At 50.4% G+C, this 113,653-nt stretch carries 125 protein-coding genes, 2 tRNA genes and 1 pseudogene (1 of these 128 cut by a window edge); 63 read left to right on the plus strand and 65 right to left on the minus strand.

The features are described from left to right. Positions 1–136: 136 nt before the first annotated feature. The 8 genes from F7P81_RS00005 to F7P81_RS00040 form a co-directional block, all read right to left on the minus strand. On the minus strand, positions 137–400 hold the full coding sequence (locus F7P81_RS00005; RefSeq protein WP_151157879.1) for a DUF2312 domain-containing protein: 264 nt from the start codon (positions 398–400) through the stop codon (positions 137–139). Positions 401–410: 10 nt separating this feature from the next. Then, a complete protein-coding gene (locus tag F7P81_RS00010; protein WP_151157882.1) occupies positions 411–863 on the minus strand; it encodes a helix-turn-helix domain-containing protein in 453 nt (150 codons plus the stop codon). Further along, positions 863–1,312 (minus strand): hypothetical protein, encoded by a 450-nt coding sequence (locus F7P81_RS00015; protein WP_170265191.1) that lies wholly within the window; start codon positions 1,310–1,312, stop codon positions 863–865. Before F7P81_RS00015 ends, F7P81_RS00010 begins: the two co-directional genes overlap by 1 nt. Then, positions 1,272–2,084 (minus strand): helix-turn-helix domain-containing protein, encoded by an 813-nt coding sequence (locus tag F7P81_RS00020; protein ID WP_151157886.1) that lies wholly within the window; start codon positions 2,082–2,084, stop codon positions 1,272–1,274. Before F7P81_RS00020 ends, F7P81_RS00015 begins: the two co-directional genes overlap by 41 nt. 195 nt (positions 2,085–2,279) lie before the next feature. Further along, a complete protein-coding gene (locus F7P81_RS00025) occupies positions 2,280–2,537 on the minus strand; it encodes a hypothetical protein (protein ID WP_151157888.1) in 258 nt (85 codons plus the stop codon). A gap of 33 nt (positions 2,538–2,570) precedes the next feature. Then, positions 2,571–2,990 (minus strand): hypothetical protein, encoded by a 420-nt coding sequence (locus F7P81_RS00030; RefSeq protein ID WP_151157890.1) that lies wholly within the window; start codon positions 2,988–2,990, stop codon positions 2,571–2,573. Then, complete coding sequence (locus F7P81_RS00035) at positions 2,954–3,235, minus strand: hypothetical protein (RefSeq protein WP_151157892.1); 282 nt, start codon at positions 3,233–3,235, stop codon at positions 2,954–2,956. Before F7P81_RS00035 ends, F7P81_RS00030 begins: the two co-directional genes overlap by 37 nt. After that, positions 3,232–3,438 carry a helix-turn-helix domain-containing protein gene (locus F7P81_RS00040; protein WP_122011540.1) on the minus strand — a complete coding sequence of 69 codons (207 nt, stop codon included), beginning with the start codon at positions 3,436–3,438 and terminating at the stop codon, positions 3,232–3,234. Before F7P81_RS00040 ends, F7P81_RS00035 begins: the two co-directional genes overlap by 4 nt. On the opposite strand from F7P81_RS00040, the gene F7P81_RS00045 reads away from it, so the two are divergent. Next, on the plus strand, positions 3,437–3,829 hold the full coding sequence (locus tag F7P81_RS00045) for a helix-turn-helix domain-containing protein (protein WP_246176001.1): 393 nt from the start codon (positions 3,437–3,439) through the stop codon (positions 3,827–3,829). The genes F7P81_RS00040 and F7P81_RS00045 overlap by 2 nt on opposite strands. Positions 3,830–4,202: 373 nt before the next feature. Beyond that, a complete protein-coding gene (locus tag F7P81_RS00050) occupies positions 4,203–4,451 on the plus strand; it encodes a hypothetical protein (protein WP_151157894.1) in 249 nt (82 codons plus the stop codon). Positions 4,452–4,724: 273 nt separating this feature from the next. Here F7P81_RS00050 and F7P81_RS00055 read toward each other — a convergent pair whose 3' ends face one another. The 3 genes from F7P81_RS00055 to F7P81_RS00065 form a co-directional block, all read right to left on the minus strand. After that, positions 4,725–5,018 (minus strand): hypothetical protein, encoded by a 294-nt coding sequence (locus tag F7P81_RS00055; RefSeq protein WP_151157896.1) that lies wholly within the window; start codon positions 5,016–5,018, stop codon positions 4,725–4,727. Between the two features lie 264 nt (positions 5,019–5,282). Beyond that, positions 5,283–5,729: a pyridoxamine 5'-phosphate oxidase family protein gene (locus F7P81_RS00060; protein WP_170265194.1), complete on the minus strand. Its 447-nt coding sequence runs from the start codon at positions 5,727–5,729 to the stop codon at positions 5,283–5,285. 106 nt (positions 5,730–5,835) lie between these two features. After that, on the minus strand, positions 5,836–6,075 hold the full coding sequence (locus F7P81_RS00065; protein ID WP_151157900.1) for a hypothetical protein: 240 nt from the start codon (positions 6,073–6,075) through the stop codon (positions 5,836–5,838). 286 nt (positions 6,076–6,361) lie between these two features. Here F7P81_RS00065 and F7P81_RS00070 point away from each other — a divergent pair, with 286 nt between their 5' ends. The 12 genes from F7P81_RS00070 (at position 6,362) to F7P81_RS00130 (ending at position 12,704) form a co-directional block, all read left to right on the plus strand. Continuing rightward, positions 6,362–6,637, plus strand: a complete 276-nt coding sequence (locus F7P81_RS00070; RefSeq protein ID WP_151157902.1) for a hypothetical protein — start codon at positions 6,362–6,364, stop codon at positions 6,635–6,637. Then, positions 6,634–6,840 carry a hypothetical protein gene (locus F7P81_RS00075; RefSeq protein WP_151157904.1) on the plus strand — a complete coding sequence of 69 codons (207 nt, stop codon included), beginning with the start codon at positions 6,634–6,636 and terminating at the stop codon, positions 6,838–6,840. Before F7P81_RS00070 ends, F7P81_RS00075 begins: the two co-directional genes overlap by 4 nt. An 82-nt stretch (positions 6,841–6,922) precedes the next feature. Then, complete coding sequence (locus tag F7P81_RS00080; protein WP_151157906.1) at positions 6,923–8,005, plus strand: hypothetical protein; 1,083 nt, start codon at positions 6,923–6,925, stop codon at positions 8,003–8,005. A gap of 20 nt (positions 8,006–8,025) precedes the next feature. Then, positions 8,026–8,802 carry an ERF family protein gene (locus F7P81_RS00085; protein WP_151157908.1) on the plus strand — a complete coding sequence of 259 codons (777 nt, stop codon included), beginning with the start codon at positions 8,026–8,028 and terminating at the stop codon, positions 8,800–8,802. Beyond that, positions 8,799–9,422, plus strand: coding sequence for a lambda exonuclease family protein (locus F7P81_RS00090; protein WP_151157910.1), 624 nt, complete (start codon positions 8,799–8,801; stop codon positions 9,420–9,422). The genes F7P81_RS00085 and F7P81_RS00090 overlap by 4 nt, the downstream gene beginning before the upstream one ends. Further along, the gene (gene ssb, locus F7P81_RS00095; RefSeq protein WP_151157911.1) at positions 9,422–9,886 is read left to right on the plus strand and encodes a single-stranded DNA-binding protein; all 465 of its coding nucleotides are present in this window, start codon (positions 9,422–9,424) and stop codon (positions 9,884–9,886) included. The genes F7P81_RS00090 and ssb overlap by 1 nt, the downstream gene beginning before the upstream one ends. 8 nt (positions 9,887–9,894) lie before the next feature. Then, positions 9,895–10,320, plus strand: a complete 426-nt coding sequence (locus F7P81_RS00100; RefSeq protein WP_151157913.1) for a recombination protein NinB — start codon at positions 9,895–9,897, stop codon at positions 10,318–10,320. After that, complete coding sequence (locus F7P81_RS00105; protein WP_151157915.1) at positions 10,317–10,550, plus strand: M3 family oligoendopeptidase; 234 nt, start codon at positions 10,317–10,319, stop codon at positions 10,548–10,550. The genes F7P81_RS00100 and F7P81_RS00105 overlap by 4 nt, the downstream gene beginning before the upstream one ends. Further along, positions 10,550–10,960: an HNH endonuclease gene (locus F7P81_RS00110; protein WP_151157917.1), complete on the plus strand. Its 411-nt coding sequence runs from the start codon at positions 10,550–10,552 to the stop codon at positions 10,958–10,960. Before F7P81_RS00105 ends, F7P81_RS00110 begins: the two co-directional genes overlap by 1 nt. Continuing rightward, entirely contained in the window at positions 10,957–11,232 is a 276-nt protein-coding gene (locus F7P81_RS16995) for a hypothetical protein (RefSeq protein WP_170265195.1), read from the plus strand. Before F7P81_RS00110 ends, F7P81_RS16995 begins: the two co-directional genes overlap by 4 nt. Then, a complete protein-coding gene (locus tag F7P81_RS00120) occupies positions 11,229–11,423 on the plus strand; it encodes a hypothetical protein (protein ID WP_151157921.1) in 195 nt (64 codons plus the stop codon). The genes F7P81_RS16995 and F7P81_RS00120 overlap by 4 nt, the downstream gene beginning before the upstream one ends. 159 nt (positions 11,424–11,582) lie before the next feature. After that, on the plus strand, positions 11,583–12,704 hold the full coding sequence (locus F7P81_RS00130; protein WP_151157923.1) for a tyrosine-type recombinase/integrase: 1,122 nt from the start codon (positions 11,583–11,585) through the stop codon (positions 12,702–12,704). Between the two features lie 78 nt (positions 12,705–12,782). Here the strand turns inward: F7P81_RS00130 and F7P81_RS00135 are convergent, their stop codons facing one another. Next, positions 12,783–13,187 carry an ASCH domain-containing protein gene (locus F7P81_RS00135; RefSeq protein WP_151157925.1) on the minus strand — a complete coding sequence of 135 codons (405 nt, stop codon included), beginning with the start codon at positions 13,185–13,187 and terminating at the stop codon, positions 12,783–12,785. A gap of 627 nt (positions 13,188–13,814) precedes the next feature. Here F7P81_RS00135 and F7P81_RS00140 point away from each other — a divergent pair. Continuing rightward, complete coding sequence (locus F7P81_RS00140) at positions 13,815–14,885, plus strand: glycosyltransferase family 8 protein (RefSeq protein WP_151157927.1); 1,071 nt, start codon at positions 13,815–13,817, stop codon at positions 14,883–14,885. Positions 14,886–14,887: 2 nt separating this feature from the next. On the opposite strand, the gene F7P81_RS00145 is transcribed toward F7P81_RS00140, so the two are convergent. Beyond that, a complete protein-coding gene (locus F7P81_RS00145; protein WP_151157929.1) occupies positions 14,888–15,673 on the minus strand; it encodes a glycosyltransferase family 25 protein in 786 nt (261 codons plus the stop codon). Between the two features lie 172 nt (positions 15,674–15,845). Between F7P81_RS00145 and F7P81_RS00150 the strand changes: the two genes are divergently transcribed. Beyond that, positions 15,846–16,097: a hypothetical protein gene (locus F7P81_RS00150; protein ID WP_151157931.1), complete on the plus strand. Its 252-nt coding sequence runs from the start codon at positions 15,846–15,848 to the stop codon at positions 16,095–16,097. 83 nt (positions 16,098–16,180) lie between these two features. Then, positions 16,181–16,492 carry a hypothetical protein gene (locus F7P81_RS00155; RefSeq protein ID WP_246176002.1) on the plus strand — a complete coding sequence of 104 codons (312 nt, stop codon included), beginning with the start codon at positions 16,181–16,183 and terminating at the stop codon, positions 16,490–16,492. A gap of 16 nt (positions 16,493–16,508) precedes the next feature. Here F7P81_RS00155 and F7P81_RS00160 read toward each other — a convergent pair whose 3' ends face one another. The 4 genes from F7P81_RS00160 to F7P81_RS00175 all read right to left on the minus strand — a co-directional run bounded on the left by F7P81_RS00160 (position 16,509) and on the right by F7P81_RS00175 (position 20,408). Beyond that, entirely contained in the window at positions 16,509–17,042 is a 534-nt protein-coding gene (locus F7P81_RS00160; protein ID WP_151157933.1) for a GNAT family N-acetyltransferase, read from the minus strand. 29 nt (positions 17,043–17,071) lie between these two features. Then, positions 17,072–18,118, minus strand: a complete 1,047-nt coding sequence (locus tag F7P81_RS00165; protein WP_151157935.1) for an HlyD family secretion protein — start codon at positions 18,116–18,118, stop codon at positions 17,072–17,074. 27 nt (positions 18,119–18,145) lie between these two features. Continuing rightward, positions 18,146–19,681, minus strand: coding sequence for an MFS transporter (locus tag F7P81_RS00170; RefSeq protein ID WP_151158917.1), 1,536 nt, complete (start codon positions 19,679–19,681; stop codon positions 18,146–18,148). Positions 19,682–19,964: 283 nt separating this feature from the next. Next, positions 19,965–20,408 carry a MarR family winged helix-turn-helix transcriptional regulator gene (locus tag F7P81_RS00175; RefSeq protein ID WP_246176004.1) on the minus strand — a complete coding sequence of 148 codons (444 nt, stop codon included), beginning with the start codon at positions 20,406–20,408 and terminating at the stop codon, positions 19,965–19,967. 181 nt (positions 20,409–20,589) lie between these two features. Between F7P81_RS00175 and F7P81_RS00180 the strand changes: the two genes are divergently transcribed. Next, positions 20,590–21,009, plus strand: coding sequence for an META domain-containing protein (locus F7P81_RS00180; RefSeq protein WP_170265196.1), 420 nt, complete (start codon positions 20,590–20,592; stop codon positions 21,007–21,009). 63 nt (positions 21,010–21,072) lie between these two features. Here the strand turns inward: F7P81_RS00180 and F7P81_RS00185 are convergent, their stop codons facing one another. The 6 genes from F7P81_RS00185 to F7P81_RS00210 form a co-directional block, all read right to left on the minus strand. Next, entirely contained in the window at positions 21,073–21,597 is a 525-nt protein-coding gene (locus F7P81_RS00185) for a MerR family transcriptional regulator (RefSeq protein ID WP_022710774.1), read from the minus strand. Between the two features lie 378 nt (positions 21,598–21,975). Then, positions 21,976–22,302 (minus strand): integration host factor subunit alpha, encoded by a 327-nt coding sequence (locus tag F7P81_RS00190; protein WP_022710773.1) that lies wholly within the window; start codon positions 22,300–22,302, stop codon positions 21,976–21,978. Between the two features lie 147 nt (positions 22,303–22,449). Next, a complete protein-coding gene (locus F7P81_RS00195; RefSeq protein WP_151157939.1) occupies positions 22,450–23,421 on the minus strand; it encodes a beta-ketoacyl-ACP synthase III in 972 nt (323 codons plus the stop codon). A 341-nt stretch (positions 23,422–23,762) separates the two neighbouring features. Then, positions 23,763–24,839 (minus strand): phosphate acyltransferase PlsX, encoded by a 1,077-nt coding sequence (plsX, locus tag F7P81_RS00200; protein WP_121992771.1) that lies wholly within the window; start codon positions 24,837–24,839, stop codon positions 23,763–23,765. Positions 24,840–25,174: 335 nt separating this feature from the next. After that, positions 25,175–25,750, minus strand: a complete 576-nt coding sequence (locus tag F7P81_RS00205) for a DUF177 domain-containing protein (protein ID WP_151157941.1) — start codon at positions 25,748–25,750, stop codon at positions 25,175–25,177. Positions 25,751–25,806: 56 nt separating this feature from the next. After that, positions 25,807–26,346, minus strand: coding sequence for a ubiquinol-cytochrome C chaperone family protein (locus F7P81_RS00210; protein WP_151158919.1), 540 nt, complete (start codon positions 26,344–26,346; stop codon positions 25,807–25,809). Between the two features lie 89 nt (positions 26,347–26,435). On the opposite strand from F7P81_RS00210, the gene F7P81_RS00215 reads away from it, so the two are divergent. Then, complete coding sequence (locus F7P81_RS00215; RefSeq protein ID WP_075655863.1) at positions 26,436–26,948, plus strand: outer membrane protein assembly factor BamE; 513 nt, start codon at positions 26,436–26,438, stop codon at positions 26,946–26,948. Positions 26,949–27,029: 81 nt separating this feature from the next. Here the strand turns inward: F7P81_RS00215 and F7P81_RS00220 are convergent, their stop codons facing one another. From F7P81_RS00220 to F7P81_RS00270, 11 genes are all read right to left on the minus strand, one after another. Continuing rightward, on the minus strand, positions 27,030–29,171 hold the full coding sequence (locus F7P81_RS00220) for a sodium-translocating pyrophosphatase (protein ID WP_151157943.1): 2,142 nt from the start codon (positions 29,169–29,171) through the stop codon (positions 27,030–27,032). 447 nt (positions 29,172–29,618) lie between these two features. Continuing rightward, on the minus strand, positions 29,619–30,125 hold the full coding sequence (gene nusB / locus F7P81_RS00225) for a transcription antitermination factor NusB (RefSeq protein WP_075655648.1): 507 nt from the start codon (positions 30,123–30,125) through the stop codon (positions 29,619–29,621). 1 nt (position 30,126) lies between these two features. Continuing rightward, complete coding sequence (locus tag F7P81_RS00230; RefSeq protein ID WP_028233523.1) at positions 30,127–30,588, minus strand: 6,7-dimethyl-8-ribityllumazine synthase; 462 nt, start codon at positions 30,586–30,588, stop codon at positions 30,127–30,129. A 413-nt stretch (positions 30,589–31,001) separates the two neighbouring features. Continuing rightward, entirely contained in the window at positions 31,002–31,610 is a 609-nt protein-coding gene (locus F7P81_RS00235) for a riboflavin synthase (protein ID WP_151157945.1), read from the minus strand. A gap of 26 nt (positions 31,611–31,636) precedes the next feature. Then, positions 31,637–32,809: a bifunctional diaminohydroxyphosphoribosylaminopyrimidine deaminase/5-amino-6-(5-phosphoribosylamino)uracil reductase RibD gene (gene ribD / locus F7P81_RS00240; RefSeq protein ID WP_022710483.1), complete on the minus strand. Its 1,173-nt coding sequence runs from the start codon at positions 32,807–32,809 to the stop codon at positions 31,637–31,639. Between the two features lie 220 nt (positions 32,810–33,029). Next, positions 33,030–33,512 (minus strand): transcriptional regulator NrdR, encoded by a 483-nt coding sequence (nrdR, locus tag F7P81_RS00245; protein ID WP_151157947.1) that lies wholly within the window; start codon positions 33,510–33,512, stop codon positions 33,030–33,032. Between the two features lie 213 nt (positions 33,513–33,725). Further along, a complete protein-coding gene (glyA, locus tag F7P81_RS00250; protein ID WP_022710481.1) occupies positions 33,726–35,033 on the minus strand; it encodes a serine hydroxymethyltransferase in 1,308 nt (435 codons plus the stop codon). A 556-nt stretch (positions 35,034–35,589) separates the two neighbouring features. Further along, positions 35,590–36,897, minus strand: a complete 1,308-nt coding sequence (locus F7P81_RS00255) for a L,D-transpeptidase family protein (protein WP_151157949.1) — start codon at positions 36,895–36,897, stop codon at positions 35,590–35,592. Positions 36,898–37,349: 452 nt separating this feature from the next. Continuing rightward, positions 37,350–37,895 (minus strand): hypothetical protein, encoded by a 546-nt coding sequence (locus F7P81_RS00260; RefSeq protein ID WP_151157951.1) that lies wholly within the window; start codon positions 37,893–37,895, stop codon positions 37,350–37,352. 179 nt (positions 37,896–38,074) lie between these two features. After that, positions 38,075–38,506 (minus strand): DUF6163 family protein, encoded by a 432-nt coding sequence (locus F7P81_RS00265; RefSeq protein ID WP_028233522.1) that lies wholly within the window; start codon positions 38,504–38,506, stop codon positions 38,075–38,077. A 27-nt stretch (positions 38,507–38,533) separates the two neighbouring features. Next, positions 38,534–39,601: an enoyl-CoA hydratase/isomerase family protein gene (locus F7P81_RS00270; RefSeq protein ID WP_151158921.1), complete on the minus strand. Its 1,068-nt coding sequence runs from the start codon at positions 39,599–39,601 to the stop codon at positions 38,534–38,536. Between the two features lie 214 nt (positions 39,602–39,815). On the opposite strand from F7P81_RS00270, the gene hemB reads away from it, so the two are divergent. The 3 genes from hemB to F7P81_RS00285 all read left to right on the plus strand — a co-directional run bounded on the left by hemB (position 39,816) and on the right by F7P81_RS00285 (position 42,537). Further along, positions 39,816–40,820 (plus strand): porphobilinogen synthase, encoded by a 1,005-nt coding sequence (hemB, locus tag F7P81_RS00275; RefSeq protein ID WP_151157953.1) that lies wholly within the window; start codon positions 39,816–39,818, stop codon positions 40,818–40,820. A gap of 174 nt (positions 40,821–40,994) precedes the next feature. Then, entirely contained in the window at positions 40,995–41,465 is a 471-nt protein-coding gene (locus F7P81_RS00280) for an RDD family protein (protein WP_022710475.1), read from the plus strand. Positions 41,466–41,781: 316 nt separating this feature from the next. Next, complete coding sequence (locus F7P81_RS00285; protein ID WP_151157955.1) at positions 41,782–42,537, plus strand: arginyltransferase; 756 nt, start codon at positions 41,782–41,784, stop codon at positions 42,535–42,537. Between the two features lie 111 nt (positions 42,538–42,648). Here F7P81_RS00285 and F7P81_RS00290 read toward each other — a convergent pair whose 3' ends face one another. Both F7P81_RS00290 and parC read right to left on the minus strand, forming a co-directional pair. Next, positions 42,649–43,077, minus strand: coding sequence for a GNAT family N-acetyltransferase (locus F7P81_RS00290; protein WP_116088174.1), 429 nt, complete (start codon positions 43,075–43,077; stop codon positions 42,649–42,651). Between the two features lie 77 nt (positions 43,078–43,154). Further along, complete coding sequence (gene parC / locus F7P81_RS00295; protein WP_022710472.1) at positions 43,155–45,407, minus strand: DNA topoisomerase IV subunit A; 2,253 nt, start codon at positions 45,405–45,407, stop codon at positions 43,155–43,157. A gap of 254 nt (positions 45,408–45,661) precedes the next feature. On the opposite strand from parC, the gene F7P81_RS00300 reads away from it, so the two are divergent. Further along, entirely contained in the window at positions 45,662–46,903 is a 1,242-nt protein-coding gene (locus F7P81_RS00300) for a hypothetical protein (RefSeq protein ID WP_116088176.1), read from the plus strand. 123 nt (positions 46,904–47,026) lie between these two features. Here F7P81_RS00300 and aspS read toward each other — a convergent pair whose 3' ends face one another. Further along, entirely contained in the window at positions 47,027–48,814 is a 1,788-nt protein-coding gene (gene aspS, locus F7P81_RS00305; RefSeq protein ID WP_151157956.1) for an aspartate--tRNA ligase, read from the minus strand. A gap of 268 nt (positions 48,815–49,082) precedes the next feature. Here aspS and rnd point away from each other — a divergent pair, with 268 nt between their 5' ends. Both rnd and F7P81_RS00315 read left to right on the plus strand, forming a co-directional pair. Next, positions 49,083–50,237: a ribonuclease D gene (gene rnd, locus F7P81_RS00310; RefSeq protein ID WP_022710468.1), complete on the plus strand. Its 1,155-nt coding sequence runs from the start codon at positions 49,083–49,085 to the stop codon at positions 50,235–50,237. 2 nt (positions 50,238–50,239) lie between these two features. After that, positions 50,240–50,770 carry a dihydrofolate reductase family protein gene (locus tag F7P81_RS00315; RefSeq protein ID WP_151157958.1) on the plus strand — a complete coding sequence of 177 codons (531 nt, stop codon included), beginning with the start codon at positions 50,240–50,242 and terminating at the stop codon, positions 50,768–50,770. Between the two features lie 92 nt (positions 50,771–50,862). On the opposite strand, the gene F7P81_RS00320 is transcribed toward F7P81_RS00315, so the two are convergent. The 3 genes from F7P81_RS00320 to F7P81_RS00330 are packed head-to-tail and all read right to left on the minus strand — an operon-like array spanning position 50,863 to position 54,902. Beyond that, on the minus strand, positions 50,863–51,156 hold the full coding sequence (locus tag F7P81_RS00320; RefSeq protein WP_075655672.1) for a YciI family protein: 294 nt from the start codon (positions 51,154–51,156) through the stop codon (positions 50,863–50,865). Between the two features lie 21 nt (positions 51,157–51,177). Then, the gene (gene ppx / locus F7P81_RS00325) at positions 51,178–52,701 is read right to left on the minus strand and encodes an exopolyphosphatase (protein ID WP_151157960.1); all 1,524 of its coding nucleotides are present in this window, start codon (positions 52,699–52,701) and stop codon (positions 51,178–51,180) included. After that, positions 52,698–54,902 carry an RNA degradosome polyphosphate kinase gene (locus F7P81_RS00330; RefSeq protein ID WP_170265212.1) on the minus strand — a complete coding sequence of 735 codons (2,205 nt, stop codon included), beginning with the start codon at positions 54,900–54,902 and terminating at the stop codon, positions 52,698–52,700. The genes ppx and F7P81_RS00330 overlap by 4 nt, the downstream gene beginning before the upstream one ends. Before the next feature lie 399 nt (positions 54,903–55,301). Here F7P81_RS00330 and F7P81_RS00335 point away from each other — a divergent pair, with 399 nt between their 5' ends. Further along, positions 55,302–55,559, plus strand: coding sequence for a zinc-finger domain-containing protein (locus F7P81_RS00335; RefSeq protein WP_022710464.1), 258 nt, complete (start codon positions 55,302–55,304; stop codon positions 55,557–55,559). Between the two features lie 181 nt (positions 55,560–55,740). Then, a complete protein-coding gene (locus F7P81_RS00340; RefSeq protein WP_151157962.1) occupies positions 55,741–56,982 on the plus strand; it encodes an FAD-dependent monooxygenase in 1,242 nt (413 codons plus the stop codon). 75 nt (positions 56,983–57,057) lie between these two features. Here the strand turns inward: F7P81_RS00340 and F7P81_RS00345 are convergent, their stop codons facing one another. Then, entirely contained in the window at positions 57,058–57,480 is a 423-nt protein-coding gene (locus tag F7P81_RS00345) for a VOC family protein (RefSeq protein ID WP_151157964.1), read from the minus strand. Positions 57,481–57,779: 299 nt separating this feature from the next. Here F7P81_RS00345 and F7P81_RS00350 point away from each other — a divergent pair, with 299 nt between their 5' ends. Both F7P81_RS00350 and F7P81_RS00355 read left to right on the plus strand, forming a co-directional pair. Continuing rightward, entirely contained in the window at positions 57,780–58,307 is a 528-nt protein-coding gene (locus F7P81_RS00350; RefSeq protein ID WP_170265197.1) for a GNAT family N-acetyltransferase, read from the plus strand. Between the two features lie 16 nt (positions 58,308–58,323). Further along, positions 58,324–58,686 carry a VOC family protein gene (locus F7P81_RS00355; protein WP_151157968.1) on the plus strand — a complete coding sequence of 121 codons (363 nt, stop codon included), beginning with the start codon at positions 58,324–58,326 and terminating at the stop codon, positions 58,684–58,686. A gap of 3 nt (positions 58,687–58,689) precedes the next feature. On the opposite strand, the gene F7P81_RS00360 is transcribed toward F7P81_RS00355, so the two are convergent. Beyond that, positions 58,690–59,094 carry a GNAT family N-acetyltransferase gene (locus F7P81_RS00360; RefSeq protein WP_151157970.1) on the minus strand — a complete coding sequence of 135 codons (405 nt, stop codon included), beginning with the start codon at positions 59,092–59,094 and terminating at the stop codon, positions 58,690–58,692. An 88-nt stretch (positions 59,095–59,182) separates the two neighbouring features. On the opposite strand from F7P81_RS00360, the gene F7P81_RS00365 reads away from it, so the two are divergent. Next, complete coding sequence (locus F7P81_RS00365; protein WP_151157972.1) at positions 59,183–59,560, plus strand: glyoxalase superfamily protein; 378 nt, start codon at positions 59,183–59,185, stop codon at positions 59,558–59,560. A 55-nt stretch (positions 59,561–59,615) separates the two neighbouring features. Here the strand turns inward: F7P81_RS00365 and F7P81_RS00370 are convergent, their stop codons facing one another. From F7P81_RS00370 to F7P81_RS00390, 5 genes are all read right to left on the minus strand, one after another. Then, positions 59,616–60,365: an amino acid ABC transporter ATP-binding protein gene (locus tag F7P81_RS00370; protein ID WP_033315959.1), complete on the minus strand. Its 750-nt coding sequence runs from the start codon at positions 60,363–60,365 to the stop codon at positions 59,616–59,618. Positions 60,366–60,561: 196 nt separating this feature from the next. After that, entirely contained in the window at positions 60,562–61,716 is a 1,155-nt protein-coding gene (locus F7P81_RS00375) for an amino acid ABC transporter permease (protein ID WP_116088186.1), read from the minus strand. 1 nt (position 61,717) lies between these two features. Further along, positions 61,718–62,911 (minus strand): amino acid ABC transporter permease, encoded by a 1,194-nt coding sequence (locus F7P81_RS00380; protein WP_151157974.1) that lies wholly within the window; start codon positions 62,909–62,911, stop codon positions 61,718–61,720. Between the two features lie 358 nt (positions 62,912–63,269). Then, on the minus strand, positions 63,270–64,301 hold the full coding sequence (locus tag F7P81_RS00385) for an amino acid ABC transporter substrate-binding protein (RefSeq protein ID WP_151157976.1): 1,032 nt from the start codon (positions 64,299–64,301) through the stop codon (positions 63,270–63,272). Between the two features lie 287 nt (positions 64,302–64,588). Then, positions 64,589–65,419, minus strand: coding sequence for a phosphatase PAP2 family protein (locus F7P81_RS00390; RefSeq protein ID WP_170265198.1), 831 nt, complete (start codon positions 65,417–65,419; stop codon positions 64,589–64,591). Positions 65,420–65,734: 315 nt separating this feature from the next. Between F7P81_RS00390 and F7P81_RS00395 the strand changes: the two genes are divergently transcribed. The 8 genes from F7P81_RS00395 to F7P81_RS00430 all read left to right on the plus strand — a co-directional run bounded on the left by F7P81_RS00395 (position 65,735) and on the right by F7P81_RS00430 (position 70,596). Next, a complete protein-coding gene (locus tag F7P81_RS00395) occupies positions 65,735–66,913 on the plus strand; it encodes a cystathionine beta-lyase (protein WP_151157979.1) in 1,179 nt (392 codons plus the stop codon). Positions 66,914–67,073: 160 nt separating this feature from the next. Then, a tRNA-Pro gene (locus F7P81_RS00400) sits at positions 67,074–67,150 on the plus strand. A gap of 92 nt (positions 67,151–67,242) precedes the next feature. Then, positions 67,243–67,554 carry an ETC complex I subunit gene (locus F7P81_RS00405; RefSeq protein ID WP_163026116.1) on the plus strand — a complete coding sequence of 104 codons (312 nt, stop codon included), beginning with the start codon at positions 67,243–67,245 and terminating at the stop codon, positions 67,552–67,554. Positions 67,555–67,578: 24 nt separating this feature from the next. After that, positions 67,579–67,655 (plus strand) — tRNA-Arg (locus tag F7P81_RS00410). Between the two features lie 337 nt (positions 67,656–67,992). After that, positions 67,993–68,739: a GGDEF domain-containing protein gene (locus F7P81_RS00415; protein WP_151157981.1), complete on the plus strand. Its 747-nt coding sequence runs from the start codon at positions 67,993–67,995 to the stop codon at positions 68,737–68,739. A gap of 105 nt (positions 68,740–68,844) precedes the next feature. Beyond that, the gene (locus F7P81_RS00420) at positions 68,845–69,231 is read left to right on the plus strand and encodes a hypothetical protein (RefSeq protein ID WP_022712129.1); all 387 of its coding nucleotides are present in this window, start codon (positions 68,845–68,847) and stop codon (positions 69,229–69,231) included. 88 nt (positions 69,232–69,319) lie between these two features. Continuing rightward, complete coding sequence (locus tag F7P81_RS00425; RefSeq protein WP_151157983.1) at positions 69,320–69,784, plus strand: hypothetical protein; 465 nt, start codon at positions 69,320–69,322, stop codon at positions 69,782–69,784. Positions 69,785–70,038: 254 nt separating this feature from the next. Beyond that, complete coding sequence (locus tag F7P81_RS00430) at positions 70,039–70,596, plus strand: cysteine hydrolase family protein (RefSeq protein ID WP_151157985.1); 558 nt, start codon at positions 70,039–70,041, stop codon at positions 70,594–70,596. A 54-nt stretch (positions 70,597–70,650) separates the two neighbouring features. On the opposite strand, the gene F7P81_RS00435 is transcribed toward F7P81_RS00430, so the two are convergent. Further along, positions 70,651–71,487, minus strand: coding sequence for a hypothetical protein (locus F7P81_RS00435; RefSeq protein WP_246176005.1), 837 nt, complete (start codon positions 71,485–71,487; stop codon positions 70,651–70,653). A gap of 184 nt (positions 71,488–71,671) precedes the next feature. On the opposite strand from F7P81_RS00435, the gene F7P81_RS00440 reads away from it, so the two are divergent. Continuing rightward, entirely contained in the window at positions 71,672–72,787 is a 1,116-nt protein-coding gene (locus F7P81_RS00440; protein WP_083646831.1) for a linear amide C-N hydrolase, read from the plus strand. Between the two features lie 60 nt (positions 72,788–72,847). On the opposite strand, the gene F7P81_RS00445 is transcribed toward F7P81_RS00440, so the two are convergent. Continuing rightward, positions 72,848–73,414: a hypothetical protein gene (locus F7P81_RS00445; RefSeq protein ID WP_246176006.1), complete on the minus strand. Its 567-nt coding sequence runs from the start codon at positions 73,412–73,414 to the stop codon at positions 72,848–72,850. A 254-nt stretch (positions 73,415–73,668) separates the two neighbouring features. Here F7P81_RS00445 and F7P81_RS00450 point away from each other — a divergent pair, with 254 nt between their 5' ends. Continuing rightward, entirely contained in the window at positions 73,669–74,001 is a 333-nt protein-coding gene (locus F7P81_RS00450) for a YnfA family protein (protein WP_022712137.1), read from the plus strand. Between the two features lie 148 nt (positions 74,002–74,149). Then, a complete protein-coding gene (locus tag F7P81_RS00455; protein WP_075654656.1) occupies positions 74,150–74,764 on the plus strand; it encodes a methyltransferase family protein in 615 nt (204 codons plus the stop codon). A 67-nt stretch (positions 74,765–74,831) separates the two neighbouring features. On the opposite strand, the gene F7P81_RS00460 is transcribed toward F7P81_RS00455, so the two are convergent. The 3 genes from F7P81_RS00460 to F7P81_RS00470 form a co-directional block, all read right to left on the minus strand. Next, positions 74,832–75,086, minus strand: a complete 255-nt coding sequence (locus F7P81_RS00460) for a DUF2171 domain-containing protein (RefSeq protein WP_022712139.1) — start codon at positions 75,084–75,086, stop codon at positions 74,832–74,834. 96 nt (positions 75,087–75,182) lie between these two features. Next, positions 75,183–75,638 carry a GNAT family N-acetyltransferase gene (locus F7P81_RS00465; RefSeq protein WP_151157987.1) on the minus strand — a complete coding sequence of 152 codons (456 nt, stop codon included), beginning with the start codon at positions 75,636–75,638 and terminating at the stop codon, positions 75,183–75,185. A gap of 224 nt (positions 75,639–75,862) precedes the next feature. Next, positions 75,863–76,315 carry a COG4315 family predicted lipoprotein gene (locus F7P81_RS00470; protein WP_225687525.1) on the minus strand — a complete coding sequence of 151 codons (453 nt, stop codon included), beginning with the start codon at positions 76,313–76,315 and terminating at the stop codon, positions 75,863–75,865. 299 nt (positions 76,316–76,614) lie between these two features. On the opposite strand from F7P81_RS00470, the gene F7P81_RS00475 reads away from it, so the two are divergent. Continuing rightward, entirely contained in the window at positions 76,615–77,517 is a 903-nt protein-coding gene (locus F7P81_RS00475) for a hypothetical protein (RefSeq protein ID WP_151157989.1), read from the plus strand. A 5-nt stretch (positions 77,518–77,522) separates the two neighbouring features. On the opposite strand, the gene hdaA is transcribed toward F7P81_RS00475, so the two are convergent. Beyond that, entirely contained in the window at positions 77,523–78,251 is a 729-nt protein-coding gene (gene hdaA, locus F7P81_RS00480) for a DnaA regulatory inactivator HdaA (RefSeq protein ID WP_116089182.1), read from the minus strand. A gap of 247 nt (positions 78,252–78,498) precedes the next feature. Next, positions 78,499–79,590: an AI-2E family transporter gene (locus F7P81_RS00485; protein WP_051139079.1), complete on the minus strand. Its 1,092-nt coding sequence runs from the start codon at positions 79,588–79,590 to the stop codon at positions 78,499–78,501. 547 nt (positions 79,591–80,137) lie between these two features. On the opposite strand from F7P81_RS00485, the gene purM reads away from it, so the two are divergent. The 3 genes from purM (at position 80,138) to F7P81_RS00500 (ending at position 82,622) form a co-directional block, all read left to right on the plus strand. Continuing rightward, entirely contained in the window at positions 80,138–81,238 is a 1,101-nt protein-coding gene (gene purM, locus F7P81_RS00490) for a phosphoribosylformylglycinamidine cyclo-ligase (protein ID WP_151157990.1), read from the plus strand. Further along, entirely contained in the window at positions 81,235–81,876 is a 642-nt protein-coding gene (purN, locus tag F7P81_RS00495; protein WP_151157992.1) for a phosphoribosylglycinamide formyltransferase, read from the plus strand. The genes purM and purN overlap by 4 nt, the downstream gene beginning before the upstream one ends. Before the next feature lie 233 nt (positions 81,877–82,109). After that, on the plus strand, positions 82,110–82,622 hold the full coding sequence (locus F7P81_RS00500) for a DUF992 domain-containing protein (protein ID WP_151157994.1): 513 nt from the start codon (positions 82,110–82,112) through the stop codon (positions 82,620–82,622). Between the two features lie 65 nt (positions 82,623–82,687). On the opposite strand, the gene F7P81_RS00505 is transcribed toward F7P81_RS00500, so the two are convergent. From F7P81_RS00505 to F7P81_RS00515, 3 genes are all read right to left on the minus strand, one after another. Then, complete coding sequence (locus F7P81_RS00505; protein ID WP_151157996.1) at positions 82,688–83,134, minus strand: GNAT family N-acetyltransferase; 447 nt, start codon at positions 83,132–83,134, stop codon at positions 82,688–82,690. A gap of 16 nt (positions 83,135–83,150) precedes the next feature. Continuing rightward, positions 83,151–85,307, minus strand: a complete 2,157-nt coding sequence (locus F7P81_RS00510) for a molybdopterin oxidoreductase family protein (protein ID WP_151157998.1) — start codon at positions 85,305–85,307, stop codon at positions 83,151–83,153. Positions 85,308–85,409: 102 nt separating this feature from the next. Beyond that, complete coding sequence (locus tag F7P81_RS00515; protein WP_151158000.1) at positions 85,410–86,327, minus strand: DMT family transporter; 918 nt, start codon at positions 86,325–86,327, stop codon at positions 85,410–85,412. A gap of 232 nt (positions 86,328–86,559) precedes the next feature. On the opposite strand from F7P81_RS00515, the gene F7P81_RS00520 reads away from it, so the two are divergent. From F7P81_RS00520 to F7P81_RS00535, 4 genes are all read left to right on the plus strand, one after another. Then, positions 86,560–87,444, plus strand: coding sequence for a 23S rRNA (adenine(2030)-N(6))-methyltransferase RlmJ (locus F7P81_RS00520; protein ID WP_151158002.1), 885 nt, complete (start codon positions 86,560–86,562; stop codon positions 87,442–87,444). A 104-nt stretch (positions 87,445–87,548) separates the two neighbouring features. Next, the gene (locus tag F7P81_RS00525) at positions 87,549–87,986 is read left to right on the plus strand and encodes a hypothetical protein (RefSeq protein ID WP_022712151.1); all 438 of its coding nucleotides are present in this window, start codon (positions 87,549–87,551) and stop codon (positions 87,984–87,986) included. Between the two features lie 226 nt (positions 87,987–88,212). Beyond that, complete coding sequence (locus tag F7P81_RS00530; RefSeq protein ID WP_374828108.1) at positions 88,213–88,842, plus strand: ribonuclease T2 family protein; 630 nt, start codon at positions 88,213–88,215, stop codon at positions 88,840–88,842. A gap of 21 nt (positions 88,843–88,863) precedes the next feature. Further along, positions 88,864–89,466: a glutathione S-transferase family protein gene (locus F7P81_RS00535; RefSeq protein WP_075654645.1), complete on the plus strand. Its 603-nt coding sequence runs from the start codon at positions 88,864–88,866 to the stop codon at positions 89,464–89,466. 71 nt (positions 89,467–89,537) lie between these two features. Here F7P81_RS00535 and F7P81_RS00540 read toward each other — a convergent pair whose 3' ends face one another. After that, a complete protein-coding gene (locus F7P81_RS00540) occupies positions 89,538–90,188 on the minus strand; it encodes an outer membrane protein (RefSeq protein ID WP_022712154.1) in 651 nt (216 codons plus the stop codon). Positions 90,189–90,633: 445 nt separating this feature from the next. Beyond that, the gene (locus F7P81_RS00550) at positions 90,634–91,284 is read right to left on the minus strand and encodes an outer membrane protein (protein ID WP_151158006.1); all 651 of its coding nucleotides are present in this window, start codon (positions 91,282–91,284) and stop codon (positions 90,634–90,636) included. Between the two features lie 424 nt (positions 91,285–91,708). Between F7P81_RS00550 and F7P81_RS00555 the strand changes: the two genes are divergently transcribed. The 6 genes from F7P81_RS00555 (at position 91,709) to F7P81_RS00580 (ending at position 97,523) form a co-directional block, all read left to right on the plus strand. Beyond that, positions 91,709–92,491 carry an SDR family oxidoreductase gene (locus tag F7P81_RS00555; RefSeq protein WP_246176008.1) on the plus strand — a complete coding sequence of 261 codons (783 nt, stop codon included), beginning with the start codon at positions 91,709–91,711 and terminating at the stop codon, positions 92,489–92,491. Beyond that, on the plus strand, positions 92,488–94,584 hold the full coding sequence (gene uvrC, locus F7P81_RS00560) for an excinuclease ABC subunit UvrC (protein WP_374828106.1): 2,097 nt from the start codon (positions 92,488–92,490) through the stop codon (positions 94,582–94,584). Before F7P81_RS00555 ends, uvrC begins: the two co-directional genes overlap by 4 nt. A 251-nt stretch (positions 94,585–94,835) precedes the next feature. After that, positions 94,836–95,414, plus strand: coding sequence for a CDP-diacylglycerol--glycerol-3-phosphate 3-phosphatidyltransferase (gene pgsA / locus F7P81_RS00565; RefSeq protein WP_022712159.1), 579 nt, complete (start codon positions 94,836–94,838; stop codon positions 95,412–95,414). 8 nt (positions 95,415–95,422) lie between these two features. Continuing rightward, positions 95,423–95,680 (plus strand): molybdopterin converting factor subunit 1, encoded by a 258-nt coding sequence (gene moaD, locus F7P81_RS00570; RefSeq protein ID WP_028233918.1) that lies wholly within the window; start codon positions 95,423–95,425, stop codon positions 95,678–95,680. Positions 95,681–95,684: 4 nt separating this feature from the next. Further along, positions 95,685–96,161 carry a molybdenum cofactor biosynthesis protein MoaE gene (locus tag F7P81_RS00575; RefSeq protein ID WP_151158012.1) on the plus strand — a complete coding sequence of 159 codons (477 nt, stop codon included), beginning with the start codon at positions 95,685–95,687 and terminating at the stop codon, positions 96,159–96,161. A gap of 567 nt (positions 96,162–96,728) precedes the next feature. Beyond that, positions 96,729–97,523 carry a YbaY family lipoprotein gene (locus F7P81_RS00580; protein WP_151158014.1) on the plus strand — a complete coding sequence of 265 codons (795 nt, stop codon included), beginning with the start codon at positions 96,729–96,731 and terminating at the stop codon, positions 97,521–97,523. A gap of 122 nt (positions 97,524–97,645) precedes the next feature. On the opposite strand, the gene ndk is transcribed toward F7P81_RS00580, so the two are convergent. Next, entirely contained in the window at positions 97,646–98,068 is a 423-nt protein-coding gene (gene ndk / locus F7P81_RS00585; RefSeq protein WP_075654638.1) for a nucleoside-diphosphate kinase, read from the minus strand. A gap of 355 nt (positions 98,069–98,423) precedes the next feature. On the opposite strand from ndk, the gene F7P81_RS00590 reads away from it, so the two are divergent. Both F7P81_RS00590 and F7P81_RS00595 read left to right on the plus strand, forming a co-directional pair. Beyond that, the gene (locus tag F7P81_RS00590) at positions 98,424–98,936 is read left to right on the plus strand and encodes a DinB family protein (RefSeq protein ID WP_151158925.1); all 513 of its coding nucleotides are present in this window, start codon (positions 98,424–98,426) and stop codon (positions 98,934–98,936) included. Between the two features lie 77 nt (positions 98,937–99,013). Beyond that, positions 99,014–100,921 (plus strand): ABC-F family ATP-binding cassette domain-containing protein, encoded by a 1,908-nt coding sequence (locus tag F7P81_RS00595; RefSeq protein WP_028233920.1) that lies wholly within the window; start codon positions 99,014–99,016, stop codon positions 100,919–100,921. A 69-nt stretch (positions 100,922–100,990) separates the two neighbouring features. Here F7P81_RS00595 and F7P81_RS00600 read toward each other — a convergent pair whose 3' ends face one another. The 4 genes from F7P81_RS00600 to F7P81_RS00615 all read right to left on the minus strand — a co-directional run bounded on the left by F7P81_RS00600 (position 100,991) and on the right by F7P81_RS00615 (position 104,543). Continuing rightward, positions 100,991–101,545 (minus strand): hypothetical protein, encoded by a 555-nt coding sequence (locus tag F7P81_RS00600; protein ID WP_151158016.1) that lies wholly within the window; start codon positions 101,543–101,545, stop codon positions 100,991–100,993. Beyond that, positions 101,545–101,994, minus strand: coding sequence for a DNA polymerase III subunit chi (locus tag F7P81_RS00605; RefSeq protein WP_151158018.1), 450 nt, complete (start codon positions 101,992–101,994; stop codon positions 101,545–101,547). Before F7P81_RS00605 ends, F7P81_RS00600 begins: the two co-directional genes overlap by 1 nt. Before the next feature lie 128 nt (positions 101,995–102,122). Continuing rightward, complete coding sequence (locus tag F7P81_RS00610) at positions 102,123–102,728, minus strand: hypothetical protein (RefSeq protein WP_075654635.1); 606 nt, start codon at positions 102,726–102,728, stop codon at positions 102,123–102,125. A gap of 327 nt (positions 102,729–103,055) precedes the next feature. Next, positions 103,056–104,543 (minus strand): leucyl aminopeptidase, encoded by a 1,488-nt coding sequence (locus tag F7P81_RS00615; protein ID WP_116089197.1) that lies wholly within the window; start codon positions 104,541–104,543, stop codon positions 103,056–103,058. A 280-nt stretch (positions 104,544–104,823) separates the two neighbouring features. On the opposite strand from F7P81_RS00615, the gene lptF reads away from it, so the two are divergent. The 6 genes and pseudogenes from lptF (at position 104,824) to rsmA (ending at position 113,153) form a co-directional block, all read left to right on the plus strand. Beyond that, entirely contained in the window at positions 104,824–106,029 is a 1,206-nt protein-coding gene (lptF, locus tag F7P81_RS00620) for an LPS export ABC transporter permease LptF (RefSeq protein ID WP_151158020.1), read from the plus strand. Continuing rightward, a complete protein-coding gene (lptG, locus tag F7P81_RS00625; protein ID WP_151158022.1) occupies positions 106,026–107,114 on the plus strand; it encodes an LPS export ABC transporter permease LptG in 1,089 nt (362 codons plus the stop codon). Before lptF ends, lptG begins: the two co-directional genes overlap by 4 nt. A 722-nt stretch (positions 107,115–107,836) precedes the next feature. Further along, positions 107,837–109,459: pseudogene (locus tag F7P81_RS00630) on the plus strand (LPS-assembly protein LptD); the annotation flags it as partial. A gap of 771 nt (positions 109,460–110,230) precedes the next feature. Next, entirely contained in the window at positions 110,231–111,184 is a 954-nt protein-coding gene (locus tag F7P81_RS00635; RefSeq protein WP_028233922.1) for a SurA N-terminal domain-containing protein, read from the plus strand. A gap of 97 nt (positions 111,185–111,281) precedes the next feature. Beyond that, complete coding sequence (gene pdxA / locus F7P81_RS00640; RefSeq protein WP_151158026.1) at positions 111,282–112,325, plus strand: 4-hydroxythreonine-4-phosphate dehydrogenase PdxA; 1,044 nt, start codon at positions 111,282–111,284, stop codon at positions 112,323–112,325. Further along, positions 112,326–113,153 carry a 16S rRNA (adenine(1518)-N(6)/adenine(1519)-N(6))-dimethyltransferase RsmA gene (gene rsmA, locus F7P81_RS00645; protein WP_151158028.1) on the plus strand — a complete coding sequence of 276 codons (828 nt, stop codon included), beginning with the start codon at positions 112,326–112,328 and terminating at the stop codon, positions 113,151–113,153. It abuts the gene before it with no gap. Between the two features lie 52 nt (positions 113,154–113,205). On the opposite strand, the gene gmk is transcribed toward rsmA, so the two are convergent. Then, a protein-coding gene (gene gmk, locus F7P81_RS00650; protein ID WP_075654629.1) for a guanylate kinase crosses the window boundary here: on the minus strand, positions 113,206–113,653 show its 3' portion. The gene runs 212 nt beyond the window's last position; the window shows 448 of its 660 coding nt (coding positions 213–660); the start codon falls outside the window, past its right edge; its stop codon occupies positions 113,206–113,208.

Consider the following 113,653-nt stretch of genomic DNA (forward strand, 5'->3'; position numbering starts at 1 on the left):
AGCTCTCACCTGAATGATCCGGTGAATAAAACGGGTTCGGAACACGATGCACCCGAATATCGGACTTGAGGGTTCCCACCTCGCCACGTGAGATTGCTTTGCGCTGTTCTTTAGATGGTGCCGCCATTCTGTTTCCTTATGCCATTCCCAACGCGTCCATATAAAGCTGGATCATCGCTTCTTCTTCCTGACGCTCATGCGCTTCTTTCTTACGAGCCCGGATGATTGCGCGAACAGCCTTGGTGTCAAAGCCTGAGCCTTTCAGCTCCGCGAACACTTCCTTGATGTCCTCACTGATCGTGCTCTTTTCTTCTTCAAGGCGTTCAATGCGCTCGATGAAGGCACGAAGCTGGCCGACTGCAATTGTCTGGGCGCTATCACCGGTAATATCGTCACTCATGGCTTAATCCTTATGCTGCTGATTTCGTTTGTGATTGGCTGGTATAAATTCCGTATTTCCGCAGCGCGTGGAGCGCACTTGTGTGATCCACGAAAAACTCTCGCCCAAGGGCAGATAGCGAAATGTCTGGCCAATGGAGCTTTGCTGCGCAAATGGCAGCATGTTTAGCTCGAACAACACGAACAGTTCTGTTTTTCTCATCCAAAGTTTCCTTTGGGACATTGAACAGATCAGCGGCCATCATCCGCAATTCCTCAAATGTCTCGAACTGCATGGAAACAAGCAACGCAGCTGATATTAAAACGTCAGGGATGGTGCTGTTATGCGTCTGCGTTTTATGTTCACGCTGTTTAGATCGACGCTTTTTCCATACCCGCTGAACAAATTTAGGATTCATCCCGCGATAGATACTCACGTCTTCAACACTGGAACCACGGCATCCAAAGTCCACTTCTGTTTTCATTATGCGGCTCCTGCCTGTTTGAATGCATGGTTGACCGGTCCATAAACCGTGCCTGTCTTAGCTTCCCAAAGTGAACCATCTGGGAATGTCCGCTTGCCAGTGGTTGTCCATGTGCCGTGATCAATATTCACCGCCAGAATGTCTCGGTTCTTGGTCGCATCGACGGGACTACTGTGCTTACGGCCTTTGGCCTCAACCCTTGCCTGATCGACTTCACGCACATATCGCGCACTGTCATTGATGGGCTTCATCACTCGTTCGCACTCGCGGCGAAGCTCTGGTGGTGACGGCATGAAACCATGCTCGAGATTGGAGTGGCCTTTGATGATGTTGTCAGTCGCAACTTCCAGACTGTGACGGGTCACACCCTCCAGCGCCTTAAGATAAACACCACGGGTCAGGTTCGGATCAGTAGCGCCCTGCGCTGGCAATACGGAGAGGATGTACATTGCTTTCTTGATGTCGGTTTCCGTAACCTGCATCGAGTAAGTCTGTGCCGTGGCTATCTGGTTCATTCGGGAGAATCCCTTCTTCGCGCAGGGCATCAGCCCAGATATCGGTGTGGGTTAATTTGCGGCTGGCCGGATTATCGCGGCGCTGCGCTTGCTGACGATTAATCAGCCACTCAGGCTTAAAGCCCTGCCAGCAGTTCTCAATCATCGCATCAGCTGCAGCGTTCGGGTCTGGGCATTTGGAAAATTGAGATGCCAAAAGTTTGGCGGCGTGCGGAGTGAGCGGCTTTTTGAGCGCCTTGCGGTGATCGATAACAGCCTTTGCGTGATCCTGATCTAAGACCTTCATCAATTCGCTTTGAGCAGATGCTTTTTCAGGCGCTCGCGCCTTAACTTCTGAACGTAGTGAAGAAGTAATAGGTTCTAATAATAGGTTAGTGTCGCTTTCAGCTACTACCCCTCCCTGCTGTGAGCGACTACCGTAGTCGCTATTAGCTACTACCCCCTGCATATTGAGAGTATAGGTATTAGGGAGGTTTACACCCTCTTGCTGCCGACGGTTGATGGTCAAATATCCACCCTCTTCGAGCGTCTTAATCGCCCGAATAATCGTGTCCTTCCCTGCTCCGCAATCCTTGGAAAGAGCATTGATAGATGGGTAGCAATCACCACGCTCGTTGCTTGCATAATTGGCGAGCATCACGAGAACCATCTTTTCACGCATTGGTAAATCTTGCTGGACAGCCCATGCCATTGCCTGAAAACTCATGCCACGCTCCTGTCTCTGGAAGCTGCAACAGAGTAATCGGACACAGCTTGCCGAAGAGCATCACAAAGGCTGCGCTGCTCCTCGACTTCATGTGAAGGACGCGGAGCTTTGCCTGCTCCATGCGTCTTAATCCATAGCTCCTTGCTGTACAGCATCTTCTGCATAGCAAAGACCATGTCTTGGTGGCTCAAACGATTAGACATGCGCCACCCGATACGTTTGCGAACCGCCGAATAGATCATCACCCGCAGGCTGAACTATTTCATTTGCGATAAGCCACAATGCAGATGCTGCCCCGACGGTCTTGCCGTCTGGGTGTGTGAAATAAATATACCCATTGCCTTTTGCAGTAGCTTCCTCTGATGTTGAGGACTGCCGGACAAGAGCCCCGCCCTGACGAAGGCGGGAAAGAACTGGTTTTGCGTAATGTGGGATTTTCAGTTCCTGTCTCATTCCTGCCGCCTCTTATTGATTTCAACTTGCCGGTTATTCTGGGGTCGTCGTCGCTTCATCATGCGTGACCAGAAGCGGAGGAACCGTTGTTTCAGCTCTTTGGCCATCCGCCCCGACCGCAAGATCAGCCAGCCCAATAAGTTTCGAATTACGGGCATGTGCTTGTTCCCTCTCGGCCTCGTATGCTTTTTGTGATGTTTCTTTTGCGAGCGTGTAGGCGCGCAGGATCGCTCCATACGCAGACACAGGCATATCCTTGATGTTTCGATATCTCAGCCGGTGCATCCAAGTTGCAGGAGCGCCAAAACTACGCTCTGCACGATGCATTGCCGCCTCAACAGTATCGCCGGGGCCGCGATAAGACCGGCTGAGTATGAACTCAGACATTCCTCTGGCGTTTCTGATGTAATCGACACTCATTTTGTCAGATCTTTCAAAACCTTTGTCAGACATTGCAAAGCCTCTCCGTTACGTTTGACCTTGCGAGGGACAAACGAAACAGGAGCAACCAGTGCATGGAGCCAGTGGGAAAGATTGCGCTGCGCATACTGAACAAAAACAGACATGCGCAGATACACCGCCAAAGGACGGGAATTGATGGCCGAGACGATCAAGCGGGGGCAAGAAACCGCCTCGGCCTCACCGGCGGGAGGAATAACCGGTGATATGAAACTGATGAATTGGGTCGCGCGGCTCATGCTGCGCGATCCATTTGAACGAACCAATCCCGCTCTTTTACGAAGCCTTTTGTTGCTTCCTTAATCCTAAGGATTGTTCTTTTTGACGGGGAGCGGTCACCGCTCACATAACGATTAACAGTCGCCTGTGAGACGCCTACCTTTTCGGCAAAGGCGGCATGGGTGATCTTATGTTTTTCAAGATACTGTTTGAGCTTCAACATGAAGGCAGAATACCAAATTGGTATCTATAATCAAGGGAAAAATACCAATATGGTTTTTGATGACCGTTTGTATTTCCCGTACAATGTCCGCATGTCACAATTGAAGCGCTTGCGCGAAAAAATAGGCCTTACTCAAAAAGAGTTAGGCGCCCTTGCTGGAACTTCACAACCGCAGATAAAGCGGCTAGAAGATGGCGATAGAACGCTGACCAAGCAATGGGCTGAGCGCCTTGCCCCGCATTTAAATACAACAGCGGAAGCTCTGTTGTTTCCAAAGGGTGACGATCTGGACTCTGACATTATGGCAATCGTATCTCGCCTCAATGAGCAGCAGAAAGCGCAGGCACTATCCTATCTCCGTTTTCTCACAACGCCAGCTGGCGAAAATTGAGTTACAAATACATTCTTCGCTATAGGGTCTATAAAATATCGCCAATCGCCGCCGTGCATTTTCTGCATTGCCCGTGCTAGTGATGCCGCTTGATCTTCGACCGATTGAATTTGCCGTTGAGCAATCTGCACATCGGCATCTGTTGGGTTTGCTGCAATTCCATCAGGTACGCTACACTGTGAAAGCATCAGAATCTCCGTTCCCACAAACCTCTATCATTCCAGAAAATTAGAACACATCAAGAACGAATTGGCGCAAGCGAACAGGTTTTTAACGGATGGTTAAGGATACACTATATGTGGTGCAACCCACTATCTACGCCCACAATTAAGCGTATGATGTCTGTGGAGAATATTTTAAGGAGTAGATAATTATGCAGCCAGACCTACGCATGGACGGGGTAACCGCCAGTCAACTTGTTTCCGGTGCTTTAATAAGCGCCTTAGTATCTGCCTTGCGGCGCAAAGGCATATTTTCCGATAACGAAATCACCGAGATTTACACAGAAGCACTAACACTGCTTGAAATAGACCAGAGCCCTCAGCTAGATTTTAAACGAGCATCAGACATGGCAATCGGGATGCTGAGAACTCAATTAAACGTGCCGGAGAATGAGAACTAAGCGTGCACTTCGTAGCCTGCTAAATGTAGGAGGAGGGGTTTGAGGCGCATAAATAGCGCCATGCAATTAATAATAGTAATCTTCTACACCAGATACCTATGCGAATTAAACCGCCGACAACCAAATACAGCGATTCAAATACCGATCAGCGCTATGACGGCGGCGATTATTGCAACGTATAGCTTTTTCGTAAATAACTCTGCGGGGCGTCAACACCTAGTATTCAGCCAAGGAGTATATTGCAATACAACAATGAGTTGTGGTGCATGCTGGTTACTCCGGCGTTTTTCTTTTTCCAAAACGTGACAAGATATGGGTTTTACGATTACGCTTTGCCACTTTCAAAGCATGTAACTGCTCTTTGAGCACGCACATAAACAGCGTATCGATCAGATCCTTCTGAGAATTGTGCCCTGCCAGATACTGTTGGAGGGCCTCCCTCTGAAGGGATTGACCTTTTTTGCTATCCTGCTTGATGTAAGTCATTGAACAAACATGTGAAGACGCAATACTAATTATATCCATGTCTTTCTTGACCAAGCCGTTCTTATTAACTGCGGCTGGCATATTCCCCTCCTATTTCATTAGGATTTTCTAACGAATTATAGAAAAGAACCCATTTTTCAAGGCGCAGGCGCATATATATGAGCGCTCGCCCTCCACCTCAGTTTGCGTCCATAAAGGACGAATGCTGGAGTTATTTATGAACCGAAAGGACGTGAGGCTGATTTGAATCGATATCAGAGAGCAAAAGACTGTGCGGCATCTAAAAATCATCGAGAGAATGCGAGGCAGTTATACCGATAAAAACAGTCAATTGGTGTCCAGACCTTAATCCAGCGTATGATGCCCAGTAGTCTCAAGAATTGAAACTCTGAAATAAACAGGTATAAGCGACCTTTCCTTACCTCGTAGTTCTGTACGAGTATAGGCAGGCTCCCACCACTCTGGAATCTTGGATAATAGCCTATGGGCAAGCTTCATCGAACTATTTTCATCGAATGATTGAGGAAGTTCTTCAAAAATTCCTGTTACTACCAAACTACGCCAGTCAACTCGACTATTAGTTTCTAAAAAATTAATGCAGACATTCCGATTAATACTCATCATTTCCAATTTTTTACCAGCAGAGGATAACGAGTAGAGGTAGCCATCATGATAAACGAAACGAACAGGAACAACGTACGGCATATTTTCAATTGAACAAGCTAGATGGCCTATACTCACTCTTTCAAGCATCAAAGCAATTTCACCACGGGACATCTCCTGGATATGCATTTTAAGCTCCATAGATATTGTGCATTCGATGAGGCTCACCTCCCCTGAGATTACAAAGGGGAGAATGTGCCATGCAAAAATATTATGTATTCCAGAGTTAAAGAACTTAACGTTGAGAATTCATCTTATAGCTACTATCAGTATTCATGCGAGTAAGGCTCCTGTCCAATAACCTCTTATGGTCAGTGATACCTCTCTTATATTGCTCATTGAGGAACTGCATCAACTCTTGAGCTTCAATGCTATCCACATCTGTCAAGGTTGCCTTGCAAACCTGTGAATGCACTTTACTTACTGTTGATGCCTCATGCTTCAACGCATCATTATTTCTTTTATAGACAATCATTAGAATTACCTCCGGCCTTCAAAGACTGCGGAGCAAGCCCATCTGAAGGCAGGAGGTTACAATAACACTAAATTGACATTAGCCCTAACACTAAACTTAGCACGCCTCGTGCGGGCTTTTTGCTGACCTGATTCTAGCATGGCTGGGGTGCGGGGGCAAATACGCATGGTATTTTATACCAAAATAAATACCAAAACGGTATTGACTAAATATACCAAGTTGGTATTTTACTCCCATCAACAGCGCGAAGAAGCACCCGCCGATCCGCTAAACGATGGAGAGAAACATGCGATACCCGTTTTGCACTGATCTGAGCGATAAAGCTCTCGGCATTACACTGTTTCAGGATTTTGAATGTGAAGTCGACGTGTCCCTGATCTGGGATAACGGCGAGCCGGTTCTTGAAGTAAACGCGGTCTATGTTGACGGTGCAAACCTGTCTCGTGGTGAAGGCGTATCCATGAATCTTGCGAGTAAGCTTGCAGGCCTAGCCGAAAGCAATGATGCACTCCTGACCCGCGTTATTGAGGATAGCGAAACGCCTCTGCGGAGGGCTGCGTGATGGTCAATTATTACCGTATCTCTCTACTGGCCGCCAATGTTGCTCAAGCCTCGGCTATGGCTCACGCATATGAACACTCAAGCAACACGGCCATGGCAAAAGTTTACAGTGACAACGCAGTCGATGACTTCGTGCGCATCGCTCATGAGCTTGGTTATCGCGTTGAAAAAATTGCAGAGCCTGCCCTGAGAGCAGTCGCATGACCGGCTTTATCCAAGACCTCTGCGCCCTCGCCTCAATGTCAATATTTGTGGCTGTTTTACTCACTTATGTCGGAGCATTTTCATGAGCGCGGTCTCTACATCAACAGACCTGATTATCAATCTGCCTGCTGTTATGACAGCGGAACTGTTCACCGATGATGCAGAATTTGAAAAGCTGTATTCACAGGTCAAAGAAGCGGTTGATCAGCACGAACCGAACCTGAAAACCAAGACTGGCCGCGATGCCATTGCTTCCCTCGCCTATAAGGTTTCACGGACAAAGACCGCTCTTATCGGCCAAGGCAAGAAACTAACCGAAGGCTGGCGCGACCAGACAAAAAAAGTAAACGCCGCCTGTAATATCATCGAAACCAAGCTCGATGCATTGCGCGATGAAGTTCGCAAACCTCTCACTGAGTGGGAAGCAGCGGAAACTGAGCGGGTTGAAGGCCATAAGGCGCGTCTGGAAGCCCTTGCTGGTTTGAGCAAGGTTGGATTTGGACGCTCATCTTCTGATCTGCGCGAACTTCTGAACGATGCTGAGAAAACACCAGTCGGTACCGAAGTCTGGCAAGAATTTGCTGATCAGGCAGCGAGCGCCCGCAACTCCGCTATTGAAACGCTCAAAAACTTACTGGCCACAGCCGAGAAGCAAGAAACAGATGCGGTTGAGTTAGAGCGCCTGAGAGCGGAGGCTGTTGAACGTGAACGCATCGAGGCTGAACGTCTGGCGGCTGAGGCTGCGGAACGTGAAAAGGCTGAGCAGATTGAGCGCGACCGTATTGCCGAAGAAAATCGCAAAGCGGAATTGGCTAAGGCGGCTGAATTAGCCCGTGAACAGGCCGACCGTGACGCTCAGGAGCGTATTGCAGCCGCAGAACGTGCCGCGAAAGAAGCCGAAGAACGCGCTGCTCAGGCCGTAATTCAAGAACGTGAAAAAGCAGAGCGTGAAGCTGCTGCCGAACGTCAACGCATAGCAGACGCTAAGGCTGCGGAAGAAGCTGAACAGCGCCGCCGTTATGCCGACAAAGAACACCGCAAGACGATCAATAACGCAATTGTCGCTGAGTTGATTGAGTGCTCCGGCATATCTGCGGAACAGGCTCAGAAGATCGTTGTCCACATGGTCAGCGGTTTAGTTCCTAACGTCACCCTCAAATATTGAATTCATTGAAAGGAACTCACATGAGCGCCGCACTTGAAATTCATACGCCTACAGAAACTCAATCTTATCGCGCCGATGCGCCGATGATCTCCATGATTGAGCGTATCGCAATGGATCCGAATATCCCGCTGGATCGCCTTGAGAAGATGCTCGACATGAAGGAGCGCATGGAAGACCGCGCCCGTGAAGATGAAGAGCGTCAGGCAAAGAAGGCATATTTTGCCGCTATGTCAAAATGCCAGTCCGAATTACCGGTCGTGATCAAGAACCGCGGCAACGACCATACTAAGTCGCGCTATGCTGATCTGGCGGCAATCGAAGAACAGGCAATGCCAACCATTCATAAGCATGGTTTTGCCGTTTCATTTCAGCCGGACGGTTACAATAATAAAGGCGAACTGCGTATTGTCTGGGAGATTTCCCACGCAGAAGGTCACTCACGCAATGGCGTGGGGGAAATCCCTGTTGATGGCGCAGGAGCACAAGGCAAGGTCAATAAAACCGGCACTCAGGCTTTCGGAAGTACAGCCACCTATGGTCGCCGGTACCTGCTTTGCATGCTGTTCAACATCAGTACTGGTGACGACACAGACGGCAATAACCAGTCTGCCAAACAATACAGCACTATCTCACTAGATCAGGTGAAAATCCTCCTGCAGCTCATCGAAGAAACAGGCTCTGACATTGAAGCGTTTTGCCGCCTCGGCAAAATCAACTCTCTGCCAGAAATGATTTCTGAAAACTACGACAGAGCAGTCAACCTTCTTGAAGAACGCAAGAAGAGGATGGCGCAATGATGCAGGTTTTCAAGGATATCGAACAAGGCTCACCAGAATGGTTTACCGCTCGCGCTGGCATCCCCACGGCATCGCGCTTCTCAACTGTCATGGCGAAAGGCGAAGGCAAAACCCGTGCGGAATACATGCGCAAGCTTGCTGGTGAGATTATCACCGGTGAACTCGCAGAAGGCTTCACAACCCCGCACATGGAGCGCGGCAAGCTGATGGAAGATGAAGCGCGTGAGACTTATGCCTTCATCAACAGTGTTGAGCCTTATCAAGTCGGCTTCATCCGTAGCGGCGATAAAGGCGCAAGCCCTGATAGTCTGATTGGAACCGATGGCGGTTTAGAAATTAAGACCGCCCTTCCTCACATCCAGATTGATCGGCTTGAGCGTGATCGTCTACCGCCTGAGCATAAAGCACAGGTACAGGGCAATCTCTGGATTTCAGAGCGTGAATGGTGGGATTTCGTATCTTACTGGCCTCGTCTGCCAATGCTGGTCACACGCGTTTACCGCGATGAGCCGTACATCAAAGCTATGTCCGATGAGATTGACCGCTTCAACGATGAAAAAGCGGCACTGGTAGAGCGTATTCGCGCTTACGGACAGGAACCTACAAAGGAAGCAGCATAATGGCCAGCTCAGTCAATAAAGTTATTCTGGTCGGCAATCTTGGTTCTGATCCTGAAATCCGTCGCCTGCAATCCGGTGAGCCGGTTGCTAACCTGCGTATTGCAACATCAGAAAGCTGGCGCGACCGCCAGAGCGGCGAGCGCAAGGATAAGACGGAATGGCACAGCGTCGTAATCTTCAATGAAAATCTGGCCAAAGTCGCGGAACAATATCTGAAAAAAGGCGCGAAGGTTTACGTTGAAGGCCAGTTACAAACCCGCAAATGGACTGATCAACAGGGCAACGACAAATACACCACCGAGATTGTACTTCAGAAGTTCCGCGGCGAATTGAAGATGCTTGAGAGTCGCGGCGAAGGCCAACAGCAAAACCAATCACGCCAGTCCGAACAGTCCTACAGCCAGCAATCTGGTGGATTTGGTGGTGGCTTTGACGACAATCTCGATGATGACATTCCGTTCTGAGGTGCCTCATGGAAAAGCAGCGCTACACAATCGTAAATCCGCAGGTGCGCCAGAATGCGATCAGAGCACTCATGGCTCTCCCTGACGGCCACACAGCAACATTTGCACCACCAACCAGAAGCGGAGGGCAGAATGATTTCTTTCATTCAATTTGTTCTGACATTGCGAAGTCTGGTTTTGAATGGGCTGGCAAACCGCGAAAACCGGAAGAATGGAAAGTTCTGCTCGTTTCCGGTCACACAAAAGCAACGCAGGGCGAAGTCGAATTTGTGCCGGGGCTTGAAGGTGAATTCGTAAACATCCGCGAAAGCACCGCTCGCATGTCAGTTAAACGCGCAGCCTCTTTGCTCGAATACGCGCTGGCGTGGTGCGCCGATCATCATATCCCCCTCACCGACACACGACGCCAAGGCTACCTTATGGAGGCAGCATGATTATTCAGTTCCTCATTTCAAAACTGCGCAAGCTTCTCGGTTTTCAGGATGATCCATTGCCAGAGCTTCGCGCCACCGCTGAAACTCTCAAGGCCACTATCGCCAAAGCCAAGAAGGACAAGAAGCGATACAGCCATCTTGAGCGTGAATTGCTCAGAACCACAGCTGTAATCGTCGCCATTGAACGTGGCATACCTTACCGCAATGGCTCTCTGGATTGGGGGCGCTGATGGCTCGTACAGTCAAAGAATGGATCGGCAAGACTGACGACACGAAAATCCCGCCACGCGTGAGCCAGAGGGTTTTTGATCGTGCAGCTGGTATCTGCCACTGCTGTAAGCTGCCGATCAAAGCCCCCTTTGAAACATGGGATGCAGATCACCGAATTGCACTGATTAACGGCGGTGAAAACCGTGAAAGCAACTTAGCCCCTGCCCACTCTCACTGCCACATTAAAAAGACAAGGCAGGACGTAGCAGAGAAAGCAAAAGTTGCAAGCGTTCGCGGGAAGCATATCGGCGCAAAGCGCCCGTCATCAATGCTTTCCGGCAAGAAGCATCCAAAGCCGCCACTCACCAAAATCGTTCAGAAGCGTCGCTCACTATACGAGCCAATCCATCCACAGGTGCGCATGCAATGACAGATAGTTTAATGTTTACTGCTGCTCATCAGCTCCCGATCAAGCTTATTGAGCAAATCAACCATATCGTCGGCGGCGTCCCTATCAAGGCCAATCTGCAAAGAGCCATCGACCATGGTTATGAACCCAGTGGCTCTATCGATAATCACCCACGTGCCATTCACATCCTGCCTCATGTCATATCTGCGATCAGACACTGCATACACCTCAAAAATAAGAATCCTACAGCGCACTCATTATCAGTTCCAGCTATGGGAAGGACAGGAGAATGACAAGGGATAAGCTGATTGTTCAGATTGAGCTATTGAAGACTGAAGAAAAACAAGAGCAAACCAAAATTTCAACTGCCGAAACAAATATTATCAGATTGATCCGCCTAATTCGTGAATTAGGCAGCCAAGTTTTTACTGTTTCACAACTTGCACCGGAAGGAGAAGGGATTGAGCCAGCTATTAACCGTTGAGCAAACTGCGAAGATTTTGTCCGTTTCGAGCAAGCAGCTAATTCGGTTGACGAATGACGGCGAGATCCCGTTTATTAATATCGGGCGCGGAGGGCGTAAAGTTCGCCGCTATGAGCCATCGGATATTGAAGCCTTCAAGAGCCAGAGGAAGATAACAGAATGCCAGTTTACATCAGAAAGGATAACAAAGACGGCACCTACTCCTACGAATTTCGGCTACAAGGTCGTAGATTTTCAGGCAACACTGGCAAAAAGTCGGAGCGAGAGGCGCGCCAAGTAGAACGCGCCAAACGCAAAGAGGCTGAAAAGCTCCTCGAGGAAGAAAAGCAGTTCGGTGCGGATGACCTGACATTTGAGATTGCTGCATCGAAATACTGGCATGAAATCGGCCAGCATCAAAAAGATCGCGAGAACCTGCTTTGGTCGCTGGATTGGCTACAAACAGCAATCGGTAGAAGCACTAGACTAAGCAAGATCAATGATAATCTGGTTGCTGGTCTGGTTGCGAAGCGCCGCAACGATCTGATCCCTAACCGTAAGCCCGAACAAAAAATCTCTCCGGCCACCGTAAACCGCACAATGACACAGCGGCTGCGCTCCATACTTATTCGCGCCGCTAAAATCTGGAAAGTCCGGACAGGTGAAGTCATCTGGTCTGCACACCTACTGAGGGAATCCGGTGAACGCATCCGAGAAGCTTCAAGGATGGAAGAAGCAAAGATTATGTCTCAACTGGATCGCGGCTATGATACGGCCGTACAGTTTGCTTTTCTCTCCGGCTGCAGACGCATGGAAATACTCGGTCTTGAATGGAGCCGTGTTGATTTCTTTGGACGCGCCTTTTCCGTGATAGGCAAAGGAGGGAAAACCAGAATTATACCAATGTCACAGGCGATATTTGATCTGCTCTGGCAAGAGCGAGGCCACCACGAGGTAAAGGTATTCACCTATGAAGCCAAGCGCACTTTGAAAAATCGCGGCTTGTGCCGTGGCTTACGATATCCCCTCACCGAGGCCGGTTTAAAAACGGCAATGCGCCGCGCTGTTGCAGATGCAGGTGTTGAGAACTTCAGATTTCATGACACACGGCACACAGCCGCTACTCGCATTTTAAGAGCAAGCAATCTGCGCGTTGCACAGAAGCTCCTTGGTCACGAAGATATCGCCACCACTACGAAATATGCACATGCTTTGGTTGATGATGTGCGCAATGCCATGGACGCAATGAACACCGCGAGGGACCCCGCACCGCTCAATCAGATCAAGACTGCTTCTGAGTGAGATTTTTGCCCACCAGCAAGTCAAATAGTATCGCCGTGATAAAGAAGTGGGTGGAAATATGATTAGACAACGCTACGATCAGCGGGCGAGAACTGCGATTAATTTAAAGCGCTCACAGACAATTTCCATATCAGGTTCGAAGCCACCATTGCGCTCAAAGTAAGCTTGGTGCCCTTTTTCCCACTCCGTGAAGTCGCCCTCTCCTTCCGCTTCCGCGAAATCATGATCAACTTCATCAAAACGGCTTATGGTAACATCTGTTGTCTCAATGACGCATGCAGGTCGACCGGAACCGTCTAGCACAACATCACGGCGCCCCACTTGTGGCATCGGCTCCCCGTCCGCTCCGAAATCGCGCAAAGCGGCACAGGTCGCGGTTTTCTTGCCAGCCAACACTAAGTTTAGCAGCTCATCAGCCAGTTCTGGGCTATCCCCGAAAGCAAACGTGAAGGCATCTTGGAATTCAGGAGGAATTGAGGTCACGGAGTGCTCCAGTTGTCGGGCATTTTAATGGTGAAAAAGCTGGATTGTCTTTTAGGGGGACTGAAATTTGGCACAAAGGATGGGAGTTGAAGTAACAACAAAAAATGCCACGAAAATTACCACGAAAGCTCGGCCAGTATTATTAACTGATTGTTTTTCTTAGGGTTTCAAACCTAAACAACACTTTCCCCCAGTCAAGTGCGCTACCTGGCTGCGCTACGCTCCGAACACCTAAAAGCCCTAGAATATAAAGGCTTTTTTGGCAAGGGATTAAAGCGTGGAAAGATATCACCTTCCCCAAAACGCAATATAACTTACCCAAAATGATTTAATTTTTTAAAGCATTAAAAGGAATATGCTGAAATTTTATACTCCCATTTGCATGTTTAGCATTTTGCAACCATTGAATATTATGAGCCGTAGAAAGACAAACATCACAGATTTAAATATACGATAATTATACACATATTTCACCGGAAACGCTGCCCCCACACAGATGGGTTTCTTAAGGGAAAAATATCAACCCAAATATTAACTTATTACAGCGAATTTTTACAAAAAATACCTTATAAGCAATCATCTTGTTTAATATTACACTCAACGCCCCCCAATTTTGAGAATAGCACTATGAATGCATTTTATTTCGTTATTGATGAAAATTTAGTAGAAGTCGTCAATGCACAAGCATATCACATTGCGAAAACTTGGGCATGCGATGTACATATTTTTATTGAAAAACAAAATAAAAATACGTCAAATATTGAAGTCAACTACAACAATAAAATTAAATACCATTACAATCTCCTAATGCAATTTCTACCTCAGAATCTGCCCAATAGTAGCAAATGGCCGCTTATTGTTTATCTCAGGCTATTCGCGCCCAGATTTTTAAAAAGTTACAATCGGGTTTTATACTTGGATGCCGATATTCTGAGCATTCGCGTAGCACAAAATATCTGGACAATACCACTTCCTTACGGTGTTGGTGCAGTGACTGACTACGGATCACTTCAAGTACCGCCAAGTCCTTTTGATAAGCTTTCACGCTCGGAATGGTTGCAACATATAGGTGTAACATCCTCCAGCTATCTAAATTCCGGCGTACTCTTAATTGACGTTTCCAAATGGGTACAAATTAACTTTACGGCCGAACTCAAAATGTATTTTGATAAATATCCTCATGCAGTTTGTTTTGACCAGGACTTTCTGGCCTCATTTTTAAACGGAAACTGGACAGACATCGGTCCAATATTCAACTATCAGGCCGTATTGCTTAACTCCGGTCTATCGAACGCTATTGCCCCTGTCTTTGTTCATTTCAGCCAACCAGAGAAACCATGGTATGGCTGGATCGAAAGCGGGAGCACAAATCTTGATCCCTATTTTGGCAAAATATACCGTGACTTATTGACAGAAATTAACATTGACCCTTCTTTACACGAGCGCGCAATCACAACCAAATTTGCCAAGAAGATCAAAACAAGGCTTCGAAAAGCGCTGTCTGTTTTTGGATTGCGAAGCCAAAAAGAGAAAAATGCATTCTCACAAAATGAAGCTGATCGAAGAGTTTATATAAAAAACATCAAAGCAAACGGATTTGATATTTCACTCACTGAAACACTGGATGAAATCTATTTTGACGGAAGAAATATCCGATCAAAATTCACATTTCCCAAGGATATTTCTCGCCACAAATAGAATTACTGCACATCAACAATCATTCTTTTATCGACAGCCAAGCGTTTCAGTTTATACACTCCTCGTTTAAGCTCACGCAGCATTTTCTGACCTCCGGAAAGAGAGCCGCGTTTTTTTTGAATCAAGTTAACAACAGAACGATCTTCAATATTGCCACCCAAAGTTAAGGTTCCTGCGGATAAAACTTGTTCTTGTGCGCATACCGCCGGTACTAATTGAAAAATGATATTATTTGCAAAAACCTCACACCCTGGGTCAAATAAATAGTGATCCACAGGTGCCGGCATATAATTAACTGTCTCTTTTAACAGAGATACAGCCAAACGACGGGATATAATATAGCCGCCCGCCCCTGCATGAAAACCGACCATTTTCAGCAAGTGTCGATCACGTATCTGAAGTCTCCACCATCGTTTAAAATAGACCTTCGTTTTAAAGGTTTCGAGACGCAGTATATTCACATCAGCCGGCACCCAGTCAGAACTCTCAAGAAAATCAGCTGCGCTATCACTGAGGATAATATCGTCCTCGAAAATTGCGGCATATTCATCCGTACTGGCAACAAGAATTTCCCAGCATTTCCGATGGCTCATAAAGCATGCAAATTCGGAATTAGTCGGCTTTGGCCAATCTTTATGCAACACAATATTGTCGAGTTCACTCTGAGACAAACCACGCGCATCAACGGCAGCCACACGTTCAAAATCAAGTTTCAAGCGCCCAAATTGCTTATGACAATGTTTCAGCCTATCGGGAGATCTATCCAGATTTATAACAAGATTTTTCATAGAATGGCTCACGTTACAATTCTGCTCCTTCTAAATTTTATTCTCAGCGGGGGCAAGACAATGAAGCATTCCGCTTTCAACTGCCATCTCTTTCCTGAATTCAGACCTCAATAATCGCGCTTGACCGCAACTAAAAATAAGAACATTATAAGAACAAATAGAGGATTCTATAATGTCTCTCGCCGCACAAAACCCTGAAAAATATATCATTATACCGTTTCGTAAGAATAATCAGAAACTTGTTGCGGCGGAAATGCGCCCTGCTTCCAGTGAGGCAGGTGCCATTAAGATTGCCACATCTATGTCCGGCCGGTTTATTGGTGTTGCGGCCTATGCTGTGATGGTTGATGAAGAAAGCGGCGATATAAACGCGCCGCGCCTGTTAGCAAGCTTTGGCGAAGTGCCTGATTTCAGTGATGATTAAAGTCTGATTTCCTGTTTATTACCCACCGGACATTCGCACTCTATGCAAGCTCTTTCAGTAATATAACCGGCAAAGGATTCAGTATGCGCATTCTATTTCTCAAAATGATTACAACCGCACTTTTGATGATGGGGCTGAATTCAGCATCATTGGCTGCTCTTGCACCGCAGTATCAGCGCGCAAATGAAATGAATGCTGTCATCTCTGCGGTTACTGAAACGCTGTCTCCGCAACAAGCTGTCACCAAAGTCGTTTATCAGAGTGAAGACCAGTATTTGGTGGTCGCAGGCAATTGCTCAATCAAAGCAACTCTTATCACGCTTCCGGCAAAGGCCGGACTGGTAGGGCCAAGACAATTTAAAGTTCAGCTTGGAAAACAACGCTGCAAAAAATAAAGCCGTGCATCGAAGATCAGAACTGATGGATCAGATGAATATCATCCGGCTCCAGAGCATATAGTTTCTGATCCGGCTGTTCTATCGGATGGCCGCCCTGATGCAGATAAAACTCGACCGTATGCCGCGTTGAGGTTGAAGAAATATAGAACCCTTCCGCACCCTGCTCTTTGACAATTTGCATAGATTTCCGGTAGAGGCGCGAGGCTAATCCGCGCCCGCGCCAATCATGACTGACATGCAAAAATGACAACTGCCGATATTGCGGATAATCCGTAACCGGCCGCGCATCAACAACAGCCACCGCAACCAGTTTTCCTCCCGCAAAAGCACCGGTAAATGTGCCGCCATGATCGTAACATTCCAGCAAGATCGGCGTGTAGAGCTCAGGCTCTCCTTCCGGCCAGTCGCGTGTATCATAAAACTCTGAATGTAACTGCAAGCGGCCGTCAGTGAAACGGTAGACTTCCTGAACAATCTCGCGCCGCTCAATCTGCCAGACTGATACCACCTCGTCGCGTGTAAGCGGACGTATCTCTATAGTTTGCATTCAGACCTCGCTCTGTTGTCATGCGAGCATTATTCCGCTGCAACTCTGGTATCAACCTTTACGATAACCGACATACCTGGCATCAGACGTTCGACCTGCTCCTGCCCGCCATCAATAGCAATGCGAACCGGCAGCCGCTGCGTTACCTTGATAAAATTCCCTGTCGCATTATCCGCTTTCAGAACACTGAATTCCGAGCCTGTTGCCGGAGAAAAAGCTTCGATATGACCGATCATTTTCTCATGGTTTAATGCATCCACAGTGAATGTCACCGGTAGTCCGGCTTTCATACCGTAAAACTGCGTCTCTTTAAAATTGGCAATGATCCACTTTTTATCAGGCACCAGATTTGTCAGCTGTGCACCAATATTGACATATTGCCCCGGCTTCGCACCGATTTCCCCAAGCACACCATCCTGAGGCGCAATAATTTTTGTATTGCTCAGATCAATTCTGGCCAGATCAACTGCAGCTTCTGCATTTGTCACAGCCGCTTCGAGAGAATGCCTGCGAACAATGATGGATTGTACATCCTGTTTATTGACTTCCAGCGCAGCCTCAGCCTGACTGACAGCACCGCGCGCCTGTTCCAAAGCAGATAAAGACTGGTCTTCATTGCTCTGGGTCATCACCCCGCTTTTACGCAAAGGTGTCACGCGGTTATAATTCGCCTCGGCCACATTCAACGCCACTTTCGCAGTGTTCAGCACTGCTTCGCCGGAGCGTGTCCGTGCCTTTGCGGCTAAACGATCCTGCTCAGAATTTGCTAAAGATGCTTTTTGCGTTTCCAGCATGGCCTCAGCCTGTTTCAGCTTCTGCACATAGATGCGGTCATCCAGCGCAAATAACACATCACCTTTTTTCACACGCAGATAATCGCGCTCCGGCACTTGCTTGATATAACCTGCCAGCTGAGGGCTGATAATTGTGACCTGCCCGCGGACATAGGCGTTTTCTGTCATCTGCACGGAGGAGCGAAATGGCGGCAGCTGCCAGGCATAAAGGATGAACAATACGCCGCAGAGACCAATAGCCAGAATAAACAATGTTGCCGAATTACGAAAAATCTTCTGCATTTCAGATACTCACAAATCAAAATCTACTTATGCGGGCTGCGCAATTGCGCGCCCGTGAATCAAGCGCCAAAGTTTCCCGATTACGGGGAAAACAGCGCGACGGATAATCAGAATGGCCAAAGTCAGCGCGGCGATAGCGGATACAAGCAGAAACAGATCATTATAGGAGAGCACAGTTGCTTCCTTCGCGATCTGCTGGCCAAGCAGCATCGCACCTTCAGCCTGAATATAGGCAGGATCAGTGATAACCTTCGATATGGCTGCCGATAGCTGCGAGATACGCAAGGTCACCAGAGGATCAGTCAGTACAATCTGGTCATAAAGCGCACGCATATGATGCTGCTGCCGCCATGTTACAAAGCTGCCGAAGACTGCGGAGCCAAACAGCCCGCCCACACTCTGCGTGAAAATGAAAATCACAATAAAGCTGGTAATATAAGCTGGTCCGTTTTTCAGTGCACTCATCAAGCCCGCCGCCATGGCAGGCGGTAAGAACAAGGCTCCGCCGAATGAAATCATCGCCTGACTGAGATACATCATTTCAGGACGGGTCAGATTATTGGCATGACCATCCATGAAGGCACCGGTCATAATCAATATCAGCGCAACTGCATAAATATAGGCCTCACGTCCCGGACGGATAACCATCGCGCAACTGATACCGCCCATAAACGAGCTGATAATCAGAACCCAGTAAAGGCCGGTGCTTTGCTCATTATAAATGCCGAGCGCCTGAAACATACCCGTGGCACCCGCTGTCTGCTCCGATAGCACCAGACGAAACACCAGCAACATGCCGGTAAAAGTCAGCGTCTGCCTGCTGGTCAGCCAGCGGATATTAATCAGCGGATTTTCACGGTTGAATTCAATCGCTGCAGCCAATGCCAGAGCAGCAAAAGCAACCGCGAGACAGATGCCGATCCACGGTGCCTCAAGCCACCAGTATAAACGACCGACAACCAGCATCATCGCCAAAAGTCCGAAACCGGTTGCAATCAGCGGATAGCTGATGAAATCCAGTTTTTCGAGCACTTTCTGATGCGGGATCGGTGTCAGCTTGAGTGTATAGACCGTTGCAAAGCACAGCATCGCCAGACCGATTTCCAGCATATAAAGCTGCTGCCACAGACCGGCATCCAGCAATATAGGAGAAATAATGCGCGACAGCGGTGCACCAAGTGTCGTGCAGGTCAAAGCAAGACACAGCCCCCAGCTCATTTTCTTGCTCGGGGGAAATGCTTCAAGCATATAGAAAAAGCCGAGCGTCGACATCGGCGATGCTGCAGCCCCGGAAAAGAACCGCACAATCAATGCCGAGTTCAGGTCATGGATAAACCAGTGCAGTGATGTAACCACCACAAATGTCAGCAGCCCCAGTTCTGTGAAACGGCGCAACCCGTATTGCGTGCGGATTTTCATCAGGAACAATGTCAGGCTGACATTCGGCGCCATATAAGCAGCAAGCAGCCATGTTGTTTCCGCAGTCGTAGCGCCAAGTCCGCCCTGTATTTGCGGAATATTGACTGCAACCATATTCAGACCAATGCCCTGTGTGATCCACATCAACAGAGATGCACACACAAAAGCAGCAGAAAGCAGAAACGGTTTTGCCGGTGGTACAGGCGGAGCCGCAGGAGCCTGCGGGGCATCAGATGCAGGAGCTTCCACCGCTTCCTCAACAAGCGCCGGTTTCACCGACTGTTGTGAGGCGGAAGGCACAGCTTCAGCTGATGGCTTTTCCGTTTCCTGCACACCGGCTTTTGCCGGATGCAGCACTGCATCGGCATCATCTCCGGCCTCTTCAGGCTCATCCTTTCCGGTCACTCTTATATCTGCCATGATAAAATCAGCTGATTGCTTCCATATTCTTCAAAATTACCCGCATAATGCGTAAGCCCTCATCCAGATCGGCCTCGCTCAAATCCTGAAGAATGCGGATGCGCAATTGCTCAGCGACAACGTGCAACTCTTCCACCTGATCATGTGCCGCTTCGGTCAGAATGATGTGCTTGGCGCGTCTGTCGCCCTCCACGGCACGTCGCGTGACCAGCCCCTGCTTTTCCAGCCCGTCAATGAGGCGCACCAGTGTCGGTGTTTCAATTTCCAATGCCGCAGCCAGTTCTGTCTGCGTCATGCATTCATGGGTTGAAAGCAAAAACAACGTGCGGGCACGGGACAATGTCATGTCGTGCTCTTTGGCGAATGCATCAAATAAAGTGCGCAGCTTGCGCCCCGCCACGGACATATCCGTGAGCAAATCAGCACGTTTCTGTATGATTGCAGGTTTCATGAGCACACACATAGGTAGGAAGCTAACAATTATTAAGCTATATAATTTTATTTAAAGCATTTTGCAACCCGATATGCGCGATAAGCGTTTACTCATCACTGTATTTAAGGTGGACAAACATCAGACAGTCGGGTTCACATGCCCTTATCCGCAAGCAAATCATTTCATAACGAGGACAAATATGGCGTTCAGCTCCACCAAACTCATTCAATCTGCTGTGATTTCTGCAGGATTAATGCTCGCAGGATTCAGCACCGCCAATGCTGCGGAATCCGGAATTTACGGCAACTGGATTACAGAGCGCATTCAGGGACATAAAGTGCATGCAAAAGTGCAATCCACCCTTGATATTGCGCAGGATGGCAAAATTTCCGGCAGTGGCGGCTGCAATCGCTATATGGGCGGCATGGAAATTAAAGGCGATAAAGTAAAAGTGCAGCCGGTTGGCGCAACACTGATGGCCTGCCCGCCGCCTATGATGCAGCAGGATTCCAAATTTCACGCCGCACTTAATCTGGTCACAAGCTGGAAACTCAGCAAAAACAAACTGATCCTGATTGATTCAAAAAATCGTGAAGTGCTTCGTCTGAAGCGTGTCTGAGACCATAAAAACAAAAACGGGGCGGTTTACACCACCCCGTTTTCCTAAAGTCAGAAACTATCTTTAGCGCACCTGATCGAGCAGGCGTTTGCATTCCAGCAAATCGAAAAGCGCTTCCTGCAACAAAGTGCGGTTGTCTTTATTCAGGCGTTTGGAATCAGCGCCCATCGGCCCCTCTTCATCACCGCGCAGCAGGCCGAATAATTTACGGCCGCCTGAAGACTGGCGCTGTTCTTCCGGATCATAATCATCAATCGCCGCATCCTGCGCAGCTGTCGCCTGCTTCTGACGCGTTATCGCCTCAACAGCAGCAACATCTCCATTGCCGAGCGCAATGATGAATTGTGCATTATTTTCACGCAGCAAACGCTGCACACCTTTGATTGTATAGCCCTGATCATAGAGCAGATGACGGATGCCCTTAAGCAATTCCACATCCAGCGGACGGTAATAACGGCGTCCGCCGCCGCGTTTCATCGGCTTGATCTGGGTAAAGCGCGTCTCCCAGAAACGCAGCACATGTTGCGGCAAATCCAGATCTTCCGCCACCTCACTGATCGTCTTAAACGCATCAGGACTTTTATTCATGTACTGCCCCTTTCCGGTCGTAAAGGAGTATCACTCAAACGATACACAACTTGAATGAATCACATTTCCTGCAAAAACAAGGCATTCCGCATATAAACATATAAAAAACAGGCCTATCTCTGACAAAAAAGTCGAGAATCCGGTTCTGACCGCGGCACTTTGTTCGGCATTTATAATGATTCTTATTATCACCTACCATAATGCAAAAATCGCAGGCTGCATAATGCCTTAAGCGGAAAACCTATCAAGGTTAAAAATCCGTATCACTCACGGCACAGAGACAGGCCCTGATCCGCCATAACATGCGCAGAAAGTAAAACACCGGCCACATATGCAGCCGGTGCTTCAAAATCGGAAGCCTTTAAGTAAGGCAGATAATCAGGCCTTGGCCTTATTACCCTGACGGGCAAGATGCTGATCCAGAATACGCTGTTTCAGCACATTTGATGCTTTGAAGGTCATAACCCGACGCGGCAGAATTGGAACTTCTTCACCGGTTTTCGGATTACGGCCAATGCGCTCATTCTTGTCGCGGACCTGAAATGTTGCAAAAGATGAAAGCTTAACAGTTTCACCATTCACAATGGCATCACAGACTTCGTCAAGAATCATTTCAACAAGCGACGCAGATTCCGTACGTGAAAGCCCTACCTTGCGATAGACAGCTTCAGCCAGATCGGCACGCGTGACAGTCTTACCCCCCATGATGAACCTACTCGGCTAGCGTTAAAGGTGATAATATCTTGTATGTGCAACAGGTTACACAGATGCAACGCCGATGGTCAAGCAGACTTTTGTACCGTATGAAACTTCTTTTCAGTCAATAAGCCATTGAAATGCTGTTTGAGTGCCCTACCAGCGCAGCAAAACCGCCCCCCAGGTAAAGCCGCCGCCCATTGCTTCAAGCAAAATAAGGTCGCCTTTTTTGATACGGCCGTCTTTTACTGCGGTCGCCAGAGCCAGCGGCACGGAAGCTGCTGATGTGTTGCCGTGCTGATCGACGGTGATCACAACCTTATGCTCTGCAATGTTCAGCTTCTTGGCAGAGGCATCAATAATGCGCTTATTGGCCTGATGCGGAACGAACCAGTCAATATCCTCAGCGCTCAGGCCGGTGGTTGCAAATGAGGCTTCGATCACATCAGTAATCATGCCCACCGCATGTTTGAAAACTTCACGGCCTTCCATACGCAGATGACCGACTGTCCCGGTTGTTGAAGGGCCGCCATCAACATAGAGTTTTTCTTTATGGGAACCATCGGAACGCAGGTTGGCTGTCAGCACACCGCGATCGGAGGTCAGACCATTGCCCTCACCGGCTTCGAGAACCAGCGCACCAGCTCCGTCACCAAACAATACGCAGGTAGTGCGGTCTTTCCAGTCGAGAAGACGCGAGAAAGTTTCAGCACCGATCACCAGCACGCGCTTGGCCATGCCGCTCTTGATATACATGTCAGCCGTTGTCACCGCATAGACGAAACCGCTGCACACAGCCTGCATATCAAAGGCAAAGCCGTGCTTCATGCCCAGTGCATTCTGAATTTCTACAGCACTGGCCGGAAATGTATGATTTGGTGTGGAGGTTGCCAGAATGATGAGATCAATATCATCCGCAGTCAGGCCGGCATTTTCCAGAGCAGCCTGTGCGGCTTTGGTGCCGAGAGATACGGTCGTTTCATTCTCCGCAGCAATATAACGCTGACGAATACCTGTACGCTGAACGATCCATTCGTCAGATGTTTCGACAATCCCTTCCAGCTCGGCATTTTTTACAACGCGTTCCGGTGTGGCTGCACCAATGCCTTTAACGACGGATCTGATCATCAGTAATTTTCCTGTCTGACATATCGGGCATCTGGCGCAAAGCAAGCCATCCGACGACACCGGATACATATATTGATATTGTGCGTGCTCGTCCGGCGAGACACATGCGTGAATTTATCGCCGGATAATTGCAATATAGTGTCAGTCATTACAAATGCCTGAACGGAAAGCAATGACTGACAGAATAAACGCTTATATGGAAATCATATAAGGCGAATTTACGATAGAGCGGCTTACGTTCAGATTACCTCACAGCACTCGCTCTAGATTCTTTAGTTTGTCGCATTGTCACTTTCGTCAAGTTGATCCAATTTGACTGTGAAATGCTCTAAATTAAAGGATCAGGCCGGTTTTGCAGTTGCGTCTGCCGTATCGCCGGTCACTTCAGCATCATCAGCTTTGTAATGGCTGTAAAATGTGGTCAGATCCGCCTCGATCTTTTGCATAAGACCATTGCGCACCATGTCATAACCCACCTCAATCGCCGAACAGAAACCGTCAACATTAGCGCCGCCGTGGCTTTTAATAACCACACCGTTGAGACCGAGAAACACACCGCCATTGACCTTGTTCGGATCCATCTTTTCCCTAAGGCGATTAAATGCGCCTTTGGCAAAAATATAACCGATCCTCGCCATCCATGTACGACTCATCGCACCACGCAGATAGGCCGCAATCTGTTTGGCAGTACCTTCGGCAGTTTTCAGAGCGATATTGCCGGAAAAACCTTCCGTCACAACAACATCGACTGTGCCTTTGCCGATATCATCGCCCTCGACAAAACCGTTATATTCAAAACCCGGCAGCGGTGTTGCCTTCAAAGCAGCGCCCGCTTCCTTGATTGCATCCAGACCTTTGACTTCCTCAACACCAACATTGAGCAGACCGACAGTCGGGCGCTTAATTTCAAACAAGGCGCGTGCCATACCGGCACCCATCACCGAATAATCAATCAGCTGACGGGCATCGGCGCCAATACTCGCACCCACGTCCAGTACAATGCTTTCGCCACGCGTGGTCGGCCAGATCGCCGCAATCGCCGGACGTTCAATATTAGCCATCATACGCAGGCAGAATTTCGCCATTGCCATCAGTGCGCCGGTATTGCCTGCGGATACACAAACATCGGCTTCGCCGTTTTTCACCGCTTCAATCGCCTGCCACATCGTGGATTTGCCGCGACCATTGCGCAAAGCCTGACTAGGCTTATCGTCCATCTGCACCGCGGTTTCGCTGATATGCAGCACCGATACAGCTTTCAGTTTAGGAAATTTATCCAGAAAAGGTTCGACCTGGCCTGCTAAGCCATAAAAAACAAACCGGATGTCAGGATGACGCTCCAGTGCATTCGCCGCAGCGGGGATAACCACTTCAGGGCCAAAATCGCCCCCCATAGCGTCAATAGAAATTGTGACCACTTGATCGTCCTATACCGGTCCTCACAAAACCACACGGGTTTGCCATAAAGGCTGCCTGTCCGGCATGATTTAAATGTATATTCCGCGCCCGCAAAGCAAACGTGAATATCTTCGTCTTTTTCATCTGCGAAGTTGCAGCCCTATACAGCACTGCAACCCGCCCTGAATTTTGCAAAATAACTTTTTTGCCTGCGCACACAACTTATTTTTAATTTTGGCACGCAGACACCATTCCGCGAAACGGCAGCTCCCACAGCATGTTTTTGAATATAAAGCACTTTACAGGCTTTGACTATTCAAATCACGCGAAGCATCCGCTGTTTAAAAACAGAATCTCAGTTTTTGTCACGCAGCTTGGCCAGACCAGCAAAAGGCGAATCCGGCTTGATATCGCTTGCGGCTTCATCTTCGTCATCTTCGATAATTTCGACATATTCCGCCTCGGCTTTACGCGGATAAGGATCAATCGCCAGTTCAAAGAATTCTTCAGCCACAGCGCCGATATCAATGCGGTCACCTTCAAAAGTTTCCGGCATATCCGGACCTTCGGCATCAATCAGCATTTCACCGCTTTCATCCAGACGAATACGGGCAAGGCGGGAGTTTTCCGGTACGAAAACCGTATCCACTTCTTCACTGATCGTTGCATTGATCGGCTCAAGCGTCGCAACGCAAGCCTGCACGATCTGCGCTTCAATATGACCGCGCAGTTTAATGCCGTCTTTCTTCCAACGTGTAATCAGAAAATCTGCCGTGAATGAATCAACCGACAGCAATTCATGATTGGCAGCCAGAAGAGCACGCTCTTTCTCATTGGCTTCGATCTTAACGGTCATGCCCTTAGGCGGCACATGCGCCACCGGCACCGGATGGCTTAAGCCCGCATTGCCCGACCCGTTATGTTTAGTCATGATAAGTCCATTTCGTTTCAACGCCGGTGCAATACCGGCATTTGTATTTGTATTATTTATGCAAAGCTGAAGCTTGCTTCAAGGAAGCTGCTGTCCGGCTGCTCACGTAAATGCGCATAAACCTGCATCACATAAGCGGCCATTGTCTCACTATGCTCCCATTCTTTACCGGCCTCGGTCAGATCCGGACGCACATTACGGCCGAGAGCGACAGCCAATGCCGCGCTGTCATTCTTGTCGATTGCCTCAGCATAGCTCAGTACACGGCCATAATACATGCGCGCCAGTTTTTTCATGCGCTTCGGCACGCCCTGATCGCCGATACCAAGCTCACGCAGGGAATGGTCGACATCTTTGAAGAACTCTTCGGCAATGTCCTGCGTCAGTTCTTTCAGTGCCGGATCTTCAGATTTCAGCCGGTGCATCAGCAAAAACACATGTAAAGACAGCATTTCATAGCGGCCGATCGGCGTATCGGGCACAAGAAACTCCGCGTAAAAGCGTTTTTGTCGTGCTGCCGCCACGATTTTCTCATAAGCAGACAGTGTAATTGCTTCATTTACTCGGGATTTGCGTCTTAATAAATTAAGAATCATCATTTAACGCCCATGCTTTTGTTGCATCCGGATGCAAGGTGGTTTACCCAAGTTCATCTGGATACGGAAGTACCGTTGGGATAATGGTTATGGAGATGTCGTCGTTGCAGCGTATTTTCGCACAAAACCGCAGCAGAAGCTTGCTCATTACAGGCGCAGCCGTGCTTTTTTCGCTCGGGCTTGCCGGTTGCAATACCGCAAGCACGCTCAATCCTTCAGAAACTTTGACTGAAGGTTACGTCCTTGATGAACAGGCACTTGATTCTGTTCCTGTCGGTTCCAGCCGTGAGCAGGTTCTGCTAACGCTCGGCACCCCGTCAACAACTGCTACATTTGATAATGAAGTCTTCTACTATATTTCGCAGAAGCGTTATCGTGTTGCGCAGTTCATGGCGCCTAAAATCATCGACCGCCGCATTCTTGCTGTTTACTTCAACAAGGATGGTAAAGTCTCTCAGATCGCCCATTATGGTCTGCAGGATGGTAAAGTCTTCGACTTCATCTCCCGCACAACACCAACCGGCGGTAAAGATCAGAGCTTTATCGGTCAGCTTATTCAGGGCGTTGGCAAAATGCCGACCTCCCTGCCGGGCACGATCTAAACTATTTCTGCATGATTGCAGTGATGAGAACAAAAACGCCGGTGAGAATATCTCACCGGCGTTTTTCTTTACCTGCACGCTTTACTGATGCGCCAGTACGGCCAGCAGCAGCAATGCCACAATATTGGTGATCTTGATTGCCGGATTGACCGCCGGCCCTGCCGTATCCTTATAAGGATCGCCGACAGTATCACCGGTGACCGAAGCTTTATGCGCTTCCGAACCCTTCATATGCTTCACACCATCGGCATCGGTGAAGCCATCTTCAAAGCTCTTCTTGGCATTATCCCATGCGCCGCCACCGGAGGTCATGGAAATCGCCACAAACAATCCGTTGACAATCACACCGAGCAGAGAAGCACCGAGCGCCGCGAAAGCAGAAGCCTTGGAACCGGAGATCAGCAATACGCCGAAATAAACCACCAATGGCGCCAGTACCGGCAGCAATGACGGGATAATCATCTCGCGGATCGCAGCTTTGGTCAGAATATCCACCGCACGGGCATAATCTGGCCGTTCCGTACCGCTCATGATACCCGGCTTTTCACGGAACTGACGGCGTACTTCCTGCACCACCGATCCCGCAGCACGTCCAACTGCCGTCATGGCGATACCGCCAAATAAGTAGGGAATCAGACCGCCGAAGATCAGCCCTGCAACCACATAAGGGTTGGAAAGATCAAAAGAGACTGGCCCCATATCACTGAAATACGGATAGTTCTGACTATTTGCTGCAAAGAATGCCAGATCATTGGAATAGGCTGCAAACAGCACCAAGGCACCAAGACCGGCTGAGCCAATCGCATAGCCTTTGGTTACCGCCTTGGTGGTATTGCCTACCGCATCCAGCGCATCTGTTGCCTTGCGCACTTCCGGATCAAGCCCCGCCATTTCCGCAATACCACCGGCATTGTCCGTTACAGGGCCAAAGGCGTCGAGTGCTACGATCATACCGGCAATGCCGAGCATCGCTGTTACCGCAACCGCCGTACCGAACAATCCGGCCAGCTGATAGGTGGTAATGATACCGAATACGATAACAATCGCAGGCAGTGCCGTTGATTCCAGTGACACAGCCAGTCCCTGAATGACATTGGTGCCATGTCCGCTGACAGAGGCCTGCGCAATAGAATTAACCGGACGCTTATTTGTGCCGGTATAATATTCCGTAATCACCACGATCAGACCGGTGACAATCAGACCAATCAGCCCGCAAATGAACAGGTTTGTACCGGTGATGGAAATACCGGCAACAGTACCGACCTCTCCCCAGCCGATAGTCAGTGTGGTTGCTACTGCAAGCCCCACCACAGACAGCAGACCGGTTGCAATCAGCCCCTTATACAAAGCCCCCATAATGGAGTTATCCGTCCCGAGCCGCACAAAGAATGTACCGGCAACGGATGTGAGAATGCAAAGCCCGCAAATAGCCAGCGGATAGAGAATGATTACTGGCAGCAATGGCGTACCGGCAAAGAAGATTGCCGCCAGCACCATGGTTGCCACCACGGTTACCGCATAGGTCTCAAACAAATCCGCAGCCATACCGGCGCAGTCACCAACATTATCGCCGACATTATCGGCAATGGTTGCCGGATTGCGCGGATCATCTTCAGGAATACCGGCTTCAACCTTGCCGACCAGATCGCCGCCGACATCGGCACCCTTGGTGAAAATACCGCCGCCAAGACGCGCGAAGATGGAAATAAGCGAAGCACCGAAGCCAAGTGCTACCAAGGCATCAATCACCACACGGTCACCGGAAGCATAGCCCATCATCGCCGTGAGCCATGTGTAATAACCGGCAACACCAAGCAGTGCCAAACCTGCCACCAGCATACCTGTGACTGCACCGGCACGGAAGGCAATCTCCAGTCCGCCTGCCAGACTCATCCAAGCCGCCTGCGCTGTGCGCACATTGGCGCGCACGGAGACATGCATCCCGATAAAGCCCGCCACGCCGGACAAAACCGCCCCGATCAGAAAGCCGAAAGCCGCATAGGCACCCAGCAACCACCATGTAATGAGAAAAACCACCGCACCGACGAAAAAGATCGTCATATACTGGCGTGCAAGATAGGCTTGTGCACCCTCGCGGATTGCTCCTGCAATTTCCTGCATCCGCGCATTACCCGCATCCGATGCCAATACCGAGCGGATTGCCCAGCCTGCATAGACCAGTGCGAGAATGCCACAAATAAGAATGAGTATGAGAACTGCCATGCGTATTCCCCTTATTCTTCGGCCTTTATAATTCCGGAATGAGAACCGGATTATCTCCCGATAACGGAGGACGGCATGGAGCAAGGTACAGCAGTCATTTAAAGCGCGAAGTGCGCTTCTGAAAATGCTCACAGTCTGTTCAGACAGCAACAGAGGGCAGTTATTTCAGTTCAGAGTCCGGCAGTTTGATTTACCCCATAATCCTGCTCTGAAATCTCTCAGTCTTCAGGATTATGTTTCGTTCAGCATCTGTCTGATCAGCATGCTTCAGGCTTGTCTTCCGGTATTCTGTGCGCAGGATGCGAAAGCCTGTAACAAAGGTCAAGTGCCTGTTTTAAAAACGGTAACAGCGCAAGTACCGGCAATATAAAAAAGCCGGCACAATATTGTACCGGCTCTGATGGCTTTAAAATGCATCGCAAAGGCAATCACCTCTGCCAAACACCGTCAGCGCGGCGTTTTTCTGGTTCCGCGGCTCTCGCCACGAATTTCGAATGCCAGACGATCCAGCACAGCATTGACGAGTTTCGGCTCATCTTCTTCGTAAAAAGCCTTGGCAATATCTACATATTCCGAGACGATAACGGCTGTCGGCACTTCTTTTTTAGTGCGCAATTCCCAGATACCCGCACGCAAAATCGCACGCAGGGTCGAATCAAGGCGCGACAGCGGCCAGTCTTCGGTCAGCGACTGGCGGATCATCGGATCCAGCACACGCTGGTCGGCAACCACACCGGCAATAATGGCGCGGAACCATTGAGGGTCAGCTTCCAGATACTGATCGCCGTCAATATCTTTGCCGAGGCGGAAATTTTCATATTCAGCAGCAATGTCCAGCACGCCGGTGCCGGTGACTTCCATCTGATACAGTGCCTGAACGGCAGCAAGGCGTGCAACGCCTCGCTTATTGGCGGTGCGCGGCGCATTCTGCGGCGTCGCATGAGGGGCGGTCATATCAGACTCCAAATTTTTTCTGTAAATCAATCATCGTCAGGGCAGCGCGCGCTGCAAAACCGCCCTTGTCTTTTTCACTGCGTTTGGCGCGGGCCCAGGCCTGCTCTTCATTTTCAACAGTGAGAATGCCATTACCGATCGCAATGCTTTCCGCCACAGACAGGTCTGTCAATGCGCGGGAGGATTCATTGGCAACGATTTCAAAATGATAGGTCTCGCCGCGAATGACTGTGCCAAGCGCAACATAACCATCATATTCTGTGCCGCCACCGGCCTCAGCATCAAGAGCGAAAGAGATAGCCGCAGGAACTTCAAGAGCGCCCATGACCGTCACAATATCATAAGTCGCACCGGCTTCATCCAGCGCCGCTTTGGCACCATCCAGAAGCGCGTCAGAAAGCGCATCGTAAAAACGGGCTTCAACAATCAGAATATGCGGCGGATAGGCCAGATTTCCGGTCATCTCATTCTCCATAATCAGCTGCCTTTAAAGCAATCGAATCCACGACGACCAGAGCGGTTTATCTGAAACTGCCACAGGTCAAGAACACTGTATCCTCTCCCGCAGGCACAGGCTGCTTACGGGAACGTATATAAATCATATTCTATAGAAACCTGCGGCACTTACAATGTAAGCAGCCATACATTTTTCAATATGCTTTTTGCCCGCAACAACAGCGAGACCCTGCTGCGACAGATCAATCTGCACAACTGAGTTAAAGCAACGCCTGAACGGTAATGACTGCTGCTCTACAGCATTGCGGTTGAAAAGTAATCCCTGTTTGCAGCTTTTCAGTGATTTTGTCGCACGCATAAAACAAAGATGCCGCTTATCTGCATAAGCGGCATCCCGTCCGGTTGTCATAAAAAAGGTGTTTATGCCTTAAACTGCGCAAGGCGGGCTGCATAACGCGCCAGCTGGTCGATCTCGATATTGATCTTGTCGCCGACCTGACGTTTGCCCCATGTGGTCACTTCCAGCGAATGACGGATCAGCAGCACATCAAATTCATTGCCGTTGACGCCATTGACTGTCAGCGACGTGCCGTCCAGTGCCACGGAGCCCTTCTGCGCGATAAACGGCGCCAGATTTTCCGGTGCACGGATGGTAAAGCGCACTGCCTCACCTTCCTGCTGAATATTGATGATTTCCGCCATGGCATCGACATGGCCGGATACAAGATGACCGCCCATTTCATCACCAAGCTTCAGCGAACGCTCCAGATTGATTTTGCGTCCGGCTTTCCATTCGCTGATCGTCGTCAGGCGCAGGGCTTCTTCCCATGCTTCCACTTCAAACCAGCAGGCATTGCTTTCAATATCCGGCAGACGGGTCACAGTCAGACACACACCCGAACAGGCAATAGATGCACCGATCTCAATGGTTTTCGGGTCATAATGCGTATCAATACGCAGTCTCACACCTTCATCCATCGGGCTGATTTCAGCAACTTCACCGATATCTGTAACAATGCCTGTAAACATAAGAAATCCTTCTCATTCCCTGCTTATCAAAAACCTGCTTTGCGCTTGTATTCACTCAAAACGTCAGACGCAAAATGGCTTTCGCCGGTTTTGACAAAATCCGCATCAATGAAAGCCTGCAAACCCTCAACCGCCAGCGCCTGACCATCTCCGTTGGAAAGGATCGGGTTCGGCCCGTCAAAAATCATCAGCTTATCAACCAGTCCCTGTGCCAGAAAAGCCTGTGCAACAACTGCGCCGCCCTCAACCATGACTGTGGCAATACCCTGCGCGGCAAGGTCATCCAGCAGTTCCGGCAGAGCGATTTTTTCATCCTCGCATTCCGTCGCCAGAATGCGGCAGCCGGCTTCAATCAGCTGCTGGCGTTTTGCCGGATCAGCATTATTGCTGGCGGCAATCCACAAAGGTACCTGACGCGCGGAACGCACCAGTTTGGATGTGAGCGGAATACGCAACTCGCTGTCGAGAATAACGCGGATCGGCGAACGATCCTGCAGACCCGGCAAACGGGTATTCAGTACCGGATCATCCGCAATAACCGTTCCGACACCGATCATAATCGCATCGGTCTGGGCACGGCGCATATGCACCTGCGCAATACTGACCGCACCGGTAATGGCAATCTGCCCACGCCCGACGCAGCCGACATAGCCGTCAACCGACAGTGCCAGCTTCAGCATCACTTCCGGACGTTTGCGGAAAGACCGCGACAGATAACCTGCCAGCTCATCGTCGCCCTGCTCGCGGCAGACATCGGTGACAACTTCCAGCCCTGCATCGCGCAAAATCTGATAACCACGGCCTGCAACACGCGGATCAGGATCGCTGCTGGAAGCAACCACACGCTTGATGCCTGCAGTGACCAGTGCGGATGCGCAAGGCGGTGTATGGCCGTGATGGGCGCAAGGCTCCAGTGTGACATAGGCGGTTGCGCCCTTTGCCAGTTCTCCGGCTTCAGCCAGTGCCTGTGTTTCGGCATGCGGACGGCCGCCTTCAGCCGTCACACCGCGACCAACAATCACCGGCCCGTGGCCATTATCCGCCACAATCAGCGTCGCCACAGAAGGATTGGTTCCCGTAATACCAAGATGGCGGCGTGAATAGCGGATTGCAGCCGCCATAAAGCGCTTATCAAGCTCCGATGCACTTCCCTCGCCAGAATGGGTCTGACGGGCTGTCGCGTTCTGAGGTTCATTCATATGCCAAATTCCAGTACGGAGTGTTTTGTACCGCCTGCCTTTAAGCCAAACAGATTCAAAACCTATTTACTTTAACACGCATCTGACCCGAAACAATTTTCAGTTGCCAATATGCATTCAGTTCACAAGAGGCATCAGGTTCAACGAACATCCATGCCTCAAATTCTTATTCAAAAGCAGAATTCTGCCCAAAGCCAGAGCACATTAAGCGCTCTGAACTTTAATCCTCATTGCTCGATGATACAGCATTTTCCGGATGGCCAAGCTCATCAATGACATTGTGGAAGTCTTTGGCAACACTGAAATTGCGATAAACAGAAGCGAAACGGATATAGGCAATATCGTCCACGCCCTTCAGTGCTTCCATCGCCAGACGGCCGATCTCTTCCGACGGAATTTCAACCTCGCCGGAACTTTCCAGCTGGCGCACAATGCCCGAAACAGCGCGTTCCACGCGGTCACTGTCCACCTCACGCTTGCGCAGCGCAACCTGCACCGAATGCATCAGCTTATCGCGGTCGAACGGCACACGGCGGCCGCTTTTCTTGACCACCATCAGTTCGCGCAATTGTACGCGCTCAAATGTTGTGAACCTGCCGCCACATACAGAACAGACGCGACGTCTGCGGATGACTGAACCGTCTTCCGCCGGACGGGAATCTTTGACCTGCGTATCTTCAGACTGACAAAACGGACAGCGCATGGCTCAACTCTCAACTTGTTACCGCACCTTGCAGCACGGTAGCCATTCCAGCCTGACAGGTTGTAAACGACTATAATTCACTCAGATTGAAATTATCTAAAGCAGATAGGCTGCTTTGTCATCAGCTATGTCCGGCAAGCTGCACAGACAAAAACGCCGCGTAACACTTATGTGATACGCGGCGTCTGAAATTACAACATAGTCACAACCGGCTTAGCCCAGATAGCCATACATCGGGAAGCCTTCGGTCAGCTCCACAACTTTTTTCTGAACAGCCTGTTCAACAGCCGCATTGCCTTCATCGGAATTGGCAGCTTTAAGGCCGTCGAGCACTTCAGTGATCATATCACCGATCTGTTCGAATTCCTTGATACCGAAGCCGCGGGTTGTACCGGCCGGTGTGCCGAGGCGGATACCGGAAGTTACAAAAGGCTTCTCAGGATCGAACGGAATACCGTTTTTGTTGGTGGTGATATTGGCGCGGCCCAACGCTGCTTCAGCGCGCTTGCCGGTAGCATTTTTCGGACGCAAATCAACCAGCATCAGATGGTTGTCAGTGCCGCCGGAAACGATATCAAGACCGTTTTTCTTCAGGTTCTCTGCCAGAGCCTTGGCATTTGCCACAACATTCTGCGCATAGAGCTTGAATTCAGGCTGCAGCGCTTCTGCCAGTGCAACCGCTTTACCGGCGATCACATGCATCAGCGGGCCGCCCTGAAGACCCGGGAATACAGCCGAGTTGAACTTCTTGGCCAGATCACCGTCATTGGTCATAATCATACCACCGCGCGGGCCGCGCAGGGATTTGTGGGTGGTGGTGGTGCAGACATGAGCATGCGGCACTGGCGACGGATGCACACCGGCAGCAACCAGACCAGCAATATGCGCCATATCAACCATCAGATATGCACCGACTTCATCGGCGATTTCACGGAAACGCTTCCAGTCCCAGATACGGGAATAGGCAGTACCACCAGCCAAAATCAGCTTAGGCTTATGTTCGCGGGCAAGACGTGCCACTTCGTCCATATCCAGCAGGTGATCGTCTTCACGCACACCATAGGATACGACATTGAACCATTTGCCGGACATATTGACCGGAGAACCGTGGGTCAGGTGACCACCGGAATTCAGATCCAGACCCATGAATGTATCGCCCGGCTGCAGCAGCGCGAGGAATACAGCCTGATTCATCTGGCTGCCGGAATTTGGCTGCACGTTGACGAATTCTGCGCCGAACAGTTTCTTCGCACGTTCAATCGCCAGTTCTTCAACGATATCAACATACTGGCAGCCGCCATAATAGCGCTTACCCGGATAACCTTCGGCATATTTATTGGTGAGGATTGAACCCTGAGCTTCAAGCACTGCGCGGGAAACGATATTTTCCGATGCAATCAGCTCGATTTCGTGACGCTGACGGCCAAGCTCCTTACGGATTGCGCCGAAAATTTCAGCATCCGCTTCCTCAAGACCCTTATTAAAGAATGCTTCGAGAGAAGCACTGTTCGCCTGCGACATATCCTATTCCCTTCCGGTTCCCGGTCAATTTCCCAGTCAAAAGTCAATCAGACACCATTCCCGCCGCCTGTATGCGACGGTCATGGAATTCTTCGCTATTTTTTGACGCGTATCTTATCCGAAAACCGGCTCCCGCTTTTCGGGATACGCTCAATGTCTGTCCGCATATCAAAATGCGAAACAAAAAGCACGTAAATTCAATGCTGTTTAAGGGTTAGAGCTGCTCCGGCAGTAAACGATTTATCGGAGCCGCTCTCACTCTTTTTTACGCAATATCCTACGCAAAACCGCTTCGCACTTTTGCTGGAAATGCTCTAACCCATTCCTATGTCGGGTGGCAATATCACACTTGTAACACCTGCTCCATGGCCAACAGGCGATATGCCATGACGTAAAACGGCTAAAGTCCCATTTATATCGTTTAAATACAAAAAAGCCGCCCGAAGGCGGCTTTAAATTCAGACATTAATTAATAGACCATGCTTCTGCTTAGCCATCCGGCTGGTGCATTTTTTGCAACTGCACCAGCATTATTGCGACCTCAGGCTGTGCAAGATCAGATCGCTGTACCGATTGCCAGCTCCGAAGCACCGTCCATCTTGTAAATATCATCGCGGAACTGCGGAATACCGTCACCGGTAGACCATGCGGAAATATAGACAAAATACAGAGCCACAGGGTCAGCCACCTGAATCGGATTATTCTGACCGCTCTTAATCGTGTCTTCGATAGTCTGACGATCCCAGCCGCCGGTATTTTTCAGCAGCCACACATCCAGATCGCGGATATTCTGCACGCGGATACAGCCTGACGAGTCGAAGCGCATCAGATTGTTGAAAGTGCCCTTCTGTGGTGTGTCATGCATATAAACAGCATGGCTGTTATGGAAGTTGATTTTGGTTGAAGCCATGGCATTGATCTTGCCCGGATCCTGACGGAACATCAGCTTCACTGCATCTTCCGTATTCCAGTCAACTGTTTCCGGCGGAACTTCCTGCCCCTGACCATCGTAAAGGCGGATCTTGTTCTTGGTCAGATATTGCGGATCTTTACGCATCAAAGGAATGATATCCTTGCGGATGATCGACTTTGGCGCTGTCCAGTATGGATTGAGGATCACTTCATGAATTTTTGAAGTCAGGATCGGTGTCTGGCGATCGATCTTGCCAACAACGGCAGTATGGCGCTGCACTACGCGGCCATTTTCAATCGCCTCGATCTGTGCTGCCGGAATATTGACCATGACAAAACGTGTCTGATCGACATTGGCCAGCGAGCCAAGACGCTGCAGATTGGTATTCAGCTGACCAAGACGAACATCGGCACTGACATTGAGCGCTTTATAGGTCACATCGCCCATCACGCCGTCAGCAGGCAGACCGTGGCGTGCCTGAAAGCGCTTCACAGCGGCATCCACATAAGTATCAAAAGAATTGGAAGCACCGATGCCCTGAGGCAGATCGCCGGAGATCATCAGGCGCTGACGCAGGATCGGCACAACCTGACTTTTCATGCCCAGACGCAGGCGCTCATTGCCCGGCACAACCGGCCAGCCGCCATTGGCAACAATATTATTATACTGATTGATCGCTTCGCTGATATAATTCAGCGTCTGCGGACTCATAATCGGCTGATTGGTGGCGATAGCTTTGGCACCACCGGTGCCACGTGCATCGAATGTATCGCTCCAGTTACCGCGACGGCCGGATGACAGCACATCATTCAGGCCGACAGCCTGAGCAAGTGCCGCAGAAGAAACTGCCGGTACCGACAAAGCAGCCAGTCCCAGACCGGCAGCGCCCCGCAAAAACAAACGGCGGTCAAGTGCCTTGGGTGTTTTGCTGTCTTTTACATTATGCTTCATTCTTTGATCCTCAATCCGCCGTAACAGGACGTGGCACACCGGAATAGCTGGCCGCATGACACAGGCATATCAGCAGAAAAGCTCTAAGCGCTCTGCGCTCCAGAACATTCCCAATCTAAAACTAAGTATTGGAGATGCTCTGTCGCTTTATTAAGCTCTATACGCGCATCTTATCCGAAAACCGGTTCCCACTTTTCGGGATGCGCTCAACTTTAACTCTGAAACTAAAACAAACCCGAATAGCAGTATAACTGACTGAACACGCATCAGTTGCCTAAACACAAAACATCCTGCCGGACTTTACCGCTATAATCAGTTTTGTGGCTTAAACATGTCTGCGGGTATTCCGGCAAGTCATTACATTCATCACAAACTGAAAATTATTATTGCAGATAAGCTTAATAAGTGAATGTGGCCATTTCGCAACGATCAGAACTGCCTCCCTGTCGGCATTACAGCTCAGCAGGTCTGCCATGCATGTGGCTAAATTTTTGCAGGCGTCGCAAAGAGTTATGCATAGAGGCCAGACGTGCGGCATCCGGCACTTCCCTGCCCGATGTCTCCAGAAACACAAAAGTATAGAGCTCATAGAGGCCGTCTGCCACTGCCTGCCCTTTTTCAGTAAGCGCAAGAACGGCCAGATCTGCTCCGCCCGTCGCCGTCTCATCCGCACCGGAAGTCACATAGCCTTGCGCAAACAGGCTTGCCAGCATTACCACCGATTGTGATGTGACGGGTTCAACCATCCGATAAAGCTGGACAGTATCACGCAGACCAAGACTGATACAAAACAGCATCAATGCCTGCTCGGCATTCAGCGGATAATCCTGACGGCCGGAAAAAGCATCGTCAAAAAATGCCAGAACCCGCTTATAATGCCGGTTCAGCTGCCGCTCCACTTCCAGACACAGAACCTGCAAGCCTGTTCCTTCACCGGAACGGGAACCTGCATGCCCCATACTGGATAATGATGTCTGAAACGGCTCTTGCGTTTGCATGCAGCTTGTCTCCGCTTTTCCAAAGCACAAGATCAGCCCATCGCCTCCGAATGCGGAGCGCGCAGAAAACTGAAATTTGCCTGAGGAGACTTTAAGAAACAGCGGTGAACTTCGGCTTAAGCCACAGGGCTAACAAGTGGTTAACAACCGGCTCTCTCAATCCGGTCATTATTCCAGTTTTAGCGGACAGGCGTTGCCAGTGCACGTTTACCCTGTAAAAACAGGCCGATGCGAAAAGCGACATAGATCAGCAGAAACGCAATATTGACGGCTGCCAGCGCCGGAAAATATTCAAAGAACCGTGCAAAAACTGTGTAAATCAAGGCCTGAGCCACAGCCGTAATCACCCATAGCACAGCGCCCCATGAGGCACGGATCCACAGGCCGGTCGCAACAATCGGCAGAGCAATCGCGAGACTCACACAGATTGTCTGCCATTGCCACGGCATCAGATCGAAACGCCATAGCAGACCCGGATATAGGCCGATCAGCCGCAACCAGTAATAAACACCGCCGACAAGACAAACCAGCGCGACAAAGCGGATAAACAGAATGAACCAGCTATGCAGGGCTGAATCTCCCGTGCGCAGTCTCAGCTGATCGTCCATCATACGGCTCATTACCCTTGTTTAATGTCTTTAACTTTTTAGAAAATCCGGTAATTGCACCTGCGTCAATGTTGCAGGGCTCCATACCGGATTACCGGTCTTGTCGATCAGAACAGCGCCGACACCGGCATAGAAATCATGCCCTTGCAGCAGAATCTCTGCCAGAGCGTACTCTATTTGCATCTGTCTATCCAAGCGTGCGCTATAGCTCAGCTCTTTGTTTGCACGAATAAATGCTTCCGCATCCTGAAATAGTGTAAAAATCGCTTTCAGACTGGTTGGCGAACGCTTGCCCAGCAGTTCTGCAATGGCTGCGGCTTTCTCATTGCCTGCCTCTCCGGCGTCTGAGAATTGCTCCAGAACCTGTTCCACGCTTTCCGCCGTACAGCATCGGGCAATCAGCGCCCTGTCCTGTTCCGGCATTTCCCAGTCAGGTGCATCCGACTGCATAGACAGAAGTATATCATCCGGCGTTTCACCACCGATCAGCCGCTCACGCAATTCCGCCAGTTGTTCAGCTTTCAGCGCGTGCGTGGCAATCCCGCTCTGCAAACAATCTCCCCAGCGTATCGCCGAGCCGGTTAAGCCGAGATAAAAGCCGAACTTGTCCGGCAAGGCAGGTAAAAACGCACTGCCGCCGACATCGGTGAAAAAACCGATCCCGCTTTCCGGCATAGCAAAAAGTGTATTTTCCGTCACAATCCGGTGTGAACCATGAACGGACATTCCGGCACCTCCACCCATAGTAATGCCGTCAAGCAAAGCAATATAAGGCTTCTTATAGGAACCAATGAGGCGGTTGAGGCGATATTCATCCTGGAAGAAATCATAGGCAGGCGCACCGTTTCTGCCTGCATGATAGGCAGCCACAACATCACCTCCGGCACAGAATGCACGCCCTTCGCCTTCAACGATCACAGCTTTGACCTGAGGATCATCAGCCCAATGCAGCAATGCACGCTCCATTGCCTGCACCATTTTGTGTGTAAGAGCATTCAGCGCTTTCGGACGGGTCAGCCGGATCAGCCCTGCAGAACCTTGCATAGTAAAAGCAATTTCATCATCGCCGCCGAAATTCTCCTTGAAATCAGATATCATCACGCCGCTTCCTCCGCTCTGATGCACCTTATTCATTGATTTTCCTCTCCCGCATTGAAGCATGATTCATAAGTGAGTAAAGCAAGCGCGGCAATGTTTCACACCTCAAAAATTGTTTTTATCAAGCTGTAACCATGATTTGGGTGTTAAGGCTCCCTCATCGAAGTCTGCGCTGCAGGAAATTGCAGTTTCATAGGCCGAAATACGGAAAGACATGATGCGTAACATTGATGAGATCACCCAAAGCCGCCGCCTGCGCCGTACGCGCCGTACCGAATGGTCACGCCGTCTGGTTCAGGAAAACAGTTTAAGCGTCAATGATCTGATCTGGCCGTTCTTTGTCTGTGAAGGCAGCAATGTCGCCTCGCCGATTGCCGCAATGCCGGGTGTTCATCGTTATTCCGTGGATATGGCTGTGCGTCAGGCAGAAAAAGCTGCAAAACTCGGCATTCCGGCCATCGCACCTTTCCCGAATGAGCCGGCGCGGATTAAAACGCAGGACGGCTCCTATATTGCCAATCCTGACAATCTTATCAATTCGGTGACCCGTGCGATCAAAAAGGAAATTCCGGAGATCGGCATTATTACCGATGCTGCGCTCGATCCTTTCACCACAGACGGTCATGACGGCATTTTGCGCGACGGCATTATTCTCAATGATGAATCCGTTGAGATGGTTGTGCGCGGTGCGCTGGCTCAGGCTGAGGCCGGTGCGGATATTATTGCCCCTTCCGATATGATGGACGGCCGTATCGGCGCAATCCGCGATGCACTGGATGCCAATGGTTTCCAGCATTTGCCGATCATGTCCTATGCCACCAAATTCGCCTCCGCTTTCTACGGTCCTTACCGTGAAGCGATCGGTACGGCAGGTGTGCTGAAAGGCGACAAGAAAACCTATTATCTTGATCCGGCCAATACGGATGAAGCGTTGCGCGAAGCTGAGCAGGATGTGCTGGAAGGCGCGGATATGCTGATGGTCAAACCGGGGCTGCCTTATCTCGACATTATTCAGCGTATCAAAAGCCAGTTTGCTCTGCCGACCTTCGCCTATCAGGTCTCCGGCGAATATGCGATGATCAAAGCTGCCGGTCAGAATGGCTGGATTGATGAAGAGAAAGTCATGCTGGAAAGTCTGCTGGCTTTCAAACGCGCTGGTTGCGACGGTATTCTCACTTATTTCGCTCTGGAAGTGGCTGAGAAACTCAAAAACGCCTGATCCCGTCTATGTTTTTATAAAAGCGCATTCCGCCATCGGCAGAGTGCGCTTTTTTTATATGGGATTGCATTAGAGGGCTTACCGGCAGAGGGCTTACCGGCGGGTAATCTTGAAATCAGCACCGCGGCTTCCTATCTCCTTGTTTGTAAGTTTAAAAGGAGAAACCATAAGCCGATGAATGACCGAACAATCAATAATGATATTGTTCTGCCGCGTTTTGAAGACCGTCGCCTCTATGAAGGTGTGCGCACCAGACGCGTATTCGCCTTTCTGATCGACTATTTCATTGTGCTTTTGCTGTGTATCCCTGTCGCGATCATCATCGCTTTTCTGGGTATTCTGACGCTGGGTCTGGGCTGGATGCTCTATGGTATCCTGTTGCCGCTGGTGGCGCTGCCTTATGTATATTTTACAGTCGGCGGACGTAATAAAGCCACCACAGGTATGCGAATGATGGGTATTCGCATCGAGCGTATGGACGGCAATCCGGTTGACGGCCTGTTTGCGGTGGTTCACTCGGTTTTGTTCTGGGCTTCCTGCACAGTGCTTACCCCGCTTATCCTGCTCGCGACCCTGTTTCTGGATTATAAACGCGGCGTACATGATATGCTGCTCGGCGCGGTGATTATCCGTACCAATCCGTAACAAGACGACAAACTGAATATGAACAGCGCGGGTATTTCCGCGCTGTTTGCATTACCAGCTTTTTTATCGCCTTTTATGCGCTATGAAATGCGACAAACTAAAGAATCTAGAGCGAGTGCTGTGATCCAATCTGGATGTAAACCGCTCTAGAACGAGTTTTGCGCACCCAAAGAGGAGCCTGACGCTCTAAATCACAAAAGCGGGATTTTACATATCTTCGTTTTCAATTATTATTAACCACTCTGCAGGCCTTTAACTGCACAATTACAGACGTGAATTTTACAATTCGTCTTTATTGCGTTTTGACAGGCGAAACATGACACAACATCAACCGCAACCGCAGCAATTTTATCTCACCGCCCCGTCTGAATGTCCTTATCTGGACAATCGCGCAGAGCGGAAGGTTTTTACACATCTGGTTGGCAGTCGTGCGCCGGAACTCAACGATCTGCTGACACAGGCCGGTTTCCGACGTTCGCAAAATATCGCCTATCGCCCCGCCTGTGAAAGCTGCAATGCCTGCGTGTCCGTGCGCATTCTCGCCGGTGAATTTCAGATGACGCGCTCCATGCGCCGCATCTGGAAACGCAATCAGGATCTCATTGGTTTTGCCAATAAGGCTGAGCCGAGTTCCGAACAATATTCCCTGTTCCATGATTATCTCAATCACCGTCACCATAATGGCGGCATGTCGGAAATGTCCGTGCTTGATTATGCGATGATGGTTGAGGACAGCCATGTTAACACGCAGATCATCGAATATCGTATGCGTGGCGCTGATACGATGATTACCGGCAAAGGCGAAGGCCCGTTGATTGCTGCTGCCCTTACCGATGTGATGGGGGACGGCGTGTCGATGGTCTACTCGTTCTTCAATCCGGAGCTGGCTGACCGCTCACTCGGCACCTATATTATTCTCGACCATATTATGCGCTGCAATGCGCTTGGCCTGCCGCATGTTTATTTGGGCTACTGGGTCAACGGCTCCGAAAAGATGCATTATAAAACCCGCTTCAAGCCGCAGGAGCATCTCACAACCAAGGGCTGGCTACGCACAGACATTGCAGATTAAATAAAAACACCCGCATGAGAGCCATGCGGGTGTTTTGATATCATGCAATAAATTCAATTTGCTAGATGATAAATTTCACAATGAGATTCATATGTTTTTGCGCAACATGCTTCAGCTTTTACGCCCTACTTTGTAGGCCATGCCGATTGAAGCAGGCGTAACCGGCGAAAAACCGTATTGCGCATAAAGATGCTGTGCAGGACCATCAGCAATCAGGCTGACATAGGCACTCTCCGGCGCATGTTCATCCAGATAGGCTTTGATCTCAAGCATAATCCGCTTGCCAAGCCCCTGCCCCTGATAGTCAGGCAGCACCGCAATATCGCACACCTGATAGGTTGTGCCGCCGTCACCGATGACGCGTCCCATGCCGATAATCTGATCGCCATCGGCAATCTGCACGGCGAATAATGAATTCTTCAGGCCGCGCTCGGCTGCGTCTGTTGTTTTTGCACTGAGGCCGCTGGCAGTGCGAAGATGACAATAAGTTTGCACATCCGGAATCTGATGCAGCACCTGATATTTTGATTCAGCAGGCATGGCTAAAGGTTTCTTCCCATTGGTTTATCAGCAATCAGAGCGGCTTCTTCCCTACAAGAAGCCACTCTGCCTGTATTTTACGAAGTGAATTTACCGGTGCGCGGGAACCCCTTCGGCACCATCCGTCCGGCGGAAGCGCGTGCACCCGTCCATTCCAGCAATTCTTCTTTACTGCGTGTGAATGTGCGGTCAGCAGAATCCTGCCATGTCAGCCCCTGCTCGATAGCAAAGCTGCGGATGTCAGATACACCGCCGTCTTTGTATTTCTGCAGACGCACACCTTTACCGCGCGCCAGTTCCGGCAGCTCGGACAGCGGGAATACCAGCATTTTGCGGTTTTCGCCGACAACAGCCATAGTATCACCGGTCACGCGCTGACAGATTTTCATCTCATCCGGCAGTTTCACATTCATGATCTGCTTACCCTTACGGGTATTGGCGATGACTTCGCTTTCGCTGATCATGAAGCCATAGCCCTCATGGGATGCCAGCAGCAATTTCGCAGATGCATCATGCACAAAAGCTGTCAGAATATCCTGATCATTGTCCATATCGACCATGATACGGATCGGCTCGCCATGACCACGGCCACCCGGCAAAGTGTTGGCTCCGATGGTGAAGAACTTACCGCCGGTCGTTGCCACAACAATCTTGTCCGTGGTTTCGGCGTGGAAAGCCAGATGCAGCTTGTCGCCTTCTTTAAAGGACAGGCTGGAGAAATCTGCCAGATGCCCTTTCATAGCGCGCATCCAGCCTTTTTCTGATACCACAATCGTGACCGGCTCGCGCTCGATCATCGCCTGATGAATATCTTCCAGATCATGGCTCGGCGCTTCAGCAAATTGCGTGCGGCGCTTACCCAACGGTGTTTCAGGCCCGTAGGTCTCACGAACCTTTTTGATTTCGCCGCTGATCGCCTTCCACTGCTTGATTTCCGAACCAAGCAATTCTTCAAGCTGCGCTTTTTCAAGTGTCAGCCCGTCAAACTCTTTGCGGATTTCAAATTCTTCCAGCTTGCGCAAGGAACGCAGGCGCATATTGAGGATCGACTCAGCCTGCATGTCTGTCAGGCTAAACGTACGCATCAGTTCCTGTTTCGGCTCATCCTCTTCACGGATGATGCGAATAACCTCATCCAGATTGAGATAGGCAATCAGGTAACCGCCCAGAATTTCGAGCCGCTTTTCAATCTCATTAAGCCGGAATTGTGAACGGCGCTGCAGAACTTCCTTACGATGCTCCAGCCATTCTTTCAGCACACCACCCAGCGAGAGAACATTCGGCACTTTACCATGAGAAAGCACGTTCATATTCAGCGAAATGCGGCTTTCAAGCTCGGTGAGCTTGAACAGCGATTCCATCAGCAATTCCGGATCGACAGAGCGATTCTTCGGCTCCAGTACGATACGGATATCTTCAGCTGATTCATCGCGGATATCATCAAGCAACGGCAATTTCTTCGCCAGCAGCAGTTCAGCGATCTTCTCGATCAGACGTGATTTCTGCACCTGATACGGAATTTCCGTAATCACCACCACCCATGTACCGCGGCCGAGATCTTCCTTCTCCCATTTCGCACGCACGCGGAATGCACCGCGGCCTGTACGATAGGCCTCAAGAATATTCTCTTTTGGCTCAACCAACACACCGCCGGTCGGAAGATCAGGTCCCTGAACAATTTGCACCAGTTCTTCAACCGTTGCCTGCGGATTGCGGATCAGCAGCAGCGCGGCATCACACAGCTCCGCCACATTATGCGGCGGAATATTGGTGGCCATACCCACAGCAATACCGGAGGAGCCGTTTGCGAGAAGGTTAGGAAAAGCACCGGGCAGAACGACCGGTTCTTCGTCTTCCTCATTATAAGTCGGGCGAAAATCGATGGCGTTTTCTGTAATACCTTCGAGCAGCAGCGATGCCACTTCGGTCATGCGTGCTTCAGTGTAACGCATAGCCGCCGGATTATCACCGTCAATATTGCCGAAATTGCCCTGCCCGTCCACCAGCGGATAGCGCACGGCAAAATCCTGCGCCAGTCGTGCCAGCGCATCATAAATAGAAGCATCGCCGTGCGGGTGGAACTTACCCATCACGTCACCGACAATACGCGCGCATTTGGCATAGGCACTGCCCGGATTAAGACGCAGCAGGCGCATCGCATGCATGATGCGGCGGTGAACCGGTTTCAGACCGTCGCGCACATCCGGCAGCGCACGATGCATGATCGTGGACAGCGCATAGGCAAGGTAGCGCTCTTCGAGCGCCGATTTCAGATCAACTGTTTCAACGTGATCGTCGCCGCCTGATGGCGGAATCAAATTATTTCCCATGGAATATGGTTAGCAAGCGGCTGATTCTGCGGCAAGTCAAGATGCGTTTACACACAGTGAATAGGCCGGTTTTCCGCATTATTCTCGTTATTTCATCAAAAATACAACGATAATGACAACAGATTTTCGATCATCCTCAAGTGTGACTTGCAGTAAAATAAACGGGCTGTTACGAAAATGACAAAATTGCCATGTTATTAGGCGATGACAGTATTTCGTATGTAATATTTAGGTCAACACTTAAGGAGCCTCTGATGCCGGTTATGAAACCGCTATATACCGCAGCCCGCACTCTTTCCGTTGCTACAGCACTCACTGTGATCTTTGCTGGTTCAGCTTATGCACTCGACGGAAATGATGTCGCCAAGCGTCTGCAGGCTCGCTTTGAAGAACAGGGCACAAAAATCGAGTTCGGCAAAGTCGACACCGATGGCTCAACCGTTACCCTGCGCGACACAAAAATCGACTTCAAATCCGCTGAAATGGGCACTTTCACCGTTGGTGACATTGTTCTGACAGACGTTGCTGAAAACGACAAAGGTGCCTACACCGCTGAAACTGCAACCCTGCAGGACTTCGAAAAAACTGATGACAAGAGCACTTTCGCTCTGAAGGGCATCGAAATCGGCAAACTCTATCTCGCAGCAGATGACGAACAGGATCCTGTTGTCAAAATGCTGTATTATCAAACCATGAAGGCTGACAGCTTCACCATCCACGAAGATGGCGAAGAAATGGTCAACATGAAAGATATTTACGCAACCTCTACCCCTTACACAAAGGGCACTCCGGTTGCGATGAGTTTCGGCATCAAATCTATTGATCTCGACATCGAGAAAATGGATGCATTGCGCAAAGGTGCAGATGCAAGCGCCGGCAATGATGAAGCTTCGGAAACACCAAATCCGATGATCGATCTCGGCTACAAACAGCTGAGCATGGCTGTAACCTCGACCGGCTCATGGGAACCGGAAAAAGGCGATCTGGCCATCGACAAGATGGAATTTGACGTCAAGGATGTCGGTAAATTCGACACCACCATGAAGCTCGGCGGCTATGATGCAAAATTCATCAAATCCGTACAGCAGGCCAGCGCTGAAATGAGTGCAAATAAGGAAAATTCTGATGCAGCCGGTATGGCAATGCTCGGTCTGATCCAGCAGCTTTCGATCAGCAACATGGCTATCCGCTATGATGATTCATCCCTCACCCCTAAACTGCTCGACTATTATGCCAAGCAGCAGGGTATCTCCAAGGAAGACATGGTCAACCAGATCAAAGGCATTGCGCCGATCATGGTTGGCTATCTCGGCCATGCGGATTTCGCCATGCAGGCAACGACTGCCGTCAACACCTATTTTGACGATCCTAAGTCTCTGACAATTGCTGCAAAGCCGGAAGCACCTGTTTCCTTCGCTCTGATCGCAGCAACTGCAACTGCTGACCCTAAGAAACTTCTGGATCTGCTGGCTGTTAAACTGACTGCCAACCAGTAAGTTCTTCTGAACTGAACAAGAAACCCGGCTTTTAGCCGGGTTTTTTATTGCCTGAACATTGCGCAATAAAAAACGCCGCGTCCGTTAAGACGCGGCGTTTCTAATATTTACCCCTAAAACAGATCAGTCTTTTTTGATCGGGTTCACGCGGATATGCAGATCACGCAGCTGAGCCGGTGTGACTTCTGCCGGTGCGCCCATCAGCAGATCAACAGCCTGCTGGTTCATCGGAAACAGCGAGATATCGCGCAGGTTTTTCGCACCAACGAGCAGCATAACCACGCGGTCGATACCGGCAGCCATACCACCATGCGGAGGCGCGCCATACTGGAATGCACGATAGAGGCCGCCGAAGCGATCTTCAACATCCTGCTGGCTCAAACCAACCAGTTCAAAGGCTTTGACCATAACTTCCGGCAGCTGGTTACGGATCGAACCGGATGCGATTTCAAAACCGTTACAAACCAGATCATACTGATAGGCTTTGAGCGACAACGGATCCTGCGTTTCCAGTGTTTCCAGACCACCCTGCGGCATGGAGAACGGGTTATGGGCAAAGTCGAGTTTCTTGTTGTCTTCGTCCCATTCATAGAACGGGAAGTCGATGATCCAGGCCAGTTCAAAACGATCACGGTCGGTGAGATTCAGCTCATCACCGGCGCGGTTACGGGCATCACCGGCAAATTTGTAGAATTTCGACGGCAGACCAGCCACGAAGAAGCAGGCATCACCATCTTCCAGCCCCATCTGGGTACGGATCGCTTCAACGCGTTCTTCACCGATATTCTTGGCAATCGGGCCAGCGCCTTCCAGCTTGTCGCCTTCTTTACGCCAGAAGATATAGCCGAGACCCGGCTGACCTTCACCCTGCGCCCATGAATTCATGCGGTCACAGAAAGCGCGCGAACCACCGGTTTTCGCAGGGATAGCCCATACTTCAACCTTAGGGTCATTCGCGATCATGTTCGCGAATACTTTGAAACCGGAACCGGCAAAGTGACCGGTCACAGCCTGCATTTCAATCGGGTTACGCAGATCAGGCTTATCCGAACCATAGGTGCGGATCGCATCATCATAAGCAATACGACGGAAGTTCTGGGTTACCGGCTTGCCTTCAGCAAATTCTTCGAAAATGCCGCGCATTACCGGTTCCATTGTCTCCCAGACTTCTTCCTGAGTGACAAAGCTCATTTCGAGGTCGAGCTGGTAGAATTCGCCCGGTAGACGGTCTGCACGCGGATCTTCATCGCGGAAGCAAGGTGCAATCTGGAAATAGCGGTCGAAACCGGCCACCATCAGCAGCTGCTTATATTGCTGCGGTGCCTGCGGCAGCGCATAGAACTGACCTTCGTGAATACGGCTCGGCACGAGGAAGTCGCGCGCACCTTCAGGTGAAGAAGCGGTCAGGATCGGTGTAGTAAATTCGTTGAAGCCGATCTCGTTCATATGACGGCGCATCGAAGAAATAATCTTGGTGCGCTTCATGATGTTTTTGTGCAGCGTGTCGCGGCGCAGATCGAGGAAGCGGTATTTCAGACGGATATCTTCCGGATAGTCCGGCTCACCGAAAACCGGCAGAGGCAGTTCTTTGGCAGCGGCCAGAACTTCGATCTCTTTGGCAACGATTTCGATTTCACCGGTAGGCAAATTCGGATTTACAGCCTCATCAGCACGGGCGGTTACTTCACCGTCAACGCGGATCACCCATTCACCGCGAACGGTTTCAGCAACTTTAAATGCCGGGCTTTCCGGATCAGCAACGATCTGGGTCAAACCATAGTGGTCGCGAATATCGATAAAGAGAATACCGCCGTGATCGCGGACACGATGAACCCAGCCGGAAAGACGAACTGTCTGGCCGACATCCGACTTGCGGAGGGCTTCGCAGGTATGGCTGCGGTAACGATGCATGTTTTCTGCCTTCAGAAGAGTGGTAAGAAACGTAAAATCGCAGATAAAATCTGATTTTTATGTTGTCGGACAAGCGCATTTTGGCCGCAAAAAGTCAAGTGTCAGACCCTTCTACAGCCAAATTGATTCATTCTGAATGTTCTATAACCGCTCTTGTCCGTGAGCAACAGACAGCAGCCCCCTTCGAATTGCAGTAAAGTCACAACATATGTGATTTTTAAGCTTACGCCCCCGCGACAAAGCTATTGCGATTGTTTATAGAAAAATCATGGAACTCATTACGACAACACAGGGTCTTGAACAGGCCGTTTCACAGCTTTCAAAATCTGATTTTGTCACTGTGGATACCGAATTCATTCGTGAAACTACTTTCTGGCCGGAACTTTGCCTGATCCAGATGGCATCGCCGGACACAACAGCATTGGTGGATGCACTGGCACCGGGTATTGATCTCAGCTCTTTCTTCGCCCTGATGGCGGATAAATCTGTCGTCAAAGTGTTTCACGCAGCGCGGCAGGATATAGAAATCGTTTTCCACCTCGGAAATCTGATCCCTGAGCCGGTATTTGATACACAGGTCGCAGCGATGGTTTGCGGTTTTGGCGATGCCATTTCCTATGACCAGCTGGTTGCCCGTATCACCGGTGTAAATCTGGACAAGTCGTCCCGCTTTACCGACTGGCGCCGCCGTCCGCTGAGCGACAAACAACTGGATTACGCACTGGCAGATGTGACCCATCTGCGCGATGTCTATCTCTATTTGCAGGATCGCCTGACTAAAGAAGGCCGCAATGACTGGGTGAGCGAAGAAATCCGCATTCTTACCGCCCGCGAGACCTATGACATGCATCCTGATGATGCGTGGAAACGTCTGAAAATCCGCCTGCGCAAACCTGCCGAACTGGCCGTCATGCAGAAGGTTGCCGCATGGCGCGAACGTGCAGCACGTGAACGCAATGTTCCGCGTGGACGTGTAATCAAAGACGATACGATTCAGGAAATCGCCCAGCAGCAACCGCGTGATGCCGAAGCACTGTCGCGTCTGCGCACTATTCCGAAAGGCTGGGAGCGCTCCTCTCATGCGCAAGGTTTGGTTGAAGCGATCAATGAAGCCCTGAGCATTCCGAAAGAGGATATGCCGCGCCTGCCGAAGCAATATAATGCGCCGGAAGGCACCGGAGCGGCCTCTGACGTGCTGAAACTGCTACTAAAGATCATCACCGAAGATCACGGTGTAGCACCGAAAGTTGTCGCCTCTTCCGATGATATTGATCAGATTGCTGCCAAGGGTAATGCAGCAGATGTACCGGCTCTGAAGGGCTGGCGCCGTGAATTGTTCGGTGAAAAAGCACTGCAAATGATTGAAGGCAAAATCGGCATCAAGTTTGAAAATCGCAAGATCAAAGCAGTTCCGCTGGATTGAACATGAGTGCCAAGATCAAAGTCAGCGTTTTTCTGGGCATCAGTCTGGACGGGTATATTGCCGGTCCGGACAATGATCTGTCGTGGCTGTCTGTGGTCGAAACTGATCCGCCTGAAGATACCGGTTATACTGCTCTTATGGCTGACGTTGATGTGCTGGTTATGGGTCGCAATACCTATGACACAGTACTGACATTCGGCTTCTGGCCTTACGAAGGCAAGCAGGTCGTTGTCCTGACCAGCCGCCCGCTGACACCGCTTTATGGCGAAACCAGCTTCACCGGCACACTCAGCGATCTGCTGCCGGAGCTGTCCGCACGTGGTCTCAGGCATGTCTATCTCGATGGTGGCAATGTTGTGCGCCAGGGCCTGCAACAACAATTGGTTGATGAACTGACTCTAAGCTGGGTACCGGCCACAATCGGCAAAGGTGTGCGACTGTTTGAAGGTGATATGTCCATGAACCAATGGAAACTCACCGACCATCAGGCTTTTCCAAGCGGATTGCTGCAAGGGCGTTACAGTAAGCGTTAAGCTCTGTTCATATGACATTGTAAAAAGCCGGTATGCTGTACATACCGGCTTTTTTCCGACTTAAGTTCTACCCAAAAGAAAACATACTGCATCTAAGAAAGCAGAAAATTGTTCTTTTGTGTGGCTGGCCTAAAAGCAACAACATCACGACAACCATAAGCACCTACTGATGCGAAAGGATCGCTAGCAGCTATTTTCTGCGCTTCAGCGAGGGATTTGCACGCAAGAATGATTATTGCGGTACTATCACTGCATGGGCCACAAATAATGAGCATCCCTTCTTCATCCAACTTTTTAAGCCAATGCACATGTTCTGACACCAATTCTGATGTCATGAGTTCAGGCCTTGCATTGCTCAGTCGGACGATAAAGTGGTTGTCTTCCATACGTCGACCATGCCTTTTGAATTATTCAACCGCAAAACGCAGTGTCTTGCCGGTTACCTTGGCCAGAACATTCAGCCGGTTATCCAGTCGCTCTGATACCAGATCACGATAGGTCTCCGGCACCACCAGCGCCAGAACATCGCCTTCCTGCCGCCATTTAAGCTGCGGGATTACTCCCGGCATTGAGGCAGAGAACAAATAAACCACACGCAGCAATGCACCCAGAACCCGAGCCCGCTCGCGCAGACGCGGCGTTGCAATGCGAATAATTTCCGGCGCGGCATCATCATCCATTACGCCTTCATGGCGATAATAATTGGCCAGCGCCATATAAGCACGTCCCGGATGGTCAATCCCGATGAATGAGCCATGGGCAATAATATTCAGCGCCTGCGGGCCGCGATAATCAGGATGTGCACGCCAGCTGATATCGGCCAACAGACAGGCCGCACGACGATAACGATATTCATCCTCGGTCTCGTCATAGCCGAGCTGCTCAAACGCGTAGCCGGTCCAGTTCGCCAGCTCGTGCGCATGGCGCGGTGAGCGCGACCGCAGCACCGCCTGCTCTTCAGCAGCGGAAAGCAGAGGATCGAGTTTTTGCTCTTTTTTAGCGAGCAATGAGAACAGATAGCCTTCACGTACGCCCATTGCCGAGAATACGATTTGTGCCGGCTGCATACGCTTAACAACTTCCATCAGCACTGTCGCACCATAGGACAACAGCTGACGGCGGTTTTTGGATACGGCCTCAATGCCGCGCATATGATCAATATCAAAGCGCGCCACACGATAGAGGAAGTGATAGGCATCTTCCGGATCCATCGCATAGCCATGCATGACATGCAGCGGATAATGTTTGGCACTCATATGCAGCTTGGCAAGATTTCGCCATGTACCGCCCACCGCATAGAATGTGCGGCCTTTGCCCTCTTTCAGAAACTCGACATCACCGACATATTTGCGGGTGATTTTCGCAGCTTCCGTTATCTTACCACCGGACAAATCCTGCAGACGCAAACCACCGAGCGGCAGTGTTATGCCGCTGCCGATCGCCTTGTCAGGATTATCGCCATGCACATCAACCAGTTCGAGACTGCCGCCGCCAAGGTCACCGGCGATACCGTCCGGATGGTGAAAACCGGAAATAATACCAAGCGCCGAATAATAGGCCTCTTCGCGACCAGAGAGAATCTGGATGTTTTCACCCAGAATTTCTTCCGCCCGTGCAATGAAATCCGGCCCGTTTTCCGCTTCACGCGCAGCCGCTGTGGCAATTGTATAGATTTTTGTGGCACCGGCCTGTTTGGCCAGCGCACGGAAACGCCGCAGCGCCTCAAGCGCACTGGCGACCGATTTATCATTCAGACGTCCGGTTTGTGCCAGTCCTTTACCCAGACCGCTCAGAATTTTCTCGTTAAAGAAAATAGTCGGAGAACGCACAATACCTTCATAGATAACCATACGCACGGAGTTGGAACCGATATCAATAACTGCGACCGGTTCCAGACCTTTCAAACGGCCCTGTGCCAGAGACAAAGTCATGCGTTACGGTTTCGCTCTGCGCGAACGCGGTTGTGACGCGCAATCAAACGCGGTGCTGACGATTTCAGAGACTTGCCGCGACCGGACAGGCTGGGATTGGTCATGAAATATTCCTGAGCGTTAAAAGCTTCTTCCCCGTCCACGGGTTTAATCCGCTTGGAGGTTCCGTCTGAAAGTACCTCAAAGCTTTGTTGATTATCGTAGAGATTTGCAAGCATAATCTGCGATAAAATCTGTTGATGCACGGTCACATTTGTAACAGGCACCAGCGTTTCCACGCGGCGGTCGAGGTTTCGCGGCATCATATCTGCCGAGCTTATATAGACAATTGCCTCTTTGGACGGCAAATCCTGCCCGTTACCGAAACAGAAAATACGTGAATGCTCAAGAAAACGGCCAACAATGGATTTGGCGCGGATATTGTCTGACAGACCCGGAACCTGCGGACGCAGACAGCAAATGCCGCGTACCACCAGATCAATCTGCACCCCTGCACTGCTGGCTTTATAGAGGGCATCAATGATCTGCGGATCAACCAGCGAATTCATTTTCATCCAGATCGCCGCCGGACGACCCGCTTTCGCATGTTCAATCTCATTTTCAATATGTTTCAGAATCCGGCGGCGCAACGTAAAAGGCGAGATAGCCAGTTTCATAACATCTGCCGGTTGCGCATAACCGGTAATGAAATTGAAAATATGCGCCACATCCCGTGCCGTATCGGCATCAGAGGTAAAGAAAGACAGGTCGGTGTAAATCTTCGCGGTGATCGGGTGATAATTACCGGTGCCAAGATGCACATAAGAACGCAGTTTTTCATCCTCGCGGCGCACGACGAGCGACATTTTCGCGTGGGTTTTCAGCTCGATAAAGCCGAACACCACCTGCACGCCTGCACGTTCCAGATCGCGTGCCCAACGGATATTCGCTTCCTCGTCAAAGCGGGCTTTCAGCTCCACCAGCGCGGTCACCGACTTACCGGCTTCCGCCGCATCAATCAGCGCACGCACAATCGGTGAATTGTTCGAGGTGCGGTAGAGTGTTTGTTTGATTGCCAGCACATTCGGATCAAGTGCTGCCTGACGCAGAAACTGCACCACAACATCAAAAGACTCATAAGGATGATGAACGACAATATCCTTCTCGCGGATTGCCGCTAAACAATCGCCGCCATGCTCACGGATGCGCTCGGGAAAACGCGGATTATAGGGGGTGAATTTCAGATCATCACGCGGAATAGCAACAATTTCTGAAATCATATTCAGCGCCAGCAGACCCGGAAGAATACTCACACGGCTCTCGGAAACACCAAGCTCCATGGTCATGAACACCCGCAGCGCTTCCGGTATATCACTGTCGAACTCAATACTGATAACCCGTCCGCGACGACGACGCTTCAGCGCGGTTTCGAAATGGCGAACCAGATCTTCAGCATCTTCTTCCACTTCAATATCGCTGTCGCGAATGATGCGGAATGTACCGGCGCCGCGCACTTCATAGCCCGGAAACAGGCGTTCAATGAACAGACTCACCACATCTTCAAGCGTGATAAAACGATAGATACCCGCCTCGGACGGTATCTGAACAAAACGGCTAAGTGCCACCGGCAGACGCAACAGCGCCACCATCGGATGCTTGTCGGTTATGCGCGACAATTGCAGCGCCATCGAGAAGCCGAGATTCGGAATGAACGGAAACGGATGTGCCGGATCGAGCGACAAAGGCGTGAGAACCGGAAAGATCGTATCCAGAAAATGGTGCTCAAGCCATTTCTTATCGTGTTTTTTCAGGCGGTCAGATCGGATAATCTCAATATTTTCCTGAGCCAGCTCCTGACGCAGCATTTGCAGCGTTTCCTGCTGCGCAACCTGCAAAGTGGCAACTTCTGCCAGCACAAAATCAAGCTGCTCCTGCGGTGTACGGCCATCAGCTGAACGTGTGGCCACACCTGCCCGCACCTGCCCTGCAAGACCGGCAATACGCACCATGAAAAATTCATCAAGATTGGCCGCTGAAATCGACAGGAAGCGCAGACGTTCCAGCAATGGCTGATGTTTGTTCACAGCCTCTGCCAATACACGCTTATTGAATTGCAACCATGAGAACTCACGATTGACAAAACGCTCCGGACTTTCAGACAGGTTCCGCACAGCATCATCGGCAGACATATCTGAAACAGCAATAATATCTGTCTTGGCCATTAATGCCGGCATATTACCCACAGGTTCAGCCTCTTTAACCGATCCATGATTTTTTTTATGCGACACGTTAACAATCCCTCTGAAATCGCCGGCACTCAGAAACTACCGGAAAGACCGGACGATATTCGATCCTCTGAACAGTGCTCCTGTTAAGGTTCGTTTATGCATTCTGTATGACAAATTCTTAACAAAGCGGAGATTACAGCAGAAACTATAAAAAACACTTCCGCTCCTGCATTATTCGCGATACATCAGAGCCAAATTATGCGTCCGAGCGCTGCTGGCATCAAGGTTCCGCCTGCTGTCTCTCTCACGCTTTGTTGTTACCGCATTGATGTGGCGAGTGATTCCGCTCAAAGCATAAATGCTTTAAGGTGATACCATCACTGGAGTCGTCATATGTCAGATCATATCATCCCTCATTTTCAGAACGATGCCGGCCACAATGCCATCAGCATCGGCGTTAAAGAATTCATGTGCGTCGGCGCCAATCCGCCATTCGACCATCCGCATGTGTTTCTCGATATGGGCGATGAGGAAGAAGTTGTCTGCCCTTATTGCTCGACCCTTTATCGTCACGATGCATCCCTGAGCGCAGATCAGACTGTGCCTGCCGGTTGCACCTTCAACGATCCTCAGGTTGCGGCTGCAGAATAATTCTGCCTGCCTCCGTGAAAATGCGCCCCGTTTTTCACTTTCAGAGCAGTTGTTATTTTCTTTCAGACTGCTCTGACACCACGCTTCAGTTTCTGTAGATGCCGTTGCGCAAGGATAAGAGCGGGATAAAATTCCCGTTCAGATATTTCCGGTATCTGCCTCAACGGCTGTGAGGGCAACCATGCAAAACCAGAATAATCAGCGTATTCTTATTTCCGGTGCCGGACTTGCCGGTATGACCACGGCTCTGGCTCTGGCAGAGCGGGGTTTTTCCGTGCTGATGATGGAAAAGGCACCGGCACTTTCCGAAGTCGGAGCCGGTTTGCAGCTGGCACCCAATGCCACGCGGCTTCTTGCCCGTCTGGGCATTATGGAAGACCTGCTGCCCCATGCCGTCAGCCCTGATGCGCTCTATCTGATGGACGGTGTGAAAGCACAACCGCTTATTCGCATGGAACTTGGGAGCCAGGCAGAACAACGCTGGAATGCGCCTTATATTACCTGCCATCGGGCGGATTTGCAGGCAGTTCTGCTCAAAGCCGTGCGTGCCCATCCGCAGATTACTTTGCATCTCGGCGCTAATGTGCTGTCCCATCACATTTCAGAAGACAAGGTAACGATCCGCGTTGATCTCAACGATCAGATTACCGACTATAGCGGACAGTTGCTGCTTGGTTGCGACGGTGTGTGGTCAGCGCAGCGTGCCGGACTTGTGGCGAATAATGCGGCTACGCAAAATGACAGCCGCGCCCGATTTACAGATCATATTGCATGGCGCACCACCCTGCCCGCTGAAAAGCTGCCACAGAGTTTTCTTGATAGTCTCAAAGATACACTCAGTGTTTCAGCATGGCTTGGTCAGGGCGCACATCTGATTGCCTATCCGATTAAAAACGGTAAAGCCTTTAATTTTGTCGCGATTACCGATGGTGAAGATATCGGCACAAGCTGGGACATGAAAGGCGACAGCGCCGCTCTGATCCGCAGTTTTTCAGGCTGGTCTCAGGCTGTCAGCGATGTCATCAAAGCCGCACCGCAATGGACATTCTGGCCGATGTTTGAAATGCCGGAGCCAAAGCTGGTGATTGATAAGCGCCTTGTGCTGCTTGGCGATGCTTCTCATGCGATGACACCATTTGCGGCACAGGGTGCAGCAATGGCAATTGAAGATGCGGCCTCGCTCGCAGCACATCTCTCACCGGAGCAAAGCGATCACAGCGAAGCTCTCGCTGCTTTTGAAAAACAAAGACTGGCGCGCATTGCCAAAGTTGCCCGCCGCGGCAAGCTCAACCGTTTTGCCTATCACGCCAGCGGCCCTGTGGCTCTTGGCCGTAACATGCTGTTTAAAATACGCAAACCGGAAGACTTCCTGCGCGATCTGGACTGGCTTTACCAATATGATGCGGCTGACATTACATCCTGAACCGCATCATGTTTTTCAGGCTCTGTCCCGTTGTTCAAAAGCGAATATTGCGATCAGAACGGGACAGGGAATATTTTAGTCTTTTGCCATGGCCTGCTTTGCAGCTTCCATGTCCATCCACATCACTTCCCATATATGGCCGTCCAGATCTTCAAAACTGCGGCCATACATAAAGCCATAATCCTGCACAGCTGACGGATCAGCCTTGCCACCGGCAGATGCAGCCTTGCTGACTAGCTGATCTACCTCCTGCTTATCCGATGCTGACACACATACCAGAACCTCGCTGACAGTATGTGCATCGGCAATGTTTTTGGGCGTGAACTGGCGGAATTTATCATGGGTTATCAGCATGACGTGAATAACGTCCGATAGAACCATGCAGGCTGCGGTTTCATCGCAGAACATATCATTCTTCCGTGCTCCGATTGCCTCATAAAAGCTGATCGACTTATCGAGATCACGCACGGGAAAGTTCACAAATATCAGTCTGCTCATTATAATTTCCTCCTCAGAATATTTGGCAGGACTGTTTAACTTCTGCGCTAGAGCGGTTTAAATCCAGATTGGATCACAGTGCTCGCTCTGGTTCTTTAATTTGCCGCATTATCACGGGCGTCAAGTTGATCCAACTTGACTGTGAAATGCTCTAGAGCGGTTCCGGTTAATATTGAATCAGTAGAACCGCTCTAATTCTTTGTTTTACGCGTATCCCGAAAACCGCTTCGCACTTTTCGGGATACACTCCAGTGGCAGCATACTACATCAAATCAGACAGATTGAGACAGGAGCCAAATTTGATAATTTATCGCACGGCCAAATCCCTCGACGCTGCAAAACTGGCAGCTTTATCTATCGAAGTCTGGCTGCATACCTATGCCAAGGCAGGTATCAGCACTGTTTTTGCTGATTATGTTCTGCAGCGTTTTACCCTGCAATATTTTGATCAGCTGATCGCGGATGGCGCAAAACAGATCATTGTCGCGGAACAGGATGGTCACCTGCTCGGCTATATTGCCATTGATTATCATGCCGCACTGCCTGAAAGCCTGCATGCGCTGACAACAGCCGCAGAGATCAGCACACTTTATGTCAGAGCCCGTCATGCCGGAAGCGGGATCGGCTCTGCTCTCATGCAACAGGCACGTGAAGCGGTAAAAGCACAAGATATCGGCCATATCTGGCTTTCGGTCTTGCATGATAACCACCCTGCATTACACTTCTACAGGCAACAGGGTTTCCAAAGGCAGGGTTCAATCTGGTTTGAACTTCCGGGTGAACGCCATGAAAATTACGTGCTGATACAACCGACCTTGCCTGCCTGAACAACAGGAGAAAACAATGCCGATACTCGGACTGGATCATATTCAGCTTGCAATGCCTGCCGGTGGTGAGGACAAAGCCCGCACATTTTATAGCGGCCTGTTAGGTATGACGGAGGTTCCCAAACCCGACAATCTGGCAAAACGCGGCGGCTGCTGGTTTGAGCTGCGTGATCTTAAAGTTCATCTCGGCGTTGAGCGCGGCTTTGCCCCTGCGCAAAAAGCGCATCCGGCTTTTCTGGTTGATGACTTGTCCACATTTTTAGCAATGCTCGCAGAACATCAGATTGAATCGACAGAGGATGAACCGCTGGCCGGTTATCTTCGTGCCTATATCAACGATCCGTTCGGCAATCGTATCGAGCTGATGCAGAGATTATAAAGACTATACCTGATGAAACATCAGGCAGGATGAGCCTCTGACAAAGCCCTGTTTTTCATAAAACGGAACCAACCGTTCAGGGCAATAGAGTTCAAAACTCTGAACTTTTTGCAGATCATAATGCCGGATGATGCGTAAGACAATTTCCTGTCCAAGCCCCTGTCCGCGCGTGGTTTCATCCACAATCACATCAAAAATCGATGCTTTAAAAGTATAATCCGTCAGCACACGCGCAAAACCGATGACGCGATCCTGCATATCACAACAGGCGATAATCAAATCGCAATGAACAAGCATATTGATCGCATCGTCATAAGAGCGGCTCTGCGTCCACCATTCCTTTGTGTAGAGTTCAAAGAAACTCTGATGATGTTTTTGCTCCAGCTGGTTCAGCCATTGATATTGCATTTTTTCTCCCATCACTGCCTGTATAGTTTTAATATGAATTTTACAGGCATATTTTATAGTCACGGCTAAACACACCGGAGAACATTTTATGAGCAATGTCCAGTTTGAGAAGGTCTGCCCGATTTTCAGAATTTTCGACATTGAGAAAGCCAGAGAATTTTATCTCGACTATCTGGGTTTTCAATGTGACTGGGAACATCGCTTTGCTGAAAATATGCCGCTCTATATGCAGGTTTCGCGCGGCAATCTGGTGTTGCACCTCAGCGAACATCATGGTGACGGCAGCCCCGGTGCCAATATTTTCGTGCGCATGCAGGGGGTCGATACCCTGCATAAGGAAATCAGCAGTCGTAAATACCGTTTCCTGCGCCCCGGTATAGAAAATGAGCCATGGGGTCGGGTTCTGGCTGTGATTGATCCGTTCGGCAATCGTATCCAGTTCTGCGAAGGCCCGCATGACGAATAGATAATAAAAAACACCCGCGATTTGCACTGCGGGTGTTTTAATATGTTTCTGAAAATTAGTGCAGGATCTGGCTGAGGAACAGCTTGGTACGCTCATGCTGCGGATTGTCAAAGAATTCGGATGGCGAATTCTGCTCCACAATCTGCCCCTGATCCATAAAGATCACGCGGTTGGCAACCTGACGCGCAAAGCCCATTTCGTGGGTTACGCAGATCATGGTCATGCCTTCTTCAGCGAGGCTGACCATAGTGTCCAGCACTTCCTTCACCATTTCAGGATCAAGCGCAGAGGTCGGCTCATCGAACAGCATAATACGCGGCTTCATGCAGAGTGAGCGGGCAATCGCCACGCGCTGCTGCTGACCACCGGAAAGCTGACCCGGATATTTATTGGCCTGCTCCGGAATCTTAACGCGTTCCAGATAATGCATCGCAATTTCTTCTGCCTGTTTCTTCGGCATTTTGCGCACCCAGATCGGCGCAAGCGTGCAATTCTCAAGAATTGTCAGATGCGGAAACAGGTTGAAATGCTGGAAAACCATACCGACTTCGCGACGCACTTCATCGATCTTTTTCAGATCATTGGTCAGCTCTTTGCCGTCCACAATGATCTGGCCTTTCTGATGTTCTTCAAGGCGGTTAATGCAACGGATCATCGTTGATTTACCGGAACCGGAAGGTCCTGCCACGACAATACGCTCCCCGCGCATTACCCGCAGATTAACATCGCGAAGCACATGGAATTCACCATACCACTTATGCATTCCGACAATATCGACTGCGACATCGGTTTTGGATATTTCCATGATTGCTCCCGTTTCTTCCATCGTCGGCTTCAGCAAAGCGCCCGATTGCATGCTCATTCTTTATTCCCTCACTGACCATCCGCAGCAATAACGCTGATGGTATTCCCGATTGAATGGTTTCATCCGTCTGAATGAAACCATTTCTGTTCTTTGGCAGCTGTGAGCGAAAAACCAACTCCCGGTTTTCCGCAGCCGCTTACCGATGGCTCGTATCCAGCCTTCTCTCCATATATAGCGAATAACGCGACATACAGAAACAGAAAATCCAGAATACAAATCCGGCAAAAACAAGACCCGTTGCCGGTGTCTGCGGTGTTGCCCAAGTGGCATCCGAAAAATTCTGCCTGACGATTCCAAGCAGGTCGAACATACCGATAATGTAAACAAGACTTGTGTCTTTGAACAAGCCGATAAACGTGTTCACAATACCCGGCAAAGCAAGTTTCAGCGTTTGCGGCAGGATAATGAACAGAGTTTTCTGCCAATAGCTCAAGCCCAGCGAATCCGCGCCTTCATATTGCCCTGACGGAATCGCCTGCAAGCCGCCGCGAATGACTTCAGCCATATAGGCGGAAGCGAATAAGGACACGCCGACCAGCGCACGCAAAAACTTATCAAAGCTGGTGCCCGGCGGCATAAACAATGGCAGCATGACGCTGGCCATGAACAGCAATGCCACCAGCGGCACACCACGAATAACCTCAATGAAGATCACGCACAGTGTCTTGATGACCGGCATATTGGAACGCCGTCCCAAAGCCAGAAGAATACCCATCGGCAGCGATACGGTAATCCCCACCACGGACAGGATCAGCGTAACCAGCAGACCGCCCCAGAGCGAGGTTTCAACATAACGCAGACCGAAGGAACCGCCGACCAGCAGGAAATAGGTGAAAACCGGAAAAACAATGAACAACAGAACTGCGTTCAGCATTTTATGCGGCAGCTTGCCGATCAGCATCGGCACCAGCAAAATCACGAAAACCAGCGCCACGAGTTTCACACGCCAACGTTCATCAACCGGATAGCGTCCGTAGAGAAATTGCTGGAGCTTTGCATCGACAAAAGCCCAGCAGGCACCCGACCAGCCATCCGGCTGCAAACCGCCCTGCACCGTTGTGGTACAGAATGTGCGGTCAGTCCCCGCCCAGACAGCATTGACAAACAACCAGTTTATCAATCCCGGCAGAAACCAGACAATCAGCGAAATACCCATGATTGTCAGAACGGTATCTTTAAGGCTCGAAAACAGGTTTTCTTTCATCCATGAGGCAATGCCTTTCTGACTGGCAGGTGCCGGCATCGGATCAACCATTTGCGAGCGTACATATTGTAAGTCTGAATTTGTCATCTTACCGCTCCACCAATGCCATTTTCGCGTTAAACCAGTTCATAAATGCAGAGGTAATGAGGCTGATGCCGAGATAAACCGCCATCCAGATCGCCACAACTTCTACCGCCTGCCCTGTCTGGTTAAGCACCGTACCGCCGACAGCCATCAAATCCGGATAGCCGATAGCAATCGCCAGAGACGAGTTTTTCGTCAGATTGAGATATTGGCTCGATAAAGGCGGAATGATAATCCGCATCGCCTGCGGCACGACAACAAGGCGCATTGCCTGCGGTCTGCGCAGGCCCAAAGCTGCCGCTGCCTCTGACTGGCCTTTGCTAACCCCTTTGATACCGCCGCGCACAGTCTCCGCGATGAAGGATGCCGTATAGAATGACAGCGCCAGATAAAGCGCCAGAAACTCAGGCTTTACCTGTGTACCACCGGTCAGATTGAATGAGCCAAGTTTCGGAATATCAAAACTGACAGGCATTCCCGTGATGAAAAATGCGAGTGCCGGCAATCCGATAATCAGTGCGAAAGCAACACGCCAGAACGGAAAAATCTGCCCCGTTTTTGCCTGACGCAAACGTGCCCAGCGATGAATGACAAAGGCTGCAATAACAGCGGCAACGAAAGCCGCAAATATAAGCCATGCATTCTCGCCCCAGATTATGGACGGAAAGAAAAACCCGCGCTTGTTCAGATAAGTATCAAACGGCAAAGCATAGCTGCCGCGCACTTCCGGCAGAACCGACAATACGCCGAAATACCAGAAGAAAATCACGAGCAATGGCGGGATATTACGGAAAGTCTCGACATAAATGGTACAGATTTTGGCGATCAGCCAGTTTCCGGAGAGACGCCCGATACCAACCAGAAATCCGATAACCGAGGCTGTAATGATACCCAGTACAGCAACATAAAGCGTATTCAGAAGACCGACCACAAAGGCCCGTGCATAGTTGGAATCCGCATCATAACTAATCAGCGACTGGCTGACGTCGAAACCTGCGCGACTTTTCAGGAAGTCAAAACCGGATGCAATGTTCAGCCTCTGCAAATTTGCGGCTGTATTTCCTATTATCCAATAAATCAAAGCAAAAACTGAAATAAAAACAACCGCCTGATAAAATAATCCGCGCATTTTCGGATTATTCAGGAGGGAAACTTGTGTTTCCTGTCGCTTGCCGGTTACGGCGCTTTGATCTGCCATGCGCACCTCATGCTCTGCTGTCAGATATTTGACCAGATATTTGAAAAGCCCCCTGCGCCTTTTCACCTATAGCCGGATTATCAAAGTATAAATTTCAGACAGGGATTTCGGCCATATCGGCAGGTACCTTAAATAGCGGTACAATCTTTCAGCTATCTTTTGTTTTTATTGCACGTCAAAAAGCGTTTCATGCTCAAGCTATTTGCTTATACGCGTATCTGACCCGAAAACCGGTCCCCGCTTTTCGGATACGCTCCGGACGGCACAAAATTACAATGTTTCAATTATATTCAGGTACAGAAAGCTATCCTGCACCACATGATGTGGTGCAGGTGCTTATTCTGATTATACGCCGATATTAGCGGATTGGTATACCATATTGCAGACCACCTTTGGTCCACAGCGCATTAATACCGCGGGCAATTTTCAGAGGGCTTGTTGTGCCGATATTGCGTTCAAAAATCTCGCCGTAATTGCCGACATTTTTAACAATCTTCACAACCCAGTCATTATCAAGACCCAGATCGATGCCGATCTTGGTTTCAGCTTCTGTTCCGAGAAGACGTTTGATTTCAGGTGAATCAGACTTCATCATCTCTTCAACATTAGCCTGCGTAATACCGGCTTCTTCCGCATTCAGAAGTGCGTTATGAACCCAGCGCGCCACATCGGCCCATTGTGCATCGCCCTGACGGACAACAATACCGAACGGCTCTTTGGAGATGATTTCCGGAAGAACGACGTGATCGTCAGGGTTGGAAAGCGCCAGACGTACACCGTAAAGGCTGGACTGATCCGTTGTGTAAGCATCGCAACGGCCGCTGTCATAAGCAGCATTGGCCTCTTCGATTTTCTCAAAGACGACCGGATTATATTCCATCTTATTGGCCTTGAAATAATCGGCCATGTTCATTTCAGTTGTTGTACCTGCCTGAACGCAAATTGATGCGCCGGACAGCTGCAATGCTGATTTAATATCCGGAAGTTTCTTACTGTTGACCATAAAGCCCTGGCCATCATAGTAATTCACACCGGCAAATTCCAAACCGAGAGATGTATCACGGCTGATTGTCCAGGTTGTGTTGCGGATAAGAATGTCGATTTCACCGGATTGCAGCGCAGTAAAGCGCTCTTTGGCATTCAGCGGTGTAAATTTAGCCTTGGTTTTGTCCCCGAAAATAGCCGATGCCACAGCACGGCAATAGTCAACATCGAAACCAGACCATTCCCCCTTATCATTCGGGGCGGCAAAACCCGGCAGACCCGTATTGGTGCCGCATTGTACAAAGCCTTTTTTCTTCACATCATCCAATGTGCCGGCAATTGCTGCAGAGGTTGTAACGGTCAAAGCAGCCACGCCGGCCAATTTGAGTAAAGTTGACTTTTTCATATGATGCTCACCCTCATTATCGTTAAACTTATTATCAGCATTCAAAAATCAATTTCGGCATTCTGTCATATCCGGCAAAATCTGAACCGGATCTGCTTTTCGTTTTGACAGCCTGATATCCGGCTTTAACCGGTTTAGTTCAGCCTGTGATCCGCAAGGCGGAAACGGGATGCGTCTAAAACTGTGCCTATCGAAAGCTATTATTTTCGACAGGTCAAGGGTCCAAACACGGAAAATTGTTCAGCCCGCTCCCCGAACACAGCTTGCCCTGCCTCAAAAACCTTAACTTAAGCGCCTTGCAGCTTGATTCTTCTGCTGATTATATTTTTCAGTTCAGGAAATAGCTGCCCTTCCCCGAGACGGAACAGCAGACCCGATTGCGCCAGAAACCGCGCCAGAATCAAGGTGGTAATCGTGCCAATAGCAAAGCCGGTCACCACATCACTCGGATAATGCGCCTGAACGAAAACACGACTTGAAGCAATCAGCGCCAGACCTGCATAGGCAAAGAACCGGTAACGCGGAAACCACAGCGCCAGCAGCGTGGCCAGCACAGCTGCCGTACAGGCGTGACCGGACGGAAAACTGACATAAGCATGGCTGAAATCAAACGGCTTGAAACCAAAAGGCCCTGCACTATCAATAAGAAACGGGCGCGGTCTGCCGACAAAATATTTGAGAATATTCACGATCAGTCCGGCACCCAGAATCGCAGAAATACCGAACAGGCTCTGACCGGCAATCGTGCCCAGACGATTATAATTTTGCAGAAGCTCAGGAATTTTAAGGCCATAGCCTTCCTGCCCGCGCAACCTGTGCCGTCTCACCAGACAGACCGCAATAATGACGGTGAATAATGCAACATAGGGAGCGGCCAATACGAGATTCGTCAGCGATTTCAGAATCTCTACAGGCAACCACTGCACGGAAACGGCAAGGCGGGACAAATCCCCGTCAAAAGGTAAAAGCAACCCCGCACCCGCAATCATAACCAGCAGAAACAGCGTCAGCTGATACGACCACAGATTGGTCGCGCTCTGATCTGCCCTGTCATATTCAGCCTGCTGCCCGGATTGCGCCTTACGCCGTGCCAGCCCCGCCTGAACAGAGGTTCTCAATTCTAAAAATTCATATTTTAAACTCATAAAACTCTCACACCGCAACTGCTGCAATCAATAAAATTGTTCATCTCTTACTATGCTGTAAATCCGTTTTACCGCTTCTCATAAAGAAAGCATAAGGTTTCAGGACAAAGCACAAAGATTATGCTCTAGTCGCAACTGTCATTTTCCGGCTTATTGCAGAAAATGAAAAACGGCACTGTTAACACGCTGAAAACACAAATATTTTCAGAAAAAGCGATTCCGTTTCAGCACGAATAACGAAGACTCACACGAGACAATACAGACTAACAGGCAGCAGGAGGCGTTTTTATGGTCAAATCAGAAAAGGGTACGGGGGAATTAGGGATCAACACAATGCTTACCCATTGCGGGAATGATCCTTATGCATATCACGGCTTTGTCAATCCGCCGGTTGTGCGCGCTTCGACTGTCCTGTTTCCGGATGCTGCGACCATGGCAACGGAAAACCAGAAATATACCTATGGCACGCATGGCACACCGACAACGGACGCTTTATGCAGTGCGATTGACGAGCTGGAAGGTTCCGCAGGCACTCTGCTCGTTCCGTCCGGTCTGGCTGCCGTTACCGTGCCGCTGCTGGCTTTCCTGAAAGCCGGCGATCACGTGCTGTTCGTTGATACGATTTATAATCCGACACGCCGCTTCGCAAATACACTGCTGAAGCAATATGGTGTTGAGATCGAATATTATCCGCCACATATCGGTGCGGATATTGCCGGACTGATCCGCCCGAATACACGCGTCGTTTTCACAGAATCACCCGGCTCCAATACATTTGAAATTCAGGATATTCCGGCAATTGTCGAAGCCGCACATCAGCACGATATCGTCGTGATGATGGATAATACATGGGCAACGCCTCTTTATTTCAAAGCACTTGATTTTGGTGTGGACATTACAATTCATGCCGGAACGAAATATCCTTCAGGACATTCCGACATTCTGTTCGGCATGATTTCCGCGAATGAAAAATGCTGGAAACAGCTGGAAAACGCCTATACCGCCCTTGGCATGTGCGTAAATTCCGATGATGCCTATCAAATTCTGCGCGGTCTGCGCAGCATGGGGCTCCGCCTTAACCATCACCAGCAAAGCGCTCTGACGATTGCCCGATGGCTGGAACAGCAGCCCCAGATTGCCCGCGTGCTGCATCCCGCGCTGGAAAGTCATCCGGATCACGCCTTGTGGAAACGTGATTTCAAAGGTGCCAGTGGTGTTTTCTCAGTGGTTCTCGCTTCAGGCGGCAAAGAAGAAGCCCATAAATTACTCGATACGCTAAAACTATTCGGCCTCGGCTATTCATGGGGCGGCTATGAAAGTCTGGCCGTGCATGTTCAACTCGGCGACCGGACAGTTGCAGCAAAGAGCTATGAAGGACCGGTGATCCGCCTGCAAATCGGGCTTGAAGATACGCAAGATCTGATTGACGATCTGCAACAGGGACTTCAGGCTGCATTTGCAGTCTGATAATCTGTAAAATACGGAAGCTTCTAAAAGCGGAGACAAAACAGTGCTTTTGTCCCCGCTTTTATAGTGTGACATTCATGCATTTTTGGTTGGAAGTGCCGTTTTGCCTCTTGCGCTCCTGCCTTGAAAATTCTAGACACATCTTATCCTTTGAGGATAGCGGAGCGTAGCGCAGCCTGGTAGCGCACCTGATTTGGGATCAGGGGGTCGGAGGTTCGAATCCTCTCGCTCCGACCATGACAAATACTGAATATTATAGTGAAATTTGTCTCTCGTTTAACAGACCAGCAAATATAAGATTTGACGGTCGCTTTTGTGCCCTGAGGTATATGAATATGGTTGCCCGTATTTATCGTCCAGCCAAGACTGCCATGCAATCCGGTAAAGCCAAGACCGAAGCCTGGTTTCTTGAATATGAGCCTGAAGTAGCCCGTAAAATTGAACCGCTGATGGGTTATACTTCTTCCCGTGATATGAAAAGCCAGATCCGCATGAGCTTCGAGAGCCTCGAAGAAGCGATCGCTTATGCGCAGAAATACGGCATTGCCTACCGGATTGAAGAGCCTAAAGAAGCCAAACGCCGTAAAGTGTCTTACACGGATAATTTCCGCTTTGACCGCCAGCAGCCTTGGACTCACTAATTATATACCGCTTTCAGAATATGCGGTCCCGTAGCTCAGCTGGATAGAGCACCGGCCTTCTAAGCCGACGGTCACTGGTTCGAATCCAGTCGGGATCGCCATTCACTCAGCCTTTTACATAAGATTTCAGATTGCAGACTTCCGGTATTTTGTCCGGTTTAAGTCCCATCCCGCCTGCGTTGCGGTGATTCAAATTCGCAAATAACTGTCATTCACAACCAGAAGCTGCCCTTCCCCGAAGAAGAATAAAAAGCTCATTTAAAGAATTAAGTTTCTTATCTTTTGAGCTGATATCTCATAATATTTCCGTTGTAACAAAAGCTGCGTGACTGACGCAGAAATCAGTTTCATTAGTATCTATAGAAAATGAAGCTGGCGTGCTAAAAGTAACTCCCGCGATTTCTCTCCTGCCGGACTTTCAATACTGAAGCACGAAATATGATTAATTATTGGCGCATTCTATTCAAAGCATTAGCAACAGGTGCGCTGGCGCTTATATTTACCCTGATTATTACCAGTATTTTTGTCCCCATGATGGGAGGGCAACTGGCCGGAGCCGGACTTATCATGACGATTGTCTGTCCGCTTGTGACCGCTATTCCGATGTCTGCATTGCACTATCTGAATACTGAACGCCTCAGGATTGCGCGAAATAAAGCTTTGGAAATTCAGGAGGAGCTTGAAAAAGCCAATGCGCTGCTCATCAAACATTCGCGCGAAGACAGTCTCACCGGCGTCCTGAACCGCTCTACTTTTTTTGACAAGCTCATCACTGCGAGCAACAGTCAGCAAACCGGCGGTCTGTTGTTTATCGATCTCGATCATTTCAAAACCATCAATGACACATATGGCCACGCAACCGGCGATGCGGCGTTGCGCCGTATCGGCGCACTGCTCAATCGCCTGAGTCTGAGAAACGGCTTTGCCGGAAGATTGGGCGGTGAGGAGTTCGGCGTCTTCATCAACAGCGCGGATGTCAGCTTCATCTATCAATATGCAGAAAATATTCGTCGGGAAATAAGTATTCTGCGTATTGTCGCTTCCGACAATAAAACTGTCAGCATCACTGCCAGTATTGGTGTCACTTTGTGCGAAGCCGGTTTCAATCTCGATCAGTCTTTACTGGAAGCAGATGAGAAAATGTATATTGCCAAGCGGCAGGGACGCAATCTGATTATTGCATAATGCTTGATAGCAGCCTGTTTTCAGCATTTCATTCTGAAAAAAGACTTGCCTTGGCATAAAACTCGAACTCTATTCCGAACATCATAACATAATAAGGTAATCTTAATGGCTCAGGCAAATTCCTCATCCCGCCCTGTTATCCTGACCGGCCTCGGCGTTCTCGTCCTTGCAGCAGGTCTGTATCTGCAATTCGGCACCAGTTCTGTATCGCTTGCCGATCAGCAAAGATGCGAAAAAATCGTATCGGATACTTATGCTAACAGCGCAGAAGCCAAGAATTCACTTCTGCCTAAATGCTCCGAGCCAGGCATGGTAGCAATGATGGACGCAAAAGCCGGGGGCTCTGATGCTACAACAGCAGCGGCCTCTATTGCATCAGCCAACCAGTCCGATATCGGTTCCAATGCCTTAAGCTTCGGCCTGATCGGTGCAGGTCTCGGCCTGCTCTTAGGCGGTATTGCCACGCTTCTGCGCCGCAAAAAATCAGCTTAATCTGACAACAAAAACAAGCGGAACAGACAAGCAAAGCTACTCTGCTCGTCTGTTCCGTTTTATGACGCTGTATGGATGGGGGGCATCAATGCGCATAATACTGACCGGTATGGCCATATTTGCATTATGGGCAACCAATGCCGTAGCCCAGACCTCAGCAAACTCATGCAGCGTGATTGAAGACCCTGCACAGCGGCTGGCCTGCTTTGACAAGCTTTTCCCAAAAACAAATCAGCCCTCACTATCTCAGAGCTGGCACATCTCTGAAGACAGATCCCCTATTGATGACAGTGCGCAAATATCCGCTTTTCTGCTGCCCAGAGGCAGTGAAAATAAAATAGTCATGCTCGACTCGGTTGCTCTCGGGCTTCGCTGCCACAATTCCACAATTTCAGCAATTATTACGACCGGCACTTCAAGCGCGGCAGAAACCACCAAAGTCACTCACAGAACAGGCGATGAAGCCCCACAAACCATGCTTTGGGAGCGCTCTGCGAACTTCATGTCCGTCGGCCTGTGGTCTGATGAAGAATCTGTGCCCTTCATAAAATAGCTGAAAAATAACAGTATGCTATCGGTGCGCATCGACACTCCGCCTGTCGAGGTTATGTTTGATCTGGCTGATGTTGAAGATATTACTGCGAAAATTGCGAAAGCCTGCGAGCGGGATATTTATCAATAGAGTGCCGTGTGTCAGACTTGGCATGCAAAACTCGCTCTAACCATTTTAATTAGTCTCTGGTCCGGTTTCTGCTATTTTATAACACAAGAATCGCAGACAAATTCCAAGGCAAGGTTTCTGACAGAATGACAACCGCACTCCTGATTATCGACGTTCAGAAGGCAATCATTGCCGGTAAAGCGTCAGCGCAACGAATGCCAGAACTTGAAGCCGCGCTGGATGAAACCGTATTCAGGCTTCAGGCGCTGAAGCAAAAGGCACATGATGCCAATATCCCTGTTTTTCTGATCCAGCATGACGGCGCCAAAGGCCACAGACTTGAAAAGGATACTGCAGGCTGGGAATTGCGTCCGGAAATCGCGGCCACGGGCAATGATATCCTTGTTCACAAGAAATATTCGGATTCATTTCTCGAAACAGAGCTGGCAGACCGGTTGAAAGACCATGGTGTCACGCATCTCATTACCGGCGGCTGCATGACACAATTCTGCGTTGATACGACAGTGAGACGTGCCATCTCACTGGGCTATGACGTGACCCTGCTTGCAGATGGTCATATGACGGGTGACTCCGACACTCTGCCCTATACAGATATTATGAAGCACCATAATGAAACACTGAATGGCTTTGGCACCGATGCTGCATCCGTAGCAGTTAAGCCCTCTGCTGAAATCAGCTTCTGAACAAAAACAAGCCGCCTGCCCGATCAAACAGACAAGCGGCCAATGGCATTACACTCAGAAAACCAGTGAGACACCGGCAACAGGCCCGTGTTCGGTAACATTCCACTTGAATCTGTGGCCGAGCACATCGCCGCCATCATAATCCTGATACAGCGCCCTGTAGCCGAAGCGCAGCAATGCCGGTTGATTAAAGATATGCGTGCGATAGCCGAGATAGGCCTGTCCCTGCGCACTCAAATCTGCACCGGCACCGAAACCGCCGACATCCGCCTCAGCAAATAAATGCCAGCGATCCGTCAGATCCGCCTGAATACGCGCTCCGACGAACGGATCTGTCCATTTCAGTTTACGACGCTCAGACCAGCGATCCAGCATGAAATCGACTTTAAGCTGTGTCCAGCGCAGACCGGCAGTCGGCTCAATCGCAAACACCCGCTGCGTACCGAAAACAGTTTCGCCTTCCAGCGGTACTTCAACCGCACGGAAAAACGCACCGGCGGAGAGCGTTGTCATCGTAACATCTGCTCCCAAAGTCTGGTCATGGAATGATTCATCCTGACTGGTTTTGGTATATTGTCCGTCAAAATACACCCCATAGAGGCCGTTTGTGACTTCCACATTGCCCATGGCGCTGAAATCAAGATTCTCGAAAATATCCGAGAAAGGCACATCAATATTGGTACGGCGACCCATAATATTGGCATGACCATCCAGAGAAGCCGCCCAGATATAAGGACTGACAATCACTTTCCAGCGTCGCTCATCAAATTTGGCAACGGGCTGCGGCGCCAGAATATCGGCCCCTAAAGCCTGCCCGCTGGCGATGCTTGCAGCACTTATACATGCGGCAAAGATAATATGTGCAGTACTGATTCCTGATAAACACTTCATATTTTTATCGCCCCTCAATAAGCAATGTCTGCAAAACGATATAACTGCACTGTCTATATTTACACTTTGAGAAATCACCAGAATAAGATCAAGATTAAACCAATTTTTCAATAGATTTCTTCATATCTGATTCACACAAAGCGTGATAAAAGTTTTTGTCCATTTCTCTGGAAGGAGCATCCTTTTGAAACCGAGTTTCCCGTACTTCCTTAAGAACAAATTTGTAAAATCAGCCACCGCCTTGACTGTTATTGCCGCTGTTTCAGCGCCCTATGCGGCAGCTGCCTGCACCAGCTTCCTGTTGCCGACAACAGACGGCAGCGGCATTTATGCCCGCACTATGGAATTCGGAATTGAGCTGCAGTCCAATGCTCTGGTTATTCCGCGCGCCTATACGCTGCACACAACCGGTGCCGACGGCAAAGCCGGCATGAGCTGGAAGGGTAAATATGCTGCCATCGGCATGAATGCCCTTGGTGAAACCACCCTTGTTGACGGTATGAATGAAAAAGGTCTTGCCGGCGGCGTTCTGTATTTCCCTGAATTTGCAGGCTATGCCGACGGCTCCAAGACCGACAAAGAAAAATCTCTGGCACCATGGGATGTTCTGAGCTGGGTTCTGACCAATTTCGCAACGGTTGAAGAAGTCAAAACCGCCATTCAGGATATGAGCGTCATTAATGTTGTTCAGCCACAAATGGGGTTTGCGCCACCGCTGCATTATACAATTCATGATGCCAGCGGCGCTTCGATTGTGATTGAACCGGTTGATGGCAAGCTCAAAATTTACGACAATCCTGTCGGTGTTATGACCAATTCGCCGTCTTTTGACTGGCATATGACCAATCTCAGAAACTTCCTGAAAATGTCGCCGCTCAATGCACCGGATCTCAAAATCGCCGGCACGACATTCTCACCGCTGGGTCAGGGATCAGGCTTGCTTGGCATTCCGGGTGACTCGACCCCGCCATCACGTTTTGTGCGCGCCGCGGCCTATGTGCAAACTGTTGAAAAACAGCCGAGCGGTGACGATGCTGTGCGTCTGACCGAGCACATTCTCAACAATTTCGATATTCCGAAAGGCTGGATTCAGACCGCAAAAGAGCTGAAAATTCCGCTGGAATACACCCAGTGGTCAACGATTGCCGATCTGAAAAATCAAAAATACTATGTAAAAATGTATGATGATCAGGTTCTGCGCGGCATCGATATCAAAAGCTTTGATCTGGATGCAAAAGAGCTGAAAAAAGCACCTCTCAGCCCGAAGATCACACCACCTTCTGTTGAATTCGCCAAGTAAAAACAAAAAACCGGAGCTGAAAAGCTCCGGTTTTTTTATCGGGTTCACTATGCATCAATCTCAATCGAGGACATAGCAGCTTTTCCCAGTACCGCGATCCGGATCACCGAATGTGCGGTTGTCACAGTTTACGCCGCCACGGAATACACGCTCAACAAAGCGATCCTGTGTGCCGTAACGTACGCGCTTGCGGCCGGAGAAATCACAATACTGACCTTCGCGTGCGCAACGCTGCCATTCACGGTCATTGTCACGATCCCGTCCATAGCCGCCACGCCCGTCACGGTCACGACCATATCCGTCACGATCGCGTCCATAACCGCCGCGGTCACGTCCGTCATAACGAACAACATAAGAGCAGGTTTTGGCTCTGCCACGTGCAGGGTCGCCGAAAACAGAGTTCGAGCAACGCACCTGCGGCTGATTAATAAAGCGCGATGTTGCCCGTCTTCCGCTGCCGTAAATTACTTCTGTCGGATAAGGAATGCGGCACACGCCCCCTTCAGAGGCACATTGCCGTACTTCCTGAGCTGATGCTGTTCCGGTATCAACTGTGTAAGCACCGGCAACGACTGCCAGAAACAACACGGCGCGGGACAGATTTGTCGCAATCGACATTGTGCTCATTTGAATTTCCTTCCTGTATGAGCTGATGCTCATGGTGAAGCCTTTAAAAAAACAGAGCAGATACAGTTTCCGGCCACCGAAGCAGTCTCACCAATATACGCTCGCAGTGCAGGTTCTAGAACACAGAAATTGAACAGGAAATGAACAATCTCATCACTCTCTGTTCCGTTTTGAAATGATTGTGCGATTTCTTAAACCGGTAAGATTATTATGCTTTATGAGATTACATGCAGATATCAGGAGCACCGCCAGCTATGAACCCCGTCTCACAGATTCTTATTTATGCTTTGGCTGCGGTTGCTGAAATTGCAGGGTGCTTTGCTTTCTGGGCATGGCTGAGACTGGATAAACCCGTATGGCTTTTGCTGCCGGGCATTGCATCCCTGATCCTGTTTGCTGTGCTGCTCACATTTATTGATGCTGAGGCTGCAGGCCGTGCCTATGCGGCCTATGGCGGCATTTATATTATCGCCTCATTATTATGGCTGCGGCTGGCAGAGGATTTCTCGCCGGACAGATGGGACATTACCGGCGGTATGCTGGCACTCGCCGGTGCAGGCATCATCCTGTTTGGGCCACGCGGTTAAATCGTCTACATTCGGGCAAGGAATAAATACGGACATAAAATAATCCGCTTTCTGAAGAACAGATATGTGATTGTCATAACAGACGATCCTCTCTGCGATAATGACTCTGTTTCCATGATAGTAAATCCACAGACACAGGTCCTGCCCAATGCAATCCATGAAAGAAATGAGCCGCTATCAGGCACGCCGACGCCTTGCCGTAGCGGTTATTATAGTTCTCCTGTTCCTTGCTTTGCTTTTCGTACGCTCTGCATGGCCGCGCGGTACTCATGAATATATTGAAGCCTTCGGCCTCGGTTTTATCATGGTGGCCATTCTCGGCCGCATGTGGTGCACATTATATATCGGCGGACACAAAGGCGCGCAGATCATTCGCACCGGCCCCTATTCCCTGAGCCGCAATCCGCTTTATGTTTTCAGCACAATCGGTGCATTCGGTATCGGCTGCCTCACCGGCAGTCTCGGTGTCGCGCTCCTGCTGGCAATCGCCTGCTACATCACATTCCTGTTCGTTATTCTTGCCGAGGAAGGCTATCTCGAAAACACTTTCGGCCAGCCTTATCGCGATTATAAGCTTGAAGTGCCGCGCTTTTTCCCGCGTTTCTCCGGTTACAGAGATGTGGAAACCCTGACCATCCGTCCGAAAACGCTCTATAATACCTTCTTTGACGGGCTGGTGTTCTTTGTTGCATTTCCGTTTTTTGAAACGGTCGAGCATTTGCAGACCGCAGGATTTATTCCGATCCTTTTCTACACTTATTAAACATTGCAAAAACAAAACCCGCCATTCAGGAAATGGCGGGTTTAATTATCGGAGAACCGGAGCAGCTTCACATAGCGGCTTTACCGTCTTTCTCTTCCTCGAAGGTAATCGCAACATCAGCATTGGCTGAAAGGCGAACCTTGTTGCCTTCAATATCAGCAACCAGCCCCAGTGAAATATAATGATGGTGCTTATGATGTGCGCCGGCATCGTTTTTCGTGAGCTTGATACGGTCACCTTCCACATGATCGACGATGCCAACGTGAACACCGTCTGCACCGATCACTTCAAAATGCTCTTTGATTTTTGCAGTATCTACCATTGATTGTATCTCCTGTTTCAAAGCGGTTCAGAGAAAATACTCCGGTCTGACAATAACGCAGCAGCAGCATATTCGATGCAAATGATTGCAAATATTTTAGAGAGCCAGCTTCATTCCGGCGTGACTGGCTTTAAAACCAAGCTGCTCATAAAAACGGATCGCATCTTTGCGCGAGACATCCGTGTGCAATTGCACCAGACCACAGCCTTTTTCCCTGCATTGACCGATTGCCCATTCCAGCATCTGCCTGCCCAAGCCCTGCCCGCGATAATCACGGGCAATCCGCACGCTTTCAATCTGCCCGCGCCACATCCCAAGCCTTGAAAGACCCGGAATAAAACTGAGCTGAAGACAACCGGCAACCTGCCCGTCAGCTTCGACAGTCAGCAAGAACTGGTTCTCGTCCCGCCCGATTGCGGCAAAGGCATCCAGATAGGCTTTGTTCAGCGGAACGGACTGATCCTCACGCGCTGCCCCCAAAACATCATCGGCAAGCATGGCCACAATTTCAATGAGATCCCGCTCTTCGGCCCGCCGGAAAATATGTGCCATATCACTCCCTCAAGATAGTTTTCCATTCCTGTTGTGCGGGGAACATAGAGCATAAGTCCTTAAACTTGGATCAGTTTAAGGTGAAATTATGCGCTAATTTTAAAGTGTTAGAGCATCCTTTGTGTGCCAAGTCTGGCACACGGCGCTCTAGCACACAGAAAGTCCTGCCCATCAAATATTTCAATCCGATGAGCAAGACCTATATCAGAGCGGAAACACAAATTTTATTTGATAACGTGCCAGTTGCCACCGACACCATCGCCTTCCATATCACCGGCTTTCTTGTCTTTAATATAGGTATAAACCGGCTTGCCGTTATAAGCCCACATGTCCTTACCGTCTGAAGCTTTCACCTTGGACCATGGCGCAACCGCTTTGGTTTTGGCGGAGGCATGATAGGCCGGCCAGATTTTCAGACATGAGGCATCGCAATTGGACATGCCGCCGCTATCCTTATCGAACGTATACAGCGTGTGCCCTTCTGCAGTGGTCAGAATTTTTCCGCCTGCCGCATCCATCATCATGCCCGGCCCGCCGGCAGCCTTATCCGTGCCATGCTGCATTTTTGTCATGTCAGTTTTCGAGGCAGCGGCTGCGGTCTGTCCCGCAAAGACCGGCGCTGCTGACAATCCCAGAACGGTGCCGAGAACACTCAATGTCAAAACAAGCTTTTTCATTTTGTTTCATACGCTCCATATTTTCCTCTGCACACAGGCCGTGTGTAATGGTCAGCTGCAGATGGCTGGTTAATCCGGCGCGGTCAGAAGCGGCCGCGCAAAAATGCTGCGCCTGCTTCGGGACTGTTTCTGGCCGATATTGTGCCGAAAATAAGTTATTTTACGCCGGACACAGAGAACAAAAGGTGAGCATAGTAACCAAATACGAAGATTCGCGCGGTAGCTTAATACAGGCAGATTCGAAATACTCAGCTTGGTTCAGTGCATCTGAATGCTGACCGATATAAAGGCGCAGACATATGGCTCCGAGAAAAACCACTTCCCGCAAAAAGCGCCCGACGCGCGGCAAAAGCTCGGGTCAGTCCACGACGGCTGTTCTGACCGTTGGTGCAATTGTGGTGATTGGTGCTGCAGCACTCTGGGCGACATCGCAAAGCCGCAGCCCGTCTGCCAGCGTATCAGGCCTGTTCCGCACAGCGACCAATAGTTCCGCATCCCGTTCCGGCTCGGCTGCAACAGCCAGTTCAGAACGCAGAACGGTGCAGCCTCAGAGCAGGAATGCGGAGACCGCCAGAAATACTGAACCGGCTGTGACACCGCCGTCTCCGATACGCAGGCCGCCGTTGAATATCGGCCAGAGCGTTGCCAGTGAACAGAAGTCACCTCCGAAACAGGTTGCCGCTCTTGCGCCACGTCCGGATAGCAAACCGACAGCAGTTCAGATAACACCGCCAAAACCTGCACCGCAGAACACCATGCCCGCTTTGCCTCCGGTCGGAAAATCCGCACCGGATGACAACAGCCGCCATGCCAGCGGTGCATTCAAAGTGCCGAAAGCAATTATTGCCAGACAGGATCTGACCATTCACGAAAAAGCATGGGACAAGGCCAAGACTGTCGGCCGCGTCGAAAAAGGCCGCGAAATGCGCTCCTATGCCAAAGTCGGACGCTGGCACCGTGTTGTCGTACCATCCACCAATATTATTGGCTGGGTGCAGGAAGATCAGCTGATTATCAAAAATCAACAAGCGCAGGCACGCTCATTCCGTGCAGTCTCCGTACCGCAAGCGTCTCAACATTCCGGTATGACCACAGGGTCAATCCGCCCTGCCGCAGCACCAAACAATAGTGGCACCACAGCGAAAACACAGAATAGCAGACTGGTTGCGCCGGTTTATCCGCAACAGCCGGTCGGCAAATAGAAAAATCAGTTTTGAGATGAAGTGTCAGGCAATGCATCTGCCATTGCCTGCAAAGCCTGTATTGCCAGCGCTTTGGTAATCCGGCTTTTTTGTTGCAGAGCCATATGATCGAGCAGATCAACCAGCACAATCACACTGTCGAGCGAGCGCTCAACACGACTGACAATATAGCTGATAACCGCCGGATCAACACTGACCTGACGATCGGCGAACAGCTTGTAAATCACTGTGCTCAGCAGATAATCATCCGGCTCGGAAATATCGACAATTGTCACCGCTTTCAGGCGGGAGACCAGATCAGGCAGCGACACATTCCATTGCGACGGCTGTAATTGCGACGTCATCAGCAATGATGCCTGCGACTGACCGTTTTCGCAGCTGCCTGCGGTTTGGCGGATCGTGTTAATCAGATGGAACAGACCGGTTTCATCGAAAGCTTCTGCACCGATATCATCAATCAGCACCGGTCGCTGTGCAGCGATTTCCAGTGATTGTGCATCAATATCATGCGGATCGAGGATTGCCGCATCATTCTGGCTGCGCCAGATGGCGGCCAGATGCGTCTTGCCGGCTCCGGCTGGTCCGACAAGCAGCGCGACAGGCGACGGCCAGTCCGGCCAGCGATCAATCAGATCGACAGCCGCACGGTTCGATCCGGTGACAACCAGATCATCGCGCGTAAAGCCTGGCTCATGCTGAAGAATGAGCGGCATTTGTCGGTGCTCAGCAGACATAATTACCCAAAATTATTAGCCCGAATTCCGGCCTGCTTACAAATCATACAAATTCATCACATGATTTCGGGGCGGGGTTCAAGCTGTTCCATCACAGAACCTGTCAAATCTTCAAAATACAGGTCAGAATGATGCAGTAACTGCTTTCCCCCCTTTAGAAAAGCACAACCGGCACGAATGCGCCGGTTGTCTGAGCTTATCCCCGTGACCCACAAGCCTGTGGACAAAGCTGTTGAAAACTTCGGGCTCAGTTTTCTCCGTTGCTGCTTTTATACATCGGCGATTCCAGATACCGCCCGATTGCAAAGCGTACCAGCACCCCGACTGCCGCCGCAGCAGGCACAGCAATCAGCATCCCCGTGAAGCCAAGGAACGAACCGAAGGCAAAAAGTGCAAACATCAGCCATACCGGATGCAGGCCAACAGATTTGCCCACCAGTTTCGGTTGCAAAATATTGCCTTCAATAAACTGGCCTGCAAAGAACACACAGGCGACGATAACAACCATCACCCAATCCGGCCAGAACTGCACCAGCGCCACACCGATTGCCAGCACCAGACCGACAATCGAACCAATATAGGGAATGAAGCTGATAAGACCGGCGAACAAGCCGATCAGCAAGCCGAAATTCAAACCGGTAAGCGTCAGGCCGACAGCGTAAAATGTTCCGAGAATGAGACACAGCGTGCCCTGACCGCGGATAAAACCGGCAATCGCATCATTCATCTCACGGGCGATCTGGCGCACAGTTTTCACATGATCGCGCGGCACCCATGAATCAATCGTATTGACCATGCGGTCCCAGTCGAGAAGCATGTAGAACGCAACCACCGGTGTCACCACAAACAGACCGGCAATATCAATCAGCGACTTGCCGGAATTCCACAGCGATTGCAGCAAAGTGGTCAGAAAGCCGGCTCCCTGCTTGAGAAATCCGCTCAGATTATCTTTGATGACCGTGCTGTTAATGCCGAGATATTTCTGCAGCCATTCGGAATCCTGATGGGCGATCAGCGACTGGAGCTGCGTAAAATAACCCGGGAATTTCGAAATGAACTCGGCCAGCTGTGTGACCAGCACCGGCACGATGATGATAAGCCCCAGCACCAGCACAAAGACGAAGGTAATCAGGATAACCACGGTTGCTACCAGACGCGACATCCCGAAACGCTCAAGCCGGTCGGCCACAGGGTCAAGAAAGTAAGCCAGAGCAAGTCCGGCTACAAATGGCAGCAAAATGGAACTGAACACGGTCAGGAAAAGAACAAAAACAACCGTTGCAAACAGCCAGAAAAAAGCCTGTTTACGCACGGTTGCACCGAGTGCACTGACCTGCACATCCAGACGAACTTCATTCTCAGTCGCGGGAATGATAACCTGTTGCGGCGTGGTTTTTACCAGCGCCTCCGACTTTGCCCGCGATGCACGGGGGGATGGCGATTTAGGTGGTGTAGTATCCGATTTGCTCATATAAAACCGCCATTGCTTAAAAAGTCTGAATATGTCGCATTTCAGCCTCCGGTCAAGATAGAGCATTTCACAGTTAAGTTGGATCAACTTGACTTCTTGATTATGTCAAGCTGGATCAACTTGACGGCTGTGATAATGCAACCAAATAAAGAATCCAGAGCGAGCGCTATGATCCAATCTGGACGTAAACCGCTCTAGGACCTATCACACCTGCTTTCATTGCAGCGACAGAGTAAATTAACTGCGACATATGCTCTGCTCATCTCATAACATGGTGTTTATCAGTTAAAAATGACGAAAGATGCTTGCGGATAAAGCAATCTCGTGTCATTGCGCCTGCTTGAAGCATTAACCGCAGCCTGCCCTGCCGTTCTTCCATCGGCCTTACGGCTGCGCTGTGTATCGGGAGCTACCAATGCCACAGTCGAAAACCCCATCCCCTGCAGCCGCTGACGCGAAAAATGGCCTGACCTATGCCGATGCCGGTGTGGATATTGATGCGGGCAACAGCATGGTCGACAAGATCAAGCCTTTGGTGCGCTCCACGCGCCGTCCGGGTGCTGACGGGGAAATCGGCGGCTTCGGCGGATTGTTTGATCTGAAAGCCGCAGGCTTTAAAGATCCGGTTCTGGTAGCGGCCAATGACGGTGTCGGCACCAAGCTGAAAATCGCTATTGATGCAGATCGTCACGACACAGTTGGTATTGATCTGGTTGCCATGTGCGTCAACGACCTCGTGGTACAGGGCGCAGAGCCGCTGTTCTTCCTCGATTATTTTGCCACCGGCAAACTCAATCCTGAACAGGGTGCAGCGATTGTTAAAGGCATTGCCGAAGGCTGTCTGCAATCCGGTTGTGCGCTGATCGGCGGTGAAACCGCTGAAATGCCTGGCATGTACCGCGACGGTGATTATGATCTCGCCGGTTTCGCGGTTGGCGCCGCAGAGCGCGGTCAGCTGCTGCCTGCCGGTGATCTGGAAGCCGGTGATGTTATTCTCGGCCTTGGTTCTTCCGGTGTTCATTCCAACGGTTTCTCGCTGGTTCGCCGCATTGTTGAACTGTCCGGCCTTGGCTGGCAGGATGCAGCACCTTTTGCTGCCGATAAGACATTGGGTGAAGCCCTGCTCACCCCGACCCGCATTTATGTGAAATCCCTGCTGTCGGCTATCCGCTCGACCGGCGCGATCAAAGCACTTGCACATATTACCGGCGGCGGCTTCCCTGACAATATTCCGCGCGTTCTGCCGGAAACACTGGCGGCTGAAATTGATCTGTCTGCGATTCCGGTTCCTGCCGTTTTCTCATGGCTGGCCAAAACCGGCGGTGTTGAAGCCCATGAAATGCTGCGTACCTTCAACTGCGGCGTTGGCATGATTGTTGTTGTCTCTGCTGACAAAGCGGAAACTGTTGCTCAGGCACTGAAAGCCGAAGGCGAAACTGTTGTCACACTCGGCCGCATGATTGCGCGTGAGGCAAAAGATCAGGGCGTCGTTTATCAGGGCACACTTTCCCTATGAGCCACGCGCCTTCAGCACCGCGCAAACGCGTGGTCATTTTTATCTCCGGCGGCGGCTCCAATATGGAGACGCTGATCCGCGCGGCACAGGCACCGGATTATCCGGCAGAAGTTGTTGCCGTCATCTCCGACAAGGCAGAAGCAGGCGGTCTGGCGAAAGCTCAGGCCGCAGGCATCAAGACCCATGTTTTTGTCCGCAAAGACTATGCTTCCAAAGAAGCGCATGAAGATGCAATTCTTGCACAACTGGCTGCAATAGCGCCGGATATAGTTTGCCTCGCAGGCTATATGCGCCTGCTATCCGGCCGGTTCATTGCGCCTTATGAAGGACGTATCCTCAATATTCACCCTTCCCTTCTGCCGCTGTTTCCGGGTCTGCACACACATCAGCGTGCGCTGGATGCCGGCATGAAACTTGCCGGATGCACCGTACATCTGGTGACAGAAGGCATGGATGAAGGTCCGATTGTTGCGCAGGCAGCGGTGGCCATTACTGAGGGTGACACGGCTGAAACGCTGGCAGCACGCGTATTGACCGCAGAGCATCAGCTCTATCCGCAGGCTCTGCGTAATTTCGCTATGGCTTCCGGTTCTGAAAAGCATGGCAATTCAGCAACACAGATACTCATTAGCGCGTGATGAAATAACAAATTGTTAATTTCCTCTTAACGTGCCACGATATTACCCTAAATAGCCACATATCACATTTGTGCTGCATGTTCAGCGATCAGATGATTCCCGTCATTATGGTTGCTTTTCAGGCAGAGACTTTGAGCGTTCACCCGCTTTAACTGTAGTTTAAACACGCATCTTTACCGAAAGCCATTTTACACTTTCATGGATGCGTCTAAAAATAAGAAGAGGAAGATATCATGTCTCTCCGTAACTCTGTTGCACTTATGGCCCTTTTTGCCGCCGGTACTTTTGCTGTTTCAGCATCTGCTGCCGACATGGTTTCCTCCCGTAATGCCGTTGTTCAGCCACGTTCGGAAGTCGGCGTTCTGACCTGCGATTTCCAGCCGTCAATCGGTGTTATCATTGGCAGCCGTCAGGATCTGGATTGCGTATTCCAGCCTGCACAGCGCGGTGCACCTGCCGAGCGCTATAGCGGCCAGATCACCAAAATCGGTGTGGATATTGGCTTCTACAATGCCGGTCAGCTGGCATGGGCCGTTTGGGCACCAACCGTTCGCCCTGAAGGCGCACTGCGCGGCAGCTATGTCGGCGCGTCGGCCAATGCAACGATCGGTATCGGAGCAGGCACCAATGTCCTGACTGGTGGCACATGGAAAAATATTTCTCTGCAGCCGATCTCCATTCAGGGTCAGAAGGGTCTGAATGCTGCTGTTGCACTTTCCAACTTCCGCCTGAAATACGAAGGCTAATCTTAGCTTTGCTTTGAACAAAGCCCGCGCTGTCACCGGCGCGGGCTTTTTTGTTTCTGAAAATCTCAGGCTGTTTTAGGTCTTCTGATCTGAAAACCTGTTTTACTCTGCTCGAAGCCTGCATCCTGATAGAACTTCAGTGTTGACGATTGTTTCGAACCTGTCATCAACATGACTTTATAGCAGCCGGCCTGCCATGCAGCTTCAATTGCTCTGTGCAGAACTGCACTGCCATATCCCTGCTTACGATGATCTTCATGCGTCACAACATTCTCGATCAGCGCATAGGGCATACCGTTACGCGTCAGATTTGGAATAACAACCAAAGTACATGATGCAACGAGAATGCTCTCCAGACAAACGACGAAAATATTGCTGTTGGGATAGGACTTCAACAACTCCCAGCGCGCAATGGCCTCCGGGAGCGGTATCTCTGCATTATCTGCTGCCAGATAACGGTAAAGCTTCTGTAAACAGGGTATATCGCTTTCAATAAGCGTTCTGATAAGCACAAATTTCCTCCGGCGGTCAGGCAGCCTTCACCGATTGCTCCATAAGAGGACGTATCCAGACTTTAATATCGTGGAACGCCGTCCCGCCATGCGGTGCGGCCGCATCGGCACCGGTCAGAATATTGATCCCCTCGCCGCCTTCAAAAGATGAATTCGGGAACAGGCCTTCCGAAACCACAACACCGCGACGCAGTTTCTTGGCTCCGCTCACTTTATCATTGGCCTGCTGGATTTTAACATGCAGAACCAGCTCACCGCGCTGATTGCCGATCTGTACCCGTGCACCGTCTTCCAGCCCCAACTCTGCCGCATCATCGTCGCGGATCAGCAGTTGTGGCCGGATTTCCTTTGCCAGAGAGGTTGGTGTCTCCGCAAAGGTCGAGTTGAGGAAATTATGTGCCGGTGATGTGGTCAGCTTAAACGGGTGCTGCAGATCGGCCAGCTCATTGCTTGCCCAATAATCCGGAAATTCCGGCATGTCGGCAAAAGGCCCCTGAAGCCCCATAGCTTGCGGCGGGCGATCCGGTGACGTTTGTTTCTGCCAATCCACACGGAAGCGGAATTTACCGTCCGGCCATGCGAAACCATCGAGATAATGAGACTTTTCAAAATCCGGCTGCTTATCAAGCCAGCGTTGCTCCCGCATGGTTTCAAAATCCGGCATATTGCTTTTAGCCAGCAGATTATCGACCAGCTGACACGCAGGCAGATTGAAACCATCCAGATGACCAACACCTAAGCGATTGGCCAGTTCATTGATAACATAGATATTTTCGCGAGCCTCACCCGCTGCTTCAATCAGTTTGGCACCGAGCAAAACATGCTGCTGACCGCCGCCGCGATAAATATCATCATGCTCCAGAAACATCGTGGCAGGCAGCACGAGATCAGCCATTTTCGCCGTATCGGTCATGAAGTGCTCATGCACCACGGTAAACAGGTCTTCCCGCATAAAGCCCTGCCGCACCAGACGCTGCTCCGGTGCAACATTGGCCGGATTGGTGTTCTGGATCAGCATTGCCATCACCGGAGGCCCGCCATAGAGCGCTTCTGCGTCACCGGTCAGCACACGGCCGATTTTCGACTGATCCAGCGATCTGACCGACGGATCGGCAAATGCGGAGCCTTCAATCTCCGACTTATCCATGCCGAAAATACCGGAATTGGAATGGAACGCGCCGCCGCCCTCCAATGTCCATGCACCGGTTACAGCCGCGATGCAGGAAGCGGCGTGCATATTCACCGCGCCATTGCGCTGGCGGGAAAAACCATAGCCCAGACGGAAATAAGTGCGTTTTGTCGTTCCCACCAGCTGAGCAAAAGCCTCAATATCCTCAACAGATACACCGGTGATCGCTTCCGCCCATTGCGGTGTGCGGCTTTGCAGATGCTGCTCCAGTGCTTGAGGCGCATCCGTATAGCGGTTGAGATAATCCCAATCTGCCAGACCATCACGAAACAGCACATGCATCACCGCACAGGCAAAGGCCCCATCTGTGCCAGGTTTCAGCACGATGCCGATATCCGCCTGCCGGATGGTCGCGGTTTCATAAACATCAATTGCCACGATTTTCGCACCGCGCTCTTTACGGGCGCGTGCCGCATGGGTCATGACATTGACCTGCGTGGCGGCGGCATTGGTTCCCCAGATCACCACACAATCGGACTTGGCGATCTCACGCGGATCAGGCCCGCGCAGAGCGCCGGTACCGGCCATATAGCCTGTCCATGCCAGATTGGTGCAGAAGCTGGAAAACATATTGGAATATTTTTTGGCATAGCGCAGACGGTTGATAGAATCGCGCTGCACCAGCCCCATGGTTCCGGCGTAATAATTCGGCCAGATACTCTCGGAACCATATTGCTCTTCGGCTTTGAGAAATTTCTCTGCGGTCAGATCCAGTGCGTCAGCCCATGAGATTTCCTGCCACTGCCCGCTTCCCTTGGCACCCTTGCGGATCAGCGGTTTCAGCAGGCGTTCAGGATGATGAACGCGCTCGGCATAACGCGCGACCTTGGCGCAGATAACGCCAGCCGTATAGCTGTTATCCTTGGCACCGCGAATACGCCCGATTGTATGGCTGTCCAGAATTTCAACATCGAGCGCGCAGGTGGAAGGGCAGTCATGCGGACAGGCCGAATGGCCGATTTGGGGTGCAACGCGCAATGTCATGTAAAAATTCCTGAAGGAGTTATTTTAGCACCATACAAAAATATAACGGCTCCGACAGACGATAAATCAGCACAGCTTTATTTTTATCGGATATCAGTCCTGTCAGACCAGACGCATCAGCACTGTGCCGCAGACAATCAGCAAAGCTCCGGCAAGACGTTTCAGGCTGATATGCTCCCGTAACAAAAAGAGAGAAAGGATCATACCGAACAGGATTGAGGTCTCGCGCAAGGCTGCAACCATCGCAACCGGTGCCATGGTCATTGCCCAGAGTGCCAGACCATAAGAGCCGAGCGTGCCTGCACCGCCGATCATAGCCAGATGGCCGCGCTGCCTGATATGCCCGACAAGCTCTCCACGATATTTCCATATCCCCCAGCTCACCACAGGGATTGCGTTAAACAGGAATGCCCAGAGCGTATAGGATATCGCATTACCGGATACACGCACACCGATACCATCCACCAGCGTATATCCTGCAATGAATAAGGCATTGACCAGAGCGATTATCACGGTTCGGGACGTGTTTTGCCCTGCCGCCGTTTTCTGGCGGCTGCCGAGAGCCCCTGCCGCCGTTTTCTGGCGGCTGCCGAGAGCCCCTGCCGCCGTTTTCCGGCGGCTGCCGAGTGCCATTGTTAAGACGCCGCAGGAAATAAACCCGATTGCCAGCCATTGTCCGGCACCGAGCACTTCACCGATCAGCGGACCCGCAGCCATAGCAACCAGCAAAGGCGGCGTTCCGCGCATCAGCGGATAGGCCAGACTCATATCCCCGTTGCTGTAAGCGGCAGCAACCATGAACAGGTAACAAACCTGAAAAATGGTTGATATAATCATATAAGGCCAGCTTGGAGCTAATGGCAGTGGTAGAAACGGGATCAGTACCAGTGCCACCAGACCAGCAGCACCACAGACCAGAACGGCATTGAGATATTTATCTGTGCCGGATTTGACGATGACATTCCAGCTCGCATGCAGCAATGCGCCGAAAAGAACGATCAGAACGACAAAACCAGACATAGCGCCGTTTTCTTTTCCCCGCGAAGGCGGTTACCACTTTTCCTGAAACTGCTGAGCGTCACCGGACTGTTACATAACCGGTCTAAAAGGCAGAATCAGATTGACTGCACATCCGGTATGCTGGTTATGGCATAATCCCGCTTGAACAGATATATGGCATTGACCATGACAAAGCGTCCTGCTTTGAATCCCGCCTGCAGCACCGCGCTTTCGAACACCGGAAATACTGAATATGAATTATCGCCACGCCTATCACGCCGGAAATTTTGCCGATGTGTTCAAACATATCGTTCTGACCCGTGTGCTGCTCTATATGCAGCGCAAGGAAGCCGCCCTGCGCGTGATCGACACTCATGCAGGCATCGGCCGCTATGACTTAAGTGGTGTGGAAGCCGGTAAAACACTGGAATGGCGCAGCGGTATCGAGCAGGTTCTTGACGCCAAAGCAGCAGGCTCCATTCCCGCAGCAGTGCTGGAACTGATTACGCCTTATCTCGATGTCATTGAACAGGAAAACAGCACCGTCAAAGGCAGCAGCCTGCGTTATTATCCGGGTTCACCATTACTGACACGAAAACTGATGCGCGCACAGGATCGCCTTTCGGCACTGGAACTGCATCCGCAGGATTTCAAAACACTGGCCGCTTTATTTGAAGGCGATTACCAGACCCGTGTCACCGAATTGAATGGCTGGCTGGCGCTGGGTGCACATCTGCCGCCCAAAGAGAAACGCGGTGTGGTGCTGGTTGATCCGCCATTTGAAATTGCCGGAGAATTTGACCGCCTCGTTGAAGGATTGATGAAGGCGCACCGCCGCTTTGCCACCGGCACCTATGCTTTGTGGTATCCCGTGAAAGACCGCCGCGAGGTCAACCGCTTCATCGCTAATTTGAAAGAAACCGGCCTGCCAAAAATTCTGCGTCTGGAACTGGCTGTGCGTGCACCGTCGCAGGAACCGCGCTTTGACGGCACCGGCATGATTATCATCAATCCGCCTTATCTGCTGCAGGAAGAAATGACTAAAATCTCACCATGGCTGGCAACGCTTTTCGGAGAGAATAATCAGGGCAGCTATAAGATTGAATGGATCAACGGCGAAGAGCGGACGAAAAAATAAGTGCTCATTTGCCAATGATCACTCTCTTGTGCGTTGTTGAGGCTTGACCCGACACAGGAATATGGCAAAAACTTCGGTTAACAGTTTTCAATAAGGACAGATTCATGTCATTACGCTCCGCTTTTGCTTTCGCGCTGCTTGCAGGTCTGTCAGCAGGATCTTTTTCTCAGGCTCAGGCCGCGGATTATATTGCAACTGCCCCTGCCGTGACTGATCCTGTCTGCCACGAACAAAGCGTCATCAACAGCGCGGTCGCACAGTTCGACCGTCTTGTGCGCGGTGTGCCGGAAATGCCTGCTGTCAGCATCAATGCCGTCAGCAATGTCAGCGCAACACGTTATGACCCGAAAACCTATCCGTCAGGTATTGAGCGCCATTATTGCCGCGCCACTGCCGTGCTCTCCAATGGCGAGAACCGTAATATCTGGTATATGGTGGAAGAAAGTCAGGGACTGGCATCCATGGGACGCAATGTCGAATCCTGTGTAGACGGTTTTGATAAGTGGTTTGTCTATGACGGCCGCTGCCGCGTGCTTCGCTGATCCGCATATGTCACGCATCCGATTGAAAGCACACAGCCCGTTTGCACCCAGCAAAACGGGCTGTTTTTCTGTTGCTGCGGCTTTGCTTGCCTCTGCTCTCGCCTTTACTTCACCGGCATCAGCGCAATCCCTCAGTGACAAGCTGATGCAGAGCATGGGCAACGATCTGCGCAAACTCAACCCTTTGAACAATCAGGACAGACCGGTTTTAAAGCCGGAAAACAAAATCCCGCAGCGTACATTACCTAAGCCGCAGGATGCGCCATCACCATCCGGCAATGCGAATTTTGACTTCTATGTCCTGTCGCTCAGCTGGTCGCCAAGCTATTGCGCTGATAATGGCAACCGCTCCAATGCCCGCCAACAATGCGGCACCGGCCGCAATTACGGTTTCATCGTTCATGGTCTGTGGCCGCAATATGATCGTGGTTTTCCTGAAAGCTGCGATCACCGGCAGGCCAATGACACGGTGCCACGGGATATCGTCTCATCCCTGTCTGACATTATGCCCTCAGCCGGTCTGATGCGTCATGAATGGCGCAAACATGGCACCTGCGTGGGGATCAGTCAGCGCGATTATTTCTCCACGCTGGGCAAAGCCTATCAGGCTGTGACTGTTCCGCCTGCCTTGCGCAATGTCGCAAGCCCGCGCAATGTTGATCCGCAGCTTGTTGAAAAGGCATTCATTGCCGCAAATCCGGGTTTGACCGGAGATGCAATTGCCGTGACCTGCAATCGCAGGCGTCTTCAGGAGGTGCGTATCTGTATGGATAAAGGCCTCAAATTCCGTTCATGCGGCGAAGTGGATCGTAATTCCTGCCGCAGCCGTTCCGTTACTCTGCTTCCTAACCGTTGATCTCTTATCTCAGGTTCCAACATGCACAAACTTTACACATCCCCTTCCTCACCTTTCAGCGCCAAAGTGCGTCTTGCAGCGCAATATGCCGGTATTGAACTGGAAAAACATATTGTCGTGACCAGCGAAGAACCGGCAGAACTGATTGCCGCCAATCCGCTCGGCAAAATTCCGACGCTGGTTACACCGGAAGGTAAAACTGTTTTCGACAGCCGCGTCATCACCCAGTATCTCAACCGCATTTCCGGCAACAAGCTGTTTCCGCGCAATGCTGAGAAGCGTCTGGATGCTGAAAAATTTGAAGCAATTGCAGATGGTCTTGCCGATGTGCTGGTAGCGCATGTCTATGAACGCCGTATGCGCCCTGAAGAAATCGTGCATCAACCGGTGCTGGACTGGTACTGGAAAAAGGCAGAACGCACGCTCGATCTGCTAAATGAAACAGCGCCGCGTATCGGCACCAAAATCCATGGCGGGCACATCGCTATTGCCGCAACGCTCGGCTATCTCAATTTGCGCTTCGGCAATGGCTGGGAACGCGGCCGTCCGAAACTGAAACGCTGGGTCAAGCGCTTTGCCGAAGTGCATCCGGAACTGGCGGCACAATTGCCGAAAGCTGCGTAAAAAACAAAAAAAGCCGGGAATTGCTTCCCGGCTTTTTTATCAGGCATGATCTCAACTAAATGAGATATTCCTTAGAACTTGTAGCCAACACCCAGACGGATATCGTGGGTCTGCAGACCACCGTCGTTGACAGTGCCGCTATCCAGCTGGAAGTCTTTCTTGCCGAAATCGGAATAACGGTATTCCAGACGGGCAGTTACATTCTGTGTCAGGAAGGTTTCAGCACCGGCACCGGCTGTCCAGCCAACGCGGAACTTATCCTGCGATGAGGTTGCATCGGAGAATTTAACCTGCGTACCGGCAACACCGGCTGTCACATAAGGCATAACCGGCCCCATATCGACACCAAGACGGCCGCGCAGCGAGCCTTCAAAACCGCTCTTCGCAGTCAGACCGAGCTCTTCTTTCTTAGCCCAGTTGTAACCGGCATCACCTTCCACACCGTAAACGATATTGTCGTTCTGGAAGTTCCAACCGGCATAACCGCCGAATTTGGCATTATTGTCTTTCAGATCACCAACATAGTTGTCAGTTTTGAATTTGTTAATGCCGTAGCCAAGATACAGACCGGTATAGCCGCCTGCCCAGCTGCTCTGAGGAGCAACATCTACAACCGGTGCCGGCTCATATGTCTGCGGTTGAATCGCATCTGCGGCAAAAGCTGTGGCCGAAAGCGGCAACAACGCAACAGAAGCAAGTGCCAGAGATTTGATAGTGCGCATACGCCTTGTCCTTATAAATTTCTAAACTGTTGTACAGCGAAGCCTCCAGACCTGACCTGTAACGGCTGAGCTGAACGCGATACGCCCCGTCTTCCTTCCGATCCATTTCTGTGCGGGAGAAAGAAGATTGCTTAACAAGGCAAAAGATGACGCTGAATTACGGCAGCAGAAATGCCGTAGCATGGAAAAAAACCGGCCTTATTATGGCTGAAACATGTCAGTCAAAACCACTGCCGAACAGACCGAAACCACCACAACTATTTGATAATAAATTTATATCTTGTTTTTCTTATAAAAAAGAAGGCCGGAAAATTCCGGCCTTCTTTACCGCCTCTTAACCGCATCCCGACATTCGTCTTTTTTATCGCTGAGGATAGGCGTCATTATTTATCCGAATCCGCTCAGCCAAACGCGCTAAGGCGAATCTGTGAAAAATGCGTGGTTTTCAGAATTTATAGCCAACACCCAAACGGATATCGTGGCTCTGCAATTTTGCTGATGGCACAGCAACATTACCCAATATGAGATCCTTCTTGCCAAAGTCAGAATAGCGATATTCAAGACGCGCACTGACATTTTGTGTCAGCATGGTTTCGGCTCCGACACCGGCAGTCCAACCAAGACGAAATTTCTTACTGGAATCTGCATCATTGCTGTAACGCACCTGCGTACCGGCAACACCAGCAGTTACATAAGGCATGACTGCGCCCATATCATAGCCAAGACGGGCACGCAGAGAGCCGTCAAATCCGCTGCGGGCACTCAGACCATCTTTGGTTTTCTTTGCACCATTGTAACCGGCATCACCTTCCACACCATAAACGATATTGTCGTTCTGGAAGTTCCAGCCCGCATAGCCGCCAAGCTTCACATTGTTATTTTTCAGATTACCGGCAGCGGATTTGTTTTTGAAATTATTTGCACCGGCACCAAGATAAATACCGATATAACCACCCTCCCAGGTTTTCTGCGGTGGTGTCTGCACAACCGGAGCAGGAACGTCTGGCTGCGCACGAACAATATCAGCTGCCAAAGCCGGTACAGCAAATGAAAGAGCCGAGGCTGAAACCAGCGCCAGAGTTTTAAAATGTTTCATAAAATTTCCTTGCAATATTCCAATTTTAAAAATGAGAACCGGATTGCCAAAAACATATTTCAATCCGGCATTATTCCCCTGTCATATCCGACAGGAGAGTCTTGGCTTAAATGCACAAAAACGACCAGAAAACGGCAGAAAAGCAGCAGAAAAACGAACCGAAACCAATGATGCAACGAGGCAACATTTTCTTAAATATTAAATAGTTACCGTATTTTTTGAATAGTATTGCAAGCTGCAAAAACTTCAGCCTTAAAAACAAGCCGCAGCCTATCTTCTACAGATTTTTTGTCAGGCATTTTTCCTTCACGCTAAAACAGGTTATTCCATGATACTATGCGATCATATTTGCTGATTTGCATGCACATGAAGTCAGAATCATTTCACCCGCCGGATGTGCCATAACCAAAGGAGCCTGCCCCCGATGACTGCCAAGCGGACTATGTCTGAAGTTTTACCCGTCACCCTGATTACCGGCGGCGCAAAGCGTATTGGCAGCCATATAACTGAGGATCTGGCTACACGCGGCTATCCGGTTATCATTCATTGTAACCGCTCCGCCACACAAGCAGAAGCATTGGTGCAACGCATCCGCGATGAAGGCGGCAAAGCCGCTATTGTGACCGCAGACCTGTCGGACAATGCACAGGTAGCCACGCTGATGGACAAAGCGGCAGCGCATTTCGGCCCCGTGGAGCTGCTGGTCAATAATGCTTCCGTTTTTGAAGACGACCGTATCGGCACCCTCACCCACGATCTGTGGGATCGTCATTTTGCCGTACATCTGAAAGCGCCGGTCTTTCTGGCGCAGGCTATGGCCGAGGCTTTACCGGAAGATAAACAGGGGCTGATCGTCAATATTACCGACCAGCGCGTATGGAAGCTCAATCCGCAATTCATTTCCTATACCCTGTCCAAAACCGCATTATGGACAGCCACACGCACTTTGGCACAGGCGCTTGCACCGGCAATCCGCGTCAATGCAATCGGCCCCGGTCCGACATTGCCGAGCGAGAGACAGCATATTGAAGATTTCGAAAAGCAGGTTGATGCAGTGCTGCTAAAAAAAGCACCGCTGCTCGATGAATTTGCCGCGACGATTGACTATCTGTGGAGAACACGGTCCGTCACAGGGCAAATGATTGCGCTGGACGGCGGACAACATCTGGCATGGGAAACGCCGGATATTGCAGGTATTTCGGAATGACACAAAGCATAAACGGCAATGATATTACCCATCCGGACATGGAGCCGGATGAGGATGTCTTACTGACAGATGATGCCGGAGATGACGAAGACAACTTCCCCGAAGAGGCAAGCTCTGCATCTGCGCTGGCCAGCAATATCCGCTGGGATTCCGCGCTGGATGAGTTTGACGCATCAACCCAGAATTTGAGCGGGCCGGATGTCATCAATGCTTTTGTGAAAAAACTGCCGAACAATCCCGGCGTATACCGCATGTTCAACCGTGAGGGTGACGTGCTCTATGTCGGCAAAGCCAAAAGCCTGAAGAAGCGTGTCAGCAATTATGCCCGCGGTCAGGGACACAGCAACCGCATTGCCCGCATGATCCGCGAAACGGCAACTATGGAATTTGTCGTTACCCGCACGGAAACAGAAGCACTGCTGCTGGAAGCGAATCTCATCAAACGCTTACGTCCGCGTTTTAATGTTCTGCTTCGGGATGATAAATCCTTTCCCTATATTCTGATTTCCGGCGATACCCGTGCACCCGGTATTTTCAAACATCGCGGCGCGCGCTCCCGTAAAGGCGAATATTACGGTCCTTTTGCCTCTGCAGGCGCTGTCACACGCACGATTAATGTGCTGGAGCGTGCCTTTCTTTTGCGCAGCTGCGCCGACTCGATGTTTGAGAGCCGCACGCGCCCTTGTCTGCTGCATCAGATCAAGCGCTGTTCCGGTCCCTGCACCCATGAAATCAGCGATGCAGATTATTCAGAGCTGGTACGAGAAGCAAAATCCTTTCTCTCCGGCCGCAGCAAAGCCGTGCAGCAGCAGATGCGTGATGCAATGAGTGCCGCCGCTGAAGAGCTGGATTTTGAACGCGCCGCTATTTTCCGCGACCGGTTGTCGGCTTTGTCCCATATCCAGTCCCATCAGGGTATCAATCCGCAAACTGTGGATGAGGCTGATGTTTTTGCCATTCATCAGGAAGGCGGACTGGCCTGTATTCAGGTCTTTTTCTTCCGCACCGGTCAGAACTGGGGCAATCGCGCCTATTTTCCGAAGGCTGACCCATCCCTGTCGGCTGCGGAAGTGCTTGGCGCTTTCATCACCCAGTTTTACGATAACAAGCCCTGCCCGCAACTGATCCTGCTGTCTGAAACGGTGGAAGAACAGGAACTGCTGGGCGACGCCCTGTCGGCTTCTGCAGGACGCCGTGTGACGCTCAATGTGCCGCAGCGCGGTGAAAAGAAAGACCTCGTCGATCACGCTATGACCAATGCCCGCGAAACCTTGGGACGCAGGCTGGCCGAAACCTCATCACAGGCGCGCCTTTTGAAAGCTATGGCCGAGACTTTCGAACTGCCGCGCATTCCGCGCCGTATTGAGGTTTACGATAACTCCCACATCATGGGCACCAATGCTGTTGGCGGCATGATTGTCGCCGGACAGGACGGTTTCATCAAAAACCAGTATCGCAAATTCAATATCCGCTCCACGGAGATCACCCCGGGCGACGACTTCGGAATGATGCGCGAGGTGATTGAGCGCCGTTTTGGCAGGCTGATAAAAGATCATATGAAAGAGTTGGAGACACAGGCGCCTCAAGTACCTGCAGACAGTGAAACGGATGCAGACGACATTACGGATGACGGTTTCCCTGCGTGGCCTGATGTTATTCTGATTGATGGCGGTCAGGGACAAGTCGGTGTAGTTCGTGATATTCTCACGCAGCTGGGTATCAATGATAAAGTCATATCCATCGGTATCGCCAAAGGTGTAGACCGCGATGCGGGACGTGAGCGTTTTTTCGTCAGCGGCAAACCGGCTTTCACATTACCGCCGCGCGATCCGGTACTCTATTTCATTCAGCGTATGCGCGATGAAGCACACCGTTTCGCTATCGGCACCCATCGGGCAAAGCGCAAAAAAGAAATGGTCAAAAGTCCGCTGGATGAAATTGCCGGTATCGGCCCTTCCCGCAAGCGTGCTTTGCTGCATGAATTCGGCACGGCAAAAGCAGTTGCAGGCGCAGCATTGACAGATCTCATGCAGGTTGAAGGCATCTCGGAAGCACTGGCGCAGACCATTTATGACCACTTCCGCGATCAATAATGGGTTATCTGACGCAATATGCACATAATAAGCCTTAAAAAGCCGGTCTGAGTGTTGCTTTTTACCCTATTGCGGGATTGATGGTAACCAGCTGACAATGATTTGTCGTGTAGCGTAAAACACATCCCGAAAGTGGTGAAACTATTTTCGGACAAGATGTGCGTCTAAAGATTTTCATGAGCCGTAAGGCTTACTTCTCCAGTCGTGGGTTTCCCGCTCACGCTTATCCAGAATACGGGTTTTAGGGGACTATGAGTAAACACACATTATCACTGCCCAACATCCTTACTTACGCACGTATCGTTGCTGTGCCACTTGTGGTTCTGTGCTTTTTCCTTGAAGGCCATCTGAAGAGCAGTGACACCGCAAGATGGTGGGCGCTCGGCCTGTTCGCTGCCGCCAGCATCACGGATTTCTTCGACGGCTATCTGGCACGTATGTGGAAACAGACATCCAGCATCGGCCGTATGCTTGACCCGATTGCTGATAAGCTGCTGGTCTCCGCAATTCTGCTGCTGCTGGCCGCCGACGGTACCATTGCCGGCTGGACGCTCTGGGCTGCCATTATCATCCTCTGCCGTGAAATTCTGGTTTCCGGTTTGCGTGAATATCTGGCGGATCTGAAAGTCAGTGTGCCGGTTTCGCAGCTGGCAAAATGGAAAACCACTATTCAGATGATTGCGCTGGCTTTTCTGCTTGCCGGCCCTGCCGGTGACAAAATCCTGCCTTATACAACGGAAACAGGGCTGATCCTGCTGTGGATTTCAGCAATTCTGACACTTTATACCGGTTGGGACTATTTCCGTGCCGGTATCAAACACATGATCTGATGGCCGTTATGACAGTCAAACTGGTATATTTTGCATGGGTACGGGAGCAGATCGGCAAATCTGACGAGAGTCTCGATCTGCCTCAGACTGTCAAAACTGTATCTGACCTGCTGAGCCATCTTTCCGGCATTGATGAGAATTATGCACATGCTTTGCGCTTTTCCGATGTGATCCGCGTGGCGATCAATCAGGAACATGTGGAGCATGACACGCCGATTGCCGGTGCGCATGAGATTGCCTTGTTCCCGCCAATGACCGGAGGCTGAGGCAATGCAGCCGACTATTCTTGTCTCGCAAGATGACTTTGATGCGGCTGTCCTTACTGCCCGTATGACTGAAGGGCGCACAGATATCGGCGCGGTTGTCAGTTTTACCGGCTTTTGCCGTGATGAGAATAAAACACTTCAGGCGCTGGAACTTGAACATTATCCGGGCATGGCAGAAGCGCAGCTGGCGCGTATTGCTGCCGATGCCGTGCAACGCTGGCCGCTACAGGGCGTTACCATTGTTCATCGCAGCGGTCTCATCAAAGCCGGTGAGCAGATTGTGTTTGTTGCCACAGCCAGCAAGCACAGACAGGCCGCCTTTGAAGCCGCAGAATTTCTGATGGATTATCTCAAGAGCGATGCGCCTTTCTGGAAGAAAGAACATCTGATCACCCCTGCTCCCAAGAATGGCGATCCGCAGTCGGGCTGGGTCAAAGCCAAAGCCAGCGACGAAGACATGAAGAAGCGCTGGCAGGATTAGAGCATAATCCCTTAAACTTGGATCAGTTTAAGGAAAAGTTATGCTCTAATTTTAAAGTATTAGAGCGACCTTTGTGTGCCAAGTCTGGCACACGGCGCTCTAAGACAACTCAGCTTTGCCTGAGTCAAAATCCCGTTTGAATATTTTACAATCCTGTGAAATTATTTGCACTGACTTGCATTGCCATAAGTAAACCATAAAATCAGGGCAGTAGCTGATACAGCATATTTATATGATTCAACTCGTGTTTTATCCGGATTTGATCCTATAGTCCGGAGAGCACTTACGACTCATGGATATGCATTGATTCCAGAATTACCGGTTTAAATCACCGGTGAGCATTTTTTAGTCGTCCGGCAATTTCATTATCCAAAACAGATCAAAGAAGATTCCCGACAGCTAAACAATGAAGAAAACCACATAACAACACGTGTTAAGGTTAAAACTTAACGTAAATTATGTGTTTAGTCATTTGGCGTTAATATACCGCCGGTTAAAATGTCAGCTCAGACAACTTCTGGAAAACGGAGAGAGTCTAAACTGGCAGTGCAACAAACAGGACAGAATATGTTGATTGGTAAAGCGCGCATCATTGCTGCATCCCTGATAGGACTGGCCGTCTTAGGCGGCAGCGCAATGATCCTTTCCTCAACCATGCCGACGCAGAGTATCGCATCTGAAAAAACAATACGTGGCACTGTCATGTATCGCGAGCGGATTGCCCTGCCTCCGGAGGCCACGTTGAATGTGCAGTTGCTGGATGTTTCACTCGCTGATGCGCCGGCACAGGTAATTGCCGAACAGCAGCTCAGCAATATTCCATCCGCGCCAATTCCGTTTGAACTGAAATTCGATTCTTCCAAACTCGTTGCAAAGCATACCTATGCCTTGCAGGCACGTATCAGCGCCGGTGATACTCTGTGGTTTATCAATGACACACGCCATGAGTTCAATCCGGAAAAATTTGACAGCGCCTATGAAATCCGCGTTGTCAATGTGCGCAAAAATACCAACCTGCAAACACCGCTGACACTGGAAAATCATGAATGGCTCACAGAGGATATCCGTGGTGCCGGTGTAATTGACTTTGCCCAGACAACCCTGTCAATTTCTCCGAGCGGCGAAGTGTCCGGTTCGGGCGGTTGCAACCGTTATTTCGGCAAGGCAACCATTACCGGTGAAGCGCTGAATTTCGGTACCATCGGCTCCACATTCATGCAGTGTCCGCCTGCCCTGATGGATCAGGAAACCAAATTTCTCGATGTACTGAAACAGACCCGTCAGTTCAGCATTAATAACGGCAAACTCTATCTGCTGGGAGATAACGGGCTGGAGCTTGCCCGTCTCGCCAATAACAGCTGATTTGTCTGATCTTTGAATTGAAACGGGCACGCTTTCAAAAGCGTACCCGTTTTTTTACATCTCTGCATATAAAAAAAGCGCCGCATTGCTGCAGCGCTTTTTTAAATCAAAGACTAAATAAATTAGCCAACGATTTCTGTCGAAGAGAACCAGTAGGTGATTTCCTGAGCAGCTGTTTCAGGAGCATCGGAACCGTGTACCGAGTTTTCACCGATCGACAGAGCGAAGGTTTTACGGATTGTACCTTCAGCAGCATCTGCCGGATTGGTTGCGCCCATAACTTCGCGGTTTTTCAGGATTGCGTTTTCGCCTTCCAGAACCTGAACGATTGTCGGGCCGGAAGTCATGGTTTCAACCAGCTCACCGAAGAAAGGACGTGCTGCATGCACTGCATAGAAGCCTTCAGCTTCGCGCTTGCTCATCCATACGCGCTTGGAAGCAACAACACGCAGACCAGCTTCTTCGAGCTTGGCGGTGATTGCACCGGTCAGGTTGCGCTTGGTTGCATCTGGCTTGATCATGGAAAAGGTACGTTCGATGGCCATTTTTGTCCTGTATATATTTAGAGGAAAGGTGCCGTTCTATACCCTCACAGCCTTTTACAGTCAAATAAGATCATTAAACCTGGTGTAAAATGCTGCTGAAAGTGCGGTGAAAACGCGCCCCATTCTGTTTCTGTTTACTCAGTCCTGTCTCATCGTGCTGAGCATCATTTTAGCTGCGCCGCCATACATAGCTTTCACATAATACAATGGAATGACAAGACACTGATAATAAAGTGATTTAGCCTGCTATAAGTGCAAAGACAGGTTATAGTTAACAACGCTCATGACAATAACAGCGATTCTGTGTTGCACGGGCTGTCTTTTGCTGTTTTTGGTTTTTGATGAGAGCTTGATGATGAAGCAACATTTTCTGATGCTTGCTGCCTATAATGGCTGGGCCAATAAACAGCTTTTCGACGCGGTTGCGGCTTTGACTGAAAGTGAATACCGGCAGGATGCAGGCCTGCATTACAAATCTGTCCATGCCACGCTTAATCACCTGCTAGGCAATGACCGCCTGTGGATGAAGCGCTTTACCGGTGAAGGCGATCACCCGAAAACACCTGATGCCATTCTTTATCTGGCTTTGTCTGACCTGCGCGCTGCCCGCCTGCAGGAGGATACGCGTATTCTGGAATGGCTGGAGGGACTTTCTCCTGCCGAGGTTTCAGGGCGTTTTGTGTTTCTCAACATGAGCGACATGCGCACCATCAGTCAGCGGCTTGCCCCTGCCCTTGCCCATATATTCAACCATCAGACCCATTATCGCGGGCAGGTTCATGCAGCACTCACCATGCTGAAACATACGGCACCGGAACTGGATATGATGATTTTCCAGAAATCGGAATCCGGCCGCCGCTTCGTCTAATATTTCCGTCCCAGCACAAGCATAACCGGACGTTTTTGCCTCTTGCACAATTGCAATATCCCGTGCAAAACCGCTCTATGTTGATCCTTAATGATATAACCGTCCGCATGGTCGGACGCGTCCTCATCGACCATGGCAGTGCAACACTGCCATCTGGTTCAAAGACCGGTTTTGTCGGGCGTAACGGCACCGGCAAGTCGACCCTGTTCAAGGTGATTACCGGTGAATTGTCGTCGGATACCGGCGATATTTCCATCCCGAAAAACACCCGTATCGGTCAGGTGGCGCAGGAAGCACCAGGCACAGAAGAGTCTCTGATAGAGATTGTTCTGAAAGCGGATAAAGAACGCCTTGCCTTGTTGCAGGAAGCCGAAACGGCGACTGATCCGGCACGTATCTCCGAAATTCATATCCGCCTTGCCGATATTGAATCCCATTCAGCGGAAGCGCGTGCCAGCGCCATTCTCTCCGGCCTGGGTTTTGATGCGGAAGCGCAATTGCGCCCTGCCTCGTCCTTCTCCGGTGGCTGGCGTATGCGTGTGGCTTTGGCGGCTGTGCTGTTTGCCCAGCCTGATCTGCTGCTGCTTGACGAACCAACCAACTATCTCGACCTTGAAGGCGTGTTGTGGCTGATCGACTATATCAAGCGCTACCCATATACTGTCATCATCATCAGCCATGACCGCGATCTGCTGAACTCGGCAACCAGTTCTATTCTGCATCTGGAAAATAAGAAGCTGACTTTCTGGAAGGGTAATTACGACCAGTTTGAACGTCAGCGCGCCGAAATGCTGGAATTGCAGCAGAAGCAGCGTGTGAAGCAGGAAGCCCATCGCAAGCATATGGAATCCTTTGTAGAGCGGTTCCGCGCCAAGGCTTCCAAGGCACGTCAGGCACAGTCCCGCTTAAAGGCCCTGCAAAAACTGAAGCCGATAGCCGCGCATTATGATGAGCATGTGCAGCCATTCCGCTTTCCTGAAGCGGAAAAAGCGGCAGCATCGCCAATCATCGCGCTGGAAAATGCCGATGTCGGTTATGAAACCGGCAAACCTATCCTGCGCAATCTTTCACTGCGTATTGATAATGATGACCGAATTGCCCTGCTCGGCTCCAATGGTAACGGTAAGTCCACTCTGGCAAAGCTGATCTCCGGACGGCTGAAACCGGAAGGCGGTACACTGACCCTTTCACCAGCGCTGAAGGTTGCCTTCTTCGCCCAGCATCAACTGGATGATCTGGTGCCGGAAGACAATGCCATTGAGCATGTGCGCAAGCTGATGCCGGATGCACCGGAGGCCAAAGTGCGTGCCCGTGTCGCCCAGATGGGGCTGGCAACGGAAAAGATGCTGACCAAGGCTAAAGAGCTTTCCGGTGGTGAAAAAGCACGTTTGCTGATGGGGCTTGCGACCTTCCATGGTCCGAACCTGCTGATCCTCGATGAGCCGACCAACCATCTGGATATCGACAGCCGTGAAGAGCTGGTTCACGCGCTGAATGATTTCAAAGGCGCTGTGATCCTCATCGCCCATGATCGTCATCTCATCGAAGCAACCATGGATCGGCTGTGGCTGGTGCGTAACGGCACGGTCAAACCTTATGACGGCGATCTGGATGATTACCGTTCTCTGGTTCTGAGCGATAAAAGCACGCCAAACAGCACCACAGAGCTTGTGCAAGATATTGCACCGGTCGATGAAGGGCCGAAACTCAGCAAAGCAGATCAGCGTAAACAAGCTGCGCAGAAGCGTGAACAGCTTAAACCGCTGCAGAAAAAGATTAATGATTCCGAGTCTTTAATGCAAAAACTGCAGAAAGAGATTCAGGCACTGAAAGGCAAACTGGAAGATCCTGAACTTTATACCAAGGATGCCCAGAAAGCCGTACAGTTCAATATTGATCTGAAGTCCGCTGAAACCAAACTGGCAGACGTTGAAGAAAAATGGCTGACCTATTCTGCGGAATATGAAGAGGCAATGGCTGATTAACAGCACATCTGAGCCATAAAGATTAAGCCCGCCGGTTCTGTGAAACGGCGGGCTTAATTATTGGACAATTTAGGCTTTCTGCCGTCTGCGTGTACGCATAAATCCGTAGAGACCGGCCACCATAATCACCACACCCATCATGGTGATATTCTCGTCAACCGGAGGTGCGCCACGGCGCAAAACCAGATCGGCTTTTATCAGCGACAAGCCGTCTTCCACCGCCCGCACGCTGAATTCATACGTGCCCGCTTGCAGAGTTTCCATGTCCTTGGCGCTTTGACGAATGACAGCACCGCTTTGTGGCAGATCGCGCTGTTCATTACCGCTTTTCGGGCTGTAGCTGAGGCGCTCCGCCAATACCGGCACACCATCACGTGACACTGCCAGATTAAGTACCGATGGCTTTTGTCCGCTGGTTACGCCCTGCATTGGTTGCGCATCAACAAAAATACGCAATGGCGCATCTTCAGGCTTCAATTGTACTTTCGCAGACTGATAACCGCCCTCGCGCTGATAGAGCACCCATGTGCCGATTTCCTCGCCGCCAAAATGACGCTGCGCCCACGGCCAGATCACACCGGTCGCCAAACCAACGAGAAACAGCAGAATACAAAAAATACGCATCAGGCTTTTTTCTCCCAGCGGCGGTCTGCATTTTGCTGCCAATAGGTCAGCTGATGTCCTGCGGCTTTCAGGCTCTTCCATTGCCCTCGCGCTTTGGTCAGCTGGGCAGCGTCGTGTCCGTCAAACATAACCACCAGACGATCATAGTTCTCAGCACCGGCGATTTCCGCGCCTTCCACAACAAAACGCACTGTTGCGCCGTTCAGATTATCCGTGGTGGTTGTGAGCAAGGCGGGCTGATGTTCTGCATTGGGCTGTACATCTGTGCCATGGGCAAGAAATGAGGCATTGCTCCATGTCCACAGCAAGCGGTCGAGTTCATCGCGGCGCTCTTCCGATGTCATCTGAATTGTCACGCGCCAGCCCCGCTCTAACGAGCGGTCAACCAGCCCCGGCAAAGCTTCATCCAAAACGGATTCAGTCAGATGATAAAACAGAATTTCCGCCATCAGCCAATGCAGGGAACCGCGCCCCTTACCTCTCGCATCTCATATATACCGGATAACAGCTTAAACCAGAAACAAAACGGCCTGTCGATCAGACAGGCTGCCTCATACAGAAAAACCGGAGATTATAATCAGGCGGTTGCAGAACGGGGTGCCTGTTGCGGCGCAGTGATGCTGCGCACACCAAGGCACAACAGCGTAAAATAGCTCAGGCTTTCCAGTGCTTCTTCCAGAAACTCGTTAAAGGCAAGCCCGTGCATTTTCTCAAAAACCTCGCCGAGAGCGATGAGTGCCGCTGCCAGATAAAAAGGCCATGCTTTACGGCTGAAAACAAAGGTCAATACAGGGCGCACATAATCTGAATGGCGGAAAACATAAATAGCGGCGAAAGCGATGACGATAATTGCCTCATGCCAGCGGAATGCATGGGATTTAATGTAATTGCTCACCGGTCCTGTCGGCTCGATTTCAAATTCACGGAAGAAGAAAATCCACATCAGTACGGACATACCGATTGCAAACATTCGCGCAGGCCCCTCACTGCGCAGGCCGCCGATGAAAAACGCGATTGCGGCAAGACCGAGATAAACCAGTTGCAAATTCTCGAGCAATCCGGCCTCTCCCATTTCGACGACAAGATTGTCAAAATCCGTCACGAAGAAAAAGAACAGAACATTTAATAAAAGCAGTACCAGCATTGCACTGATGAAACTGCGCGAAGCATAAGATGGAAACACAATTTTATCCGGAATAAATAGCCAGCCCGTCCTTCAGGGGTGCCAAAACCGGCGGACACAGCATCTCAATGAACATTTTGTGACATCTTAACAAGTTCTTGTTGCTGCGCACAATTAAAATTCATATTGCGCCGGTCAATTTTTATTGAGGTATTTATTTCCGCCGGAGTGTATCGCGTTTAAGTGAGGCCACAGCGCTCGCTCTGTCTCCTTGTTTTTACGCATGTCGCCGAAAACCGGTGTCTGCCTTTCCGCGACATGCTTTAAAATACAAAAAAGCCGGTGCGAACACCGGCTTTTCCAATCATGTGGCAGGATAACTGCTTATCAGCCTTCGTAATGATCGCGAACGAGGCGATCCAGAACACGGACACCAAAGCCCGAACCCCAGGATTCATTATACTCGCTGGCAGGTGAATCCATCGCAGTACCGGCAATATCCAGATGCGCCCAAGGTGTATCACCGACAAAACGCTTCAGGAACTGAGCCGCAGTGATCGAACCGGCTGGACGACCGGCCGAGTTACGCATATCTGCGAATTTGGAATCGATGATCTTGTCATATTCCTTGGTGAGCGGCATACGCCACAGTTTTTCACCGCTGGTCTGACCGGCATCAAACAGCTGCTCTGCCAGTTCATCATCATTGGAGAACAAACCCGCATGCTGAGTGCCGAGAGCGATTACAATCGCACCGGTCAGCGTCGCCAGATTGATCATGAAGCGCGGCTTATGGGTTTTCGCAGTGTAATATAGTGCATCAGCCAGAACCAGACGGCCTTCCGCATCGGTATTGATCACTTCAATCGTCTGACCGGACATGGTGGTGACGATATCACCCGGACGCTGTGCATTGCCATCCGGCATATTTTCCACAAGACCGATCACGCCGATAACATTGGCCTTGGCTTTACGACCGGCAAGAGCGCGCATCAGACCGGTAACAGCAGCTGCACCGCCCATGTCACCCTTCATATCTTCCATACCAAGCGCAGGCTTGATGGAGATACCGCCGGTATCGAACACAACGCCCTTACCGACAAAAGCAACCGGTTTGTCTTTTGCTTTGCCACCGTTCCATTCCATAACAACCAGACGCGGCGGACGGACAGAACCCTGAGCAACGCCGAGCAGCGAGCCCATGCCGAGCTTTTTCATTTCTTTTTCGGTGAGAATGGTGATTTTAACACCAAGTTTCTCAAGCTTTTCTGCTTCCGCAGCAAATTCAACCGGGCCGAGCACATTTGCAGGCTCATTGACCAGATCGCGCGCCAGCAGCACACCTTCACCAATTTCAGCCGCAGCTTCGTAAGCTTTTTCCGCACCGGCAGCATCAGCAACCTGAATGGTCAGCTTAACATCTTTAGCCTCAGCCTTATCATCGCTTTTCTTGGTTTTGTACTTGTCAAAACGATAAGCGCGCAGCTGTGCGCCCAGAGCAAAATCCGCAGCCGCTTCAGCCGAAATTTCCAGACCGTCAATTGCGAGAATTGCATTGGCTTCAGCGGATTTGCCGATTTTAGCGAATGCCGCGCCGCCGATTTTCAGCCAGTCATCATTTTTCAGCTTGGCAGGATCGCCGATACCAACCAGAACCAGACGCTCTGCGCCTGCACCGTCAGCAAGGTAAGTTTCAAGCGTTGCACCAAGTTTGCCCTTGAAACCGGCTTTGGTAATCAGGCCGGAAACGAAACCTTCGCCGCCAACATGATTTGCCTGTGCGGCAACCGAACCGTCTTTGCTCACGGGTACAATCACGACATCTTTCAGCTTTTCTGAAAAATTCGAGAACTTGATGACTGGATTTTTGGACATAATAACTCCAATAGGTAAAAACAGAGTCGCATAACTCAAATGCATTTTGTGGCTCTATCAAGACCAAACCACAAGCCATAAATTACCGTCTCTGACGAATAAGTGTTTTGTTAACCTAATTTCTTTGTCTATTTTTAGCCAAGACCCGATTATGATAAACACGGATTATATGACAAGCGTTTGCGTGCCGTCTTTAAACGATTATAAGATGTCAGCAAATTTGTATAACCGGCAGATAATAACAGGTTCAGCCCTAAGGTTCAGGATGTAAATTCAGCATATGAAACTGATCGAGCGATACATCCTGCGCCGCGTAGGAATAATGTTTCTGGCCGTGTTCTGCGCGGCCATCGGCATTACGTGGACAGTGCAGGTATTGCAGCGCATCAACTTCCTGACTTCCAGCGGCCAGTCTCTGGCAACAGCCATCCAGTTTTTCTCGCTGTTTATTCCCTCCGTCATCCCTCTGGTGATGCCGTTTGCACTGGTGATTGCCATCACGCAGACACTCTCCACCATGAATCAGGATTCGGAGCTGGTGGTCATCAATGCCTCCGGCAGCCCGCGCACGGCCGTAATCCGGCCGGTATTGCTGTTTGCTGCCATGCTTGCGGTTATCTCATTTCTGATTGCCAATTTCGTTGACCCCTATGCACGCTATAATATGCGTTCCATGCTGGCCAATGCGAGCGCAGATCTGATCAATGTGGTTGTACAGGAAGGCAGCTTCCGCAAATTATCCGACAATCTCTATGTGCAGATTGCCGAGCGTAAATCAGATGGCAGTATCGGCGGCATGTTCATCGCCGATTCCCGTGATGCCAATACGGATCTGGTTTATTATGCACTGGACGGTGCTATCGCCAATAATAACGGCAATGACGTTCTGCTGATGAATAATGGTGAGATTCAGCGCCGTGATGTAAAAACCGGCAGCGTTTCCATTATTAAATTTGATCAATATGCATTTGACCTGAGCCAGTTCACAGATACAGGCGGCGATATGGTTCTTTATGCCAAAGACCGTCACCTGTCCTATCTCATCAATCCGGACAAGAATGACCCGATTTTTCAGACCAGACCGCTGCAATATCGCGCGGAACTGCATAAACGCCTGACAAACTGGCTTTATCCTTTCGTTTTCGCCATGATTGCTCTGGTTCTGGCTGGCGACGCGCGTTCCCATCGTGAAGCGCGAGTTTCCGCTTCTTTCTCGGCGATTTCGCTTTCGCTGATCGTCTATTGGGCAGGATATTTTGTGTCTGACCGCGCCGAGAAGAATCTGAGCTATGTGCCGGTCATGTATCTTATTCCGCTCGGTGTCATTGCGGTCTGCCTCTATGCATTGTTCAGCGGACGCTCACTCAGCCTGCCGACCTCATGGTCAGACAAGATTCAGGACATAACCGAACAATTAATAGCCCGCCTGCGCCCGCTTTATGAGCGTTTTGCCGGCAAGAAAAATACATCAGGAGGTCAGTCATGATCGGCTGGACGCTCGGACGCTATTTTTTCATGCGCTATGTGCAGACCACGCTGTATTTTCTGCTGGGTATTTTCGCATTGTCGCTGCTGCTCGATTTTACGGAAAATGCCAGCAAGCTCTCCACCCTCCCCGATTATTCGGCATGGGCGGCACTCGGGCTTTCAGCGATGCGCATTCCCTTCATCATGCAGCAGGTTATTCCGTTTGTAGCGCTGTTCTCGGCTATGGCCACGCTGATTTCGCTGAACCGCCGCTATGAACTGGTGGTTGCGCGTTCAGTCGGTGTTTCCGCATGGCAGTTTCTGCTGCCTGCCTGTCTTGGTGCCTTCCTGTTCGGCCTCATCACCATTTTCATCATTAATCCGCTTGCGGCTTATGGCTTTGAAAAATCGCTGGAAATCAGCACGCGCTGGCAAAACGGCAATGTTAATCAGGTTACAGCGCTGCGCGATCCGTGGCTGCGCCAGAAATTTGATGAACAGGAAACCATTATCGGCGCCAAGGGCATTCTCGCACAGGGAACGCATCTGAGCGATGTCAGCTTCTTCGTCTTCAATGAAGACAAGACAATCAAAGAGCGTTTTGACGCCCGTGATGCAAAGCTGGAAGACGGTTACTGGAACCTGACCAATGTGACCCATATTGTCGAAGGTCAGGAACCTAAAGAACTTTTATCCACAAAGATTCCGACCCAGTTAAAACCGGAATTTCTCGAAGAAAAACTTTCTTCGCCCGACACGATTCCATTCGTGCAATTGCCCCGCAAGATTGAAGTCGCCCGCTCTTTCGGCTTTTCGGCCACCGCTTTTGACATGCAGTTCCAGTCTTTGCTGGCTTTGCCTGCTCTTTTGATGGCCATGACGCTGATTGCTGCAACAGTCTCATTAAAATTTGTGCGTTCCGGCCAGTCCGGAGCAATGATTCTGGGTGGCATCATTGCCGGGTTCGTGCTTTATGTCGTAACTGTACTTGCCAAAGCCTTTGGCACGGCAGGATTCGTGCCGCCATTTGTAGCGGCATGGGTACCGGTATTGATTGCAACATTTTTTGGAATCTCCTTTTTGCTCCATAAGGAGGATGGTTAGTGGGATTGAGTAGCTCCCGCACGGTAGTATCTGAGTACTTCACGCGTCTTGCACGCGGGACAGCTCTGGCGTGCATTTTTTCCACCTCTGTGATCATTTCCATGTCTTCCGTGGCTTACAGTCAGGAAGCAGCGCCTTCTGACGACTTCGGCAGCCAGTATCAGACCAATCCTGATGCCAAGATGCTGTTGCAAGCGGACAATCTGGTTGTCGACCGCGATCAGAATACAGTTACCGCAGCGGGCAATGTTCAGATTGAATATGACGGTAACCGTCTGGTTGCGCGTCAGGTTGTCTACAACCAAAAAACCAAGCGCATGGTTGCGAAGGGTAATGTCGAGATTCTCGAAAAAGACGGCAACCGCATCTATTCTGATGAAATTGATGTGACCGATGATTTCCGCGATGGCTTTGTAAACGGCCTGCGCGTTGAAACCGTCGATGACACACGTTTTGCAGCGGAAAGTGCTGAACGCAGTCTCGGTGAAATCACCACATTTAACAATGGTGTTTACACCGCCTGCCGTGCCTGTGAAAAAGATCCGAGCAAGCCGGTTCTCTGGCAGGTTAAAGCCAAGAAAATTATCTGGAACGGCACCAAGAAAACTGTCCGCTTTGAAGGCGGCCGTTTTGAAATGTTCGGCAAATCGCTTTTTGCCCTGCCTGCTTTCGAAATTGCTGACCCGACCATCAAGCGCAAGAGCGGCTTCCTGTTCCCGAGCTTCCTCTATAAAGACGAGCTGGGTTTCGGTATGCGGGTGGGCTATTTCTGGAATCTGGCTCCGAATTATGACATCACCACTTATGGTACAGGCCTGACAAAACAGGGCTTCTTAAGTGAAACCGAATGGCGTCACCGTCTTGAAAACGGCTCTTATAATATCCGCGTAGCGGGTATTTATCAGGCGAAGCCGGGAGAGTTCGGCTCCACAACGGTTGATGCGCAAGAGCGTTTCCGCGGCATGGTTGCCTCCAAAGGTGATTTCAAAATCAATCCGCGCTGGAGCTTCGGCTGGGATGTTATCGCCCAGACCGACAAGAATTTTAGCCGCACCTATAAGATCGGTGGCTATAGCGATGAATCGCTGACATCCAATGTCTATTTGCGCGGTATATCCGGTCGCAATCATCTGGATATTAACTTTTACAAGTTCAAAGTTCAGGAAGATGTGCTGAACGGCAGCCGATATGCGGTAGATACAAAACAACCTTGGGTACTGCCAAGTGTTGACTATCTCTATACTGTTCCGGAATCTGTCTATGGCGGCGAACTGACCATTACCAGCAATCTGCAGGGCATTTATCGCGAAACATCTGATACTATTTATCAGAATAACGCTGCCCGCTTCCTGAATGGCATGAAGGGCACCAGTGCGCGCCTGACCACAGAAGCAGAATGGAAGCGGACTTTCATTACTGAACAGGGTCTGGTCATTACCCCTCTCCTCGCTCTGCGTGGTGATGCGATCGGTATTGATACCAATGACACTTTCGGTACTGTGAATGAAATCCGTTCGCAGGCTTTCCGTGGCATGGCAACTGCCGGCCTGGAAGTTCGCTGGCCGATCCTGTTCTCATCAACCAGCATGACACAGGTGCTGGAGCCGACAGCGCAGATTTTTGTTCGTAATGACGAGCCTTATGCCGGCCGTCTGCCGAACGAAGATGCACAGAGCTTTGTCTTTGATGCGACCAGTCTATTCCAGCGCGACAAGTTCTCCGGTTACGACCGTGTTGAAGGCGGTACTCGCGCCAATCTTGGTCTGCGCTATTCCGGCAATATGAATAATGGCTGGTCCATCCATGGTCTTGCCGGTCAGTCCTTCCAGCTAGGTGGCCTGAACTCCTTTGCCGAAAGCGACTTTGCCGGTGCCGGTGCGGATTCCGGTCTTGAAGGCAAGCGTTCTGACTATGTTGCAATGCTTGGCATGTCCAACAATTCCGGCCTCGCTTTTGCTGCACGCGGACGCTTTGACAAAGACAGCTTCGATGTCAAACGCGGTGAAGTGGAAGCCAGCCATAGCGGCCAGATTGTTAAGGCTTCGGTTAAATATGCTTATATTGCCAAGCAGCCGGATTATGGCTACGCGAATGATCGTCAGGAAGTCAGTCTGAGTGCTTCAACACGTTTCAAAGAAAACTGGCGTGTGTTTGGCTCCGGCACCTATGATATCGTATCAGAAACTCTGGTGCGTGCTCAGTCCGGTCTGGCCTATGATGATGAGTGTTTCACCTATTCGATGGCCTATATTCAGACACGCAGTCCGGGTCAGGATAAGATTTCCCATTCGGTCGGCTTCAATATTTCCTTCCGTACATTGGGCGATCTGGGCAGTTCATTCTAAGCTCATTTGACAATCAGAAATTATATTACGGCCTGCTTTATGCGAGCCGTAATTTTATCCAGAGCGGTTTACGTTCAGATTGGATCATAGCGCTCGCTCTAAATTCTTTATTTGGTCGCATTATCACGGGCGTCAAGTTGATCCAACTTGACTGTGAAATGCTCCAGAGCATGTCACGGTAAAGCGGGCACCGGTTTTCCGATAACGACATGCGTGAAAACAAAGAGATCGAGCGGTTCTACCGGCTCAATATTAACAGGAACCGCTCTGAATCTGCATTTTGCACGCAGATTATTTCGCAAACGCATCATAAAATCGTACGATTTACACTCTAGAGCGGTTTACGTCCAGATTAGATCATAGCGTTCGCTCTAGATTCTTTATTTGGTCGCATTATCACGGGCGTCAAGTTGATCCAACTTGACTGTGAAATGCTCTAATCCTCATTCGGAACGCATCTGTATATCGGAATACAGCAATGCAAACAGGGGATAATGGCAGCAATCACACAGGCTTTGACTGTGGAGAATAAAGATTGTCTGCGTAGTTTTAGATAAGAGCGGGTATAAACGGGGTCGAAATTCGCTGTTTTCATGCATTCTTAAACAGATGAGAGATTGTTTCACTGCAACTGCTCATCTATACAAGAATGAAAATCCTGACAGGATGTGACAACAGAAGTCATTTTATCTATTACTTCTTCCTATCAGGAGACGATCACGTCCTGAGGCACGGAACGGGAAACCAGGTATGAAATTTGCTACTATGAGCATGAATTTTAATAAACGCATTCTGGCTGCTGTGTTTGCCGGTACTGTTGCAATGACGGCTTTGAGTGTGACGGAATTTACCGGCACTGCCAAAGCTGCCGAAATTAAAGTGATCGTCAACAGCAACCCGATTACCAATGTGGACATTGCGAACCGCGCTGCCTTCCTTAAATTGCAGCGCCGCGGCGGCAATCTCAACAAGCAGGCTCAGGATGAGCTGGTTGAAGAAATGCTCAAGCGTGTGGAAATGAAATCACGCGGCATTGTCGTTTCGGATCAGGAAATTGAAACTGCCTATGCAGGCTTTGCCTCGCGTAACAAAATGAGCGTTGCGCAACTTAACCAGCTGATGAATCAGGCCGGTATCACGCCGAAGCATTTTAAAACCTTTATCATGGTGCAGATGGGCTGGAGCCGTGCGATTGGTGCCCGCTTCCGCTCCGAAGGCATGATGAGCGAGCAGGATGCTGTTCAGCGCATGCTGAAGGATGGCGGTAAAAAGCCTTCAACCAGTGAATATACATTGCAGCAGGTGATTTTCGTTGTACCTGCCGCCAGCCGCTCGGCAGGCACGATGGCGAAACGCCGCTCCGAAGCCAATGCTCTGCGCAACCGCTTCTCCAGCTGTGAAACAACACGTTCCCAAACCAAGGGCATGCTGGATGTGACCGTGCGTGATCTCGGCAAGCATCTGGAACTGCAATTACCGCCGGAATGGTCAAAACAGTTGAAAGCAACAGCTGTAGGCCGTCCGACAGCGGTTCAGGATACTGATAAAGGCGTTGAATTCCTCGCCGTCTGTGCCAAGCGCACTGTATCGGATGACCGCGTTGCACAGCTGACCTTCTCCATGGAAGGTACCGGCAGCAATGCAGATCAGGAAAAGAAAGCTGAAGAAATCAGCAAGAAATATGTCAAAGAACTGCGCGAAAAAGCGAAAATCGTTAATCGCTAAACCTGAAAAAGCCACGCAGAGATTATTCTGCGTGGCTGATCTCATTTAAGTATTTTTCTGTTTACGGCCTCATTACACAGCAGAACCGGAGCATAAAATGGTTTTTCCGCAGCATGGAGAGGCTTCCATAGCACCGGTTGCTCTGAGCATCGGCGACCCGTCCGGTATCGGACCGGATATTGCCCTCACCGCATGGGCGCAGCGGGAAAAGCATGCGCTGCCTCCGTTTTTTATCCTTGCCGACCCGTCCTTGCTGACAGCAAGAGCCAGACAGCTTGGTCTTGATATCCCTTTCAGCATCTGCCAGCCGCCTGAAGCAACACAGCGCTTTTGCCATTATCTGCCTGTTGTACCTCTGGCCAACCGCCTGACTGACAAGCCGGGCGTGCCGCAGACCGCCAATGCCGCCGGTATTATCGAAGCGATTGAACGCGCCACACATTATGTGCTCGATGGTCAGGCCAGTGCAGTCACAACCTGCCCTATCGCCAAGAAACCGCTTTACGAAGCCGGTTTTGGTTTTCCGGGGCATACGGAATTTCTTGCCCATCTGGCTTCCCGCCATCTCGGGGTTGAAGTGCGCCCTGTCATGATGCTCGCAGGCCCGCAATTGCGCGCTGTGCCGGTGACAATTCATATTCCGCTGCATAAAGTGCCGGAAGCTCTGACAACAGCTGCGATCATTGAAACCATCCGTATTACCGATCATGATCTGCGCACGCGCTTTGGCATAAAAAATCCGCGCATTGCAGTCTCCGGCCTCAACCCGCATGCAGGTGAAGGCGGAGCGCTCGGCCATGAAGATGATGCTGTCATCCGCCCTGCTATTGAACAGCTTAAAAGCGAGGGTATCAATATTCGCGGCCCGCTGCCTGCGGATACAATGTTCCACAAACAGGCGCTGACAACCTATGATACGGCAATCTGCATGTATCACGATCAGGCACTAATTCCTGCCAAAGCGCTGGCCTTTGATGAAACGGTCAATGTAACACTCGGCCTGCCTTTCATCCGCACCTCTCCCGACCACGGCACAGCTTTTGACATTGCAGGACGCGGCATTGCCCGACCGGACAGCCTGATCGCCGCGCTTAAACTGGCCGCAGAACTGGCACATAATCATAAACGGACACAAGACTGAATGAGCATTGATAATCTGCCGCCACTGCGTGATGTGATTGAACGTCACGAACTGAATGCCAAAAAATCCCTCGGCCAGAACTTCCTGCTCGATCTCAACCTGACATCCAAAATTGCCCGACAGGCCGGTGACCTACAGGATCAGCCGGTGATTGAGGTCGGCCCCGGCCCCGGAGGTCTGACACGCGCTATTCTGGCTCAGGGCGGCATTGTCACGGCAATCGAACGTGATGAGCGCTGCCTGCCAGCGCTGGAGGAAATCGCTGCGGAATATCCGGGGCGTTTACGTGTCATTTCCGGTGATGCTTTGCAGCAGGATTTTAAGGCGCTGTTTCCTGATCCGGCCAAAAAGCCGAAAATCATCGCCAACTTGCCTTATAATGTCGGCACGCAATTGCTGATCGGCTGGCTGCTGAGTGAGCCATGGCCGCCTTTTTACAGCTCGATGACCCTGATGTTCCAGAAGGAAGTTGCCGAGCGCATTGTTGCCCGTGCCGGTGATGATGCCTATGGCCGTCTTGGTGTCCTGGCCGGATGGCGTACGCAGTCTAAAATTGCTTTTGATCTGCCGCCGCAGGCTTTCACACCGCCGCCGAAAGTCACGTCTGCCGTTGTGCATATGATCCCGCGGGAAGAGCCGCTGGTCTGCCCGCCGCAGCTTCTGGAGCGGGTAACACAAGCGGCATTCGGGCAGCGCCGCAAGATGCTGCGCCAAAGCCTCAAGCCGCTTGGTGGTGAAACCCTGCTCAATAAAGCAGGCATTGATCCGACGCGCCGTGCAGAGACACTGAGTGTCGAAGAATTTGTGCATCTGGCAAACCAGCTCTGAGATATAAAAAAACCGCCTTACGGCGGTTTTTCTTTTCAGACTTATTGAGAAATTAAGAAGGCTGCTCTTCCAGCAAACCGTTCACGAATTCAAACAGACCCGGACGACGGTCGCGGCGCAGACGCTCAGCCATGACAATGGACTTCACAGCGGCATAGGACTGGTTCAGATCTTCATTGATAACAATGTAATCATATTTGCTCCATTTCTGGATTTCAAAACGCGCATTGTTCAGACGTGTTTCAATCACTTCAGGCGTATCTTCCGCACGGCGGTTCAGGCGCATCTGAAGTTCTTTCATGGTCGGCGGCAGAATAAAGATCGATACGACATCGGCCGGCATTTTGGCCTGAAGCTGTTCCGCGCCCTGCCAGTCAATGTCAAACAACATGTCACGACCGTCTGCCAAGGCGTTTTCCGCAGTCTCACGCAGTGTTCCGTAATAATTGCCATGCACCTCTGCCCATTCAATCAGGGCATCGCTGTCACGCAGACGCTCG

Origin of the sequence: Pseudochrobactrum saccharolyticum, assembly GCF_008801715.1 — a bacterium.
GTDB lineage: Bacteria > Pseudomonadota > Alphaproteobacteria > Rhizobiales > Rhizobiaceae > Pseudochrobactrum > Pseudochrobactrum saccharolyticum.

Coding starts and splice junctions, on each gene's coding strand:
- F7P81_RS00160 (WP_151157933.1), bottom strand. CDS start 17,042: ATGCAAACTATAGAGATACGTCCGCTTACACGCGACGAGGTGGTATCA.
- moaD (WP_028233918.1), top strand. CDS start 95,423: ATGACAGTCAAACTGGTATATTTTGCATGGGTACGGGAGCAGATCGGC.
- F7P81_RS00455 (WP_075654656.1), top strand. CDS start 74,150: ATGCAATCCATGAAAGAAATGAGCCGCTATCAGGCACGCCGACGCCTT.
- F7P81_RS00330 (WP_170265212.1), bottom strand. CDS start 54,902: ATGGCCAAGACAGATATTATTGCTGTTTCAGATATGTCTGCCGATGAT.
- F7P81_RS00085 (WP_151157908.1), top strand. CDS start 8,026: ATGAGCGCCGCACTTGAAATTCATACGCCTACAGAAACTCAATCTTAT.
- F7P81_RS00445 (WP_246176006.1), bottom strand. CDS start 73,414: ATGAGCACAATGTCGATTGCGACAAATCTGTCCCGCGCCGTGTTGTTT.
- F7P81_RS00405 (WP_163026116.1), top strand. CDS start 67,243: ATGAATATGGTTGCCCGTATTTATCGTCCAGCCAAGACTGCCATGCAA.
- F7P81_RS00415 (WP_151157981.1), top strand. CDS start 67,993: ATGATTAATTATTGGCGCATTCTATTCAAAGCATTAGCAACAGGTGCG.
- F7P81_RS00315 (WP_151157958.1), top strand. CDS start 50,240: ATGAGTGCCAAGATCAAAGTCAGCGTTTTTCTGGGCATCAGTCTGGAC.
- ssb (WP_151157911.1), top strand. CDS start 9,422: ATGGCCAGCTCAGTCAATAAAGTTATTCTGGTCGGCAATCTTGGTTCT.
- F7P81_RS00520 (WP_151158002.1), top strand. CDS start 86,560: ATGAATTATCGCCACGCCTATCACGCCGGAAATTTTGCCGATGTGTTC.
- pdxA (WP_151158026.1), top strand. CDS start 111,282: ATGGTTTTTCCGCAGCATGGAGAGGCTTCCATAGCACCGGTTGCTCTG.
- F7P81_RS00045 (WP_246176001.1), top strand. CDS start 3,437: ATGAAGGCAGAATACCAAATTGGTATCTATAATCAAGGGAAAAATACC.
- hemB (WP_151157953.1), top strand. CDS start 39,816: ATGATGCGTAACATTGATGAGATCACCCAAAGCCGCCGCCTGCGCCGT.
- F7P81_RS00395 (WP_151157979.1), top strand. CDS start 65,735: ATGGTCAAATCAGAAAAGGGTACGGGGGAATTAGGGATCAACACAATG.
- F7P81_RS00460 (WP_022712139.1), bottom strand. CDS start 75,086: ATGGTAGATACTGCAAAAATCAAAGAGCATTTTGAAGTGATCGGTGCA.
- F7P81_RS00555 (WP_246176008.1), top strand. CDS start 91,709: ATGACTGCCAAGCGGACTATGTCTGAAGTTTTACCCGTCACCCTGATT.
- F7P81_RS00280 (WP_022710475.1), top strand. CDS start 40,995: ATGAATGACCGAACAATCAATAATGATATTGTTCTGCCGCGTTTTGAA.
- F7P81_RS00170 (WP_151158917.1), bottom strand. CDS start 19,681: ATGTGGATCACACAGGGCATTGGTCTGAATATGGTTGCAGTCAATATT.
- F7P81_RS00065 (WP_151157900.1), bottom strand. CDS start 6,075: ATGATTGTCTATAAAAGAAATAATGATGCGTTGAAGCATGAGGCATCA.
- F7P81_RS00600 (WP_151158016.1), bottom strand. CDS start 101,545: ATGCGTATTTTTTGTATTCTGCTGTTTCTCGTTGGTTTGGCGACCGGT.
- F7P81_RS00015 (WP_170265191.1), bottom strand. CDS start 1,312: ATGTACATCCTCTCCGTATTGCCAGCGCAGGGCGCTACTGATCCGAAC.
- F7P81_RS00450 (WP_022712137.1), top strand. CDS start 73,669: ATGAACCCCGTCTCACAGATTCTTATTTATGCTTTGGCTGCGGTTGCT.
- nrdR (WP_151157947.1), bottom strand. CDS start 33,512: ATGCGCTGTCCGTTTTGTCAGTCTGAAGATACGCAGGTCAAAGATTCC.
- F7P81_RS00050 (WP_151157894.1), top strand. CDS start 4,203: ATGCAGCCAGACCTACGCATGGACGGGGTAACCGCCAGTCAACTTGTT.
- F7P81_RS00230 (WP_028233523.1), bottom strand. CDS start 30,588: ATGACCGGAAATCTGGCCTATCCGCCGCATATTCTGATTGTTGAAGCC.
- F7P81_RS00100 (WP_151157913.1), top strand. CDS start 9,895: ATGGAAAAGCAGCGCTACACAATCGTAAATCCGCAGGTGCGCCAGAAT.
- F7P81_RS00615 (WP_116089197.1), bottom strand. CDS start 104,543: ATGTCCAAAAATCCAGTCATCAAGTTCTCGAATTTTTCAGAAAAGCTG.
- F7P81_RS00210 (WP_151158919.1), bottom strand. CDS start 26,346: ATGATTCTTAATTTATTAAGACGCAAATCCCGAGTAAATGAAGCAATT.
- F7P81_RS00380 (WP_151157974.1), bottom strand. CDS start 62,911: ATGGCAGATCAAAGCGCCGTAACCGGCAAGCGACAGGAAACACAAGTT.
- lptF (WP_151158020.1), top strand. CDS start 104,824: ATGAAACTGATCGAGCGATACATCCTGCGCCGCGTAGGAATAATGTTT.
- F7P81_RS00215 (WP_075655863.1), top strand. CDS start 26,436: ATGGAGATGTCGTCGTTGCAGCGTATTTTCGCACAAAACCGCAGCAGA.
- F7P81_RS00020 (WP_151157886.1), bottom strand. CDS start 2,084: ATGAGTTTTCAGGCAATGGCATGGGCTGTCCAGCAAGATTTACCAATG.
- F7P81_RS00090 (WP_151157910.1), top strand. CDS start 8,799: ATGATGCAGGTTTTCAAGGATATCGAACAAGGCTCACCAGAATGGTTT.
- F7P81_RS00635 (WP_028233922.1), top strand. CDS start 110,231: ATGAATTTTAATAAACGCATTCTGGCTGCTGTGTTTGCCGGTACTGTT.
- F7P81_RS00540 (WP_022712154.1), bottom strand. CDS start 90,188: ATGCGCACTATCAAATCTCTGGCACTTGCTTCTGTTGCGTTGTTGCCG.
- F7P81_RS00335 (WP_022710464.1), top strand. CDS start 55,302: ATGTCAGATCATATCATCCCTCATTTTCAGAACGATGCCGGCCACAAT.
- F7P81_RS00145 (WP_151157929.1), bottom strand. CDS start 15,673: ATGAAAAATCTTGTTATAAATCTGGATAGATCTCCCGATAGGCTGAAA.
- F7P81_RS00510 (WP_151157998.1), bottom strand. CDS start 85,307: ATGACATTGCGCGTTGCACCCCAAATCGGCCATTCGGCCTGTCCGCAT.
- F7P81_RS00195 (WP_151157939.1), bottom strand. CDS start 23,421: ATGATCAGATCCGTCGTTAAAGGCATTGGTGCAGCCACACCGGAACGC.
- F7P81_RS00140 (WP_151157927.1), top strand. CDS start 13,815: ATGAATGCATTTTATTTCGTTATTGATGAAAATTTAGTAGAAGTCGTC.
- F7P81_RS00580 (WP_151158014.1), top strand. CDS start 96,729: ATGTTGATTGGTAAAGCGCGCATCATTGCTGCATCCCTGATAGGACTG.
- F7P81_RS00435 (WP_246176005.1), bottom strand. CDS start 71,487: ATGAAGTGTTTATCAGGAATCAGTACTGCACATATTATCTTTGCCGCA.
- purM (WP_151157990.1), top strand. CDS start 80,138: ATGCCACAGTCGAAAACCCCATCCCCTGCAGCCGCTGACGCGAAAAAT.
- F7P81_RS00550 (WP_151158006.1), bottom strand. CDS start 91,284: ATGAAACATTTTAAAACTCTGGCGCTGGTTTCAGCCTCGGCTCTTTCA.
- F7P81_RS00290 (WP_116088174.1), bottom strand. CDS start 43,077: ATGCCTGCTGAATCAAAATATCAGGTGCTGCATCAGATTCCGGATGTG.
- F7P81_RS00255 (WP_151157949.1), bottom strand. CDS start 36,897: ATGAAGCATAATGTAAAAGACAGCAAAACACCCAAGGCACTTGACCGC.
- F7P81_RS00105 (WP_151157915.1), top strand. CDS start 10,317: ATGATTATTCAGTTCCTCATTTCAAAACTGCGCAAGCTTCTCGGTTTT.
- F7P81_RS00190 (WP_022710773.1), bottom strand. CDS start 22,302: ATGGGGGGTAAGACTGTCACGCGTGCCGATCTGGCTGAAGCTGTCTAT.
- F7P81_RS00130 (WP_151157923.1), top strand. CDS start 11,583: ATGCCAGTTTACATCAGAAAGGATAACAAAGACGGCACCTACTCCTAC.
- pgsA (WP_022712159.1), top strand. CDS start 94,836: ATGAGTAAACACACATTATCACTGCCCAACATCCTTACTTACGCACGT.
- F7P81_RS00430 (WP_151157985.1), top strand. CDS start 70,039: ATGACAACCGCACTCCTGATTATCGACGTTCAGAAGGCAATCATTGCC.
- F7P81_RS00525 (WP_022712151.1), top strand. CDS start 87,549: ATGTCATTACGCTCCGCTTTTGCTTTCGCGCTGCTTGCAGGTCTGTCA.
- F7P81_RS00110 (WP_151157917.1), top strand. CDS start 10,550: ATGGCTCGTACAGTCAAAGAATGGATCGGCAAGACTGACGACACGAAA.
- F7P81_RS00080 (WP_151157906.1), top strand. CDS start 6,923: ATGAGCGCGGTCTCTACATCAACAGACCTGATTATCAATCTGCCTGCT.
- F7P81_RS00320 (WP_075655672.1), bottom strand. CDS start 51,156: ATGGAAGACAACCACTTTATCGTCCGACTGAGCAATGCAAGGCCTGAA.
- parC (WP_022710472.1), bottom strand. CDS start 45,407: ATGGGAAATAATTTGATTCCGCCATCAGGCGGCGACGATCACGTTGAA.
- F7P81_RS00035 (WP_151157892.1), bottom strand. CDS start 3,235: ATGAGCCGCGCGACCCAATTCATCAGTTTCATATCACCGGTTATTCCT.
- purN (WP_151157992.1), top strand. CDS start 81,235: ATGAGCCACGCGCCTTCAGCACCGCGCAAACGCGTGGTCATTTTTATC.
- F7P81_RS00055 (WP_151157896.1), bottom strand. CDS start 5,018: ATGCCAGCCGCAGTTAATAAGAACGGCTTGGTCAAGAAAGACATGGAT.
- nusB (WP_075655648.1), bottom strand. CDS start 30,125: ATGACCGCCCCTCATGCGACGCCGCAGAATGCGCCGCGCACCGCCAAT.
- F7P81_RS00185 (WP_022710774.1), bottom strand. CDS start 21,597: ATGAATAAAAGTCCTGATGCGTTTAAGACGATCAGTGAGGTGGCGGAA.
- rsmA (WP_151158028.1), top strand. CDS start 112,326: ATGAGCATTGATAATCTGCCGCCACTGCGTGATGTGATTGAACGTCAC.
- F7P81_RS00150 (WP_151157931.1), top strand. CDS start 15,846: ATGTCTCTCGCCGCACAAAACCCTGAAAAATATATCATTATACCGTTT.
- F7P81_RS00285 (WP_151157955.1), top strand. CDS start 41,782: ATGACACAACATCAACCGCAACCGCAGCAATTTTATCTCACCGCCCCG.
- F7P81_RS00465 (WP_151157987.1), bottom strand. CDS start 75,638: ATGGCACATATTTTCCGGCGGGCCGAAGAGCGGGATCTCATTGAAATT.
- aspS (WP_151157956.1), bottom strand. CDS start 48,814: ATGCATCGTTACCGCAGCCATACCTGCGAAGCCCTCCGCAAGTCGGAT.
- F7P81_RS00070 (WP_151157902.1), top strand. CDS start 6,362: ATGCGATACCCGTTTTGCACTGATCTGAGCGATAAAGCTCTCGGCATT.
- F7P81_RS00040 (WP_122011540.1), bottom strand. CDS start 3,438: ATGTTGAAGCTCAAACAGTATCTTGAAAAACATAAGATCACCCATGCC.
- F7P81_RS00605 (WP_151158018.1), bottom strand. CDS start 101,994: ATGGCGGAAATTCTGTTTTATCATCTGACTGAATCCGTTTTGGATGAA.
- F7P81_RS00375 (WP_116088186.1), bottom strand. CDS start 61,716: ATGACAAATTCAGACTTACAATATGTACGCTCGCAAATGGTTGATCCG.
- glyA (WP_022710481.1), bottom strand. CDS start 35,033: ATGTCGCAGGCGAACAGTGCTTCTCTCGAAGCATTCTTTAATAAGGGT.
- F7P81_RS16995 (WP_170265195.1), top strand. CDS start 10,957: ATGACAGATAGTTTAATGTTTACTGCTGCTCATCAGCTCCCGATCAAG.
- F7P81_RS00475 (WP_151157989.1), top strand. CDS start 76,615: ATGGCTCCGAGAAAAACCACTTCCCGCAAAAAGCGCCCGACGCGCGGC.
- hdaA (WP_116089182.1), bottom strand. CDS start 78,251: ATGTCTGCTGAGCACCGACAAATGCCGCTCATTCTTCAGCATGAGCCA.
- F7P81_RS00025 (WP_151157888.1), bottom strand. CDS start 2,537: ATGAGACAGGAACTGAAAATCCCACATTACGCAAAACCAGTTCTTTCC.
- F7P81_RS00005 (WP_151157879.1), bottom strand. CDS start 400: ATGAGTGACGATATTACCGGTGATAGCGCCCAGACAATTGCAGTCGGC.
- F7P81_RS00515 (WP_151158000.1), bottom strand. CDS start 86,327: ATGTCTGGTTTTGTCGTTCTGATCGTTCTTTTCGGCGCATTGCTGCAT.
- F7P81_RS00595 (WP_028233920.1), top strand. CDS start 99,014: ATGTTGATCCTTAATGATATAACCGTCCGCATGGTCGGACGCGTCCTC.
- F7P81_RS00340 (WP_151157962.1), top strand. CDS start 55,741: ATGCAAAACCAGAATAATCAGCGTATTCTTATTTCCGGTGCCGGACTT.
- F7P81_RS00385 (WP_151157976.1), bottom strand. CDS start 64,301: ATGAAAAAGTCAACTTTACTCAAATTGGCCGGCGTGGCTGCTTTGACC.
- F7P81_RS00590 (WP_151158925.1), top strand. CDS start 98,424: ATGAAGCAACATTTTCTGATGCTTGCTGCCTATAATGGCTGGGCCAAT.
- lptG (WP_151158022.1), top strand. CDS start 106,026: ATGATCGGCTGGACGCTCGGACGCTATTTTTTCATGCGCTATGTGCAG.
- F7P81_RS00265 (WP_028233522.1), bottom strand. CDS start 38,506: ATGATGGACGATCAGCTGAGACTGCGCACGGGAGATTCAGCCCTGCAT.
- F7P81_RS00030 (WP_151157890.1), bottom strand. CDS start 2,990: ATGTCTGACAAAGGTTTTGAAAGATCTGACAAAATGAGTGTCGATTAC.
- rnd (WP_022710468.1), top strand. CDS start 49,083: ATGGAACTCATTACGACAACACAGGGTCTTGAACAGGCCGTTTCACAG.
- F7P81_RS00270 (WP_151158921.1), bottom strand. CDS start 39,601: ATGATATCTGATTTCAAGGAGAATTTCGGCGGCGATGATGAAATTGCT.
- F7P81_RS00470 (WP_225687525.1), bottom strand. CDS start 76,315: ATGAAAAAGCTTGTTTTGACATTGAGTGTTCTCGGCACCGTTCTGGGA.
- F7P81_RS00575 (WP_151158012.1), top strand. CDS start 95,685: ATGCAGCCGACTATTCTTGTCTCGCAAGATGACTTTGATGCGGCTGTC.
- F7P81_RS00155 (WP_246176002.1), top strand. CDS start 16,181: ATGCGCATTCTATTTCTCAAAATGATTACAACCGCACTTTTGATGATG.
- F7P81_RS00235 (WP_151157945.1), bottom strand. CDS start 31,610: ATGTTTACAGGCATTGTTACAGATATCGGTGAAGTTGCTGAAATCAGC.
- ribD (WP_022710483.1), bottom strand. CDS start 32,809: ATGAATGAACCTCAGAACGCGACAGCCCGTCAGACCCATTCTGGCGAG.
- F7P81_RS00420 (WP_022712129.1), top strand. CDS start 68,845: ATGGCTCAGGCAAATTCCTCATCCCGCCCTGTTATCCTGACCGGCCTC.
- F7P81_RS00365 (WP_151157972.1), top strand. CDS start 59,183: ATGAGCAATGTCCAGTTTGAGAAGGTCTGCCCGATTTTCAGAATTTTC.
- F7P81_RS00425 (WP_151157983.1), top strand. CDS start 69,320: ATGCGCATAATACTGACCGGTATGGCCATATTTGCATTATGGGCAACC.
- F7P81_RS00180 (WP_170265196.1), top strand. CDS start 20,590: ATGGCGTTCAGCTCCACCAAACTCATTCAATCTGCTGTGATTTCTGCA.
- F7P81_RS00120 (WP_151157921.1), top strand. CDS start 11,229: ATGACAAGGGATAAGCTGATTGTTCAGATTGAGCTATTGAAGACTGAA.
- F7P81_RS00355 (WP_151157968.1), top strand. CDS start 58,324: ATGCCGATACTCGGACTGGATCATATTCAGCTTGCAATGCCTGCCGGT.
- F7P81_RS00205 (WP_151157941.1), bottom strand. CDS start 25,750: ATGACTAAACATAACGGGTCGGGCAATGCGGGCTTAAGCCATCCGGTG.
- F7P81_RS00220 (WP_151157943.1), bottom strand. CDS start 29,171: ATGGCAGTTCTCATACTCATTCTTATTTGTGGCATTCTCGCACTGGTC.
- F7P81_RS00535 (WP_075654645.1), top strand. CDS start 88,864: ATGCACAAACTTTACACATCCCCTTCCTCACCTTTCAGCGCCAAAGTG.
- F7P81_RS00370 (WP_033315959.1), bottom strand. CDS start 60,365: ATGGAAATATCCAAAACCGATGTCGCAGTCGATATTGTCGGAATGCAT.
- F7P81_RS00360 (WP_151157970.1), bottom strand. CDS start 59,094: ATGCAATATCAATGGCTGAACCAGCTGGAGCAAAAACATCATCAGAGT.
- F7P81_RS00165 (WP_151157935.1), bottom strand. CDS start 18,118: ATGCAGAAGATTTTTCGTAATTCGGCAACATTGTTTATTCTGGCTATT.
- ndk (WP_075654638.1), bottom strand. CDS start 98,068: ATGGCCATCGAACGTACCTTTTCCATGATCAAGCCAGATGCAACCAAG.
- ppx (WP_151157960.1), bottom strand. CDS start 52,701: ATGACTTTGTCTCTGGCACAGGGCCGTTTGAAAGGTCTGGAACCGGTC.
- uvrC (WP_374828106.1), top strand. CDS start 92,488: ATGACACAAAGCATAAACGGCAATGATATTACCCATCCGGACATGGAG.
- F7P81_RS00060 (WP_170265194.1), bottom strand. CDS start 5,729: ATGCATATCCAGGAGATGTCCCGTGGTGAAATTGCTTTGATGCTTGAA.
- F7P81_RS00300 (WP_116088176.1), top strand. CDS start 45,662: ATGCCGGTTATGAAACCGCTATATACCGCAGCCCGCACTCTTTCCGTT.
- F7P81_RS00175 (WP_246176004.1), bottom strand. CDS start 20,408: ATGAAACCTGCAATCATACAGAAACGTGCTGATTTGCTCACGGATATG.
- F7P81_RS00010 (WP_151157882.1), bottom strand. CDS start 863: ATGAAAACAGAAGTGGACTTTGGATGCCGTGGTTCCAGTGTTGAAGAC.
- F7P81_RS00260 (WP_151157951.1), bottom strand. CDS start 37,895: ATGCAAACGCAAGAGCCGTTTCAGACATCATTATCCAGTATGGGGCAT.
- F7P81_RS00500 (WP_151157994.1), top strand. CDS start 82,110: ATGTCTCTCCGTAACTCTGTTGCACTTATGGCCCTTTTTGCCGCCGGT.
- F7P81_RS00345 (WP_151157964.1), bottom strand. CDS start 57,480: ATGAGCAGACTGATATTTGTGAACTTTCCCGTGCGTGATCTCGATAAG.